Here is a 115,343-nt window from a genome sequence, read left to right on the forward strand (position 1 = left end):
CTGGCCACAGGGGTCTTTTAGTAAAGGTCTCGCCTCCTCTGTATTGCGAGTGATTGTACGAGTTTCCAAGAGATAAGAGTCCACATTTGGATCAATTCCGGTAAGACTTTCTACTATGAACGCGTTTGCCTCTCAGTCCCGTATCTTCGGAACCATCGCTCTCGGTCTATTGACCTGCGGAACCAACAGTCTCTCCGCAGAAAATTGGAGAAAGCACACGATCGTCGAAAACGCCCCTGGAAGAATCAATTCCGCTGTGGCGGCTGATTTCGATGGAGATGGGCACATGGATGTGATGTCGGTTTTCGGACACCAAGCAGTAGCCTTCAAAGGTCCTGATTTCACTCCGCACGTCGTTTTCAAACTACGTTCTGGATTGTCCCGAAACCATCCCAGAGCGGCCTGCATCCATAGCTGCGTCATGGATGCGGATGGTGATGGGGATATGGACTTCATCGGCTCTAATCTCACAGTCTTCTGGCTTGAGACTCCGGACGATCCGTTCTCAGGCGAAGAATGGGTCTATCGCACAGTTGATGATGAAATCCTCGGTACCCATTGTTTAATTACGGGAGACGTAAATCAGGATGGAAAAATTGATCTCATCGCAAACTCGTTTCGTGGGGATGCGGCGACAAGCTTCCCCAACTCGATCACCTGGCTTGAGACACCTGAAAATCCTCATACCGCAAAGAATTGGATACGCCACGTTTTTGCTGATCGCGATGCGCCGGGAGGCAACCACTACATGGGACTCGGTGATGTGAATGGCGACGGACGCCCCGACATCAGTTGCGGAGCCAAGGGTGGCAAGGGCTTTCCCGGAGGGGAGTGGTTTGCATGGTGGGAGCACCCCGAGGACCCGAACACAGTATGGAAGAAGCACCTGCTCTCCGATAAGCAACCGGGAGCAAGCAACATCATTCCAGCAGACTTGAACAACGACGGGACGACGGACTTCCTCGCTAGTCGAGGTCACGGGAAAGGGATTCTCTGGTTTAAGGGACCTAAGTTCAATGAGATCGAAATCGATCCCCAGTTTGAAGGCCCCCATTCTTTGGTAGCCCAAGACCTTGATGGAGACGGTCACATCGACGCAGCCTCATGCGGGCGAGCAGAAGATGGGAAGCTCGCTTGGTATCGAAACGATGGGCACGGCAATTTCTCGAAGGAAACCATCGACGAAAACCAATCCTCCTATGATTTACGCGCCATAGACATGGACGGAGATGGAGACTCAGACCTTCTCAATGCTGGCCACGAAAGCAAAAACATAGTGTGGTACGAGAACCTGATGAAGTGAAGATCGAGCGTGGCGTAGGCTTACGCTATTCCATCTTGCATTGCTAACTTCTGTAGGTCGCCGCGCCGAGGCGACAAAGATGGCGGGTCAGCACCCCGCCCTACAATTTAAAACAGCCGACGATTCCAGACTCGCTTACTTAACACTTACAGTAGTTGAGCGCCTTGAGGTTCAACTAAAAGTCTCAGAAAAACCGTATTCTTCTCGTTTCCTACCTCCCAAACCTCCTGCCCCCAAACGTATGACCCCACTTCTCAAGCTTAAGCTCCTTCTATTCGCGGTTTTGACGCTCACCTGCTCGGTTGCTCCTTCGGCAGTTGCTTCCGGCAACGATGGTTTCAAAGATTTATTCAACGGCGAAAACTGGGATGGGTGGTATCTCAAATTGAGAAGCGAAGATCAGGACCTTGCCCGGCGGGTTTTCGCGATCAACGACGGCATTGTTCACGTCTTCGACGACACTTTCCCCGAGGAGTACGAACTTGCCACGAGCAAGAACCACACCCACGGGATGGCCTACACCAAAAAGAAGTTCAGCAAGTTCATCCTCCGCTTCGATTACAAATGGGGAAGCAAGATAGCTAACAATTTCGATAAATGGCACTACGACGCAGGCGTTTACTACCACGTCGTAGACGACAAGATCTGGCCAGAAGGAATCGAGTACCAAGTCCGCTACGATCACACCAAGAATCGCAATCATACCGGTGACCTTATTGGCAAAAACTATCTCTGGTTCCCATCAGACGATACTAAAGAGGCCACCTTCCTCCACCCGCAAAAAGGTGGCAAAGCAACTCGGGCCGAAGGCTGGATGCACCTAGCGTCCCCAACGGACAACTACCACGCGCTCGACGGTGAATGGAACCACTGCGAAGTCATCGTCATGGGCAACGAATACACGATCCACAAGCTCAATGGTGAAGTCGTCAACATCGCCCAGGACCTTCCCCTTTCGGAAGGCATCATCGGCTTTCAATCCGAAACCGCAGAGATCTTCTACCGAAATATCGAAATCAAAGAGTTTGAGAAGTCCCTTCCAATAGAAGCTTTTCTCTCAAACTAGTTTTTCGCCTTCTACTTTCTCTAGCCCCTCTTCGGTTAAACGAATCAGTTCGTTCATTTCACGTTGCCGCGTTTCGTTGAGGTCGTCCTCGAAGACCAAAAGCAGTGGAAGCGAAGTTGCGAAATAATCGACCTGAGCGGACTTCTTTCGCTCTCTAACCGCAAAAGACTTCATGTCTTCGAACAATGCTTCCGCCTCCGCTTCTCGACCCAGTTCTTTGAGTGAAAGACCTCGATAGAAAGACAACTCCGAGTGTTCAGTAACCGCCATCGCCTGGAAATCGCCTGCTTCATTTGCACTGGTTTCAAACTGAGCCACCGCTTCCTCCTCGCGCCCTAAGGCACGCAAAGCCATCCCAGTCCAATAACTCACGTCCGCTTTCGCTTGGAGCAAGTGATACGCCTCTCCTAAATTCTGAGGCGGTTGCATAGCCAGCTCAAATTGCTCTAGAGCTTCCTCAGCATCTCCTGTATTCAAAGCTCTTTGACCAATCAACAATCTGGCAGTCGTGTATTGCCTGAGCACTTTACCCTCGCCGCCTTCCCAAGGGTGGAAACGGCGATTCAAAAGAATATCCAAAGCAAGCTCGGGCTGCCCTGTCTCATTATAAAGTTCTGCCAGAGCAACAGTGCAGTCATCTCTCTGTGACACGAGATCCGGGCGTTCCAAGAGGCACTGCAAACGCTCCTCAACTGGATCGCCAAGTTTAGCTTTCAACTGGTCAAACTCAGCCCAAAGCCGTGCATCGCTAGGGTCGCACTCAACCGCTCGGGCATAAGCAACACGGGCCGCTTCCACATCGCGCCGGATGTTCCAATAGGCGATCCCAAGATTTCGGTGAACCGTGGCGAACTTGGGTGACACTCTACTGGCTTGTTCCCACGCAGCGATCGCCTCTTCGTGCCGCTTGCGATCAAAGTAGTAATTGCCCAAGCCATACGCGGCGTTCGAATCCTCAGGATTCACTCCCAATGCCCACTCGAGGACCAATTGATCATGCAAACGCGAGGGAAACAGGTAGTCAGACTTTAATCGACTAGCCGCCTTCAGGGCCTCCTTATCTTTCTTCAACCAGGCAAGCACATAGTGAGTCAATTGAGATTCTTGCAAGGGATTCGGGACAGCCACTTCCGTTACCGAACGACTATGGTGGAGTTCCAACACAGCAATCGCTTCTTCGATCAAACCCGCATCCGCAAAGTCATAAGCAACATCCAGAACCGTCTGGGCATCATTCCGGCTCTTTAACAAAAAGCCTTCAATATCCTCAGACACATACCGAGCCCAGTGATCCAATGGATCCACTTCCAGCAACGAATCAAGCAAGCCTTCAGATGTACGCCCCAATTTTCCCAAGACGATCGATTTCAAGATGATCGCTTTATTGAACTGCCGATTCGTATCCAAAGCACAGTCACAGTGTTCCAACGCCGACTCATAACGTCCTCTACTGCAATCGATCTGGGCCAATTCATAGTAACCAGCGGAACGCCATTCATAGTTCCAAGTCGCCTTAAACAGAGCCGCGTAAGCTTCCTCAAAACGCCCTAGGAATCTCAGCGTCACCCCAAGGAAATAGTGAGCTTCACTGGTACAAGGATTTGGGTGTCGATGAGTCAATCGCTTGATTGCTGTCTCGAAATGCGTCACCGCCTCTTCCAACAAGCCTCTCTTCAACTTGCTTCGACCATACGCAATATTGGTGCGGGCATCCTGCGGATCTCGCTTGAGAGCTTCATCCCAATACAACTCTGGGTAACGCGTTGGGTGACGATATTGCTCCAAATGCTCCGCGGTCAGGTACAACTCTTCGATCGTCTCTGTCTCTTCAGGAGAGGCAGGCTCCGTAGCCACCTCACGCTTACGCTCAAGCTGACTCGCATCAATCGGGCGATAGGTAATCACATTCTCGATACTAAGTTCCAAGTCACCGATATCTTCGCCCTCAAATCGCAAGCTCTGATTCTGCCAAGGATCCTCAGGAGAGAGATCCACTCGCTCGTCGATCAGGACCTTGTCTCGTTCTCTCAAAAGGATCCGTACTCCTTCCATCTTTCGCGATACCACAGCGCCAAGATCGAGCGTACCTTCATCACTTAAAACCAACCGTAAAGCCGCGTCCTTATTGGCATTCTGCACAGGCCCTATCTTTTTGTACGGCCACCAAAACTGCGAGAAGGTTTTGGTTTCGTAAGGTTGCAAGTAGCTGAAATCCGGCTGGTTATCGGTGTAAACACCGGCCATCAACTCCACATAGGGGGCGGGACGTCCCGTTGCTCCAACTCGATCCGTCAGCTCGCGATCCCAGGCCCAACCGAATTCATGATTCCCCCAAGTCCACTGCTTCTTGCCTGGCGAAATGTTTATGTCCGCCACGTGGATAAAGCCACCTTGCGCATTGTAGTCGTAACCTCCAAAGAAACTAAACTTGGTGTCACAAACCATGTAGCTGGTCGGCACCGGGATATTTTTGTACCAACTGATGTCGTTTGCCCCAGCTCGTGAAGCGTAGTCGACACCATAGTAATCATTGTTCGCGATTGGGAACGAACTCTGCGCCCTCACAGCATGATCCGCCACGTAGTGCACATCTGGCGGAAAGAAGCTCTGAAAGTTATCGTGCACCTCAGCCGCGACGTTGGCCCACCAGAGAAAGGTTTGCGTAAACGGTGTGCGATTATAAAGACGCGCCTTTAACTCTACTAGAGCACTATCCGGTCTCAGTCGAATCCCGTGCATCCCCTTCATGCGATTGATCGGGTCATGTTCCGACATCCAAACGGTTCGAGCGCCATCCCCCTCTTCTTCGATATGCACATCCGTAGGCATGTACGTACCGGGGCGATGGTGCTGCGGCCAATTGAACTCGACTCCACCGGATATCCAGGGCCCCGCCAAACCGACGAGAGCAGGCTTTATCTCGTTCTGCCGATAGAAGAAATCGTAGTCATTGTTGACCTTGTCCTGTCCTAGAAAAATCCGCCCTCCGATTTCCGGAAGCATGACCAAGCGTACGTATTCGTTTTCCAAGCGCACTGAGTCATAGGCCTTGGGATCCGGAGTATCGAACACCTTGTCGATAAACGGAACCGGGTAAACCTTTCCACAAGAGCCCTGGTACACTCGCTTTTCAAAAAAAAGCGGATTCTTCTCGGGAGCTCCCAAACCATACGTTGGGATTACAAGCGGTTCGCGCTTAGCTTCAGTTGTCTTCATTTTCTCTAATCTCTGGACACAATACCTCTGCTATTCTCCTCATTAAAACGTCAGGGTACCCCTAACTAATCCACCAACTCACGTTCGATGTCTTCCAACGACTTGCCCTTCGTCTCCGGCACAAACCGTTTCAACACCACAAACCCGAGCAAACAAATCGCCCCATACAGCCAAAACGTTCCAGCAGCTCCTAGAGAAACGTTGATCGGCTTGAACGAAACCGTCAGCCCAAAGCACGCGATCCAAAGTGCGGATACACAAAGACTCATTGCAGCACCTCGTATCCTGTTCGGAAATAGCTCAGAAAGCAGCACCCATGTAATCGGCGCAAGCGTCATGGCGTAACAAGCAATCGCGGTCAGAACGACTACCAGTACGACTACCCCCTTTAACTCGAAATAATAACACGCCCCTAAGATCGCATAAGTCACCATCAAGCCGCCGGAACCCAACAGCATCAGAGGACGGCGTCCCCACCGGTCGACCGTCTTTATCGCAACAAAGGTGAAGACCAGATTCACAACTCCGGTGATAACGATGTTAAACATCATACCGCTCACATCGTATCCAGCTGACGCAAAAATCTCTTGGGCATAATTGAAAATCACATTGATGCCACACCACTGCTGAAACATAGCGATGAAGATACCGAGCCCAAGGATCTTGAGCAGCTTCGGTCGCAGCAGCTCTCGAACTCCTGCTTGATCCCGCTCGCCTTCGAGCGTCGAATCGATGTCCCTGAGCTCAAACTCAGCGTAAGACTTTCCGCCAATCTTCTCGAGAATCCCACGAGCTCTTTCAGTCTGGTTCTTTTTGATCAGCCAACGAGGAGACTCGGGAATGATAATCGCAAACAGGAGGAACAAGGCAGCCGGTACCGTTTCCGCAGCGAACATCCAACGCCAGCCATATTGGCCATTCCAAGTATCCAAAATAACTGCTGCCGACGCATCCTCCGGCACTGGATCAGAGTTGTAGATCAGAAGGTTTACGATCTGGGCAGCGAGCACCCCGACCACGATCGTTAGTTGGTTTATGGATACAAGCTTACCACGTGTTTCCGATGGTGAAACCTCAGCGATGTACATCGGCGAGACATTGGAAGCCAGGCCAATCCCCATTCCGCCTATGATACGGGCAAGAATGAACGTATCGAAAGAATAAGACAAAGCCGTCCAAACAGCAGATACGATAAACAACATCGCCGCCACAATCAGAACCTTCTTCCGTCCCACCCAGTCAGTAATGACTCCCGACACTAACGCTCCGACTAAACATCCAGCAAGAGCCGAACTCATGGCCCATCCAGCTCTCCACGCCTGCCCCTCACCCACTAATCCAAAGTAAGCCTCGTAGAAGGGCTTCGCTCCACCAATCACGACCCAATCATAACCGAAGAGCATCCCACCCATCGCAGCGGTTAGACTGATCATCCACACGAATCCGAGATTATACGAATTCCCTTTTTTTGAGATCCTTTCAATCTTCATGATGTATATTCTGATGCTAAAACGGCTATTTAAGCACAGATTAATTCCTTTTGAAATTAACTATCACATGTTAGTTAATGGACTATCTTATGAATTCTGGGCAAAACCTCCCCTCCTCACCTTCTCCGATCGGTCCCATCAAGCGCATCCGTGAGGGCTTTCCCAATCAGCGTCTCACCATCCTCCCAGAATCGGCCATCGAACGCTGTCGATCTCTCCCGGTTGTCCAGCAACTCTACGTTACCCATATCGGCTCCTATCAAACTGCTCCCTTTCACCACGTGGAGCGACCAGAGGGAGTTCCTCAGGCCATTTTGATCTACTGTTTGCGAGGGCGAGGATGGCTCAATATCGCCAATCAGACCCACTCCGTGCTTGCCGGCCAAGCCATTCTCATTCCGCCACTTCAAGCCCACACTTACCAAGCTTCACAAAAGGATCCTTGGTCGATTTTTTGGATCCACTTCAACGGCCCTTTGACGGATTCAATTCTCGAGTCGTTCGACTACCACCTCTCTTCTCCCGTCATCAACTCCCCTGACATTGAGCAAATCAAAGAAGCCTTCGAAAGCACCTACTCGTGTACTAACTACAATTACTCCGACTCTGGCCTCTTCACCATGACCGCAGAGTTCATGGGGCTACTGAGCAAGCTCAAGCTCCACGCCGGCCGGTTCCAGCAAGATAACCAACAATCAGGAGCAAGTATCCGAAAGACCATCAGCTTCATGGAGCGCCATCTCGACCTTACGCTTTCACTGGAAGAGCTCGCCCAACAAGCTGGCTTGTCCATTCCCCACTACAGCAAGCTTTTCAGGGAGCATACCAATCAATCTCCCATTTCCTACTTCCTCCAACTCAAGATCCGCAAAGCCTGCGACCTGCTCTACCAGACCGAACAACCGATCATCCACATCGCTCGAGCTCTTGGCTACGACGACCCCTACTACTTCAGCCGCCTCTTCAAAAAGGTCCAAGGCTGCTCCCCGTCACAGTTTAGAGAGCGGGAACGAAAATACTGATCCCAAAGTGAAGTGTCCTTAGAATCTGAAGACACGAGTGTTTCGCCTTAACAGCACACCAACTAGCTACTCTTCCTCACGACTAGCTTACCCTTGAGAAAGATTCGTCGAGGAGCACGTTCGCGGTGCTCTAGGCGCTCGAGCATCGTTTGGCCAGCGATTTGAGCTATCTCGCGACAAGGTTGCTGATAAGTGGAAAGCGGCACGTCGACCGAGGTCGCAAACCGGACATCATCAAACGAAACCATTTTCAGCTCGTTCGGGATCGCCGTTCCATGGTCCAGAAGGTGCCTTTGCACGATTGCTGCGGTAGCATCATTTCCACAAATAAGGCCGTCCACATTTCGTCTCAATATTTTTGATACACTCCGTTCAGTGTTCTGAGACAACGATAGGTACTGCAGTTGCTTAGTTGAGAATCCCCGCTGAATCAGCGCTTCACGACAACCCATGATCCTCAATTTGATAGTCATGGCAGACTTCGCCCCCGAAACAAAAAGCAGATTGTTGCAACCTCGATCCAGCAGATGGTTTGCCACAACAAAACCTGCCTGAATGTTGTCGATTCCAACGAGATCATGCGAAGTTTGTTGCGGCCAAGGCAAAGCATCACGATCCAGCAGTACGACAGCGATTCCAGCCTCGATCAACCGATCAAGAATCCTCGTATTCAAAGATTGACCACCATCGACATGTTCAACCGGAGCAAAGAAGACACCATCCAGCTCAGCATTCAAACAAGCATCAAGTTGTTGCTTCGCGATTGATTCAATTGATGACTTCCTAGAGTCAGGTCTTGCGATAAACAACTCAATCCCCTCCTCGTAACAAAAACTCTCGAGCGATTCGGCGATCGGATCGAAAATTTCGATTCTGCCCAGATGCGGGATCAACACCCCCACGCGGAGCAATCGCCTGCTTGGACGCCGCGTCACGACCGTACCACGACCTGGCTGACGCGAGATCCATCCCTCCGATTTGAGCAAAGAAAACGCTCGCGAGGCAGTCGGACGCGAGACCGAAAAACGCTCCGAAACCTCGAGATCGGTAGGAAGCAACTCCCCAAATTTGTAGTGTCCTAGGCGAATCCCTTTCTTCAGATGCTCGTAAATCTCAATGTGCCTCAGCTTCCTCATGCTCGCTATTTTCTAAGATCCACACCACAGCTCACAAATGACAAGTAAATGCTAACTTTGACAAAGACTTTTCGGTTTTATTCGCTTTAAACGCGTTTACATAATCTGACCGGCTTTCAATTCTTTGCCAGAAATGCCCCCTTCCCCATCGCCACGTATTCTCTGCATTGGAGAGATCGTCTGGGACTGCTTTGATAAAGAGAAGCGGCTCGGAGGATCTCCTCTCAACTTTGCGTATATCTGCTCGCAAATGGGAGCGAAACCAACGCTCATCTCCTCAGTCGGCACCGACTCCGATGGGGCTGAAGCGATTCGCGAGATTGAGAGTCATGGACTCTCCTCCGCCCACGTACAGCGCCACCAAGTTTTGCCGACGAGCAAAGCCCAAATTGCCCACGACACGCAAGGAAGCCCAATCTTCAGTCTCGATCCGGAAAACGCCTGGGACGATCTTCGACTTTTCCCCGAAGATGAACTCCTCACTCAAAACGCAGACGCAATATTCTTCGGTAGCCTTTGCCAAAGATCTAACGCTTCCAAGACGACCATCCGGCAGCTTATCACAAAGGCTCCACCGCAAACGCTGAAGCTCTTTGATGTAAACATTCGAAAGCCCCACTTCTCCAGCGAAACGCTTCTCTCCTCACTTGAAATGGCTAACGCTCTGAAGCTAAGCGACGAGGAGCTCGGCGAGCTCTCTGAGATCTTAAATCTGAAAGGGGAAGTAAGAGATCAACTGAAGCAGATCCGTGGCAATTACGGCCTCAAACTCATAATCCTGACATGCGGTCGGCAGGGAAGCCTGATCTTGCACGAAAACGAGATCGTCCGAATGCCCGCTGAGAATATTGACGTTGTGGATACAACTGGAGCTGGCGACTCATTTGCAGCCACATTCTGTACATACCTCCTCAGAGGGCCCCCATCGAGCACGCGGCAAAACAAGCAACTCGTGTCTCAGCCTTTGTCTGCTCGCAGATTGGAGCAACAGTGCAGCTTCCCAAGCATCTTCTTCCATCCCTCCCCCAAACCATATGAACAATCGCAAGCTCTACCTTTGGTCCGTAACCTCCGCCCTCGCCGGCTTCCTTTTCGGCTTTGATACCGTAGTTATTTCGGGTGCCGAGCAAACGATCGAAAAACTCTGGCAGCTTTCGCCTACGATGCATGGCCTAGCGATGAGCGCCGCATTGTGGGGAACCGTTCTCGGAGCACTCATTGGAGCCTGGCCCGCTGAACGGTTCGGACGTCGCAACACTCTGCTCGGCATCGGCGTGCTCTATTTCACATCCGCTGTTGGCTCCGCATTGGCTCCGGAAGAATACACCTTCATGTTCGCGCGCTTCATCGGAGGCATCGGAGTGGGCATATCGACCGTTGCCGCACCTATGTACATCGCCGAGATCGCTCCCGCGCACCTACGCGGGCGACTAGCGGGGATGTTCCAGTTCAATATCGTATTCGGAATCCTGATCGCCTTTGTCTCCAACGCCGCACTCGCCAACATCGGCGACAACGCATGGCGTTGGATGCTCGGGATCGAAGCTCTCCCTGCTATCGTCTACACTGCACTTTGCTTCCTAATCCCCGAAAGCCCTCGCTGGCTCATCACCAAGCGAAACAAATCCGACGAAGCGATCGAGACTCTTGCCCAAACGCATCCGGGACTTTCCAAAGAAGAACTCTTGGATAAAGCTCACGAAATTGCGACCAGCAAACCGACTGGCCCTAAGGCAAGTTTCTGGAGAAAGGAGTTAAAGCGCCCTATTCTGCTCGCATTCCTGATCGCGTTCTTCAATCAGCTCAGCGGAATCAACGCTATCCTCTATTTCGCTCCTAGAATCTTCGAGAAAACCGGCCTCGGGGAATCAGCGGCATTGTTGCAGTCGGTAGGTATCGGAGTTACCAATCTTATATTCACCTTTGTAGGCCTGTACCTGATAGACAGACTTGGACGGCGCACTTTGCTCTATCTAGGATCGATTGGATACATACTTTCCCTCGGAGCGTGTTCGGTCGCATTCTTTACCGAGAATTTTTCCATCGTTCCAATTTGCATATTCGCTTTCATAGCCGCACATGCGATCGGCCAAGGAGCCGTCATTTGGGTCTTCATAGGAGAGATTTTTCCAAATTCAGATCGTGCCTCAGGTCAGGCATTGGGATCCTTCACTCATTGGATTTTCGCCGCTAGCCTAACACTCGTATTCCCGTTTTTCGTCACGAAATTTCCAGCCGGTTACGTCTTCGGCTTCTTCTGTCTCATGATGGTAATACAGCTTCTATGGGTCCGCTTTTTCGTTCCCGAAACCAAAGGTGTATCCCTCGAGCGTATACAGGCTTTATTCGCACAAAAAAGGTAGCAACCTATAAAATCCAAACGCTTACCAGTCATTTCATCACCAAAAACTGTAGGGCGGGGCGCTGACCCGCCATCCCTGTCGCCTCATCGCGGCGACCTACAGACTCGCCGCTAGCACCGGACTGTCAGACCCGAATTCGAATGAAAAAACGCCCCCTATCCCGAACACTTTCGATCGTCACCCTTGTAGCCATACACGTATGCAACGCAGTAGGACAAGCGAGCTTTACTCATGAGATCGACAACAGGTATCTCAATCTCCCGATAGACAATGAGCGCGGAACTCAACGCGTACGCCTCGAAGCAGATGGCGAACGTATCGCCGAGTTCGACATTCAGATAGGATCAGAAAAGCCTGATTTCTGGGTTCCTCACGACCTCAGCAATCATCAAGGCAAAACGCTCGAGATCATTCTCTCGAAGCCCCTGCAGGGGGAGGACGCCAAACCTTACCTCTCTGATCAAATCCACAACGCTGAAACCGTTTACCAGGAATCGCTACGACCACAGCTTCACTTCACCGCCAAACGCGGCTGGCTCAACGATCCGAATGGGCTCGTGTACCAAGACGGCGTCTACCACCTCTACTACCAGCACAACCCCTACGGTTGGAACTGGGGCAACATGCACTGGGGACACGCTGTAAGCGAGGACCTGATACACTGGAAGGAACTGCCAATCGCTCTTTCCCCTCCCGCCTATAACGACAACGCCTACTCCGGCGCAGCGGTAATTGATCACCACAATACCTCGGGCTTCGGAACTAACGGAGAAGCTCCACTTGTGGTCGCGTACACCAGCACAGGGCGCGGCGAGTGTATCGCTTACAGCCTCGATGGCGGCCTCACCTTTGCGCAATACGAGGGCAATCCGGTCATCACCCACGCCGGACGTGATCCAAAGATATTTTGGTACGAACCCGGTCAGCACTGGGTCATGGTTCTCTATGACGAGACCGACAGGACAAACGAACGTGGTTTCAAATACAGCGATCGTGCCCTGCAAATCTACACCTCGTCAGACCTGAAAGAATGGGAATACCAATCTCAGGTACATGGTTTCTTTGAATGCCCTGAACTCTTCGAGCTCCCCGTCGACGGTGACCCGAACAATATGAAATGGGTAATGTACGGCGGCAACGGGCAGTACCGCCTCGGTTCCTTCGATGGTAAGGTCTTCACACCTGAGACAGACAAGAAGCTCTTTTTCAAAGGTAAGTTCCACGCCTCGCAAACCTACAACGACACCCCAGATGGGCGACGCATCCAAGTTGCTTGGGGAAGAGGCATGAAATCCCCCGGTATGCCCTTCAACCAGATCATGCTCTTCCCTACCGAGCTCAAACTCGTTACCTACGAAGACGGGATCCTCATGCTACCGACTCCCATTTCTGAAATCGAAAAACTTCACACCAAGCAACACACTTGGAGCGAACGTGTTCTCGACAAAGACAACACCTTAGATACCGGCATCCAAAGCCGCACCCTCCATATCAAAGCCGAGTTCGAGCTCCTCGGCGACTTCGAGTTCGGACTAGAGATAAATGGATACAAGATCAGATACGATGCGATGGACTACAAAATCCAAGACTCGTACCTCCGTCCCATCGACAACAAAATCAAACTCGAGATCATCGTAGACCGAACCAGTATCGAGATCTTTGGCAACGACGGCCGAGCCTACATCACCGCCAACCACATCGCCCAAGAGGACAACCTCCACCTCAAAGTCTTCTCATCTTCCCCCTTTTGGTCTAACAAAGCCCAGTCACTGCTGGATAAGCTAGAGGTCTACGAGATGTCCTCGATCTGGGAGGAAAGGTAGCGGCCGTGGGCACTTCGTTTTGTCGCTTTGCTCGGTAGTCCCAAGCGGCCACAAAACAATATTTGAGGTGGGTCGTCCGCTCCGCGGCCGACCGTACGACCGCGGAGCGGGCGTACCACCTACCTATTAGATGTCCGCTGGGACAGCGGACGCTACCTTTAGAACACCTCTACTTATCCCAATAGGCATCCACAATTGCTTGGATCTCTGGATAGGCCTCATCGGTTTCGTTTAGCTCGATGCGTTGTCGCTTCAGCTCTTCCTTAAGCTGGGCGATGATGTGCTTGTATTCAGGATTATTGTACCTGTTGACCATTTCCTGCGGATCGTTCTTCAAGTCGTAGAATTCCCAAGTGTGCGGCGTCTCCTTTTCGATGCCGTGGTAGGTCTTCCCCCAATAGAAATTCTTGAATTCCTCTTCAGGCAGATAGTGCTTACCGTAGTAGAAGATGAGTTTGTAGTCCTTGGTACGCACCCCGAAGTGTGCCGGAACATAATGATGGATGATATGCATCCAGTAACGATAATAAGTCGCCTTACGCCAATCCTTCTCTTCCTTGCCCTCTAGCGTTCGTTTGAAGCTCTTGCCCTGCATATAATCAGGCGTCTTGCCACCAGCCAGTTCGATCATGGTCGGAGCGAAATCCGTGTTATTGACCAAGAGATCAGTCACCCTTCCGGATTCGATCATCTTCGGGTAGTGCATGATGTAGGGCATCTGCATCGATTCCTCATACATCCAGCGCTTGTCCTGAAGATCGTGCTCCCCAAGCATCATGCCTTGGTCGCCAGTATAGATGATGACTGTATTTTCCCAAAGCCCTTCTTTCTTAAGGTAATCAAAGAAGCGACCGAGATTATCGTCGATCCCCTTCACGCAACGCAGGTAGTCCTTCATGTACCTTTGATAAGCAAGGTGGGTTGCTTCATTTCCCTCGAACTTCCCATCCAAGAAGATGTCGTTGTAGTTGCGGTACATGTGCCTATCCGAAACGGATGTCCCGATGTAATTCTCGAGCGATCCGTCCTTACCACGCGTTCCCTCCGAGCCCCAGTTTGGTTGGTAGTACAAGCTTGAGGGCTCTGGGATCTCTGTCTTCGCCAAAAACTCCTCGTAGCGTGGGGCGTATTCAAAAAAGTCATGCGGTGCCTTGTAGTGATGCATCAAAAAGAAGGGCTTCGACTTGTCCAAGTTCTTGAGGTAATCGATCGACAGATCCGTAATCACGTCCGTGGAATGCCCTTCGCTTTCCACTTTATTCTTCGGCCATTCGCCCTTCCCTTTCTCAAGGAAGGTCGGATTGAAATACTTTCCTTGGCTCGGCAGCACCTTGTAGTAGTCGAAAGCAGCCGGTTCTTTCTTCAGATGCCACTTCCCGATAACCGCTGTGCTATAGCCTAGTTTTTTAAGTTCCTTTGGGAGGTACTGCTTCTCCGGACCGAGCTTATGGTCCAAGTCCAATACGCCATTGGTTTGTGGATACTGACCAGTGATAATCGATGCACGGCTCGGGGTGCAGATGGAGTTATTACAAAATGCATTCTCAAAAAGAATTCCCTCTTCCGCCAGGCGATCCAAATTTGGAGTCAAATCGAGACCGGCTAAACGACTTCCATACGCGCCAATTGCATTGGCGGCATGGTCATCCGACATGATGAAAATGATGTTCGGCTGTTTCGCCTTCGCTTGCAGTTCAACGCAGAACAACAAGCAACTGGCTAGAATCAGAAGTTTCCTAATGAGAACGTTCATAAGTATCTAAATTGAAAGGAGTTCCATCACTCCAGTGCCCCCTCAGAAAGCACAGGAATGTGTACATTGAAGGAATGCAGGACATTATTGTCATCCCGCGTATCTGCCGCGCAGAACAAGGCGACTGGTTTGCCATCTTCCATGTAAAGTTGCGGACGCTCCAAATGCTCCAGTTCCTGCACCTCACCGTTTTCCCACTCGATCTGTAAGGTGGACACCAAAGGGTTTGAAGCGAGGTCCCAATCGAAACCATCTTCAGAGTCAAATAACACGAGGGCACGCCCCGCGCTTGTGAAGGCTCCATGCATATCTTTAACGATCGCACGGTATTTACCATCCTGATACCAGATAAACGGATCCTCCGCGGGGAAATCAGTCCCCTTAGCTGTAAACACAGGTTTATCATACTTCTTAAACGGGCCTGTCGGGCGATCCGAAGTCGCTACACAATGCACGACTGGACCGCCTGATACTCGATCAATCTTCTTCCCTACCGCCTTATAAACCATCAAGTAGCCGCCATCGGGACGCTTGGTGATTGATGGGTTATTCGCCAGTAGAGCATCTAGGGCATTCTTATCGGTACTCGCATCGATCAATGGCTCGTCGAATCTTTCCCAAGGTCCATTCGGGTCGTCCGCAACGGCGACACCTATGCGTTGGTTGTTCCGATGTACCCAATTGTACTCGAGTTTTCCGGGCTCGCAGGGATTTATGCCATCGCCCGTGTTGCCCATGTAGTACAAATAGTACTTTCCGTCGAACTTATGGATAGTGGGATTATGGGTACACAAGCCGTCCCAAAACTCAGCTCCTCTCAAAGGCAGGGTGACGTCCTTGAACGTGAACGGTCCAAACGGGGATTCAGAAACAGCATGTGCGACTTCAGAGTGCGTTACCCACGCCCAACCGAGATCCTTTTTCCAGCGGGAATAGAACATATGATAGAGGCCATCTTCCCCCTTAATGACAGACCCTCCCCACGTATGCATGTCCTCATCCTTCAAAACTGATTTGGGCGAAACCTTTCCAAGGGATAATTTGAAGTCCTCCGTAACACGGCGGATCGCCTTCTTAGTTTCAGACCAACTACTCTCTCCCGATTCAGCATTTCGTTTCATCTTAAAAAACACTTCGTCTCCACCTTCTATTTCGATTGATACCATCCCCCTCACATTTGAGGTAAACTCTTTGTCCAAGTTGTTTTTGGATGAGCCGTACTGAATGACGTAGTCACCATCAAAGAAGTCACTGGAGTAGCCGATCACCAGCTTATCGCCGGCAATGAACGAGTCCCAGATGATCGGTGGAAGAACCTTCTTTCCAACCTTCGCCTTAACAGTTTTCGAAGGCTTGCTCTTCCCCTTGTCGTTGAGCGCATAAAGCTGAAACTTGTAGCTCTGCCCTGCTTCCAAACCCTCTACATCGATCCAAGAATCGATGGTCTTATAAGACTCTTGAACCTTGCCGCCTTTACCAGAATAAGAGACATAGTATTCGGCAGCATTGGGAACTTGCTCAAAGAGAATCCGCACCGAGTCCTTACCGGAAATGATCTGCGCTATTTCAGGTGCTATGGCATTCTGAAAAGAGACGGTCTTGTCGAGACGCGAGTGCTGCGTCGGCGTCATGAGGCTTACCGTTAGGTCCAAGACATCCGATCCCACTCCATCCCAGGAAATAGAACCACTCCACTCACCATCCGTTGGCAAGATCGTCGGCAAATCGATAGAGTCATTGAATGCGACCTTACCGCTCATGTCTCTGAACTGGTAGGCTAGCTTGTATCCACGCATCGCATGACTTGGGTAGTCACGCTCGCTGCGCACTGGCATACGCACATCTGCAGTTCCCTTGTCGAAATCGATGTTCGTAATTTCGATGCCCTTCACCGGAGCATGCTCTCGCTTGATCCGATCGAACAAGCGACGCTTCTGTCTCCAAGTATTGATGACACCCCAAACACGGTTTTCCTCGGCGGTGGTTCCCGCGTAGGCACTTCGATAATCATTGAAGGTCCACATGGAGGTACCGATCACAAACTCGTTCTTGTCGCGGTAGTGGTTTGTCCATTCGGAGAAGATCTCTTTGTCCCCGTCCAAAGCGGTAGACGGAAACGGATCGAATCCGAACTCAGAGATAAATACTGGCTTGTCCGGCCATTTGGTTCTGAGGGTCGTCAGGATCTCCTGCGGGTCGCCCTGCCAACGGTACATGTTGTGCATGATCATATCCACAAAAGTGTTCGGGTCGGTCTCAGGCGTGTATTCCTCCTTCTGTCCCGAGTTGCTCACACAAGTTACCAGGCGGTAAGGATCGAGCTCTTTCTTGACGTACTCGATCATGTCACGCCCGTATTCAAAGTGATTGTTCAATTCGTTGCCTACACTCCAACCAATGATGCAAGGGTGGTTGATATCGCGCTCGATCATTCCCTTTAGCCAGTATTTGGACAGGAAGTAGTTTTTCTCGGTAACTCTTACACCATGCTCTTCGCGTAGCTTAACGTAGGGCTCGTCGAGTATGAGAAGTTCCTCAATCTCAGGATCTAGCGTGATCCCCTTTTCGGCTTCTAGCTTGGATACCGGATAGTAGTTCGCTCGAAACTCGTCGTTGTCCAAATCGCGAATATTCGCCTCTTCAAAAATCAGTATCCCCTTGCGATTACAGACATCGAAGAGCCTTTCGTTCTGGGTACCATGCATGATGCGCATGAAGTTCGCCCCTGCCTCCTTCATAAGATCCACATCTTCTTCCAATACATGGAGCGGTTCCGAAGAGCCCCAGTAGCGACTCTCACTAACACGGTTGTATCCAGCCAGGCGGACAGGTTCTCCATTCAGGAGCATTTGAGAATCAGTGAGTTCGACCTTCCTGATTCCAAAGTCATCAACTCTTCGGTCCAAAACGGATTTCCCTTCGGAGATCGTTGTTTCCATCTGGTAGAGTTTCGGGTTATCGAAATGCCACAGCTCTACCTCGTCGGATGTGAGAACAGTGGCCAGCTGGATTTCCTCCACGCTATTCGCAGCGACTCGGAAGGAGCCACTCATGTCTCCAATATCAGCACTGTCTCGAACACGAGAGGTGACCTTGATGGTCTTTTCCTCAGCAGAGCAGTTTTCGACTTTCACCCTGAGCGTGAGCTTGGCTGCACCCGTTCTCAGGTTTGGATCAGCATGGATGTACTGATAGTCGATCCTCGCATCCTTGTTCTTGGTCAAAGCAACATCTCGAATGATGCCGCCCCAATTCCAAGTTGCCCCCACGACGGCAGTGTTGTCGGCGCGAACAGCGATTACGTTCTCTCCTCCAAAGTCCAAGACATCGGTCACATCAAACTCGAAAGGCGTGAAGCCGCCCCGATTCTTTCCAAGCAGCTTTCCATTTAGATAGACAGAGGACAGATGGTACACTCCACCGAACTTGAGGTAGTAACGTTCGTCAGACTTCTTCTTCCAATTGGAAGGAAGGTCGATCGTCTTTCGGTACCAACCAATCCCCGTGTAGTTGGAAAATTCATTGATCATTCCCCAATGACCAGGGACTTCCAAGTCGTTCCAGTCAGAGTCATCGAAGTCGCTCAGGAAGACGCGAGCTGGCTCTTCTTTAGCCTTCAAGTAACGCTCCTCGGAGATTTCTCTAAACATCACCGCATCCGCAGCCACTGTTCCACTCACGATCGCGGTTAGCTCGACATAGTTTTCTTCCTCTCGATCAAACTTGAAGATACCCAGGCTGTTCCACTCGTTACAAAAGACACGCTGGCTCACGTACTTGGTCGTTACTCCATCGGCGTGCTTCACGTTGTACTGAGTCGTCAGATGCGAGGAGAACGGATAATAGGTGAATACTTCGTAGTATCCGGACTCCTCGAACTGCGGCAAAAACCTGAAGTAGGAGTCATCATCCTTGTCACCCCCCTTAAGACTCGTGAGCGTGAAGTTATGCTGCACGTAGTCTTTCCCATAAAACCGGGAGTTTCTCCCCGCTGTAGAAGAGAGCTTCCACTTCCCCTTCGCTTCGACATTTGGGTCGGTGTTGTCGACCACAATATCCGTATCCGTTACACGGATATTCATGTAGTTCGAGCCCTCGCCGTAGATGGCGTAGAATTTCCAATCACCATTTAGCGAGAGTTCGCCTTCACCCGCAGCCGATCCGAAAAGGGCCGAGGCAAAAAAGAATGTTAGGGTAAAGAGGCTACAGTGCTTCATAGAATTCAGGGTAGTCGTTCGAAAGTGATCGTTAACTGCTTGGGTTTATTATATCCAAAACAACTACGTTGAATCGATTGAGCACCCCTTTACTAGCGATCCTCTAGTCAACAGCGCAACCAGGTTCAAACAGACAAAATCAGTTTCAGAATTTACCAATTATTCCTCGTGCCACGCTTCTAATCTCTACCCGTGGTAAATTGTGCACCTGAAGAAATTAACGATGATCGCTTCGCTAGCGATGATGCTTCGCAACATGATGGCAACGAAATCCAAGTGTTCTCTAAAGACAACTCGAACTCTCATCATGCTCGCCAAAGGCGATCTTGTAGGTCGAAGACCGTATCATCGTTAATATGATCAACAACCCCTACCGGTTCAGCTTCAACACAAAGGCATGCTCGCAAGGCTTCTCCTCTGGGAAGTGAACAACCAGTGCATCACGTGTCTTCTCAAACTTGAGCTCACCCTTGTGACCGATCATTTCGACGCTCTCAATGTCGGTATTGTAACGAGCTCCGCCTAAGGACTTGATCTCCAACGTGCCATCTTCCGGCCAGCCCAAGGCAATCGCATACAGTTGTTCTCCCTTGGTTGTGAAGCGAATGTCTTCATTCCCAAAACCGTCGAACTGCATATCCGCGAGATGCCCCACTTTGGTTTCCGTCGGCCCCTCACCATAAATCAACCAAGGACGGCTTTCATAGATCGCTTCGCCGTTCATCTTAAGCCACTTCCCCATTTCACGCAGGCGTTGCTGCTGATCCTCAGGGATCGTTCCATCAGGGGGTGGAGCCAAATTAAGCAACAAACATCCGTTCTTACTCACGATGTCCACCAGGTCATCGACTAAGTTGTTCGTTGGATAGCAAACGAGCTCCGTTGACCAGATCCACAGTTTCTTGGAGATAGAATTATCCGTTAGCCAAGGATCAGGATAGATCTTCGGCATCCGGTTACGCTCCATGCTCTTCAATTCTCTCGTCCTCGATATGCATCCATATGTTGGTGACGAACGCTTCGCCAAAGAGGAGGGCCTTTTCGGCAAGCGCCTAGTCGCGGGAGCTCAAGTATTCTCTTACGGCCTCGGTTTGATGGCCAATAACAACATCCACACCTTTAGCTACGGCTACGACAAGCTGCGCTTCATCAAACCCGTCTTTATCGGAGACACCATCTACACCATCCGCACCCACCTCGAGAAACGCCCCAAGTACGCCGAGATGGGCCTCATCAAGGTGAGCTACGAAATCTTCAAAGGCGAAGGCGAACTTGCCCTCTACGCCGAACACATCCAAACCGTAAAGTACCGCAATCCAAAGGATTGGGAGGACCAAGTGGAGAAGAAGTAGTTTTGGTTCATGTAGGGCTGCCGCTTGCGGCACGCCGCAAGGACTTAGCTTACCACCTCCTGCAATGCGGCGTGGCGGCAAGCGCCACCCCTACTTCCCTGCCAGCGGCTCACACCAGCTACAACGCTTTGTCGCATTTGTTATATCCACACCCGTCTCCCCTCTTGGAAAACAGTCAGAATGTGGTTCAAAAAGTACAATCTTCCGCCACACTGAAATGGCTCAGTTCATTGTGCGTTGCCCAATGAACCTCGATGAGAGAGCGTTTCGCATCCTCGCCCTACCGAGGAACGTATTTTGATAATCGAATAGATCAGCGAAACGTAACTCATGAAGTCTCCCCTAACGACCCTAACATTAGCAACTACCGTAGTCCTGAGCTCTCTCAGCGCCGACGAGTTCAAGCTGGATTGGACTGAATTCCACCAATTTGAAAACGAGCCTGAGTGGTTCAAGGATTCTAAAATCGGAATCTACTTCCATTGGGGTCCCTACAGCGTGCCAGAGCACAGCAGCGAATGGTACCCGCGCTGGATGCACTTCGAAGGCCACCCGGTCTACAAGCACCACGTGGAAAAGTACGGACACCCTTCTGAATTCGGCTATCACGATTTCGTGCCGATGTTCAAAGCAGAACATTTCGATGCCGGAGAATGGGCAGAACTCTTCAAAAAGGCTGGCGCTCGCTTCGCAGGCCCGGTTGCGGAGCACCACGATGGTTTCGCCATGTGGGATAGCGAGATCACGCCTTGGAACGTAGCGGACAAAGGTCCGAAGCGCGACATCACCGGCGAACTCGAAAAAGCCATCCGTGCCGAAGGCATGAAGTTCATCGCCACCTTCCACCACGCTCGTAACCTGCAGCGTCCAAACGATCCGGAAAACTACGAGTACGAGTTCGGACACAGACGTCACTACAACCACACTCACATGCCAGCTTTCGAAGGCATGCCACCTGCAAGCGAGGATGACGAGCTCAAGTATCTCTACGGCAACATGCCGGAGGACCAATGGCTCGAGGAAGTCTGGCTCGGCAAGCTCAAGGAAGTCATCGACAACTATGATCCGGACATCATCTGGTTCGATGCGTGGCTCGACAAGATCCCTGAGGACTACCGTCGCGAGTATCTAAAATACTACTACGAGGAAGGTAAAAAGAAGGGGCAGCAAGTTGTCACCACTTACAAGCAACGTGACTTCCCTGACGATGTCGCGGTCTTCAACATCGAAAAAGGCGGCAAGAAAACCATCTCGCCAGAAGTTTGGCAGAGTGACGACACCGTTAGCTTTGGTAGCTGGAGCTTCACCGACACTCTCAAGATCAAGCCAGTCTCTATGGTCGTTCACGGGTTGATCGACATCGTAAGCAAGAACGGCGTTCTTCTGCTCAACATCTCTCCAAAGGCCGATGGAACGATTCCCGAGGACCAAAAGAACGTTCTTCTCGAGATGGGTGAGTGGCTCGAAATGAACGGTGAAGCCATCTACGCGACCCGTCCATGGTACGTTTACGGTGAAGGCCCAACTCAATACCAAAAGGGTACTCATGGCGGCATCAAGACCACCACGATCTACACATCCAAGGACATCCGCTACACGCAAAGCAAAGACGGCAGCTACGTCTACGCTTTCGTTCTCAAGCAACCAGGTAAGGACGAAGTCATTACACTCGAGTCCTTCAAGCGTGGCAAAGCCGGAGAAGCCCTGGCGATCGACTCCATCCAACTCATCGGATCTACCGAGAAGGTTGAGTGGAAGCGCGACATGCAAGGTATCCACATCGAAGCACCAAACACCTTCGAGAGCGAAATCGCCCTCGTCTACCGTCTGCGTACTAACTAATTCAATACCAGGGCTTGAGGGTCAAACGAACCTCAAGCCCTTCGCTTTCACCGAAAGGTAGCGGCCATGGTCCCCCATGGCCATTTTTTTGTCCCAAACCCCATTCGGTTAGGGCTATATTTTAACGATGATACAGCCTGCGGCTTACATGATCACCTTCGGCGAGCGATGATAGCATCCACCTCAAACATCATCGCTGCGAAGCATCATCGCTGGCAAAGCCATCATCGTTAAATTCCCTCCCCAAGCACGCTACTCGTATCGAACAAAGGTCATTTCCACGATTTCTGGAACACCTTCTTTCTCCAGCACACGAAGGCGATACTTCTGAGCTGTCACTTCCTCGAAGTGATGCTTTTCGTGGAAGGTAATAGGTCCAGCTGAAAAGAGTTCCTTCCATTCGCCGTCAACCAAGGCTTCTACGACATATCTCTGGATCGCCTTCTTGTACCCACCATGCATGGACAGAAAATTGAAGCATTCCGGCTTAGAGAAATCGAGTTCGATCCATGCCGCCTCGTCCTCCGCAGAAGCCTTCCAACCCGTAAACAAATTGCTGTCCAAAACGTTTGCAGGATCAGTACCGGCGTATTCAGACCGGCTCGACACCGTTGCAGTCACGTTCTTATTAGTCGGCTGCAGCTCGGGCAACGCTCTTAGAGGTGGTGTAAACGTTACGACCTCTCCGATCTCAGCCAACCGACGGACAATATTATCATCCATCAACCCCTTATCGTTGGGAGCGGCATTTAGCAGGTAGTTGCTCAGGTGAGCATTCGAGAATTTCAGTTCCTGCAAAACCGACTCCACTGATTTCAGCTCAAGATCCACAAAGTGCTTCTCCCAAAACCATGAGGGCTGCAGAGTAGGTCCCTGCTGAGATGGGAAGGTATTATCGTATGGAATGTGTTGCCCATGGGTTGCTTCGTAGTGGACAACATCCGTATATGCGAGATCGGCACGGCAACTATGGTTAATCACCAAGCAGTCCGGTTGGATCGAATGGATGTGATCCGCTAGTATCTCAAACGGGAATTCCTCGAAATTCGGTCCCCGCCCCCAACGAGATCCCCAACCATCGATTACGATGCATACGATCTCTCCGTAGTTGGTCAGCAGTTCAGTCAATTGACGTTTCGTAAACTCCACCTTCTCCGGCGTAATCGCCCCGTGCTCTATCTTATGCTGGCGATCCCAGACCGAGAAATACAGGCCGACCTCGATCCCCTCCTTACGAAACGCGTCAGCATACTCCTGAACAATGTCTCCCGAATAAGAGCTACTAGCGATGTCGTAGTCAGTTACCTCCGTATCCCAAAGACAAAAGCCATCGTGATGCTTTGTGGTAAAAACCGCATAACTCATCTTCGCAGACTTGGCCGCACTTGCCCATTGCGAGCAGTTCAAATCAGTCGGAGCAAACGACTTCGGATCGTGTCCTGGCTTGGCCCATTGCTCCGCATGATAGGTCCCCATGTTATAGTGGATAAACATGCCGAATTTCAAATTAAGGAAATCTCGGACAACATCACCAGCCATCGCTCTTTGCGGGATGAACTGGGAAATGAGTAGTAGAGCAAGCGCAGAGAGGATCAAACGACCCAGTCTGCAAGGGAACATATCGTTTCGAGACATAGTGTGGCTTATCGGGGTTAAATCGCACCCATACTAACGATAACCAACCAAACGAGCAATGCACGTTTTGACCTTGGCTATGCAGATTCTAGCTTTAACGACAAAGGCCGGAAACGTTTCCATAAGTTAGTTCGGGGACTAAGGAGCAACACAAACGTCCACACCCATACTGCTAGGCAGGCCATTGGGAGAGTATCGTTAAGATCAACGCGTACTGAACGAACAACTACAGACCAACTACAAGAGGATATCGACATTAACCCTTGCGAACAGGACACCTCGCCACGGTAAGGCGGAAGATCTATCGACCCCAAATAGAGTATCGCCAGCAAGGTTATTCCGAACCGTCAGTCCACTCGCTTAGACTCAGCTTCCCGCTTCGCCCTCAAACCACCCAACCCTTGCTTGAAGAACACCTCCGGACGGTGCCAGACTCCAGTGCTCTTCAAAGAAGGTTCGTGCACATCTAAGCTCAGATCACAGTCCACACGAGCAATGATCGAATGCTTCTTGTCACGGGATTGAGCGGCATTGATGAAATGGCACACACCCCATGTCACACCACGCCCATACTCGGTTCCTGTAAATGCATCTGGGGTGTAGAATCCGGTCGCTGTTGGCGTCAACTCGATCACTGATGCGATTTCGAAGTTAACACCATCTTGTGCGTATTGCATAGTTTGAGCCTCATTCCCGTCCTTGATCGCCATTGCAGCGATCCCTTCCTTGAACGGAAAGTAACAGGTTTCGTGCCCCGAGTTCAGGACTGGATTCAGCGGATGCTTTTCAAAGGGGCCAAACGGATTGTCTGCGATTGCCAATCCATGGGCTACCGCGTACTTATCGCGTACATCCGGCCACTTGTTATAGGCCGCCTTGTAATAGAGATAAATCTTATCCTTGTAGACGATCAAATGAGGATCCTGCGTTTGATCCTGATCCCACTCACCTTTCTTGCCAAAAGGAACCACCGCTCTCCCCACATGCGTCCAAGGCCCATCTGGAGAATCTGAATACGCCATAGAAATCGGGCACCAATCACCGCGAGTACCGCTAGGTTCATTGAAGGCCTGAAAATAGAGGTAGTATTTACCTTCCCAAATCAAGATGTCCGGCGTCGCCACCGAACGCCAGCCGAGGGCAGGCTTTTCAGGGCGGGAAACTGCGACGCCCTGTTCCTCCCATTTGAAACCGTCTTCAGAAGTCGCATACCAGATATCACACAAGTCCCAATCCGTTGAAGGAATCTCATCGGTCGCTTGATCTGCCTTGTTCCAACCGATAGGCGGCACCTTCGTATGACGCTTGGTGTACCACATGTAGTACCTACCATCGACCAATACCGGTCGAGACGGGTCGCGACGCGTAATAGTGCCATCTCCGCCGTTATAGTCGAAGCCCTCCAGGCGAGTGTACTTAAACTGAGAGAAGAGTTCATTGTCCTGCACGCGTGGCGCGGGATAGTCAAACATTCGATCCGCTGCTGCACTCATAGGGAAATCCGGTTTGGACTCTGGCATCTTGTGCGGAAAAACCTCACTTACACGACTCTCATCAACAGAGTCATCCTCTAGCACAGTTGGCGAGCAGGCCACCATGGCCAAAGCGAGCAAACCAATCAACCCACATACTTTACTTCGAATCATCATCTTCGTACTACCGACTCTAGATCTCGTTCACCTTAACCCGAAAGAATCCGGGTGCTGATCCAGTCTCTCCACCCGCTTGCACAACAGTCTGCAACTGGGCTACGCCACTTTGCTCGCTGAAAGAGAGTTCCTCTGAAGTGAAACTCATTCCATCGATCTCGCCAATTTCGCTCCAAGAACTCAAATCATCGGAATACTCCAAAACGTGCTCCAATCCCAACGCCTGGAGATCGCTCAAGCGAGGGTATCTCAGGACTAACTCCGGCCCCCCATTCCCACCTCTCATCGTGAATTCGGAAATTTTCGCGTTCTCCGTGCTCACAATATTTCCCACGTAGATAACCGAGCTAGCGACCTTTTCGCCATCCTCGGTTATCGCTGAAATGATCGTTCTTCCTTCGGAAGCCGCTTGCACCTTTCCGCTCGCATCAACACTCGCGACCTCTGGTCGACTTGATGAAAAGCTAACCGTTCGGTTCGTCGCGTCGCCTGGAATAACGGATACATTGAGAGTATACTCCTCACCAACTTCCATGACGATCCCTCCTGGGCTAAGTGAAACATCGGACACAGGCACATCCGTTCGCTTCTGGTAATAGCGAACATAGTCGACCTTCATACTCGTCCCATCGATCGCATCGGTTACCGCTCCTGCTATCCCTCCGTCGAGAATAGCTAGGCTCAAATAGATATTCGTGAGGCTATGATTGAGTGTATGCGCCTTCGTACGAATCAACTCTCCATCGAAGTAGAACTTCATCTCCGTTTCATTCCACTCAAGACCGTAGGTGTGATACTCCTCTGAATAGTCGATTCCATTGACGGAATCAAAATCAACTAATTCCTGCCAAGATTCACCATCGTGATACTGTATCCGGTAGTTTGAGATGAGAGCTTTCCACTTTCCGCCGCTAAGCCAACCATTAACGAACTGGATGGCACCAATCTCCTTCTCTTGATCCCATTCGATCTCCAACCACTTGTCTCCGGCCATCTGGGAAATCCAACTGCCCTGAAGCACCTTTCCGTCGGCAATGCTCGAAGTCTTCGAATTGTCATTGAAGAAACCACTTGCAGTGATGCTCGTCCCTGTCGCTCGCGTATGGTTAACAAGTCCAGCAACATCTGTATCCGCAGTCTCCGACAACACGTTTACCGGATAGCCTGCCTCGTTCGGTGCATAAGCCCGAAACTCGCGGATATGGAAATGAGCTCCATGCGTGGATGAAAACCTTATCCGTTTTGTCGATACAGGGGTTTGAAGCACGTGCGAATAGGCCTCCGATATCGGCAGTGATCCCGGAGTAAAGTGCTTGGGATCATCTTCGTGCTTTTCGACACCGTTTTCGATCCACTTGTCGGTCCAATTGTGGACGTTAGTGTTTATCTCGTTGGGATAGTGCCCTTCGTTGACATCCATCTCGAAAGCCTTCTCTCCTTCCCCAACGCCTCCACGAGGCCACATCCAGAACGAATTATTCGTACCAGTCGCTCCCGCATACTTGTATCGAGCCTCGTAATACCCGTAGTGAAAACGCTCGTTTGTCCAGGTGCTTCCAGACGTCCAATCCTGGCCACCGCGACTCTCCTTACGGTTGATCAATTCGAGGATTCCATCTCGAACCACAACGTTCTCACGCCAACGGCTTGATATGACGAAACCGCCCGAGGCCGAATGCTGGGCAGTCCATTTCTCCTCTAATTGCTCATCTGGGTAGTCAAACTCATCATTCCATACCAATTTCCATTGATCCAAATCGATCCGCTCGCTTGCGAACCCCATCGAGCACGCAAGCAAGCAACTGGTGATGGCAACAGCCCTAGGGATAAACAGAAAAGAGATCACGAGTTACCCTTTCTCCCCACGAGCCTTACGCTGCTCATCAGTCAACCCTTGCTGAAAGTACACCTCTGGCTTGATATTCACCTGAGTATTCTTCATCTGCGGGTTTTCCTCATCACGACTCAATGAACAATCGAAGCGTGCAAGAAAACCGTACTTCTTGCCCGGCGAGCCACCGTTGGTGAAATGACACAAGCCCCACTCGAATCCCCGACCATCACCTGTATCCAGAAAAGCATCCGGAGCGTAGGGTTTGGCGGCGGTCGGGAAAAGAGTCGAAACCGCAGCGATGTCGAAGTTTACGCCATCCGGAGAATACTGGATCGTATTGGCCTCATTGCCGTTACGAATCGCCAGAGCCGCGATCCCTTCGCGGAACGGAAAGAAAGTCGTCTCGTGCCCCGAGTTCATGATCGGGTTCAAGGGATGCTTTTCGAACGGTCCCAGAGGGTCATCCGCAGTTACCAATCCAAGCCCCACCAGATAATCCGGACGATCGCCAAAGGCGGCCTTATAGTACAAGTAGATCTTTCCATTGTAAACCAGAGGAGCTGGACCGTGGATCGAGTACTGATCCCAAGTACCCGGTTCTCCATTTTCAACCGTGACTCCCTCTGCCCGTGTCCAAGGACCGTCAGGAGAATCCGAATACGAAACTGCTACCGGACAATTATCTCCCTTCGTACCGCTTGCCTCCTCAAAGGCTTGATAGTAGAGATAGAATTTCCCCTTCCATTTCAGAATATCCGGAGTCGCCACCGAACGCCACCCAACTTGAGGCTTAGCTGGACGCGGTACCGCGCAGCCCTGCTCTTCCCAGGTAAAACCGTCCTCGCTGGTCGCATACCAGACCTCAGCTAAATCCCAATCGGTCGAGGGAATTTCATCCGTGCAATTCGCTGCCCCTCGCGGCGGGCAAACCGTATCACGCTTCGTGTACCAGACGTAGTACTTACCGTTCTCAAAAATGATCTTCGACGGATCACGACGTGTGAGCGTTCCATCCGCATCACGGTAGTCGAAACCTTTTAGCTTCGTGTACTTGAAACTGGTGAAGAGCTCATTGTCCTCAGGGCGAGGCGTCGCGTAATTCTCATAGAGACGCTCCATCGAGCCACTCAGAGGGCGATCAGGTTTGCTTTGCGGGATATCCCAAGGGAAGTCCGATAGTTTGACGACTGGCTTAGTGTCCATTTCAAAATCTTAGGTTTTGGGGGATAAAGTAGCTGTAGGAATGGCGCCCGCTCCAAACGACTTCGCAAGATAGCACGAGAGCGAAGCAATGCAGATCGAGCACCAACCCTACGTCTGAGGTTGGGCATTAAACCAAACCTAACCGATATTCGCCATGGACAATACATTTGTATACATGGACAATATCCCGACATGAAAAAGCCGCCCGCCCAAGTTCGCTGCGAGACAGAGGTTGCGAAGCTCCTTCGTTCCGCCGGGCATAAGTTCCAAGACTTGTCAGATCTCCCGACCAAAACGATCGCCGACGTCCAGCGTGGCGTCGCGCCCGGCATGCGGGATATGCAACTCGCCAAGAATCTCCGCCCCGCCCTCCTCGAGGAACCAATCACCCAGGACCTGCTTTGCACCCGAGCCGGACATCACCAAGCCGTTTACTCCCACTACCTCAACCGACCTAGCGGAACGGAAAACACTGTTTTCATCTTCTGCACTCGTGGTCGGGGCTGGTTGGAGCTCGACGGACAAGCATGGCCTGTTGAGGAAAACGACGCCTTCATCGTTCCGCCGCACACCTCACACAAGTACGGCTCAGATCCCGACGATCCTTGGGCTCCTTACTGGGTTCATCTCCAAGGCAAACAAGCTCCAGCCTTTCAAGAGCTCATCACACCTTCTTCAGCCCCTCCAGTCATCCACCTTCCCCACGCCCAAGAAGTCACCCTCTCCCTCGAGCAACTCATCAAGGCCATGAGCCGCGTGCACACATTCGTAAACGTGCTCGCAGCCACCGGGGAGCTCTCCCGCCTCCTCACCCTCATACAATTCCGCATGAGAACCATCGAGCCACGTTCCCGCTCGGCCGAAGAGAATCTGGATAATACCATCGAATTCATGCAACAGAGCATAAGCCAAAAGCTCACCCTCCAAAATTTGGCAAAGGTCGCCAACATGAGCCCCAACCACTTCGGAGCCCTCTTTCTCAAACGCTTCAACAGCACTCCGATCGACTACTTCAATCGTCTGAAGATACAGAGAGCCTGCGAACTGCTCACCACGACCAAACTCCCCGTTGGCGAGATCGCAGACCAACTCGGCTACAGCGACTCCTTCTACTTCTCCCGACTCTTCAAAAAGACCATCGGTGTATCCCCGCGTGGATACAGGTAGGGATTGACCGCCGGGCAATCCGCAAAAGCAGGATGCTGCAAATCGGCTCGCCGGGCCGTCGAGCCCTACCTTTCCACTCGCTTGGCAAAAGCAATTATCAGCTCTCCACTCTTAGTCCTGCCCAGCAACTTGCTAGCGAAGTTCCCTTCCATGCTACCTGACCTAGCTCCTAACTGTTACTCTCCAAGATTCTCTGCTCCAGGTGTCGGCGTCATGAAGTCGAAGGTGTTCGAACCGCTTTCTAGTCGACCATAGGATGTATCCACTGCCTGAGCCCCAAACTCCACTCGATCCAAAACGACATTCCAATTGGCGTCCGTATCCACGATCAGGATTTCTTCACCGCTAGCAGAGAGTTTAAAGTTCGCATGAAGTCCTTCATCGGAACCATCTTCATCTGCCCACACGATCAGAAAACCATTAGCAGGGATCGTTGTGCCCGCTGGAATCTCCCATTTGCGCGGATTATTGGCGTTGTCCGTCAAGAACATGCCCGAGAGATCAAATTCAGCGTCAGTGAGGTTCTTCAACTCGATCCAATCATCGTAGTCTCCCTGTGGATCAGCAAGGGCAGTATCGTTCGAAGCCATGAACTCGTTGATAACGATCTTCGTATCCACAGCGTCTGCTGTAACGATCTCAAATTTGAGAGGATCAGACTCCGCTCTGGCAGGAAAATAAGTAACGGACCGATCACTGTTTCCCGAAATAGCTTCTACATAGTATCGGACCTTTTGTCCTGCTTGATAGCCTGCGGTTACGCCTCCAAAGAGACCGTCGTTAGCTGCACCATCGTCATGCAGTCCATCGTCGTACATCTCAACATCCGTATAACCTCCCACATCACCTACTCGGTAGTACAAACGAACAGAGTCTATCCCTTCCGAGTCATGCTGAGAAACAGATGCCACAACCGGAGCTGGCTCGCCCGCGGCGGGTACTTCCAAAAGCGTCACGCTCTCAACAGTCGGCCCAGACTTTCCAATATCCGCGTGGCCGCGCAAGTAGTCGTACCTACTTTGTATGTGCGACTTCAAATTACTTATATCTAGATTGTGAGTCGCAAAGGTAAAGCCCCGCTTAGGATCATCGTCTACTGCACTAGAAATCACAGTCCGGTAGGCCTCGATCAATGTATCCATATACTCTGGATTAAACTTCTCGTCCAAGATAGTCCGAAAGTGAGCGAAGTAGCGCTGCTTCAATTCCGGATCATTCAAAAATTTGTAGATAACAGGACGGTTCGGATCGTTCGCGCTATCCAATGGGCTTAACGTCTCTTGGCCTACCGTAAACGCTTCATTTCCATCGTGCTCAACTGGATGCATGCGACCCGCTTCAGGATCAAAATAGATTTGATAGTCCCTTCCCTTAGAGTAGTAACCATCCGCATCCGTAAAGATGTTCTCCGCGGCGATAAACCAGAGCCACTCGTCTACCGCAAATTTCGTTTCCATCGTTTCACGATAGTTCGAAGAAGAGGGATCGGTCTCGTCTAAGAGCTTTGCCACCGCGATCAAATTTCCCCAAGCGTCTCCCGTTCCATCCTTTTTCAGCTCGTACTCACTTGGGTAGTCACTTGAGTTGTCCCCTAGGTACATCAAGGCAACGTCTCCACTTGCGAATTGGCCGCCACCGCCGCCTCCGCCACCGGGAGGCCTACCTCCTCCGCCACCAGGCCCAGTATCCCCACCACCAGCGCCAGTACCGCTCGCAGCTTTCCAACGATCCCCATCGTAGTCGTCAAACCACTCTTCGATCAGTACCCCATCCTGCTGTTGCGCATTCGAGTACAATCCCCAGTTCTCCCCGTTTATTTCCAAGTTGATGAAGCCGCCAGCAGGAGAAATGCAGTAATCCTTGATCGAATTAAAATACAACGCTTCACGCATCATCGATTCGTCGTTGTGAGCATTATTGAAATTGAAGCTCTCATAACCCATGATATCAAAGTTTGCGTCGAGGTACTCCATGTCGATTGCGATCGACTTCTTTTCACCCGCTTGGCGATACGAGGTATTACCTTTGTACCGTATACCGACTTCTGGATACGAAAATCCATCGTAAGTTACCTCTCCAGCAAGGAATGTCGCATCCGCATAATTCTCGTCCAATATTGTACGCCAATTCGATTCCTCAAACGCGATGCTGATCGTCTGCACAACCGATGTATCATAAAAACCAGGAAAGCGCTTCGCACGAAAGAAAACAGCTCCATCTGATTTTGGTACCGACACAGGCTTTTCATCTGAATACACCGCCTTCACATCCGGTAGCCGAGCCCACTCTACGAGGTCGCTCGATGACTCAAACACCCAAGCATCGTCCTTATCACCATCCACGGAGAGCTCAAATTCATCGTCATCGATTTTCAATTCAAGCTTCCCTACGATTTCTTCGCCCTCCGCTAGAGCTCCCCCCATCGAAAGTAAAGCGACCCAATAAACAACTCTTGTATCCATTTCAAATTCCTAACGTAACGAATTTTTGTATACACACCCTAGCGAATGCCCACATCCACAACTGACACGCCAACAGACTTTTCCAAATTCGAACAGGCTCGATAGAGCCTCTGCTTTTGCTCAATCAATTCACTTCGCAACTCAAACTGAGCTTCCCGCATCTTCCAGTTCTCCATCAATTTATGGCCAGGACTCTCGCCAAACAAACCGTCGTTCGATTGCCCCAGAACCTCTTGCAAGCGACGATTCGCTTCTACGTACTGATTCGCTTCTTTCCAAGCCATTGACACGCGATTCTCGACTTTCTTCAACTCACTCCTGAGCAGCACCACTCCCTCCGCCTGGGCGGCCGCCAAGAACTCTCGCTCAACTGAGCTGAACAGATCGACGGAAAAGCCTGCCCTAACTCCCCACTCGTTGGCCAAGTCTCCACTCGTTCTTTGATTGGTATCACCCCACTCTACTTGAGCAAAGGTAGGCTGAGGGATCCAAGACCCTTTGCGTGAAATCAAATCCGCATTCAATAAGTCGTTGTCCCGCGTCAGCTCCAGAATCGTCTCGTCGTTCCGGATCGCTAAAGTCAAAGCCAACTGTGAATCAGGAAGAATTGGCAATTCCCAGTGTTCAATATCCTCACTTGCAACGAGAACCTCGCAGTTTTCAACAGTCTCGCCAAAAAGGCTCAGCTTAGCGATAGTGTCCTGATATTCTGTATACAATTCACTCAGGCGAGTGAACCGCTTAACAATATCCACCTCCACTAGAGACACCTCTCCAACCGTTACGAGGGCAGCCTCCTCCAACTCCTTCATTCGTCCGTGGTGCAGCAATAGTTCCCGCAAAAAAGAGGAGCTCTCAACAAAGAGCCACCGAGCAAAAACAGCTTCAATGTAACTGTCCCGCATTTCCACCGAAATACGCTCATGCAGGGCCGCGATTCGCTCATTCGTCCAATCCGAATCGATCTCCTCGATACGGCGAATCTGTTTTTGCTCCGCCTTCCTTGGCAACCTAATCCGCAGTCCTACCTCATAGTCCTCCCGCTCACGAAGACTGTCCTCGCCATAACCAAGCCTCACTTCCGGGTCAGGCCAAGTGCGCCCAGCCCGAGCCCTCAGGCGAATCACCTCCAAATGAGCCTTCAAACGAGCAATTCTCTCGTCTGACTCTTGAGCCTGCGATATGTAGCGTTTTAGCGTAAGCCCCGGTTTTCCAACCTCGAGCCCCACTTCAGTCTCGTCCATCCATGCAACGATCCGGGAAACGCTTTCGTTCGTTGGTTCCCCCCGCGCTGGGTACAGCAAAGTACAAAAGAGAATAAGAGTGATAAATTGACTACACACTTTCACTTCTAGATTTCTCCCCCGCCATTTCTCATCTTTGAGAATATGTTGGCGACAAGCGTTCTCAAAGCAGACGGCTCAGCTGTATCCAAAGATACCAATAGCCGCTGCCCTTCTGTCCAATCTGTAGGCGACGGAAGACTGATCGTTAGTATCCGACCACTGATTGTTCGCGACATGATCGGGTTCGAGGTATCAGGAACATCGATCACTGTCGGGCTCATACTCTTAACAACGCCAAAGACTCGCTGAGCCCCGTGACCAGAAAATCTCATCACAACCTCGTCGCCCTCCTCTACGAGTTGTTGTGAACTCAAAGGAAGAAAGGCACGAACAACGGGAGACTTTTCCTCCACCAGTTCTAAAATCGTTTCACCGGACCGCACGACATCTCCCTCTCGTTTCAGAACCCGAGCTACCAAGCCACTCCGGTTCGCTTTCAGCGAAAGAGCGTCTCGCTGCTCTAGTAAAAGAGACTCTAGCCTATCTCTTTTCGGAGAATCCTTAACCAGGTAAGATTCTCTCATTGTAATCAGTTCCTGTTTCTCCGCTTCTAATTCTGCTAAAAGATTCGGGTACTCTGCAACGAGGGTCTCAGATACATTTAGTCGTATACGATTTCTGGAGACTGTTTCCACATCGATCAAACGCCTTTCAAGCAAAGCTTCCAATCGTTCGCTCTCCTCTCGCAGAACGATCAACTCCGCCTCCTCCGTGGCCCGCTTCAGCGAGAGGTCGCGTATCTCGCGTCTCACTCCCGCCAATTCAGCGAAAAATTGACGGTATGCATCCCGAGCGTCACGTTCACTGCGTTCGCGGAGTTCAGCTAGAGCAATTTCAGTTCTCAAATTATCGATCTTCACCAGCGGTTCACCAACTCTGATTCGATCTCCTACTTCAGCTGAAATATGCGAAATTCGCCCTTCTTGCTCCGCGGACACACTATACTTCGGATACTCTACGACTCCCACAAAAGTCGCCGATTGACTCCCGACCTGCATGCCCCAGACGACGCCGAAAACCAAGGATGCCCATAATAAGATTGGCCAACGCTTACAGTTTCGAGCCAACCAAATGCGGAAACGTTTAGTCCGATCTAGACGATACACTTCTTGCTTCCCCATCCTCTAGATCTCCACCGTCTCTCGCTGCATGATAAAGCTCACTTCACGGAGTCCATCCACCTCTTTAAGCGTATTCAAAAAATCCGACTGTAGCGACTTCTCTACGAGTTGAACTTGATAAGCGTACTCAACCCCTTCGCCCTGAGCCGCCTCCCGCATGGCAACTAATTCAACAGAGTTGGCATAGTTCTTAAAAACTTCCGACAAGACCGTTTCTATGTCCGAACCGCCGAAGGCAAGGAATCGAAGCAAGCCTTCATTATGCCTTTGAGTAGAATTAGGTGACCAACTGAGAACAAGAACACTCAAGCAAAAGAACACCGTTCCAAGGACAGCGACCGCATAGATACCCGAACCGCTCGATATCCCAACGGCTAGCGATGCGAACAAGAAAATGATATCCCTTGGATCGCGAATCGGGGTACGAAAGCGAATAATCGCTAGAGCCCCCAGAATCCCCAAGCCACGAGCTAGATTGTTTCCAATCGCTACAATCATAATCGTAGACACAATACTCGCTAGCACCAGCGTTTGAACGTACGAACGGGAATAGCTAAAGCCTACGTGCGTCCAACGATAAACGGTCGCCAGCATCGAACCGAGCACCAAGCTCAGCCCGAGTGAAGTCAATATCTCGACTACGCCCTGCTGGCGTACCGCTCCCAATCCCTCAATAAATGTATCCATCCTAAGTATACTAAAACCCACATCGATCGGAAGCAGCCGTGTAGCGATCTCCCGAAAACAAGCTCTCTAACCTCATCGCGGTCGAGTACTTGCAAAATCCAGTTCGGCTAAGGTCGAAGTGCCGTATCATTTTGAGAATCCAAGTGGGCACCTGCAGCGATGACTTGATTTCCAGAACCAGACCGCCAAATGGCCGTCTCAGACCCATTTCGCTATCCATAACACGCCACTTGCCATCATCTTCGCCAAAAAACCGATATCCTTCGGCCCGTCGGTAGCGGATATTGCGATCCATGGTCACGCGGACATCCTTGTCGACTGTCCCGATCCACGATTCGCGCTCATAGCGAATATGAGCCACCGGACGAGCCCCGATCGCATTCTTCAAACGCAAAAACTCCAAGTGATTCGAAACCTCGAAATCTGCATCCAAATCCGGGATACAAAACGGCTCCTCAAACAATGCGTCACAATACTGCTCAGCTCTCACCTTCGAACGCGTTTTGCGAACATAGTTCTCTTCCCGACGTTTTACTTCGAAAAAGTAGGTCCCCTTCAAGTCCGTTCCATAGGTTCGGACACGAAGTTTGAAACGGTTCACCAACTTACGCTCCTTAGCTAAGTGCAGGCTTAGTTTGGGTGAATCCAGCTGGAGGGTCGATACCGTGTAGCTCGGCGGCGTGCCACTAGCATTGCAATCAGGCTCGCAGAACAACCGAGCGTAAGCACGAATCTCGTCCACCATATGCTTAGGCACGATATACTTTAGCTCGTGCCGAACCCTTGGTGTCACGACAGTGGGTGAGTCTTCAGTTTTCAAAGCTGATGTCAGCCCTACCACTCCTGCCTCCTTTCCATAAACACGTAACCCATCCGTAACATGCGAGAACTATAGATTAACAAAGATGATCGAAAGATGCCCATGCCTAGTTTTCGAGACTTAGCCCCAAACGAAAAAAAGAGGCCTCCCCGATTATCTCTCCCTTAAAGACAATCAGCTCACTCCCATCTCCTAGCAGAGTACGGGTGATAGCCTCAGCCTCATTCTCTCTCTCCTCCCAAAGGCCCGAATCACCCAAAGCATCCGAAAACCATAGGTTCCAAACGACATCACTCGGGTAAAGTGATCGTCGAACACTCATTTCAAAACCACCTCCTTCAGGATTCGTTTGGTTTATTCCGACTAGCGAAATGCGGCCGGATCCACCTGTCGCGTACTCCCAGAGATTTGCTTCTCCATCTTCATCGAAGTCTGACGTTGGGACAGTTAGCTCGACCAATTGCAGATCCTCATCTGAAAACCAAGCACGCTTCCAAACCTCATAGCTCATTCCCCTTACCCAACCGGGAGAACCTTGCTCACAGTAACTCAACGCCCAGCTATCTGCATCGCGGCCGAATCCAACGAGGTCAACTCTCTCAATACAAGCCCCCTCCTGCTGGCTCACTGGCCAAGGAGCCTTATCGTTGTAGTCGACAACATCCACGTCGATATATGGGACAAACACCTGCCCATCAACCAAATCTGGAGAATCAGGCTTTTGAAGCGAGATGCGCTCCCCTGCATTGTCCAAGGCCCCTGCATATGGCCCCAGCACCATGACTCCCTCGAGCGGACCATAATATTCTCGAAAGACAGAGGGCTCCACCTGAGTCACAACAGCCATTTGATTTGGCTGTAAGGTCAATCCAGAAGGGAAATCAAAAGCCAGTCCGTTGATTCGCCACGTGTTCGCCGGATTTTCAATATCGTACAGCCTCACGTTCTCACCACTCGTATTCAACAGTTCGATATACTCATAGCCCCCGGCCGAGGGATCGTAATAAATCTCACTAACTACAATTTCACCCCGTAACGGCTCAACATTCTCACTTCCCAAAGTACGTTCTGACAGAGCCACCATTTCCGTCTCACCCGTAGATAAAACATAACGTCCAAACGAAACCCCATTATCCGACGCCCCAAATTCAACGCCATATGAGTATCCTGTCAGATTTCCGTTTTCATCAGCCGAAAACAACCAGAGCGGCTCGCCATGGCTATTTAAACTGAAACCAGTTTCGCCTACCCCAAACGCGATCTCATCAACCACAAAGTAACCATCAGGAGAGACCGAGCTTCCATTGGGAATACGATATTTCTTCGGGTTTTCGTATTGGTCACTCAAATACCAGCCGCCAATTTCTGCGGTCTCACCTGTCGGATTGTGCAGCTCAATTGCGTCCACCAAGGGTAAGTCAGTATGAGTGAGAACTTCGTTGATTACGACTTGGACTATATCCAAGCTTGGCTCAGGCCGGGCCGGAGATCCCAGCTCCTCCGAACTCGCCCGCCAAGCTGAGTAGTCATCCTCATCACTTGGAAGGAGGCTCGGGTCACGAAGCACTAACGACTTTCCTGCCCCATCCGCTTCGGAAGGCCAAGGACTCGAGTCTCTGTAATCAACCACAAACAAGAGCTGCCCAGAAGCGTCCAACAACTGAACCCGCTCGCCAGAATTGTCCAACTGCCCTTCATACTCACCCGAAGCGGACACTCCGGAATACCTCTCCTGAAAGGCCGCCGTATTCGAAACGATCACTAAAAATTCCCCGGGATCCAGCGAGCTAGCGTCAGGAAATGTGAATACGATTCCATCGTTGAAGTAAGCCCCAGAGAGATCGACAGCATTCTCCCCCGCATTGTAAATCTCGACAAACTCGAGCTCGCTCCCCTCGAATCCAGACCCCGACGGCGGATGATACATTAGCTCCGAGATGACAACCTGCCCTAGGCACAAGGAGAAAGCTCCACTAAGCCAAAACACCAGAATTCCCCCAAAACCTCGATCTACCCTAAACCTCACGACCATCAATCAATGAGGTTCATCCTAGCGAAGCAAAGATGCTCAAAAGATGCTCACCGAGAATATTATCCGCTCAACTGCATCTCGAGCACCCCATCCACCAAGGATGCTTTCAAACTAAGGTCCAGCACCTCGGCGCAACGTTTGGCAATCGATAGTCCTAGCCCCACATGCGAATCATCCGACCTTGCCTTGTCGTGTCGCCAAAGCCGGTCAAACATCACCTGCACATCATCCTCATTCAGGTCAGGAGCGTCATTCAGCACACGCAACAACACTCCTTCTCCCCCAATAATGATACGCACCAATGTGCCCGAAGGCGCATAAAGCAAGGCGTTGCCAAGCAAGTTCGACACGATCGAATCCATGAGCACTGGATCCGCCAAAACTTCGACCTCTTCGTCAGCCTCAACAGATAACTTGAGCGAACGCTCATCGATCAGCGCTTCACGCAACCGAAGGCTCTCACTCACAATCCCTTTCAGTCCAATCAACTCCCTCTCCGGCTGCCCAACCTTCCCTTCAAGACGAGCCAACATCAACAAACTGTTCACCGTCGACTTCATCTTCTTGGCAACATTCGCGATCTCCTCGAAACCCTCCACCGACTGGTCGTCAGGCCATTTGGCTGCCACCTCAGCCATCGACAATATCGAAGCCAGCGGCGTACGAATCTCGTGGGCCAAGTCGCTGCTGAACCGCCTTTCCCGCACAAAACTATCCTCCAGACGGTTCATCAAATCGTTCAGGCGGTTCGCAATCGGGCGTAACTCCATTGGCAGAACGTCCACCCGAAAACGCTCGTGCAGCGAATCCGCCGACAACTTGGACGCGCGCCGCCCGATCTCCTCCACAGGCTTCAAAGCAAACCGTGAAGCGATAACCAGTAAGCCAGACAATGCGAAACAACAAACAACTCCGCCCCCCACAAGTTTCCTACCAAACAACTCTAGCTGCTCATCCAGGTCTCCGCAGCTGATTGCGAAAACCACCGTCCCCCTTTCAGGATCGTATCGAGGCCCCATTCGAACCTTACGAGAAAAAACCCGCTCACCATCATCTAAGAACTCCTCATACTCTTCAGAGGCTCGAGAATCCGCCTCGGGGATAGACAAGTTCCTCCCCCTCAGGCTATTCGATCGACGCATAACGTCGCCGTCTTCGTTCCACTGCTGAAAGTACTTTCCGCTGTCCCTATCTGAAAAGGCAGCCAATATCAAAGAGAGAGGGTCCGCCTCCTCTTGCCCATCCACATCGAGGATACGCGGAGGCCTCGGCCCTCTGGGTCTGACAGGGATCAACGCGTTTCTGCCAACGACTGACAGTTCCCCAAGCTCGCTCTTGAGATCGACTTCCATCCGAGCCTTTTCCGACTGGTAGAGCGTGACACCTCCTAAAAAACAGATCACAGCAAACCCCGGCAGAAGCCAAAGAAGCAACATTCCCCTTACGCTACTCATCGATCGCTTTCCTTCAGCACATACCCCATGCCGCGTCGGGTTTGGATAGTAGTCACATCATTCTCATCGACCGAAATTGCTTTCCTCAACAAATAGACAGCTTTCTCCACGACATTGCTCATGGGCGACGCCAACTCATCGTAGATTTTCTCCTCGATCTCTCCGCGTGTCACCACTTGTCCACTACGCAGCATCAAATATTCCAGCAATGCAAAAGATTGAGGACTCATGGTTAACTCCTTGCCTCCACGCGTAACAATCCGAGCTGAGCGATCCATTTCCAGATCCCCCACCGAGACCGTCGACACGCACTGCTGGTAACGCCTTCGACTCAAAGCCTCCACCCGCGCGAGCAATTCATCGATCACGAACGGCTTCACCAGATAATCATCCGCTCCCATCCGTAACCCCTCCACCCGATCCTCGATCGCGTCCAAAGCCGTCAAAAACAAAACCGGCGTATCCTTCCCCGAGCCACGCAAGCGCTTCAAAGCTTCCCGGCCATCAATTCCAGGAAGCATGATGTCGAGGATAGCCACGTCGTAGTCGTTCTCCTCCGCCAACCAGAGCCCTTCCTCCCCATCGCCACTCTCGTCAACTCGATAGCCGCTTGCCCTCAAGGCTCGAACAACCGATTTTCGAATCTGAACGGTATCTTCGACAACCAGCACCCTCATGTCTGTAGCCTAAAACTCATAAAACCAACCAATTACAATAAATCTAAAACGAGCACAATATACTTTCGAAGATGACCGAAAGATGAATTTGGCTAAAAATCCATCACACCCGATCATAACTCGCTCGCACAAATCTCCCTTGCTGCTCATCCCCAAGCGAATACAGGTAGGGATTGACCGCCGGGCAATCCGCAATAGCAGGATGCTGCAAAACAGCTCGCCGGGCCGGCGAGCCCTACCTTTCCACTCGCTTGGCAAAAGCGATAATCAGCTCTCCACTCTTAGTCCTGCCGAGCAACTTGCTAGCGAAGTTCTCTTCTGTGAGGCCATGACCTTCTGCGTCAAATGACACAATCAGATCCTTCCCCTTCTTTCGCGAAGTCAAAACTTTGCAGCCTCGGCCGAAATTGACTTCCTCGGATGCTCCAAAGCGTAGCGTATTCAGATCGACATCACGCTGAGCATCGAAGCCGGGCTCCGAAATCAAACGCACATCAATGCGTTCAGTTTTGTCGTCGATTCTGGACTTATTTAGAACCTCAATCCGTTTGTGCTTCGCGAGCGGCATGATGAGATTCTTCGAGCTATGCTTGTCCCGAGCCAAGTCGTCTCGTTTTGGAACATCGATCACAGCAACAGATAGGTGCGTCGCCCTGCCGTATTCATCGGTGAGCACATGAGGCCGTTCCAACTTGTACCACCACGTACGCGTTCCGTTTTCGTATTCCGTCACACCCGGCGTGTAAGCAGTCCCTGGATCAAACTTCCAGTTGATCCCGTCCGGGGAGCGCAGGTAGATCGCCCGGTAATCGAGGAAGGCATTGATCATCATGTGAAACTGCACCTCGTCTTTCCAGATCACGGGATCCTCGTAATTCGACTTCCGGTAGGTTTCCGGAATAATTGGGTTATGCTGCAAGGGCTTACTCATCACTTTGTATGGCCCCAGCGGATCCGTCCCTTCGCTAATCATCATGGCCCCCGCCTTGGTCACGAAAAGAAACCGCCCGTCCTCTAGCTGCACCCCAGACAGGTTTCGATAAAAGCGGTAGGCTCGTTCCGGCAACTCATCCTCCTCCGTCCAATTCACCGTCATAGTCCCAAGGCGCTTCCATGGTCCCCCCATCGTGTCGGAAACGAACAAAGTAGCCTCCCAGTCGATCAACGAATAAAGCATGTAGCTGCCATCGTTCAAAAGAATGATATCAGGATTGTGCCCATACCCATCTGCAAAGTCGTAGGCTGTCTCTTCGACCACCTTGTACGGTCCAGTCGGCTTATCCGCCACCACGTAGGATACCGTCGAATGCGGCCATTCCCAATGCCCCTTGGTCGCATTCGCAGGCCAGCGGGTGACGAGCATATGGAACTTCCCATCCTTATCCTCCACCGGACGGCCCCCCCAATAACTCCAATTGGGATCTTCGATTCCGTTATCCGGATCTCTTGGCAATACGCCATCCGCTCCCCAAATATCAGAGCTCAGTCTCCTGAGAATAGGCATGGGGCGTATGAGATCGCTGAACGAAGCCCCCTGCACAGTCTTCACCTTCGCCTTGATCGGCTTGGATGCCACGCTTCGATTTCCGCTGTAGTCGTGAGCAAAGACAACGTAGGTGTTCTCGATACCCTTAGTTGGCGTGAAGTCTAAGAAGCTCGTATTTTTGAGTTCCCGTGAGACTTCTCTCATATCGCGCCCTCTCGCATCACCCCGGTGGACCGAGTAGCTCTTCACATCCGTTTCAGAATGTTTCTCCCAACGTAGCCTCACCTCCGTATCCAAAACTTCGGCCCTAAGATTCGCTGGAGGCAGCGGAGGCACTTCATCGAACAACGTTGCAAACACCTTGTTTGATCCCCCCGACTCAAAGTCATCCACTCGAGTCACAACATACGAATACTCCAATCCGCGAATCGGATCAGTATCCAAAAATCCATTTTTCCCAGTCTCTCCAATTTTTTCGTACTGCGAACCTCCACTTCGATATACGCGAAATATACTCCTCTCACTCGCCAGATGATCGGACCAACGAAGAGAAATCCCCTCATCCCTTCTCACTTCCGCATTGAGAACAGGCCCCTCTCTCCCCGGGACTCGCACACTGACGTTTACATAATCCAGCAAAACCTTTATCTCATTCCCAGTGTAGAACTTAGCCCGCACAAACGGCAGGCCCGCGGCAGCGTCTTCCTCCGTGAGGACATAGACCCCACTGAAATGCTCCACAACCTTGTCGGACCCCCTCAGCTCAACCCGTTCCGCCATCGGTCGCTCCACATCACCAAATACCAAATACAACGAAATAGTTCCATCGCTTATGTATTGAAGATCCGCTCCAAAGCTCCAATCCAACACGTCACCAGCTTGAGGAATTTGATAATCAGGATTGGCATCCAAGATATCCGACTCAGCAATGCCGAGCGTATCCATTCCATAGAGAGCGCCTTGATGAATCCCCATAATCCCCTCGCCCTCCACCACTTTCGTTCTCCAATGTGGAGACTGGGTCGCCGACCGCCAATACGCCCGCACCGCTTCAAAATCGCCATCCAACAAGGGAGCATGAGGAGCGTTGTCTCCCAACAAAGGGATTCTAGCCGAGACAAAGCTAGCGAAAAAGGAGCATAGAATCGTAAAAACTAGAAAAGCTCGCATATACGCCCCTCTTCTGACTCCTAAGAACTCAAAGCGCAGCTTCAGACGAAGGTAAAACATTGAAGCTCAGAACATCCTGAATCGAGAACCCGCTGACTCTAGAAGAATGGACTTCTTCCTACTTTGCGCTCAATGGCAAACACGCGCTTCACCACGCAGCTCCTTTCAGCACGCTTAGCGATGGGACCAAAAAATGGCACCCGCCGGAGCGGGTGCCAAATCAGATCAAACTAAACTGAATCAGATACTCTGCTAGAACTTGAAGGTATTGGTCAGAACAAAGGTCTGGAGAGCCCCGCGCGAGTACGTATCGATAATTGGGGTACGTGGATCGTCCGCTACCACCGAGTGACGTGTGACAAACGGGTCCTTGTCACCCAAGTTGTTCACGTTGACCTGGACCTTCCAGTCCACCTTGTCCCCGAATATCTTTCGGTTATAGGAAGCGTGTATTCCAATATTGTAGACATCGCTGCTGTAAAACGGATTCTTCGCATCCACGATCGTTCCGAGCTCTGGATCATCGATGAACGGGAAGCCAGTCGCCGCCTTGTCCTGCCAGATCGCATTGCCGCCAAAAGCGACACCCTTGAACGTTCCGTCGAGGATCTTGTAGTTGGTCAAGAAAGTCGCCTTGTACTGGCGCTCGTTGTTCTTGTATCCACCGACTTGAGCAAGCTGCAGATCAACCTTACGCTGCATCACATCGAAGAGTTCACCCGCAGTCATCGGGTCAGATGGGTTGGCTTCGCTTTGACGGTCAGGGACCTCTTCAGAGCTGCCCTGCCACTGACTTGAGTACTCATCGATCAACTCGAGCGTACGAGGCGCGACATTGGAGTCGAAGGTCTTGTAGTGGTCGAGACCGAACATGATGTTCCAGTTTTCATTCACGTTAGCCGTCAACTGGAACTCCCAACCTTCGGATTTGATATCCTGGGTGTCGTTCACCTGTGGCACCTCATGCCATTCCGACTTTCCGATCGTATCAAACAGATCGCCGAGGTCGCTCCAGATCGGACGCCAAGAGGTTGGAACCGTCGCGTTCGCAACAGCCATATCGAACATTGTGAATACACCACTAACCCGACCTTCAAAAAGGCCGAATCGCACACCATAGTCCTCTGTCTCCCCGGTTTTCGCTGGCATCGAAGTCAAGTCTGGCCGTTGGCCGAAGTTAGCCACGGAGAAGGAATCAGCTTGGTTGTAGAACAACGAAATGTGATCAAAGACGCCTTGGTTTTCGATAGCGTGAAAAACGATCCCCTGATTGGAGGTGGATGGCTTAAGGCCTTCGGTTTCCGGGTCGGCCGCCAATCCCACTTCACGAGAGTCCAAACGCACAGTCGGGCTATTGCGTGGTCCTGTTCCCCACTGGGTGATCTCATCTTGACGCCAGCCAAGAGTTGGGACGATGCGTCCGTTCCAGAAACGCGATTGCCAAACCAGCAGAGAGGAATCGATCTCGGTTCGGTTGTTGTTGATACCGGCACCATTGAGACGATTTCTCCAATCGTATGTGTTTCCTGGGACGCTGTTCATAACTTCCGCCATATCGTAACCCCAAGTAGGACCCGAGAACGACTTGGTGTCAGGGTCGACGTATGTAAGGACTCGGCCAAGCAGAGGACCTTCCTCTCCGTTGCTCATCACTCCTTCTGGGAGGAGACGCAAAACGTCCCAGTAAAACTCGTCGGTATTCTGTTCGAACATCAAGACGAAGTCGTGCTTGCCCAGCCACTGGTACTGATCGCCATCGGCGAAGTCGTGAGTGAACGAACCGGAAGCACGTATACCTCGGAGGAAGCGATCCTGATCCATGGCAAATCCACCGGTGGAAAGCGTGAAGTAGTCGCCAAAATGAGGATTCGCGGTGACTCCGTCATCAAGCGTAGTGTTGGCATCGACAAAGAGGTTACTACCGCCCAAAGGACGGAAACCGTAGAGTACAAACTCGTCGTTGTAAGCGAGCTCGAGGTTGATCTTCTCGTTTACACGGTACTGAGCGATCGCCTGGTAGTTGTATCCAGAAAAGTGCTGCGCTCCGCCTTCGCCACCAACATTGAGATCAAGCGGCAAGAAGTCGACAGGGAGAGAAGCGATCCCGCCAGAGAGCAGACGAGTACCGGTACCACGCGCAAAGTTGCGAAGTTGAACCATACGACCCGAACCATCGTTAACGAAGGCCGTTTGGATATCGTTTCCGGTCCAGTTCGCAGTCCCTTCCGGGAACTCCACGTCCTCGTCACTCGCAGCAGCATCGACGCCGGGCTTGCCAGCGTTGATCCAGGCAGTAACACGGTCAGCCGGCACCGAAGGATTTACCGCAGCACGATCCCAAGAGAGGTGCTCCCCTCTAAACTTGACAGAAAGTTTCTCATTTGGCGTGTAGTTAAGAGCGAAATACGCGCGCTCTTGATCTTGAAAACCTGGCTGTATCCAGTGATTGGAATTGGAATCGAGCAATGAAACGCGGGCCGCCAACTTGTCTTCGATCAGAACCTGGTTCAAGCTTAGGCTAGTACGGTAAGAACCGTTGTCGTCAATTCGTACCTGCAGCTCGTTAGAGCGCGTGAACGTCGCATCCTGAGTGGTGCGGTTCACCAGACCCGCAGGCTCACGAGTCACACCGAACAGTACCGCATTCGGTCCGCGCGAGATCTCGAAACGTGACGCGTTGTAGGTGTCGGAAGGAATATTCGAACGGAATTGGTTACGAACGATGTTCTCAACCTGCACCCCGCGGAACATGGTGTTGTCACCCCACCATTGCTGGCGGCTGTTGCCACGTCCAAACTGGGATTCAGACTTCTCCGCGCCTGGAGTAAAGATCAACATGTCGTTGATATCGGTACTCGCGGTGTCCTGCCACACTTGTTCAGTAAGGATGGACATCGTAGTAGCCAAGTCCTTGACCGCCGTGTTGAGGCGAGTGCCAGACAAGGTATTTTCCGCAACATAGCCGCGGTCGTTCTCAGCAGTGACTTCGAAGGGAGAAAGCTCGAAGACTTCCTCTTCCGCGGAGTCCTGAGCGTAGCTCAATTGAGCTCCCGAGAACAGCAATGCCGAAACAAGAAGACTGCTCGCCTTCACCTTTCCGGACATTGAACGCTGTTCCCCACTATCTATGGTATGCATTTTGTTCATGGGTAGTTTTGTGGTTTCTAGTTTCTTAGTTCGCTGACCTCCCCTCAAAACCAGGGGTACCCACCTCGAAACGCGCGTAGCCAGAACACTCCCCACAAGGGCCTAGGGCTCATCGTGAAGACACAATACCTCACACTTTCCCACTCGAATTAGATCGTAGTGGAGAAGCTGTTACGGATTTTAAACTGGCAAAATGGACTTACTTTCGGGGTGATGCCTTGAATCTGTCGGGGCAATCAAAGAAAACAAATTTGTGTGTTGTATACATTTGTTACCCGAGAAGCCAAAAGTGACTAAGCTCTAACGTCTTTTTTTTTGAAATTTCTCCGGTTCCCAATCTGGAGCTCCGCAGCCATGTATTCCAAAGATCTTCTAGAACGCTTTTCTTTTGAACTAGCGTACTCTTCCTAAGATCGGAAGGTAGGGCGGCCACGCCGTAGGCCGCCGTAGAGCCTTGATTCTGCATTGCGGCTGACTGGGCCAGTCTGCCCTACCTAGCGCCTATTCATAAGAAAAATGCTCTAGAACGTTAAGGTGTTCGTCAGGAAAACAACCTGTGGGTTCCCTTTGCTCATAGATTGCAAAATCGGCACCCGAGGATTCAATTCAGCCGCCGAGTGCCGAATGGCAAAGGGTTCCTCATCCCCTAGGTTCGTTATATTGAGCTGTACCTTCCAATCGCAGCGATCGGCAAAAACGCGTCGCTTGTAAGCCGCGTGCAAATTCAGATTCAAAAGTTCCTTCCCAAGGAACGGGTTCTCAATATCAGGCACCCACCCAAGCTCGGCGTCCTCGCGATAGGGAAACCCAGTGGACGGCTTGTCGCGCCAAACAACACTGCCTCCAACAGAAAAACCGGCCAACGGACCGTCTCGAAACTCGTAGGTCGAGAGCAACGTCGCCTTGTTCCCTCTTTCGTTGTTTTTAAATCCTCCCGCCTGAGCCAGTCTCAGATTAAGCGAATTCATCATCTCTTCGTAAATCTCGCCCGCCGTCTTGGTGCCCTGGTCAGGTACGATCCGGTCGGGATCTACAATGAACTGGTCTCCATAGTCAGCAATCAATCGCCTTAAGTTCGGGGCGACATTCGAGTCATAGGTCCTGAAGTGATCGACGGCCAACATCATGCGCCATCCACGAAGCAGATTCGCCGTTAGCTGGAACTCCCATCCCTCTGAAACCAGATCCTGAGTATCGTTTACAGCCGGGATGTCATTCAACTCGTGCCTTCCAATCATTCCAAACAAATCACCCAACAAGGTTTTGGTCACCAAGCCGGATTCCAACAGCTCGTTTTTCGACTGCATTTCAAATACCGTGAAGACACCGCTTAAACTCCCTTTCCCGAGCCCAAAGCGCATCCCGAAGTCCTCCGTCTCCCCGAGTCGCGGCGGATTATTGCGGTTCTCTGGAGTACGACCAAAATTAGAAGCGGAGAAGGAATCTGCCTGATTGTAGAAGAGCGAAAGATAATCGAAAGCCCCTTTGTCGCGTATCACCTCTACAACGACACCTTTGTTGGCTGTCTCCGGCGATATCCCGGAAACTTCAGGTCGGTAGAGATAACCTTGTTCGCGAGCAGTCGCTCTGGGAACTTCTAGAGGAGCTGTATCGTATTGATCAATACGATCCTTTCGCCAACCCATAGTTGGGATCAACCGCCCATCAAAGAGATGCCCCTGCCAAACGAAAAGGAGCGAGTCTATCTCAGTTCGATTGGCGCTATTGCCCCCCACAACTCCATTTAACCATTGATAGTCATTTCCCGGCACCGCGTTGAGTATGTCTTGGAATCCAAGAGCTGAAACCGGTCCTGAAAATTGCTTCGCCAGCGGATCGATGTAAGTGATCACCCGGGCCGTGCGATCCTGGTCGTTCGCTTCAACGCCATCGGGTGGCGTAACGTTTATCAAGCGCAGTACATCCCAATAAAACTCGTCCGTATTCCGCTCCAACACAAGAGCTCCCTTGTGTCTTCCCAAGAAGGAGAAATCCTCGCTTCCTCCAAAATCATGGCTAAACGAGGCAGACAGACGATGAGCACGTAAATAGCGATCCTGTTTCAACCGATAGTTAAACTCAGCGAGGGAGAACAAATCACCAAAATATGGGTTCGGTGTCACCCCGTCATCTAGGGTAGCATTGGCATCCACATATACTTCGCTTTCATCGGCCGCGATAAAGTCGTAGAGCATGTATTCAGAATTTGCTGCATACTCCAAATCGAGACCAGGCTTCACACGGTATTGAGCCACGAACTGAAAATTATCACCGTCAAAAACCTGCGACCCGAAAGCTCCTGAATGGTTTAGCTCAAGCGGCAACATCCCTTCCTCCACCGAAGCGATGTCTCCAGATAACAACAAGGTTTCATCACCCGCCGCAAAGTTACGCAAATTGACCATCCGCCCAGATCCATCGTTTACATATCCATACTCGTTCAACGCCGACAGCCCTGCCACTCCCTCCGGAAACTCGACATCATCGTCCTCAGCAGAAACATCCACTGCTGGTCTTCCCGCTCGCACCCAAGCGCTAACATGATCCTTGGCCAGCGTGGGATCCACCGCCGCCCTTTCCCATTCCATATCTTCGTACCGAACTTTCAATGACAGTCGTTCATTCACCTTGTAGTTCAAGGCCAAGTAATACCGGTCCTGATCTTGATACCCCTGCTCTATCCAGCTGTTATGACGGTCGTTTAAAACGGCCAACCTCACCCCCAGCCTATTTTCGAGCACCATTCGGTTAAAATTCGCCGAATAGCGCCACGACCCATTATCGTCCGCGCGCACCTTTAGTTCGCCACTGTTTGAAAGGCTTGCGTCCTGAGTCGTTCGATTCACTAAGCCCGCCGGAGCGCGGTTTATCCCAAACAACACTGCATTCGGCCCTCTGGAAAACTCGAACCGTTCCGCATTGTACGTGTCCGAAGGCATGTTCGAGCGAAACTGATTCCGCATTATGTTTTCGGTGTGTATTCCGCGGAAAATCGTCGTATCTCCCCAAAAGAGCAGGTCCGCATTTCCACGATCCCGTTGCGTATCTGCTCTCTCCGACCCCGGTGTGTAGAGGATCATCTCATTCACGCTAGTCATGGCAGTATCCTCCCAAAACTGAGGAGTCAGGATGGAGAGCGTATTGCCCAAGTCCTTTACCGCCGAGTTTAAGCGCGTGCCAGACAAGGTGTTTACCGCTTCGTAACCTCGATCCTGATCGGCGAGCACTTCAAACGGGGATAGCAAAAAGACACTGGCATCATCAGCGCTCCCCGCCTTTCCGCCTGCATTCCACAAACCGCGCTTCCCCGAGAAGGTTGAGGCCAGTCCCCGAAAAAACCGATCCATCCCCCTCTTACGCTCCTCCGGATTGGAAACGCGCGCTTCGCCTTCATCGTCGGCGACCAAATCCTCTTCTCGCTCCACAATCGCGAAAGCGCTACCGCCACTCGCCGCGACAGCCTTCCAAGGGCTATCACCCAGCAATAAACGAAACGCCTCGTCCACGGAATACTCGCCTTCCAACGCGAGGCTCGACTGCGTTTCCGGAATTCGAATTGAAATCAGGATCTCGACACCCGCTTGCCGTGAGACCTCCTGAAGCGATTCCGCCAAGTTTCCAGCAGGGACATCAAAAGCGACCTCAGCTTCACCTGCGCACGCCAAACGCGCGCTGGCTAGTATCCAGAAAGCCAGAGCGTATAGAGATCCCTTGGTTAGGCAGCGTTGATAAGTATTCAAAATATCCTGACTAGAGGGCTGAAACGTTGCTAATAGCAGCTCTCATCGCCAAGCATTTCGGCAGGTGTAAGTTGATCCGCATAACAGCACTCCGGGGTAAAAGAGCTATACCACGAATTCGAAACCACCCTTATCTCATTTTCAATACGATAAGAAAGTCGTCCCGTTTTTCGATTTCGATTTCTAGTCCAATTCCTAATAGTTCGATAAATCCATCCACATTGTCGGAACGTACTGTCGCCGTAACCCTGTGCGCTTGCAGCGAACCACCCACCAGCTCGATCTTCACCCGGTTCCGTCGATTGAAGTCCTCAACGATCTCCACCAGAGGCACATTCGAATATTCCAGCATCTCAGATTTCCAAGACAAGCGCTCGTCAATCGCTTCCTCAGTCACGGTCTTTATCTCGAAAGAACTGCCTCCAACTGCCCGATCCCAGACAGACAATTGTCCAGCCACCAGATTCCGCCTCATCTTTGACTTAATCGCGTCCACCGATCGCTCGATCACGCCATCAAGCGCAACACTTCCTTCCGTAACCATTACCTCGATCCCGGAATCTTCGATGCAGACGTTAAAGGCAGTCCCGGTAGCTTCCACCACCGCATCCCCTACACGTACTCTAAACGGACGGTCCTCATCCTTTGCCACCATGAAGTGTGCCTCGCCGGAGTGCAGATAAACCAACCTCTGATTCGCAGAATACTGCACCGACACCTCCGCCCCTTCGTTTAGTTCCACAACCGAACCATCCTCCAAGAGATGATTTTCATAGGAACTCGCCCCTCCGAAGGCCAAAACCTCGCTCTGAATCTCACCTGCTGGCCTGAGCACAAAAAAACCTACCAGCATCACAACCGCTACCGCGGCAGCCACTCCAGCAGAGAAAACCTTCCCACCGAATCGCGGCCTGACTCGATACGCCAATAAGTCCGGATTCGGTTCCAAACTATGCTGCGGCTTCCAATCAGACAGCTCATTCATCGAGGACCATAGCGACAAGCGTTCTTGGTACACCTTCTTGTGCATCGGGTCCTGAGCCAGCCAGTCGTGGAACTCGTCCTGCTCCTCGGCCGTGAAACCTTCTTCCTGCTTCGCCACCCAGGCGGAAGCCTCTAAACTCACCCGATCTTCATCAGTCGGATCTAATTGGAAACTATCCTCGTTCACGCTGAATATCCCTCTCCACAGTAATCCCTCACGTACATGGCGCACTTGTGCAACCCTATCGTAATCTGAGCATTAACGGTACGTGTCGAAATGCCCAACTTCTCTGCGATCTCCCTCTGTGTCATTCCATACACTTTTCGCAGAGTGAAAATCTGACGGCAGCGATCCGGCAAGGACTGGATCGCCAAGGTCAAAATCTGCAGCTCCTGATTTTTGACCACTGTCTCCTGCACGTCCACTTTCTCGTCCAGCAAATCGCAATCCTCGATCTGCACGCTCACATCGTAGCCCCGCACTTTACGGGTCCGAAGTGAACGGAGAGCCAAATTGCGAGCCGCCCCAAACAGGAAGGCCTTCGGAGAGCGCAAAACGCCCTCTTCATGCGCCTTCACCGTCGACATCAACGCCTCTTGCACGATGTCATCAAACTCCAACTGAGGTGGAAACCGTCCACGCAGCCACATGCGCAACTCGGACTCGAGCGGTTGTACGTTCTCTTCGAACCAACGATTTCGTTCAGGGGTTTCTGGCGGCATAAAAGGCGGTGGGGAGCTACAGTATAATGGATGTTACCCCAAGGCCTCAAATTGACTAAAAGTTTTTTGCTACACCATTAAATTCCCAGAAGTAGCACTACCGCTCGCGGTACGCCGTAGCCCCCTAAGCGATTCCCCCTCACTTACTCCGCCCCTGGTCGTAAAGTCGTTTCACTTCCTCCGCGGAGATCGCCTCCTTGAAAACAACGAGCTCATCGATTCGACCATTCAGATTTCGAATCGCGAACTCCGGATCCTTTCGGAAGGGCTGCCCCCAGTTGCCGATCTCCGCATTGCCGATACGCAATTGGTCGATAACATAGCCTTCCTTGATCTTGTGCTGGCTCACGAGCTCCCCATTCACGTATTGTGCGACCCTCCGATTCGCTGGGTCAAAGGTCGAAACCAAGTGAATCCACTGCCCGCTCATCGACATGTCCCAAATCTGTGGAGTGTAATAGCTCCTCGCCGCTCGTAATCCGGTGATCTTCGTCAAGCCATCCCTCGCCGCTTCTGGGCGAGTTTCATCCACCATCACACCAAACATCATCCGACCATCCTGATGGATCTGCCAATGCGGCTCACCGTCCTCGTATCCGTCAGACAAAAACAAAGCGTTGTACTGACGGTCCAGACTATCGATACGCGCCCAACAAGAAAATGAGTACGCACTGAACTCACCGGGAATTTTAACACGAACCCGGGAGCCCGGTTGACTGAACTCCACGGCGCTTTTGAGGCCACCCCAACGCCCATCAACCCATTCGGTCAAAATTGCAGCACCATCCAATTCTCCATCTTGTGGATACAATCCACTCGGCACCCGATCGGCTTCACCTGATGGTTCTGCCAAAAACGGATAATAGGCAATGACTCGAGGATCCTCGCTCAACGCTTCGCTCGATTTTTTCCATACCTCAAACGCCCGCTTAGCCGTATCAGAAAACCCTTTGGAGACTCCAAACAGATTCGAGAACGACTCGATACTCGAACCAATAGGAATCGTCTCTCCGTCTCCCCGCAAAGCAACCGCTTGCCCTTCAGTTAGCTTTCGATCCTCCAACTCTACCTCACCTGAGAAAACCTCTACACGCACCTCCTCCGAGCTTGTATCTACGCCGAATTCAGTACCCAAATCGACAATACGCCTACCATTTGACTCAACTACAAAACCTCTAGCCGCGGGTGGAACCTTCACCCGCAATTTCCCAGAATGCAAAGTGGCTTCCCATGCGGACACGACCTCCAGCTTAGCCGGAGCTTCGACATACAATTGAGCGCCAGAGAAGAAATCGATTCGTGCACTTCCACTGGTCAGATCCAAAACCTCTGCACCCAACATTTCCCCAACTCGCAACTCAAGACCACCTTGAGCAGCCGCATCGACGAGTCCATGCACAACCGCGTAACCTTCCGCCGTCACTTCAGGAACATCTGCCACGGTTTCCTCACTGACAGAATTTGTATCCGAACGGAAAATACCATCGAGCAGTATACCGACGAAAAACGCAACAGCCGCTGCAGCAGCGATTGGAATCCAACGAGGAAAACGAACGACTTTCCCAGTAGTCTCCGCAGTCCAAGCATCCTCAAGCTCTTCTGGCAAATCTGCCGAACTCCTTAAGTTCGCATCAAGAGCCAGATACTGCCGAGTCGCGGCTCGCAAGGAAGGGCTTTTCAGCATCGCCGCCTCGAAGCGTTCAAACTCCTCGGGAGTGATCGTCTCGTTGCAATAATCCTCAACCCACTTGAGCTCCTGGGCTGTTAAATCCTCACTCATCACGCGAGTCCCTCCCCTTTTAATCGTGCAGTAATACACTGCAAAAGCGCCTTACGAATTCGATTCAAGCGCATGTAGAATGTCCCAGCTTTCACCCCTGCACGCTCGGCAACCTCCGCCGTTGTTATTCCAGGAGTGTAAGCGAGTTTCACCCAGATTCTCTGCCTCTCCGGCAAGTTCTTCAGACAGAGCTCGAGGGCTTCGTATTCATTCTGCCTTTGATCGAGCTCATCGATCGACTCGTCAGCCATAAGCTCAATTAGGTTCTCGCCAAAGGACAAACGATCCCGCGCCATCTTTCGGCGATACGATAAAGCCTTGAACCGAGCGATCACGCACACCCACTTGATGAAGGAAGTTCCAACCTCGAACTGGTCAAACTTCTTCCAAGCCGTCAACGCGACCTCTTGCACGATCTCGTCCGCATCATGCCAAGTCGGCACCAGACCGCGAGCGAAGTTACGCAGCTGAGATTCATGCTGTGTAAAGAGCTTCACATAAAGCTCGTAGTCATCGATGGGATCTTCTTCGGCCATTTTTACTGCTCCAATCTCCTACTATAATTCTATTTCCCTGTCCAATCCTCAGCGAGTTCCACGTCGATAAATCGGAACAAGCCACACGGTACTTCTAACTCTACCGTTTTCCGTCCAGCGACAGGTACTCGTTCTTCGCTCAACAGATCGGTCAATTGGGTTGGCTCCACCGATCCAAACGTGATCTTTGCCACCTTATCCGACGGGTTCAGGTATCCGCCATCGATCAAGGTCAACCGCAAGTGCTTAGGAGCTGTCTGGGCAACCACCCAAGCAACATCCCCCGATACCGTTATCGGTAAAGCTTTAGCACGCTCTTCTATGTCCGAAACGACTCGTCCATAGTATTCATCAGCCGGGTACCTTGTCTGTCCATCCTTAGAAAAATAGCTGCGTCCATCGGTAAAGTGCTCCACCAGAATATCACGATACATCGGGTGTAGCTTATCGCCCAACTTACCTCTAGGCGCACCGCGATCCGCCATCGCTCCCTCCTGCGGTGGCGTAATAAGGACCAAACCATCGCTGTAAGGGGCCAGGAAATTCTGTCGTCGATCATCAACACCTGCCGCGTATCTAGAGAAATCCCACTCGGTCGTCTTCGCCCCTGGCCAAGCGCCATCGAGGCGACCAATCACGTACGGATTGTTTGGATGGAAATCCTTGTCGTAACGAATCGTGGTTGTAGTCGCGTGCCCTTCGCGGATAAAGCGATCATCAGGCTCAGTCATGCTTAAATGCACAGGAGAAAAGCTTACTATCTCTTCCCGGCGCGGCACATATAAGGCACTTTTGGCGATCAGCTCCCACAACACCTGCATGTAATCCGAGTAATCGGATTTGATATTGAAGTTGTTGATGTATTGAGCCCCGTAGGACACATGGAACACCGCGTTCCGCAAGAAGTGATTCGGCAAGTTTTGCTGCCCAAACTGCCTCGCCCGGGTAAAGCAAGGATTGTCACGAGCGCAACGCGTTCCCCAACTATCAAAAGACCCGCTCGCCCAAACGCCGAGACGTCCCGCGAGGCTAAGCTCCATCGTCATATCCGCAGTCTCTTCCATTGACGGAATCGCCACATCTGCAAATTCCCCCGAAAGGAAGCGCGACCAAATCGGCTGATGAATATCACCCAACCAGAAGTTATGCTTGTTCCTCAGGAACACCCGAGAGTTGTTCTCGGCTGCGTATTCAGCCAGTGGAGCAAACAGATTATCGATAACAAATGGGAAGTCCTTTTTGTGTACGATAGTTAGCTCCGGCCATATAAAGACCGATTGACGTCCCTCGCCTGCATCAATCACTTTCCTAAACGTCTCTGGCGAATAAAAATACGGATCTGTCCCATGCCCGCCCCAGGTACAAAAACCATCCTCCGAATAGCTTGAGACCATCTGATCCACCACGTCTTCGTGGCTTTGGTTGTACTTCTGTCGCGCGTCACGAAGCTCCTCCCATGTTTCGTGCCCAAGAACAGAACGATCCCAAAGTTCACGGCCCTTCATATGGGCATATCCAAGAAAGGCAGGAGAATCTGGATACGCCTTAAGTTCCTTCACAACGGAGTCAATCCCCTTCGGCGGGGACATAATGTAGGTAGAAGCTGACTGAGGTTCCCAATCAGGCTTAGTGAACTCATCTAACTGAGAGTGTAACCGTTCGGTGTTCTCAAGGATTGATCGAATCGAACCCGGGGGTTCGAGCTGTGCGAACTCTCGCTTCCAGTTTTTCTTTTCCACATCCACGATGTGAATACAACTTCCTCCGCTCTGAGAGCTGGCTAGGATCAATTTTCCAGTCTTCGGATCCTTGTAGAGGTCGTTGTAAGCGTAGGTGCCTTTGATGACTTCCGTCGACTTGGGATCTAGAGAAGGTTGCACAAGCAAAACGTGCTCCCCTGCTAGGACAAAGTAACGAAACGAGCCGCCGTCTGGAATGGTCTCCGTCTGCACTACACGATACCCAAAGCCCAAGTTCTTCTTCACCGACTGCAAGCGGAACTTTCGGATCTTGTCTTTCTCAGCATCGTAGACTCCAAGAGTGATTCGGTGTTGAGTCGCCGAGGTCCCGACAAGAGTCTCAAAGGTTCCGTCACCGTCCGGATCACGCACTCGCATGTCTCCGATAGGCGAATACCCATGCCCCGTATTGAAACGCTTATACGGCTTGCTTGCGAGCGGCTTAAATTTGAAAAACATCGCACTCTTGGTGTTGTTGGTCAGCGTTCCGTCCATCAGCAGCACATCCGAACCGTCTGCCTGCGGAATCGCTCGCAGGAAGTTCACCGAGTGAACATTGTAGGTAAGCGTTCCGTCATCCGCCCATTTCTTGCTGGGACGCATGCCGCTTTCGTAGGAAGAGGATGGCACCGTTTTCAGCAGTTCTCCATCGCTCGACAGCCAATAGAAATTCAAATCCGTTCCGCCACAGGCAATGTATTGGCTCCCTTTCCTGTCCTTCACCACACAAACGGAAATCATCGGCGTTTCGCTCGGCTGGAAGCTCCAAAGCGTCCTTCCTAAGCGATCGAGGCAATAGACTGCTCCATCCGCGTTCGCAGCTAAGATCTCATCGCTTCCATCTCCGGACAGATCCCCCGTCCAGAGATCGTAGTTCATCAAACCCGAGAGTGGATTCTCCCAAAGAGTACTCCCATCAAAACCAATCCCTAAAAGGGTTCCCTCATAACTGCTTGCGACAACATACGACCCTTCTTCCGTAGCCGCACTACTGACCTTGGACACGGTATATCCCGTATCGTAGCTCACGACTCCACGGCCATGAGTCGCTGTTAAGGCGACTAACAGGAGTAAAGCAAAAGCGGAAATTTTGGCTGAGCTCATAGAGAGGGGCATTGGCATTGTTCACCTGTCTATTCCCCTCCCAGGTAAAATCTCACATAAAGAAGCAAGTGCATGCACCCACTCCAGCAACTCACCTCTGAGCAACCAGTTACGGCCGCTGCCTTCAGTTCGGCAAACTGCCCTTCCAGCCTTTATCAAATTGAGCGATTAACGCCTCAACGAGCTCTGGGCTATCCGCAGCGATATTCTTAGTTTCATCCGGGTCCTGATCATGATCGTACAGCTCCACAAAAATCGGCTCCGCGTCCAAGTTCCGATAGTCCTTCCAGAGGACAAGACGGTGCGTATCGGTACGCATCGTGTAGCTCATCAGGTGTTTTTCGAAAAGCTCTCGATCCCAACGATCTTTCTGCTGCTCAATAATCTTCGCTTCCACATCCTCGATCAGGGGTCCGAAAAACAATTCACGCATATCTTCGGTCAATGGATTCGCCGCCCACTCACGCAAGGCGGGATTTGGATACTGACTAAACGCCGCAGTCTTCCAGCTCCTATCGGGATCCTCAAGCAATGGCTTGAAACTATGCCCCTCCACATGCTCAGGAATATCGACTCCTACCAAGTCGCATAGAGTTGGATACATGTCGACAAGCTCAACGAGAGCATCCGTCGTCTTGCCACGACTTCCCGCAGGCATGTCCGGTGTCCAAATCATCAATGGCACGCGTGCTGAAATTTCGTAGTTGGTCGCTTTCCCCCAGATCCCCATGTCACCGAGGTGCCAACCGTGGTCTCCCCAAACAATAATGATCGTGTTATCACGCTCTCCCACCTCTTCTAGCTCGTTTATCATCCGGCCAATCTGCGCATCCACATAGCTAACACAGGCGAGGTAACCATGAAGCAGCGTTCGAGCGAGCTCGTCGTCGATGTCACCGTACTTAGGAATACCATGGCGTGTTCGCAGCTCGAAAGACGCATGCAAGCCCATTGCCGCACCGTCCTCTGGAGCCTTTGGGTTCTTTGCCAATGGAATAGAATCTCTGTCGTACAAATCCCAATACCGCTTGGGCGCGACAAAATCTAAGTGCGGCTTTTTGAAACCGAGCCCGAGGAAGAATGGTTTCTGCCCTTTCTCCAACATGTCATGCAAGGTCCCAATCGCCAAATCGGTCGCGTATCCATCTTCATATGCATTGTCCGGTACATCCGCACTCTCATAGGCAGGCCCCTTCAGCAGCGCGCTATGAGCATCTTTCCCGAGCCGCTCCCTTTTCTCCTTGGCGATCGCTCGGTTCTCAGGAAGCGCGAATCCGCCCACTGTCTTCTTGGGCACTCGCTTCTTGGCCGGCGTGCGACTCCATGACTTTTCGGGATCGTTGAACTTTCCGTGGTAGATCTTTCCGCTGTGTACCGCTTCGTATCCTTGAGCGATCAGGTGCTGTGGTAGCGTAACGATGTCAGGATTAGCATCGCGGAAATAAGTGTAGTTTTCGACAACCCCAATCGTATCCGGCCGCGCACCTGTCATGATGCTAGCTCGAGAAGGACTGCAAATAGCCTCCTGGCAATAGGCTCGATTGAATAGCAAACCGTCAGCCGCAAGAGCGTCCAGGTTTGGACTGATAGCGATTTCAGAACCGTAACACCCGAGCTCGGGGCGAAGATCGTCAATCGCGATAAACAGTATATTTGGTCGTTCTTCAGCTGCGCTCAAAGCAGCGACAGCTAAACAGATTAGGGATATGAGGGGCTTTTTCATTAGGCACAAAATTGAAAAAGAAAGAAACGATCAGGTTCGGGACACTACACTCAACTAACGATCCCAAGCAAGCGGCAACCAAACACTCATCTCACACTCTCCTCGATTGCTCCAAGCAAAGTACGGTATAAACTTAGTCTCGATCGCTTCTAGCGCTGGTTTTCTGAATTCGTAGTACATGCGGTCCGACTTGTCGCTTGTATCCAACAGGGCCTGACCGCTCAGCGTTGTCATCCCTCCTAGAAAGTCCGCTTTATACTCTGCATCCAGCTCTAGGTCAGCCGGCAGGTAAACATCCAAAACACCAGTCCCTTTGGGTAGGTCAGAGGTTTCGAGACAGTATACGACCGGACCTCGTTTAATCGCCACTTGGTTACGTACTTCTTCGATCCGCTGGTGACCGGCCAAGAGTTTCGTTTCTATCGGCAACTCAAGTTTGATTACATCACCCTTTTTCCACTTACGCTTCAACACCGCAAACTGACCAGGCTCAACCACTGCCTTTACCTTCTTTCCATTTACTTTGAGCGTTGCTCCGTTTGCCCATTGTGGAACACGAAGCTGAACGTCGAAAGCTTCCGCCTTACAGTCTTCGATCTCGATTCGCACAGATCCGTTCCAGGGATATCGACTGTCCTGCTTCAGCTTAATCGGAGAGCCATCGAGTAGTTTTGTATCCAGTTTGTTGCCACCATAGAGATTTACGGCAACTCCATTGTCAGACAGGCTATAAGCCCATCCTGAAAGCTTGGCAATGGTGCGAACCAAATTCGGAGGACAGCAAAAGCAAGGGATATAGGGCGTCCGAGTCGCGTAGTCGGTCTTACCAAGATGTTGACTCGCCGTACGGCGAAGCGGGTTAGTATAAAAGTAATGTGTACCCTCAGAGCTGATACCGGATAGAGCACTATTGTAGAGCACAAGCTCTATAATGTCACCGTACTTGGATTCGCCCTTCAGCCCCATCATACGCCAATTAAACATGGCATTGCATACGTTCGCACAGGTTTCGTTGTACGCTGTCGCGTTGGGCATCATGTACTCGTCAATAAATGCCTCGTGAACGAAATCTACGTGCGAGGATGCTCCGTGATGGGTCTGGCCAATCGCGCCTGTCACATACATCTTCCGGTCTACCACGTCGTGCCAAATGTGATCGAGCGATCTAAGCAAGGCCTTCTCTCCGGTTTCCGCATAAACGTCAGCCGCGCCCGAATACAGATACATCCCAAGCACCGCATGTCCCTCCGCATGCTTTTCTTTCCGAAATGGAGTTCGGTCTTGAGCCATGTCGCCTTTCGTATGGTGCGAAACCGCCTCAGTCCCGTCGTTCTTATTCACGCCCCGGTTATCGATGAAATGCTGAGCAAGAGTCAGGTAACGCTTGTCCTTCGTTGTCCGATACAATTCGACGAGCCCAATGATGTTCGTCTGATTGAAGCCGATGCGGGCTAGCTCAGGCGGACACGGGACAAAAGTTTTGTAGAGAAAGTCCGCGTGCTTGATCGCGATGTCCAGGAAGTTACTCTGCCCTGTGACGCGATTGTGGATACAGGCAGCATAAAACAGATGCCCCGCATTATACATTTCATGGAGCTGTCTATTGGAGAATCGTTCGATACCCTTGATTTGATTCTTGGTATGAAGATAGCCATCAGACTCTTGAGCAGTCGCAATCACCTCAATGATCTCATCTAAATCGGCCAGAATCTTTGGGTCTTTGTTAACTGCGTAGATGTAAGTCGCCGCCTCCATCCACTTGTAGAAGTCTCCGTCGTGCCAGTTGGTACCGAAGTGCTCCCCTTCCTGAAGGCCCGCGGCGATCTTGAAGTTGTTGTACGCTCCTCCGATGTCGCCCTTCAGGATTTCGCCCATGTGGGGAACCATCACCTCTTCAGCAAGTTTGAACTTGTCGGCCCAAAATCCCTCCGTCCAGACACAGTCGCCGATGTTGATACTTCGCAGTTTGACATGCGGACTTTCCGCATTATCTGCGATCCCATGCTCTTGCGCTGCAACAACTTGGGAAAGAATCAGGCCGAGGGTGACAAACAATGAGAGTTTCATATCTGGGAGTAACTTGAGGTCTCTGCCAACAGGCCCTTCCCGAGGGCGTGCCCATCAACACCAAGCAATTGCCTCTCGAAGAAAAACCTCACCCGGAAATTTGGGAAAATACCCAAATGATCTCTCAATTTCGCTTAACTCATTCAGCCCTTTGCAGGTTGACCTATTGCGCGCAATACACACTTTCCTGCGAGAGTTCGCTCAACAAGCACCCAATCCCTACCTACCTAGAGCCTCACCTATGTCCCAAGCCCATCGCAACGCGTTCTTCTACTCCCTAATCGTCGCTCTCGGCGGATTCGTTTTCGGACTCGATCTCGTCCTCATCGCCGGCACCTTCCAGTATACTAAAATCCAGTTCGGGCTCAGCGCTGCCGAAATCGGCCTCATCGCTTCCGGACCTGGTTGGGGAGCCCTCGCCGCTCTGCTTTTCGCCGGTTACATCAGCGACCGATTTGGAAGAAAGAAGACGCTCCTCCTAATCGCAGCCCTCTACACCGTTTCCGCAATAGGCTCCGCCCTCGCTGCTGGACTTTGGAGTTTGTTCGCATTTCGCCTGATCGGCGGGCTCGCCTTCACCTCCCTTTCCATGGCCTCCATGTACATTGGTGAAATCGCCCCCCCAGCCATTCGAGGGAAACTCGTGGGCGCGAACCAATTCAACATCGCCATCGGCACCTTCGCAGCCTCCGGCTTGAATTTCCTGATCGCCAACTCCGCCGCATCCTCCCCAGCCTGGGCTAGCTTAATCGCTCTCAACGAGGACACGGCTTGGCGTTGGATGCTTGGGATCGAGACCATCCCGGCGGTCATTTGGTTTCTACTCCTTCTCAAAGTCCCAGAAAGCCCTCGTTGGCTTATTCTGAACGACAAGGTCAACGAGGCGAAAAAAGTCCTCTCACGCATCACCGATCCCGACAAAGTTCAAGAGCAGTTCGATCAAATCGTCCTCAATCTCAAAGACACCCACCACAGTCTCAACTACGCCCAACAAGCGAAGCTGCTCTTCTCGCCGAAGCTGAAGATCGCTCTCTACGTCGGGCTCATCCTTGCCATCGTACAACCATGGACAGGCATGAACGCGCTCCAATCCTTCATGCCTCAGATCTTTGAATACGCAGGCCGCGGCGAAACGAAGCTCTACGATCAGATGATCGTAAACTTCATCAGCATGTTCTTCACGCTTCTCGCCCTTTTCCTTATCGACAAGATCGGGCGCCGCAAAATTCTCATCGGCGGGCTTTCCGCCTGCGCCCTATCCTGGTTCGTTATCGCTTACGGCTTCGGTTCCGCCACCTATTCGGTTACCCCTGAAGTGATCGCTGCTGTTTCAGAAGAGATCGACCCAGCAAAGCTCCAAGCCATCGAAGGTAAAGTTTTCCAAGATGAGCTCACTTTCAAAACCGAGCTGATGCAACTCGTCACAGCGGACGAATATCGTACGATCGAAGGTCCTGTGTTCAACCATGGAGTATCCATGAACGCCCTACTCGTTCTGACAGCAATCATCGTCTTCGCCTGCGCTTTCAGCTTCTCAGCCGGCCCGATCCTTTGGATCCTATTCTCCGAGCTTTTCCCGACGAAGGTCAGAGCCCTCTCTATCACGGGTTGTGCCTTCGTCACCTCTGTCTTCGGTGGGGTCGTCGTTCCTCAACTCTACCCCATCCAGGTGGAGACACTTGGATCCACCACCACCTTCTTCATCTACGGAGCCTTCTGCTTTTTCGGGATGATCGCCCTCGCTAAACTCACCCCTGAAACCAAGGGTAAGTCTATCGAGGAAATCGAAGTCGAAATCGAACGACTCGGCTCGAAGTAGCTCAGATCGTGGAGTCTCCATACAGACTCCGCGAGACAAGTACCTATTAGGGAGCGTCTTTCGCGACTCTCCCCCTCGACAGCATACAACTTTAGGTGTAAAGTCAGAGCGACTGTGCCACTTGTGCTTGGCGCCTTGTTTACGGTCAAGAATGCTGTGAGAATGAGTCGCCTCGAGAACAGTCAATGCTTCGAAGAACACCCTGCTTGCCGGGAGGTTCGTCGTTCGCTCGCCCAACGCGAAGCGGAACTCGTGGAGCAATTGGTACGTTTGGCGGATATCAACTCCGGATCGTACAATCCAGACGGCCACCATCTGGTGGCTAATGCGGTAATCGAATCTGTCGAGGGCTTCATTCCCAATCCGGTAGAACGACTAACGAATCCCCAAAACGGCGAACTCCTCGCTCTCCGCTGGCGACACATCACGCCCAACACGCCACGTGTCCTCCTGAACGGTCACCTCGACACCGTCTACGAACCGGAGAGCAATTTTCAAACCTGCTCCTTCTCCGTAGACCGAAAAACCATAAACGGTCCAGGGGTCACCGACATGAAAGGCGGCATCGTAATCCTCTTCGCCGCACTCAAAGCGTTTTTGGAAACCGAGTTTGCCAACCAGCTTTCCTGGGAAATCCTGATCACCTTCGACGAAGAGATAGGATCCCACAAGAGTCGCGAGCTACTAGAGCAATCCGCCCGCGAGAATGATATCGGAATCGTATTCGAATCCTCCTTACCCGACGGCTCACTAATCCGAAACCGAATGGGCACTGGTCTCGTGGAAGTAGAGGTCCAGGGGAAAGCGGCTCACTCAGGACGCGATTTTGAGAAAGGCAAAAACGCCATAGTAGCCCTTTCCCGATTTATTAACTTAGCCCACGAGCTGAACGACTCAATTCCTGGCGGAATCATCAACGTAGCCCAGACTCAGGGCGGCGGAGCTGTCAACGTCGTTCCCGACCGAGCCAGTGCGAAAATCAATTTGAGAGCAAGCGACAGCCAAGCTGAGCAAGCGATCCTTGACGGACTCGAAAAACACGCCAACGAAACCGGCAAACGGACAGGATGTTCCCTCTCTCTTACCGGTGGCTTTACCCGCCCGCCAAAAAAGGCTGACGCCAAACTAGAACATCTCATGAGCGCTTGGGACAACACAGCCTCCGGCATGGGCGAAAAACTCAGTTGGAAAGACACCGGGGGTGCCTCTGATGGCAATATTCTCCAAGCGGCTGGCTTAGCTAACATCGACAACCTAGGAGCCATCGGAGCTCACATCCACAGCGAACAGGAGTACATAGAGTGTTCCAGCCTTGTCAGCCGTGCTCAACTCGTCGCCTCATTCCTAGTCAATTTAAGCAGCGGGAAGTTCGAGTTCCCTCGCTCAACCTCTCAAGACAGCGAGCACTCGCCCTCTTAACATCACATGGAACCCAATAGCGCATACGTTCTACGACCGGCCAAGCTTGAGGATCTCCCTAGCCTGGTAGATCTCGTCAGCCACCTGACAGACTCCATCACCTCGATTCCACAGGATAAAGAGTTTCTCGAGAAACGTATCCACAAATCACTACGGGCATTCTATCCGAATATTGACCAAGCGGGCGACGAGCAGTACCTTTTTGTTCTGGAAGGCCCGGAAGGCATCGTCGGCACATCCGCCATCATCGCCAGAGTGGGTGGCTTCCAGCCGTTCTACACCTACAAAATCGAACGAGAGAATTTCGCCAACGCGGATCTCAAACTCGAAAAGTCGCATCCGACTCTCACCCTCAAGGCAAGCCACGACGGCCCCACTGAAATCGGTAGTCTCTACCTTCGCCCCGATTGCCGCCACTCCGGGTTGGGACGCCTGCTATCCCTCGGACGCTTCCTCTTTATCGCCCGTTTCCCAAAACGTTTTCGCTCTCAGATCCTCGCCGAACTAAGAGGCTTTTTGGACGAACAAGGGAAATCTCCTTTTTGGGAGCAAGTCGCGAAGCCCTTCTTTGAACAGGAGTTCAGCGAGGCGGACTTTCTAAGCGGATTGGGTAACAAGAGTTTCATCCGTGACCTCATGCCACGCCATCCGCTCTATACCGAGCTGCTTCCCCAAGAGGTTCAGTCAGTCATCGGTCGAGTCCACAATCACACCGCCCCAGCGAAAGCTATCCTTGAAAGGGAAGGTTTCGAGGCAATCGAAGAGGTTGATATCTTCGATGCAGGACCGATCCTCCAAGCAAGCCGAGGTTCAGTTCGTTGCCTCAAGGAAGCACGTTCGTACGAAATCGAAAGCTTAGTTCCTGAAAGCGAACTTTCGAATTCACCGTGGCTAGCCGCCAATGGGCAGCTCGACTATAAAGCGTGTATTACTTCTGCAGATACACAGGAAGACAGTTGCTCACTTTCAGAAGTTGCAGCTAGCAGCCTAGGGCTCCAAGCGGGCGACACCGTATGGCTGACACCCTTATTTCCTAAATCATAAGTTCAATGATCGAGAATTTCATATCAGGTGACTGGGAAGAAGGTGCGAGCGAACGCTCTCAACTCTCAGTAGATCCTTCCACCGGCAAAGAGAGAACGGCTTGGCAAGCCGCGAGCAGTGAGCAGGTAGACAAGGCCGTAGCTGCCGCTAGAGGCACTTTCGCAGAGTGGTCCAACACTTCGCTGCAAGAACGCGAAAGCATCCTTCAACGCTACGCTGAGATCGTCTCAGAGCACGAAGATCAAATCGCAGCAGCGATTCAATCCGAGGCCGGCAAACCCCTATGGGAAGCTCGACAAGAGGCAAAAGCGGTCGCAGGCAAAGTCGCCCTCTCCATCAAAGCCTACGCTCAACGCTGTGCGTCCTTCGGATCTGCCCCGAGCAGAGTCAGTTTCCGCCCTCATGGTGTTCTCGCCGTTTTAGGTCCCTTCAACTTTCCCGCCCACCTACCCAACGGGCACATCGTGCCTGCCCTGCTCGCGGGCAATACGATCGTATTCAAACCAAGTGAACGTGTTCCCCTCGCCGCCCAACTCATGGGTAAATGCTGGGAACAAGCGGGACTTCCCAAGGGTGTTCTCAACATCGTTCAAGGCGACGGCGAGACCGGAGCGGCCTTGGCTGAGCACGAACAGATCGACGGACTTCTCTTTACCGGAGGATCGAAACTCGGCGAACACTTCCGAAAACGCTACGCCGAGCATCCAGACAAAATACTAGCTCTCGAACTCGGCGGAAACAATCCGCTCGTCGTCTGGGATAGCTCGGATGTCGAAACTGCAATCGATCTCATTTTGCAAAGCGCATACGTTACCGCCGGACAACGTTGTACCTGCGCGCGCCGCCTCATCATTCCAGATAACAGCTTCGGTCAAAGCGTGATCGATCAACTCAGCGCTGCAATTGATGAGATACGAGTCGGCTCCGCATACGCATCCCCTGAGGTATTTATGGGACCGGTGATCAGCCCCGATACCGCTCTTTCCCTCATCGAAAAGCAAACGGAGTTTACCGACAAGGGAGCCAATCCAATTAGATCCTGCCGTATTCTCGAGGAGAATACAGGTCTAGTGAGCCCCGGCTTGATCGATGTGACGGAACTGAGGGACCTTCCCGACGAGGAAATCTTCGGACCACTACTGCAGGTAAAACGAGTTAGCACCTTCGAAGAGGCGGTCTCGGAAGCAAACAATACGAACTACGGCCTCGCGGCGGGACTTATCTCTCAAGACCAAGAGCTCTACAAGACTTTCCACAGAGAGGTACGAGCTGGGATCATCAACTGGAACAAGCCACTCACTGGAGCTTCCGGCGCTGCGCCTTTCGGCGGCATCGGACTCAGCGGCAACCATCGTCCCAGCGGATTCTTCGCAGCCGACTATTGCTCCTACGCAGTCGCAAGTCTTGAATCCTCAGAAATAGAAGCGGGAGCTCTCCCACCTGGCCTTCGTCCCGCTTAACGAATCTCCATTACCCATGTCCAAAGTTCCCATGCTTAAACGTATCCGCTCCATGGAGATGCCGGATGCCTACATCATAATCTTCTTCGTCATCGCTTTGGCCGCAGTTGCAACCTACATCATTCCGGCAGGCTACTTCGACATGAAGGAGATCAGGTATCAGGAAGATGGCGAAGAACGTACCCGTACGGTCATCGATCCAGACTCATTCCGTTACGCCACTGACGAAGCGGGTGACCCGATGAAGGTGAATGTAAGCCTTTTCTCGGGCGAGGCTCATATGGGAGCAACCCGCATTCACCGTTTCCCTTCTGATGCCAACTCGGACATCGGTTTTTTCAACTACGCTTTCGAAGGCATCACATCGGGCAGTAAATACGGAGCCGCCGTCGGCGTTGTCGCCTTCATTCTCGTGATTGGTGGCGCCTTCGGCATCATTTCTCGTACCGGAGCAATAGAAGTAGGGATTCTGAGAGTGATCGAGAAGACCAAAGGCCACGAAATCGCGATCGTCCCTATTCTCTTCCTGATCTTTTCCTTGGGTGGGGCCATCTTCGGCATGAGCGAGGAGGCAATCGCCTTCGCCATGATCGTGACTCCCCTACTCGTCGGTCTCGGATACGATAGCATCACCGCCGTGCTCGTAACCTACGGGGCCACTCAAATTGGATTCGCGACCTCTTGGATGAATCCATTCAACATTAGCGTAGCCCAAGGATTAGCAGAAGTGGAGGTTCTCTCTGGCGCAGGATTCCGCATCATCATGTGGCTCGTATTCACAATTGGTTGCACGCTCTTCGTAATGCTCTACGCCCTACGCATTCGACGAAACCCTCAATCCTCGCGAGCTTACGAAAGCGACGCCTACTTCCGAGACCAAGCGGTCAAAGACCAACCGACTTCCTCAAGCAAGGAGTCCTTCAGTCTCGGACAAGCGCTCGTTCTCGCGACCGTAGCCCTCGGAGTCATCTGGATCATTCTCGGAGTCACCCTCTACCAATACTACATTCCAGAGATCGCTACCCAGTTTTTCATTATCGGCGTGATCTCAGGTATCATCGGAGTCGTCTTCCATCTCCGTGGGATGGGGTTAAACGACATCGCCCGAAGCTTCCGAAAAGGAGCGAGCGAGTTGCTGGGAGCCGCAATGATTGTCGGCATGGCCAAAGGTATCGTCCTCATTCTCGGCGGGGACGACAGCACCGAACCCAGCGTCCTAAATACGCTTCTCCATCAAGCAGGCCAATGGATAGCACCCTTGCCATCCGAACTATCAGCAATCGGAATGCTCATTTTTCAAAGCGTATTGAATTTCTTCATACCCTCCGGATCAGGCCAAGCTGCTCTAACAGTTCCACTGATGGCACCGCTCGCGGACATCGCTGGCTTAAGCCGCCAAATTGCAGTTCTCGCATTTCAGTTAGGAGATGGCCTCACGAACCTGATCATCCCAACTAGTGCGTCATTGATGGGCACCCTCGCCGTCGCTCGACTCGACTACGTCACCTGGTTTCGATTCTTCCTCAAAATCCAATTCGCCCTCGTCGGAACCGCCATCCTATTCATGGCAGTCGCCGTAGCGATCGGATATAACTGAGGACAACGCATCCAATTCGTTCTCAGAAAGGTAGGGCGTGACCGCCGGGCACGCCGCAAGGCACAAACACCCAATGCGGCTCGCCCGGCGGTCGAGCCCTACCAAAGTCGACCTTACACAAGACTCCTACTTCAACCGCGCGACAAGCTGCGCTCTGCTTTTCAAACCGAGTTTCTGGAAGATCGAGTTCACCTGTGTCTTCACCGTGAGGATACTCTTGTTCAACTTCTGAGCGATCTCAGCATTCCTCTCCCCTTTACAAATATGACGCACAATCTCACGTTCCGCAGGAGTTAGAGTCTGCAATGCCCGACGCTTCCGTTCCGCCAATACCTCTGGCTCTAAATCATCCGCCAAATCGAACGGCTCTTGGAACAAGACGAAAAAACCGGGACGAGCGAGCGATGACTGGCTAAACGAAGCCGGACTCACTTTTGCCTTCAGCTTTCGGTCCTTCCCATTTTCCACAAGCACAGGGCCAGGCATCAGCTTATCCAGTTCCTTCGGGCGGATAGCCTGTATCCGATCTTTCAATTCGTTTGTCGCTTCCAGTACTGGCCCTGGAATCCTGAAACACTCCCGCGGGTTATAGCTTCGGGCTCGCGTTTTCCCAAAGTTCCAAGTCGCCGCTGACTCGTAGGCGGCCAAGTTCGCAAATACGAGTTTCAATCGCCAGTCCAACAGAAGCAACGGCGCCGGCAAGGTCCGGGTAAACGACTGCAAAGCGTTTTGGAAATTCTGATCACGATGGATTCGCTGCACACGAGCGACCGCTATGTCGATGTGTCGCGCCACTGAGAGAATCTTCTGCACCTCCTCTTCGGTAAAGTCCTTCTGTCGAGGCCCTCGGTACAGCGAAAACATCGCTCGCATCTCTTCGCCCTCCCAGAACATAATCGACATCCCTTTGTCCCAACCTTCGATCTTGGCAAAGCGTTGATAGAACTCAGTTTTTCTGAATTCCGAGGGTGTGCCTATAATGTCGCGAAAAAGGTAATACGGAGCTCCTACATGCTCTGCGATCCAGGGACTGAAGGGATTTAACTCCCCACGCTGCTCAAACCAAAGACTCGGTTGAGGAATCTCCGGCTCGGTATAGACCACGCGAGCATCCCCCATCCCAAGGTGCCCAAGAAAGAGCGTGATGCGCTTAAAATCGCACACGTGCGCCAACAAATCACGCACCCCATTCCACAAGCTTTCCCTATCAATAGCTGCGTGCAATGACAGGATACTCCCGTCAAACGAGGACTCTAGCATGCTTCCCGACTCATTCCGCCTATCCATCTCCTTACTCTTGGAATTAGCGCGTCGAATGCCAGCCTTTTTACTACTTTAGATGTATGCCACTCGGAATGCCCTATGCTACATTTTTGCCCAGCCATTTGGCTCGCCCCGCAAAGCGCGGTAAATTCAAAGTTAAACGACAGACACACAATCAAACCGAACCATGATACCATTCTGTAAAACGCAAAAACTCGCACGCCTCGGGCTCGTTCTGACGCTTGCACTGAGCTGTTTAGGCCTGACCTTGTCCGCTCAGAGTTCCCTTGGTTCTATTAAGGGTACCATCGGCGGCAACGACACCGACCAATACCTTGACGGTGCTTCCATCAGCCTGAGCGGCACCGGCTTCCGAACAAGTTCAGACCGCTCCGGTCGCTTCCAAATCAACAAGATCCCGCATGGGGACTACACTCTCATTGTTAGCTATTTTGGATACAACTCCAACAGCCGCACTGTCACCGTTTCAGACGCCCCTCTCTCCCTGGAGATCATACTCGAAGCCGACGACGAAGAGATCTTCGAACTCGATTCCTTCAAGGTTCAAGCAGGACCATCCAGCTCCGACCGCGCGGCGAGTCTCCAGCGTTCCGCTGCCAACCGTCTCGACATCGTCTCCTCCGATAAACTCGGCCAGCTTCCAGATAGTACAGTTGCCGACGCCGTTCGACGCCTTCCCGGTATCAACATCGAAAAGGACTCCCAAGGACGCGAAGGACGCTACGTCACAATCCGCGGCATGAACGCCGACTTTAACTCGGTCTCCATCAACGGCCAGAAGGTCGTGGTCTCCAACTTCGACGGTGCCAGCCGCTCCGTACCAATGGACGTGGTATCAGCTGACAGTGCCGGCACCATCGAGGTAACGAAGTCCGTTCTCCCAAGCCAAGACGCCGACTCCATTGGCGGCTCTATCAACATCAAATCGCGCTCAGCCTTCGATCATGCCGACATGAAGGCCTCCGCCGAAATCAAGTTCGGTGACCAAAGCCTCGCTGACGACTACGAGGGCGACTACCCCCACGACGAAACTCCCTACGAGTTCTCCGCTTCTTGGGCTGACAAGCTCAATGAAGAGGAAACCCTAGGCCTCGCCCTATCGCTCAACCAAAGCAACCGCCCTTACCTTTTCCGCTCCATCGAAAGCGGCCCTTACGTTCGCGACCTCGGAGACTATTTCGCAGGTTACGGCCGTCTCGAAGAATCCTTCGATAACGTAGAATCAAAAGGTGGTACAGCTCGCTTCGACTTCCGTCCCAGCGAAAATCTCGAATGGTCTGTAGACCTCGCCTACTCAAACCGAGAAACCAACCAAGGCAGCCAGCGAGCTCAAGTAAACTTCGATCCAGCATACCTCGTCGGAGACCTTGAGTTCGAAGGCGACACTGCTGTCCTCTTCACATCCGAAGATCGATCTCAACGCGAAGTGCGCGACTACTACGAAGAGCAAGAGAATCTCACCTTCTCGACCCAAGTTGTTCAACACCTCGGAGACTGGGAGATCGACTACGGTCTTGGTTTCAACGAAGGCGACTTCGCCGGCGATCCCAACAAGGACCTTCGCGCATTCTTCCGCACCGGATTCGAAGACGCAGACGGAAACTATCTCGAAAACAGCTTCGAACTCGAAAACGGCGACGCCTACTCCCCTATCTACGGAGACAACCACGCCACTCTTCCACTCTCGGCATTCGAAGTCTTCGAAATCCGCCGCGGTACTCGCATCATCAACGACGAAACCCTCTCTGGCTTCTTCAATGCCAAGAAGGACATGCTCTGGGGCGACAAGCCCGGATACCTCAAGTTCGGTATCAAACATACAAATACAGAACGCGATTTCGACGACATCCGCCGCCGCTACCGTACCGCCGACGTAGACTGGACACTCGATTCCGTCATGATCGGCGACGAGCAAATTTACGGCAGCGTCCTCGCAGACTACGGAATTGACCAAGCCCTCAACGGCCAGGCCTTCGGTCCGATGATCGATCCAAACAAGATTCGCGAAGCGGAAGAAGCCCTTATCGCAGCGGGTCTTCGCGACGAAGGCGACGCCAACTGGTACCTCAACCAAAACGTAAGTCGCGACGCTCGTGCCGACCTCATCAATTCCTACGACCTCGAAGAGGAAGTCACAGCCGGATTCGTTGAAGCCCAGGTCCAAATGGAGAAACTCACCGTCATCACCGGTGTCCGCGTCGAAGCCACCGACGTCAAGGTCCACACCTACGCTGGCGACTTCTACGAGACCGATCCAGACAGCGAGCTCTACATTCGCCCAATCACCGGTGAAAGCGACTACACAGACGTTTTGCCGCACCTTCACGTCCGCTACGACGCAAACGACAATTTGACCTATCGCGCTTCAATCAACCAAACATTGGCTCGCCCATCATTCCGTCAGTTGAACCCGTCAACCGATATCGATCCTACCGCCAACGACGATGACGGCATCGCTATCAAGGGCCGCACCGACATAGATCCAGTCATCTCGACCAACCTCGATCTCTCTATGGATCGCTACTTCGACTCCGGCAGCCGCATCTCCGCAGGTGTGTTCTACAAGGACATGAAGGACAATATCTATCGCCTCCGCCGCGATGTCCTCGACAGCGACCCGGACTACTTCCCTTCTACCGCGGAAGTAAGCGAGTACCTCAATGCAGAAGGAGCTACAGTCTTCGGACTCGAGTTCTCCTTTGACTACGAGCTAGACACCCTCGTCGAATCTCTCAAGGGCTTCAGCCTCTCCGGCAACTACACCTATACTGATTCCGAAGTTGACGGTATCCAAAGAGAGGATGCAGACGGCGACCTCTTCCTCGAATACGGCGAAACACAGCTCTTCGGGCAAGTACCACACACCTACAACCTCGCCCTCAACTTCGCTCGTTGGGGAATCGACAGCCGACTCGCTTGGAATCGCAGCAGCGACTACCTCGACTTCGGTGGTATCGACGCAGACAAAAACCTCGACGACTACATCGCCGAGCGTGATCGCATCGACTTCAGCATTCGCTACCGCTTCCTACCGCAGTGGACTGTCTTCTTAGAAATGCAAAACATCACGGACGAAGACTCCCGATCCTTCGAAGGCAACGAAGCAACCCGTATGCGCTACCGCGAAGAAGCCGGCCGTTCAAGCTGGCTAGGCCTCCGCTGGAGCAACTAGTCCACGTAACAATTCTTCAATTACAAAGACCGAGCGATCACCGCTCGGTCTTTTTTGCGTCTTCCCATCTCCAAACCGATCGCCCAAATCGGAGGGCAATGCTCCGTCATTGCCTAAACCAGCACCAAGTCACCTCAGCTCGGCGACCTACAAACGAATCGTCCAACTGCTCAAAAGCCTCAGGTGCGGCAGTCGCTCCGCGCGTGCCCATCCCCCACCTGTAGGGCGGGGCGCCGACCCGCCATCCCCTTGTCGCCTCAACACGGCGACCTACAAAGCCCCTACTCTCCGAAGATCTCTACTCCGGAATCGCCGGCACTCGTACGCCATGCACGATACATGCCTTCGGTATTGAACGGCAGGCTTACATGTCCCTTTGCATCCACGGAAATCAAACCTCCGATACCATTGATCTTGGGAAGCTTCTCAAAAACGACCGCACGGGCCGCCGTATCCAAATCTTCATTAAGATACTCCATACGAGCAGAGACGTCATGAGCGACCACAGAACGTATAAACTCTTCTCCGTAGCCCGTACATGAAACCGCACAGGTTTCATTATTTGCGTAGGTTCCCGATCCGATAACCGGACTATCGCCTACGCGCCCAAATTGCTTGTTGGTCAATCCACCTGTCGAAGTCGCTGCAGCGAGATCACCCTTTTGGTCAAGGGCCACGACTCCAATCGTACCGAACTTAGTCGACTGGGCGCCATCGTGGTCCATCACCATACCGGCCTCTTCACGAGCCGCCTTCAACTGATCGTGACGTTCCTCGGTGAAAAACCATTTCGGGTCGACCCGTTCTAGATCGCAGCTGTCAGCAAAGGCTTCTGCCCCATCGGCTGCCAAAAACACATAACGCCCATCCTTCAGAACTTCACGGGCTAGGGAAACGGGATTACGTACCGTTTTAACGCCTGCCACCGCTCCGGCAGCTCGATTTCGACCACACATAACTGCGGCATCCATCTCGTGCTCTTCGTTGGCGGTAAACACTGAGCCACGACCCGCATTGAAAAGCGGGCAATCCTCAAGCGACTTCGCGGCAATTTCCACCGCGTCTAAGGCACTCCCGCCTTCAGCTAAACAATTCCAGCCAAAATCCAAAGCCTCCTGAAGGCTCTTTCGATAAGCCGCCTCCAATTCAGGAGTAAGATGGCTCGGAAGGATCGTTCCGGATCCCCCGTGTAAAGCGATTGCGATTGGATTTTCTTGGCTTACCTTAGTCATGGACTTGTTCGCCCCTACCCTAACAGGCAAACACCATTCTCGCATACAACTTTAGTGGTATATGGTCACTCTGCCTCTAGGATTTAGGACACCCTGTGGTAGGATCAGGTAAATGAAACGCCTTGTCGCAACCCTATTCATCGGCTTTGCCACGATTCTGACCTGCTCTGCAAGCGGCCCAGAACGCTATCTCACGGGCAACGCGGGCGATGCGAACGCGCTACAAACAAGTGGTGGATACGCGCTCATGGGCGGCGGAGGCGACGTTGACGATGCATTCCGCTGGCTTCTTCGCAAATCAGGTGGCGGCGATGTGGTCGTTCTGCGAGCGAGCGGAAGCGACGGCTACAACCCCTACCTCTTTTCGGAACTGGGTGAAACCGTAGACTCCGTTGAATCCCTCGTTTTCCGTAAACGTAAACAAGCCTTCGACCCCGAAGTCGCCAAGACGATCGAGGAAGCTGAACTCATATTCCTCGCCGGTGGCGATCAAAGCAAATACGTCCGATTCTGGAAAGACACTCCCGTTGAGGATCTCATCCACAAACATGTTAAAGCCGGCAAGCCCATTGGCGGCAGTAGTGCCGGTTTGGCAATTCTCGGACACATCAGTTACAGCGCTATGCATGATGGCGACCTCACCTCGAAACTCGCTCTGAAGTATCCTAACCATAGATACATTACTCTCGAAGATGATTTCCTAAAACTGCCTGGACTCGAAAACGTTCTGACGGATAGCCATTTCTCTGATCGAGCACGCATGGGACGGCTTCTAATAATGCTCCGGAAGCGCGCCCTCGAGCATCCAGAAGAAGCCACAATCGGTATCGGCATCGATGAGGCAACAGCACTCTGTATCGACACAGACGGTACAATTCAGGTGATGACTCCGCGAAGAGGTTCCGCCTACTTCGTAACCATCGACACCTTCTCGAATGATTCGATCGAAGGAACGAGCGCTAATGTCACCCGCCTAACCGCAACACCGACTCCGATTTCATTCAACACAGAGGCTCTCGCTGCAGCCGGAGAACAAATCCGACTGCAAATTTTAGATGCCCAAGTGAAACAGATTACCCTTTCTCAAGATGACTAATTCAAACGCATCCACAGTCGCTCAAGAACTACTCGCCGACTCGCAGCTACAAGACGCACTCAAGTCCGCAGTCGAACGCGTAGCCTCACACGCCAGCCAAATCACTGAGCCCCTTCCACCTAAAGCCGACCGCCAAGTTGAATACCAAGAAGCTCTCGCAGAATTCAGCGAGATTCGCGCGGGCAAGCTCTATTTCCCATTCATCGGCTCTGGAATCGGCAATGGTCCATTGGTGGAGCTAGACGACGGCAGCGTTAAGCTCGACTTCATCAATGGAATCGGAGCACACCCCTTCGGGCACTCTCACCCTGAGCTTCTGGATACCGCTCTGCGTGCAGCCTTGGGCGACACCGTGATGCAAGGCAACCTCCAACAAAATGCCGAGGGTTACCGTTTTTCACAAAAACTCCTGAAGCACGCCAATCAAAACGGCGACGTTTTCCAGCACTGCTTCCTCTCCTCAACCGGAGTAATGGCAGGCGAAAACATGCTCAAAATCGCCTTCCAAGCGAAGCAACCAGCCAACCGGGTGCTCGCATTCGAGAAATGCTTCGCCGGACGCACGCTCGCCTTTTCTCAAATCACTGACAAAGCCGCATTTCGCCAAGGCCTACCGCAAACGCTAGAAGTCGACTACGTTCCGTTCTACGATCAAAACGATCCTGAAGGCTCAACAGAACGAGCCGTATCCGTCCTTCAATCACATATTAATCGATACCCCGGCAAACACGCGGCGTTCATCTATGAGCTCGTTCAAGGAGAAGGTGGATTCTACCCTGGTTCTTCAGACTTCTTCAAAGCGCTCATGCAAGTCTGCCGCGAGAACGGCATCATGAACCTTTGCGACGAAGTGCAAACCTTCGCCCGCACTCCACGGCTCTACGCATTCCAGCACTTTGGCCTTGATCAAGAGATCGATGGTCTATGGCTCGGCAAAGCGAGCCAAACGTGCGCGACGCTGTTCAAAAGCGAACACAAGCCCAAGCCCGGACTCCTAAGCCAAACCTTTACTTCGAGCAGCACCTCGCTCGCGGTTGGCGAACGTATCGTCGATCTACTGACCCAGGAAAACTATTTCGGAGCCGATGGGAAGATCCTCGAACTCTCAAATCACTTCGAAGCCGGCCTCAAAGCGATAAGCCAAAAGAATCCGGGTTGGGTCTCAGGTCCTTACGGACTCGGAGCGATGACGGCTTTCACTCCCTTCGATGGAAAGCCGGAGCAAGCCCAAACACTCGTTAAGCGCCTTTTCGATAAGGGACTGATGTCATTCATCGCAGGAGGTGCACCCACCCGGGTCCGCTTCTTGTGGCCCGTTGGAGCTACCGAGAAGAAGCACATCGACCTCGCCCTTTCGATCCTCGAAGAAAGTCTCTCCGAACAAGCAGCGGACTCCGCGAAGTAAACGAACTTAATGTATCAGGAAATCAATTTCGACGGACTGGTAGGTCCGACTCACAACTACGCTGGCCTCTCTCAGGGAAACGTCGCCTCCGTCGCCAATAAAAGCGCCGTTTCACAGCCTAAGGCCGCCGCGTTGCAAGGGCTAGGAAAAATGAAGTTCCTAGCCGAACTTGGTGTACCTCAAGCAATTCTCCCTCCGCTCGAACGACCATCGGTACATTGGCTGCGTCGACTAGGGATCGAGAAAAGCAAAGACGAAGACGTACTCGAGTACGCGAGCCGCAACTGCCCATGTCTCCTCGCTGCAGCGTCCTCCGCCTCAAGTATGTGGACGGCGAACGCAGCCACAGTAGCGCCATCCTGCGATACGAGCGATGGCAAGCTGCATCTCACACCAGCCAATTTAAGCAGCAAGCTCCACAGAGCGATCGAGGCCGAAGAAACATACACTGTTCTGCGTACTATTTTTCAGGATACATCGAAGTTTCAAGTTCATGAACCTCTCCACGGCGGTCAGGCAATGCGAGACGAAGGAGCCGCGAATCACACTCGTCTCACGCGTTCGTTTGGAGAGTCAGGTCTCCACCTCTTCGTCTACGGTGTGTCCTCGCAAAGCGACTCGCTACCACGCCCTACACGTTTCCCAGCTCGACAAACCTTGGAAGCCTCACACTCGATCGCTCGCCTCCATCGTCTCACTCCAACGCAAAAGGTGTTTCTCCAGCAATCACCGGAGGCTATTGATGCCGGCGTATTCCACAACGACGTCATTTCCGTAGGACACCTTTCGACTCTTCTCTATCACGAAAAGGCGTTCATCGACGGTCCACGAGCCATCGACTCACTGGGCAAGGCCTTCAACGGCTCGCTCGTTCCGATCGAAATCCGAGAAGCGGATGTCTCCCTTTCTCAAGCCGTTTCCAGCTATCTGTTCAATAGCCAGATCGTTTCGTTGCCCGAAGGAGGACTCGCGGTGATTGCTCCTTCCGAATGCGAGCAAATTGAGGCTACCAGACAAGCTCTCGGCAAAATCGTCGTCGCCTCCGACAACCAAATCCGAGAGGTTCACTATCTCAATCTCAAGGAGAGCATGCGAAACGGAGGTGGCCCAGCGTGCCTACGTCAACGCGTTGTCATGAATCAGGAAGAGCGAGATTCGTTGAATGGCCGAGTCCTTCTCGACGATCGTTTGTTTAACGAATTAACCGCATGGGTAGAAAAACATTACCGGGATGAGTTGAGTAGCGAGGACCTTGCTGACCCGCAACTCCTGACTGAGTGTCGCACAGCTCTAGACGACTTGACCAGCATCCTTCGACTCGGCAACCTTTACGAGTTTCAGAACTAGAGCAAAGTGCTTCCTCTAAAGAATCGATCCAAAATGCTGATACGGGTTCTCATCAATTCGCTCACGCTCCTTGCCCTTATCTCTGGGCAGAACGCGTGTGCCCAAGTTACGTCCTCACCCAACGGGAAATTGATGATCGTTGGTGGCGGTCTACGGGCTAGCAATCAAGAGATTTACCAGAGCTTCATCGCTCACGCGAAAGAGGGAAAATTCGGAATCATCCCTGCCGCGAGTGGGAAGCCTAGCCAAGCCGCTAAAACCTTTGCGGATACGCTGGCACGCTACGGCGTCGATAGAGATCGTATTCAGATAATCCCGATCGCTATTCGAGATGACTCAACCACAAACGATATCGACGAGTCTAAGTGGAACAAGAACGCTTGGGAGAGTGAACTCGCTGAGCAAGTAGCAAGCTGCAGCGCGATCTGGTTCACGGGCGGAGATCAAAGCAGGATCATGCAAGCCCTGACTGACAAAGCGGGATCCGCCTCCCCTGCTCTCACGGCAGTTCGCACCATCTATCAAGACGGCGGCATCATCGGTGGTACCAGTGCAGGAGCCGCCATCCAAAGTGAAACGATGATCCTTGGCGGCACCAGTCAACAAGCATTCGATCACGGTACTCTAACCGAATACCCAGGCATGGAGTCCCAGGAAAATGGGCCACTCGTTCTTGGAGACGGACTCGGTTTCTTTCCCCACGGAATCATTGACCAACATTTCGACCGAAAAGCCCGCCTCGGTCGTCTTATCGTCGCATTGCTCGACAACCCTTCGAAACAGAAAGTTGGATACGGCATCGACGAAGATACCGCCCTCCTCTTTGACGCATCGAATCAAACGGGGCTTGTCCTGGGTTCCGGGACTGTCGTCAAAATCGACACGCAAAATGCGGCACGGAGCGAGGAAGAACTTGGCAATGTCCGAATCAGCGTACTCGGACCTGGAGACAGAATCGCTTTCACGAACGATGCAATTTCGATCAACTCCGGCAAAAAAAAGATCGGGAGCGAGTATCTCGAACTCCAGCAAACCCACGTTTCCAGCCTATTTTCGCCCTACAGTGGCCGACTGGAGGAAGTGCTCGGTTTTTTGCTGCTAGATAACAGCAGCACCAAAGAACTGGAAACACGCATTCCTATGGAAACAGGTGGTGAGCGTACGATCACTTTCCAACAAGACGAGGACACAAGTGGCTATTGGGGCTACCTCGATGGCCAACTCGACAGCTACTCAGTCCTAAACGTCGCTCTATCGATCTCGCCTCCCCCGAACGTCGAGAAGAAATAACGAATCGCTAGTGTAGTGTAAGAGAAATTAGCCACAAAAGGGCACAAAGAATCAGGTTGTTCATCCCTGCCTTATAAGGCAGGTAGCAGTGCAAGATTTTTGTGCCTTTTCGTGGCCTAAATCTCCCATTTTATTCAAAGCAATTGAGTAAAACGTTTTGGCTTAAACGGCATTAAGCAAGCTTGGCTCGCAAGGCAGCGTTACGTTCCAGCACCCAGTCGGTCGCTTTTCCGAGGGACCAGAAAACTTCGAAGCGATCGTGGCCCGCGAAGCCTTGCTCGTATTTCGCCATCTCTCGCCCCATCTGATGTCCCACAACAACTGCAAACGAAGTGAGTAGCGGCAAGGCATCGAAGATCTTGGACATCGCAATCGGATCGACCGAATAACGATTTACCCGGTCAGAAATGTATCCAAATGGGGCCGAATAACGCTCCGAGGCGACTTCAACCATCAACGCCATATCATCCGCGGTCAAATTGTGGGCCGGGTTGATCCGTGCGATAAACAACTCCTCGGAAAGCTCGAACTCCCCGAAATCTAAACTAAGTTTCTCTACAGCCATATCTGGTAACAGCGAACCAGACAAAGCGCATTTCTATGCGTCTTGCAATCCACAGCTTGCCCTCCCATTTTGCGAGGATGTGTTTTAGAGTGTCGCCTCGTAGGGCGTGACGGCCCGGCACGCCGCAGAAGTTTGATCCTGCAACACGGTCTGCCGCGGCGGCCAGACCCTACCTTTTCGAAAATTAAACACTCCCAATTTCCGAGTACCCCAGAATCGATGCTGCCCGACCTAAAAAAATTCCAGAATCAATTGCGAAGCGGACAGCTAGGGAGCGTATTCGAGCACCTGCCTGGCATCTATTTTGTAGTCAAGGACCTCAAAGGACGGGTGATGATGGCTAACTCCTTTGCGTCCAATCTCTGCGGTTTGCCAAGCGTATCCGAGATGATCGGGAAAACTGATCACGACCTGTTCGCTAAAGACCAGGCCGACTCCTATGTCGCCGACGACCAGACGGTCTACGAAACAGGAGAAGCAATCATCGATCGCATAGAGCTCGCCCCCGACCCACGTAACTCGATCAACTGGTTCGTCACAACCAAACTTCCCCTCTATTCCAAAAATGGAAAAGTCATCGGACTCGCCTGTATCGGACGCGACCTCGCCCACGCGAAGGAGGAGTTGCGGCCGTATTCAGAAATGGGCGACGCCCTCGAATACGTTCGGAAAAACTACGCCAGCCAAATCAAGATAGAAACGCTCGCGAAGCTCACCAAATTATCCACTGGGCAATTCCAACGCCGTTTTCGGCAGACTTTTAAGATCTCTCCCGCCACTCACATTACCAACGTACGGATCCAATCCGCCTGCCACCTGCTAGCCAATAGCAACGATACCGTGGCTACAATAGCTCAAGAGGTCGGTTTCTACGACCACAGTCATTTTACAAGGAGCTTTAAGAAGCTGATGGGACTCTCCCCCTCTGAATACCGTCAAAAAGGACAACATCGCCATTGGTAACACTGGAGCCGACTTACACATCGGCGCGCGAATTATACAAGACACAGATCGATCCCTTGCAGTATAGTGGTGGCAATGCTCCGAGTTCCGCCCCCACTCATTTTCCCATCTCTTTGCCTTGTTTTCTCCTTGGTGCTTTCGTCCGTTGCCTTCTCGGATTCCGGTGACGGGTACGTTGCTCTCTTTAATGGTGAAGACCTGCAAGGCTGGCAGGGAGCGACTCAAAACTACACCGTCACCGACGGAGCGATCCAATGTAAAGCTGGCAAGGGTGGAACTCTGTACACGGAAGGAGTCTACTCCGACTTCACGCTTCGTCTCGAGTTCAAACTGCCTCCTGCCGGAAACAACGGTTTGGCAATACGCTATCCGGGAGAAGGCGATCCAGCCTACTCCGGCATGTGCGAACTCCAGGTACTCGACAACTCATCCCCCAAATACGCCGGCATCGACCCTCGCCAATACCATGGTTCCGCATACGGAATCGTCCCGGCTGAACGCGGACACTTAAACCCAGTCGGCGAATGGAACTCCCAAACCATCACTGTCATCGGACACTCGATCAAGGTGGAGCTCAACGGAGTCATTATTCTCGATGCGGACCTTTCGGAAGTGAATGACTATTTGGACGACAAGCCTCATCCCGGCAAAAAACTGCTCAGCGGTCATTTCGGATTCGCCGGTCACAAGGATCCCGTCGCTTTCCGCAACATTTTCATCAAGGAACTCTAATAAACAGTAGGGTCGTCGCTCGCGACGCACCGCAACATAAGCACAAACTTACAACCATCTGCGGCATGTCGCAAGCGACAGCCCTACATCTCCAAAGAAATGTCCAACCATCTAACTCGAAGACAGGCCATCAAGGGTCTCGCATCTGTAGCCGCATTTTCGATACTTCCGAGTTCGAGCTTCGCGAAATCGGCCCCAGACAAACTGCGAATCGCACAAATCGGCGTCGGCAATCAAGGATTCGGAAACCTCAATAATCTCCTTCGACTAAAGAATGCGGAAGTCGTAGCCTTAGCCGACGTTGACAGCAACTTTCTCGGCAAAGCATCGACGCTGGTCCCCAAAGCGCAAACTTACCGAGACTACCGAGTGTTGTTCGATAAGATGGCTGATCAGATAGACGCCGTGCTCGTCTCGACTCCCGACCACATGCACGCCCCTATCGCGATGGCTGCGATGGATGCCGGCAAACACGTGTACTGCGAAAAACCCCTCGCTCACAATGTCGTCGAAAACCGGGAGCTTCGCATCAAAGCGGAAGAAACTGAACTCGTCACTCAGCTAGGAATCCAAGTAAGCGCCTCCATCGGGCAACGCATGACGGTAGAGTACCTTCGCAACGGGATCATTGGAAAGGTCAGCGAAGTACACGTCTGGTCAAACAAAGCCTGGGGCCTGTCCACCTCCGACTATCCCAACCCGACAGCTCCAGTTCCAGACACGCTTGATTGGAACCTGTGGCTTGGTGTCGCAAAGGAACGCCCATTTCGCAAAGATACCTTCCACCCGTTCGCATGGCGTCGCTTACTTGATTTCGGGACGGGAACTCTGGGTGATATGGGTGTCCATATATTCGATACGCCCTACCGTGCCCTGGAACTTGGAGACCCGCTCTCTGTGCGCACTCAATGCAAGAACTTCAACAACATCGCCCACCCAGAGGGTACCGTCACCGAATACCAATTTCCTGCGACGCGCTTCACGACAGAGAAGCTCAAATGGACTTGGTACGATGGTAAGTATGCTCCGCCCAAGATCGAAGGTCTCGAACTTGAGGAAGGAAACGAAATGCCCGACCAAGGTTGCGTGCTGGTTGGAGAAAAGGGCATGCTCATGATGCCCCACCAGGCTGCCCCTCAAACGTTTCCAAAGGAGCTGATCCGCAGTGTTCCCCGCCCCAAAATAAAACCACGCAACCACCACGGCGAGTGGGTCGACGCCTGCCTTGGCAAAGGCAAGACCAACTCCCCATTCTCCTACGGCGGACCGCTTTGCGAGACCCTTCAGATCGGCGTTGTTGCGAGCCGTTTTCCAGGCGAGACCTTGGAGTGGGATCCGGAAGCGATGCGGATCAAGAACATCAAAGAAGCGAACCAGTACCTAAGCCGCGAATACCGCGAGTTCTGAACCAGGAGGGCAACGCTCCGTCGTTGCCTAGACAACATCCTTTCCAAACGGCAATGACGGAGCGTTGCCCTCCTATAACTCACAATGACCACCAATCCGCCAATCCGCGTTCTCTGCGTAGGAGCCGGCAATACCGGCCGCTCTCACATACTAGCATATCATCGACTTGAAGGCTTTGAGATTGCAGGGATCTGTACTCGGTCTCCCAAATCACGGAAAGCAGTTCTCGAGGAGCTTGGTTCAGCTTATCCGGAGTTCAACGACTTTCAAACTGCTCTCACGGAAACGAAGCCAGACGCCGTTTGCATCTCAACATATCCGGACACACACTACGAATTTACCAAAGCCGCCCTCGAGGCAGGCTGCCACGTATTCTTGGAGAAGCCGCTCGCTGAAACCATCGAGCAAGCGGAGGAACTCGTCGCCCTCTCAATCAAAGTAAACCGCAAGCTCGTAGTTGGCTATGTACTCCGACACCACCCGAGTTGGATCAAGTTCGTGGAAAAAGCCCGTACCCTCGGCAAACCATTAGTGATGCGGATGAACCTGAACCAACAATCGAGTGGAGACGCCTGGGAGACACATCGTCACCTGCTCTCATCCATCTCTCCCGTAGTTGACTGTGGAGTACACTACGTCGACGTTATGTGTCAGATGACCCAATCTCAGCCTGTCAGCGTATCCGGAATCGGAGCACGCCTGAGCGACGAACTCCCTGAAGGGAAAATAAACTACGCCCAACTCCAAGTGACATTCGCCGATGGATCAGTCGGTTGGTACGAAGCGGGCTGGGGACCGATGATGAGCGAAACCGCTTTTTTCATCAAAGACGTGGTCGGCCCTCAAGGCAGCGTTTCAATCGTCGCCAAAGACGCTGGCGGACGCGGACAAAGCGACAATGTTTCCGCCCACACAGCCACTCAAAGTCTGCTCGTACACTACGGGGAACTCGACTCCGCGGGGAATCTTGCCAAAACAGACGAGTACATTGACATGGAGTCTGAGCCCGATCACGACGCCCTCTTCCAAAGTGAGCAAGAGTACTTTCTCAAAGCGATAATCGAAGATTTGGACACGACTGAACTTCTCACCGCCGCCTGCAATGCCAGCCGCATCGTTCTCGCAGCAGACGAAAGTTTCCGGACTGGAAAAACAATCAATCTTCGCTAAACACATTGTAGGGCTGGCGCTCGCGCCACGCCGCAAACGCCTACACAAGATCCTCCACCGCGGTACGTCGGCAAACGACGACCCTACACCCCCTAAGCCCCCAAATGGAAAAATCCAATACAAGCACCGCCACGAGTATTCGCCTCTCCATAATGATGTTTCTCCAGTTCTTTATCTGGGGATCTTGGTTTGTCACCGTCGGAAACTACATGACTAAAGAAGGCATGGCCTCCGCTATCGGCTGGGCCTACTCAGTCGGGCCGCTCGCCGCGATCATTTCACCACTCTTTCTCGGAGCCATCGCCGACCGCTTCTTCCCTTCTGAAAAAGTGCTCGGTATCGTCCATATCATTGGGGGTCTCTTCGTATTCCTCGCACCCAGTTTCGCTTCCGCGGAAAATACTACCCCGTTCATCCTCCTGCTGCTAGGGCATACGCTTTTCTACATGCCGACTCTCGGTCTGACCAACACGCTTTGCTTCCATAACATGGATCGCCCAGAAAAACAGTTTCCGCTGATCCGCGTGTTTGGAACGATCGGTTGGATCGCAGCGAACGTGGTGGTCAGCAAGTGGCTAAAGGCTGACGAACTTGCCCTTCCACTACAAATTGCAGGTGGAGCTGCCATACTCATGGGGCTTTACAGCTTCACCCTTCCTCACACTCCTCCACCTGCAAAAGGCCAAGCGATCAAGGTACGGGAGATTCTCGGTCTGGATGCGCTTTCCCTCCTGAAAGACCGGAGTTTCCTCATCTTCATCATCAGCTCGCTCCTTATTTGCATCCCGCTCTCCGCCTACTATGCATTCGCTCCCGTCTATATTAACGCGGCTGGAGTTGAGGACCCGGCATTCAACATGTCCTTCGGTCAGGTCTCTGAAATCGTATTCATGGTTTTGTTACCCGTGTTCCTAACTCGCTTTGGTTTCAAATGGGTACTGGCAATCGGAATGCTCGCCTGGGTGGTTCGCTACGCTCTATTCGGCTTTGGAGCGATCGACAGCTCCTACGCCATGCTTCTTGGCGGGATCGTGCTCCACGGAATTTGCTACGATTTCTTCTTCGTCACCGGTCAAATCTATACTGATAAGAAGGCCGACAAACGAATCCGTGGTCAGGCCCAGGGTTTTCTGGTCCTGGCGACTCTCGGCCTCGGGATGTTCATCGGAGCGCAAGCCAGCGGTCAGCTCTTCAACGCGATGGGGCTTGCTGACGATACAGGTAACCTAGCGCTTTGGAAACAGTTCTGGTTCGTCCCGGCTGGGCTCGCACTCGTGATTCTCTTCGTCTTTCTCGTCCTCTTCAAAGACAAGAAAGAAGAGGCCTAGCCGAAAGAGAGGACATTCCCCGGAATCGCTGGGCTGCCCGAGTCTGCACTCGCGATTGCGGCGAAGCAAAGCTCGAGACTCCTTAAGTTCGCCGCAGCCGAATTCTCAGGCTCACGTCCGTCTTCGATTGAACAGAGCAACTCTCCCATAGATCCCGCAAAGCCGTCATTGAACCAGTTACCTGATAGGGAAACGTTCGCTCGTCCTGCCTCCGTCGTTAGCGACACCTTATCATTCGAGCAAGGAGGCCCCGAGCTCCGAAACACGCCCTTCGTCCCCGTCACAACGGTGCTCTCCAGTGGGTCGAATTTTGTATGAGCTCTGAACGCTAGGGTGGCTTGCCCACCATTGTATCCAACAATTGAGTTCGCTAGGAGCGGCGGATCGATCTCTTGAGCTAGAGATTTCTCTACTTGGGAAAAAACATGCTTCGCTCGACGCTCGCCGAAAACGCAAGTCACAATGTCGAACCAGTGGATCGCGAAATCGTAGAGCACGACGTGATGCAACTCTTCGAAACGCGTTCCCTTTATCCAGGAATGATCCCATGTAATATTGATATCGCAGGAAACGATGTCGCCCAACAGCCCTGCCTTTAAGACTTCGCGAAGATACGCAAAATACGGAGCCCAGCGGCCATTCTGGTTAACCGCTAACTTCAGTTCGTTTTCATCCGCCAATTTCACCAACTCCCGTCCAATTGCGATATCGGTTACAAACGGCTTCTGACTCAGCACATGTTTTCCCGCCTTCAATGCGGAACGAATCAGCTCCAATCTCATCCCCGGATGCGTAGCAAGGTCAACTACTTCGACATCCCCTCGCTCCCAAATCGCTTGCGGATTGGTACAAACATCAGCGGCAGGGAAAAACTCCTGCTTCAATACCTCAGCAGCAGCTGGCTTGGAGTCGCAAAGAGCCACGATCCTGTATCCTCTTTGCTTATACGCATCCAAGTGATTCCTAGCAATCCCACCACACCCGATCAGAGCAATCCCTGGATTATAGTCCTTGGGAACAGGCGGCTGGTACGGCAAGTCGGGAGCGGAAGTCATTGAAACTTCCACAGCTTTCAATTCGCGGGCGTCATCTTTGCGTGACTCGCTCATACGGTCATTCTCCTTTTAAAGGGATCGTTTTCCCCGTTTCAGAGCTCTCAATAGCCGTGTCCACGATTTGCTGCCCTATGCGAGCAATCGAGGGGGAGAGCGGTCCTTCAATCGGGTCGCCATTCTCAAGTTTGGTCAGCACGTACTCTATCCCATTCGCCTCACCCTTCGGATGAGGGTCGACTGGCAACTCATACCCCTCTGGATTCTTTCGAGTCTGAATACGAACATTTGATTCGTAGTCATAGCTGCTTATAGTGCCCTCTGTCCCTCGGACGACAAAACCACACTTCGGTTGAGGCTGGTGTGTCCACGGATCCGTAAATGTCCCCCATCGAGTTTCAAACTTCGATAGACCGTCCTGATAACGTGCAATCGTTATGCTGTGTTCATCTACTTCGATTCCCTCGACTCCGCTGACGACACTCGTCACCTCAAGCGGCTTTTTCCCACCGTTGAACCAGGTTCCCAAGGTAACTCCGTATCCAAGGTAATCACACAAGGAACCTCCTGCCGATTCCTTCTTGTACCACCAGCTTTCCTGTTTTGCTTCAGAGGACGGCTCACGCTCAACCTTATCCGCGCCATGATAGAGAGGGCCACGATTGCCGTCGTAGTAGTGGACTTCAATGACGTCACCTATCAGGCCATCACCAATCAAGCGATGTGTTGTCACGTGAGCTTCCACCCACCGGAGTGGCCAGTTGATCACCAGCAACTTGCCAGTCGTTTTCATCGCCTCAACCATCCGGTCCGCTTCGTCAAGAGAGCCAGCGAATGGTTTTTCTACAAACACATGAACGCCATAGGGAGCAACACGCTCCACCCAGAGGGCATGTTCGGCAGTCGGCGGGCAAAGAATAACCAAATCCGGCTTAGTCTCCTCCAAGCAGGTTCTGTAGTCGGTAAACAATTGCGCGTCCGACAGGGAAAAGTTCCTTTGAGCTTCCCTCATTCGTTCCGGTTGCGGATCGCAGATTCCGACGATTTCCGCGTTCGGGTGCTCATCGACGCAGCGAAGTAGATCGCCCATGTGCATGTGTGAAAACTCAATACCGGCAATTCTCCACTTATTGGACATAAACAACTTATTGGGTGGGGGTTAACGAGATGCAGACATCCTACTCAAGTGAACCGCCCCCGCAACTTGCTTCTGCGACTCAGCCCACTTTTCCAGAGAATCAGGAACGCAACTACCCCCCAAAAAGGAGGGCAACGCTCCGTCGTTGCCTCAAAGCACTTCCCCCAGCCCCCAGTGGAAGAGAACCCTACCGTTGGAGTCCCGCCTTTAGGCGGCAATCCTAAGCAGCGGATAACAACAAGCCCGCTGAAGCGGGAACTCCAACGGTTTCGCCTCAAACAGCAATCCACTGCCTTTGACTATGCCCAAAAAAAATACGCCCGCGGATTTCTCCGCGAGCGTACCGGCTTAAACCATACAGGATAGTTGTATGAAATTTAGAACGTGAAGGTGTTCGTCAGGAACCAGCTGCGTTCAGGAGCGAGACGGACAATCGCGACGTTACCATCTGGATTGGTTACGACTGGGATGTCGTCGTTGTCACCGATTGCATTCTTAAGGTTGAGCTGGATCTTCCAGTTAACCTTGTCTCCGAGCTTGCGCTTGTAGCTGAACCAAAGATCTCCATTGGTCTCAGCGCCGGAGAAGAACGGCTTGTCCAGATTCGGAACTGGAATTCCGAACTCGTTGATTAGCGACTCATATCCAGTTGCAACCTTGTCTTGCCAACGAATCGCACCGCCGATGCCGAGTCCCTTGAAACGACCTTCCTTAAAGGAGTAGTTGTTGATGATATTTACACGCCACTCGCGTTGCTCCTGAGAAACAGCTCCGTCCTTCGCTTGGGCGGCTGCCAAAGGCGCAGTGACTTGCTGGGTCCAGCGTTCAACGAATCCAACCGCGCTGTCCGCACCCTCGCGGAGGATCGGGTTCCAGAGCCCAGCAGCTTGGTAGTTTGCTATGATCTCTTGGTTGTACTGAGAGAGCGCTTGAGCGGTGTTGGAAACAACAGTCTCCACTTGGGCCGCATTCACAGCGATACGCCAGTTGTTAGTGGGATTCCCCACCAACTCGATCTCCAAACCTTCTGCCTGCACATCAGCAGTCGACTTGAGATTTCGAATCGTATCGGTGGATACGAGCTTTCCTGGATCTTCCGGATCCGCCATGTAACTGTAGATCGATTGAGCTGGCTGCGGCTGAGCGCCCAGAATCGCATCAACGACCTCCTGATAATAGTTGAAACCGGCTTCGATCGCAGAGGCCGCACCGATGCTCGTTTCATCAAACGGAAGAGTATCAGGATTTGCGATACCTGTCATCCAACGTTCCGCTAGATTGCGGTGCCAATTAACCGCTGCCGAAGTAGAACCGCCGTCCGCAGCGTTTGAGAGCGTCGCTCCGGTCTCGTACTTGTTGACCTTAACGAACCACTTGTTGGCGAATTCAAGGCTGAACCCGTACTCTGTGGTAACGCCGCTTGGGTTGCCGATCGTGTTGTTGTAGATATCGGTTCTCTGAGCGATCGCGGAAAAGTTCTCACCTTCGCCATAATGGAAGGACATACCTGTTAGCGGGCCAGAGAGGCGATCGATCCATTTGTGCGGGACGTGCCCAACAACACTCCAAGTGAAAGTGTCTCCAGATTCTGGATCCGCTTGTGGTGTGCTGGAGATATCTAGATTCGACATATCGTAGACACCATTGATGTCACGCAGGACAGTTCCGTTCGCGCGGCTGTAAGTCGTCACTTCGTCTGTTCTCCAACCGAGGAGACCGACAAGGTTCCCACCGAGGAGGTAAGACTGCCAAGCCAAAGCTTCACTATCGACCTTCTGTGCGGAAGCTCCGCCACCTTCAAGAACTCGAGCGACGTTAACGGTACCTTCCTTGTAGTTCGCCTCATCAGAGCGATCGAAGTAGAACGCCTTGATCGCGTCACCAGCTTGAAGGAGCGAACCTTCGACTGGACTCAATCGAACGTCATTCATATCGAGACCGACGTTGGAATCACTGATGTAAGCAATCGTTCCCACATCGTTGATGTCGATACGCGGAGAGGAACGTCCATTGAGTCCGGCTCTGTAGTCGAAATCGGAACCAATCCAGTTACGGGAATAAGTTAGGTTTCGATTGGACGCCTTCTCGGATTGGAATAGACCAGTGAAGCTGTGACGACCGAGCCACTTACCGAGTCCTTCGTTCATATCCGCGAAGTCGTGATTGAGAAACGCGGTGACGCGAGAGTTGTTTCGGATCACCTCTCTCCAATTGTCCTTGTCGTTACGGTTCAAGATGAACGCGCGTCCGGCATTCGGATTTGGCTCACCGGTCGGCAGATAGGCCGTTGCGTCGATGTAGATCGGTAAATCACGGTGACCACCGCCGAAGGGTTGGTACTTGGTCTGGCTCCAACGTTGGTCGTCGATGGTCGCTTCGATACCTGCTTTACCTTCCCAGAATCCTTGTTCGAATGTGATCGATTGGGAATCGAACTCGGTTCCAATGTCGTGAAGGCCACCAGTTATGAGCTGGTTTCTGTAGTCGAACACCTCAGGGTTTTGCAGAGAACTGGCTACGAAGCCTGTTCCTTGTGGACCTTCCACATAAGCACGTGTGTTGACATGAGTCGCCCACGGACCACCACGGAGAGGAATACGCCCATGGATACCTTGCAGCGCGGGATTCGCCAATGGGTTACCATTGTGCGTGTAGATGATGGAATTGAAGATATGAGCGGTGCTCAGGACAGTAGCCGATACTTCCTCGCGGCGTGCAGGGTTGTTCTCAACTTCCTTCCAACGGATCAGGAACTCATCTGGGTCGCTGTTATAGTGTGAGGCAAAGGCGCCTTCCGCTGTGAGACGGCTACTATCTGTTACGATTTCACCCGTTTCAGCGTCGAGGGGACGGGTATCAACAAGCTTCCATGGTTCCCAGTTCGCCGCTAGACGCTCGTAGCCAAGACCGATGGAGTAGTCATTACCCGAATACGGGCGAAAATCAGGAGGTGGTTGGAAAAAAGCCTCGTATGCGATGATCGGAGCGATGTTCGCCGGAGGAGTACGATCGCCCTCACCGATTTCAGCATTCGCACGAATCGTAGTACGACCTAGGAAAGACGAATCTTCATTCTTGAAGACCGTCCAATTGAAAGCTCCAAACGCACGCTTGGAACGATCATAAGCTGGATCCTGGCGATACTGTGTGTCGTTGTACATGCCAGCAACATTCACCGCGAGACGATCTTCGATCAGCGTACGAGTGAGGTTGAAGGTACCGCGGTGGCTTCCGTGCTTACCGATACGAGCAGTAACTTTACTGTTATTGGCACCGATTTGTGGACCCTTTAGGTCATTGTTGATCACACCACTCGCGCTACCTAAGCCGAAGAGTAGCGAGTTGGCACCACGGTTAATGGTGATGCTGCCAGTGTTGTATGAGTCGATCGGGATATTTGTAGAGAAATAGCTCCGAGTGTAGTTGGGGCGGAAGAGACCGCGCACACGAGCTGTCGACTGAGGATTAGCACGAGACTCATCTTGGTCAGGGCGAGATCCATTTACTTCCGTTCCAGAGAAGTTACCGTCCAAGCCTCCGATTTCGGAGCTCGTCAGGTAAGGCATGACCGCTTCCAGGTCAGTCGAACCGGTATCTTCCAAGAACTCGGAAGTGACGACCGAGATCGCTGATCCTAGATCCTTCAACTCCGTCTTGATACGCGTACCCGCTAGAGTTGCCGTGGCACGGTAGCCATCTTGGTCACCCGCATCAACGGTGAAGGGGCTGAGTTCGAAGACATCTTCATCTGCATCTTCGTCTTGGGCGTAGAGCCCGATTGGGGCAAAAGTCACGCCAGCTGCAACAGCGGCAGGCACAACCTTGAACCAATTGTTTTTACGTGGGTTCATAGTTTTAACTTAGGGGTTCCAGTGACGCAGCATTCTCGAAAGCCAGCTAAACCGAACTCTAGAGCCCGCTTCCTATCCGAAAAGCGGGAGGGGAAACACTGCTTGGGACTCCTTCACGTTATCAAAACGGCCAATCCCGCCGTTAGTAATTGAGTAACGTAAAACTTCGAAACGGATACCCATTTAACCGACACGGGATCAGGCATTTAAGAAATATCTCAACCCATAAACGGAAAAGATCTACCCCTCGAAAGTGAGGTATCAAGAAAACCGTAACAGGGTGTTACGCAGTCGAAATGGGGGCTTACAACTCGTAGCGCGGTGCTTTAGCCCGCCACCACGTTGGCGAGATCGACCTTCTCAATACGCGGGCTGAAGCACCGCGCTACAGCCTTCAACTCGTGTTACCAGTTTACTAAACTACGACCCGTCATTCCTTCGTCGATACGTCTTTAGACTTCGCCATAAAGTCGCCTGGGGTGACTCCGTGGAACTTCTTAAACATCGTGCAGAAGTATGCCACATCTTGCATGCCGATTTTGTCAGAAACTTCCGATACATTGTAAGTTCCAGTCTCCAACAGCTCAGCCGCACGCGTCATGCGTTTACTTCGGATGCAGCCGCTTGGAGCTTCCCCAGTAAGAGCCTTGAATTTTCGATACAAGGTCATCCGACTCATGTGCATCAAGCCAGCCAGAGCCTCCACGTCGAAAAGCGGATCATCAAGATGTTCGTCGATGTTTCGCATCGCTCGATTCAGAAAAGACTCATCAAGCGAGTTACTGGTAATCTCCTTGGTATCGATACTTTGCTCGGCCTTGAGCTGTCCGTAGCGCTCGTGCAAGCGTCCCCGGTACTCGAACAAATTTCGTATCCGTTGTTTAAGGATCGGAAAATTGACAGGTTTAGTAAAGTAGTCGTCAGCCCCCTTCCCTAGGCTCTTCAGCTCGTGTTCATTCGCCTTTAAAGCAGTCAGCATGAACACGGGGATATGGCTGGTGATCTCATCATTTTTTATACGCCAACAAAAATCGTTACCGTCCATCTCGGGCATCATCACGTCCGATACAATCAAATCGGGAATCTCCTTGGCCGCGACCATCAGCCCGCCATTGCCATCCTTCGCCTCCAGGATCTGATACCCCTCCTCCAGTTCGCTCTTTAAGTAGGCTCGCATATCAGGATCGTCCTCAACCAAGAGGATCTTCGGACGATCATCAGTGGTGTTTTCAGAGTCCTTTTCAGCCGTAACGGTCTTTGGAATCTGCCCTTGCGAGGAAGACCCAAGCACCTCGGGAGCATCGGCTTCATCAGTCGTCTGCATCGAGCTAGGCGGTTTATCCAGCAGCGGAAGTGTAACCACGAAGCGGGTACCCTTCGCTTTACCATCCTTTATAACGACTGGGCTTTTCACCTGGATTCTCCCACCGCAGCGTTCCACCAAATTCTTTGTCAAAGCGAGCCCCAGTCCTGAGCCCCGATTCTTTTGACCATGTGTTTCTTTCACCCGGTAGAAAGGATCAAAGATGTGAGCCACCTTGTTCTCAGGGATACCAATCCCGTTATCCTCAACAGTGACGACACCGAGGACGGCCCCATTGCTTTCCTCCTCGTCGATCGTCGCCTTTACGAAAATCTCCCCGCCAGCTTCGGTGTACTTGATGGCATTTTGTATCAAGTTATCCAATATCTTCTCGACCGAATCCGGATCGAACCAAGCTTCGTAGTCGGTAAGCTGCGACACGAGAAAGACTTCCTGCTTCTTCTCCTGCGAGAGCGGCTCTGCATTGGCGATCGCGTTTTTGATGATCCCAATCAAATCCGCCCGAGCATATTGCAGCTGGATCGCACTCACTTCGAAACGCCTAAACTCAAGGATCTGCTCCACGAGGTGATGCAGTTTCAACGCGTTCTTCTGAGCTAGTTTCAGCTGACTCGTACCCTCTTTATCGGAATACTTGGATAAAAACTGCTCCAATGGGCCAAGGATCAAGCTGATGGGAGTGCGAAGTTCATGCGAAAGGTTGGTGAAGAACTGGAGCTTAAACTCCTCTAGACGTAGGATGCCCTGCACTCGCTGGCGTACCAGAAGCACCACCAGTACCACGATAACCAACAACACGCTCACCAGCGTAAGGATAAACCAAACACGCTGCCACAACGGCGGAATCACGCTAAACGTAGCCGCTTCAGCAATACGACCTTCATTTCCATCCCTGTCCCTGACGCGAAGTTCGAGCGTGTGCTCCCCGTTTGAAAGATCGGTCAGAATCACGCTCGTGTCTTTGGAGAAGACCGACCAGTCCTCGTCGTCCAAGCGATACGAATACTCCAAGGCACCTTCCGAAGTAAGAGACCAATAATCCTTAGCTTCCCAAGCGAATCTTATATTCGCGGAAGACACCAGCTCACGCGGATACTCCAAAAGCGTAACAACCGGAGCCTGCGTATCGGGCCGATAGCGAACCGATTTGAATTTCTCCTTCAAAGAGGAGTGTTCGAAATCAGAGTTTCGGGTACGGAAGAACCAATCGCGGTTGGCGGTATTGATCCAAATGTCCCCTGCCCCGTCTTGCTTTAGCGTAGCACCTTCTCTCAGGAACTGAAAGCCGCGCGGCAAAACGTTATTGATCCAAGATTCATCTTCGAATCTCGAGATACCAAGTCGCGTCGCCACCCAAGTAGTGCCCGGACGGTATTCATCATTCAATACATAAAGAACTTGCTCACTCTCCAGACCTTCATCTCGGCCATACAGAGTGGACTCGCCATCCTTGATCCTGAGTAGGCCAAACTCCCACGCGGCCCCCCAGAACGTTCCTTCCTGGTCAGTTGTGATATGGTCCAACCAACGCACTCCTAAATCCTTGGCTAGTCCGAGGTTTCGGAAGTCGGGCAAGGAAAACTTCCACAAACGCGGCCCGCTCATCCAAATCTCCCCCTCCTTCGATTGCGCCATACCCGCGATTCGACGCGGAACAGCCGGATTCAAGAGATAGGAGTGGCCATAGCCATAATCCGTAGTGAAATAAGTCACCATCCCTCCATGCTCGCCGACATACTCGGAACCAGAACCAAAACAGATTTCTCCCGAAATGAGTTCAATACCGGACAAGTGTCCAATCGAGCGCCCTAGGTCCTCGTGCTGATGGCGAGTCCATTTCTCTCCGTCGTAGAAACTCACCGCCGCCACGCCGTCGTGGCTTCCGCTCACCCAAATCGTACCGTCTCGGCTTCCCAGAATAGCAACTGGAGTATCGATCGGGCCGGAATCGTGCAGCTGAGCTGTTTGTGTAACCGAGTCGTATTCCACAATCTTCCCTTCCAATGATATAAACCAAAGTTTCCCGTTCTTTCCCTCGCATTGGAAGTGAAGCCCTGGGAACGATTCCCAGCGCTCGTCCGCGAAATGGATTTCATACACCGACTCGCCATGGCCGCCCAAAACGAGATTTCCATTACTTCGACGAAAGGCAAAGGTATCACTCAGCGGAAGCAATTCGCCCCTAGCGAGCACCTCCGACCACTGGCCACCGACTCGATTGTAGAGAGCCGACTTGCTAAAGATAAGGAAGCCATAGCGCTCAACCGAGACGGAAGTAACGTGGTTGTGGTAATCCAAATCACCGATCGGATCTTCCTCTAAAAAACCATCGATCTCCTTGTCGTAGCGGTAAGCGGGCAAGCTCGGTTTCCAAGAATGGAAAAGCAACTCGTCCTCAAAACTGTTGTAGACGATTTCCGGAGTATCGACCTGCTCGTCGAGCGCATAGGTTTGAGCCGTCGACGAATCCGGAAATGAGCGTCCCACATTGGCGTATTTCAGAATCCGCACCTCTCCGCCCAAAACAAGCCAGAGGTTATCCGCATTGTCGAAAGCGATATCGAAAACCCTCTCTCCAAAGTCCGCCACCAATTCAACCCCCTCTCCAGAGAGTTGATAGAGCCCAACCGGAGTCGCAAAGACAGTCAGTCCATGGGAGTTAGTCGCCGCGAAATTCCGCGAACTGTAGTACCCCGCTTCGTACTCGACTAGCATTTGCCACTTCTGATCCTTCAACCGCATCAAGCCGCCGGAGGTAAACAAGATCACATCGTCCGTTCCATTTGAGAACAGACTGTAGGTCCTCGCGTCTTCCGCCAATTCGGAGGAAGGAAAATGCCGCACCACCCTGCCATCGTAAGAAGCCACTCCTCCCTCGTAGCCCAGCCAGAGCTTACCCTCTTCGTCTTCCACTCCGCAAGTGAGGTACAGCTCGCTCAGCGCTTCGAGTTCATGCCAACGCCAAGGCTCCTCGATCGGGTTCCTCTTAACCACCTCGTAGGGGACTTGGGCAGTTACGACTTCAATCAGGGCACACAGCGTCCCTATCAAAACTGGCAAAAAAGACTTAGGCATTACGGAAAACGAGAGAGCGCGGACGAGCCCCCTAGCCCTCCAATCTAAAGGCGAGCCCCCTCTAGACAACCGGCGATTTGTAGAAAAACGTATCAGCCGTTACCTAATCCCAATCCCAGGAGGGCAACGCTCCGTCGTTGCCGTTGAGCCGAGATCAAACAACCTCAGCAAAGCCGCCTGGCGACTCGAATCGTCAGCGCCTCTCGATCGTCAGGGTCAAACTCTCTGCCTTGACCGGAAGGCCAGCCACGAACAAGCCATTTCCTTTGTCTAGAAATGTGACTCCCTTCGCGAAAGGAACGCCCGTCTCCAGCCAGATTGAGAAGGGTCCGGACTCCGGAAGTGTTACGGTGATTCGTTTCGAACTGCGTTTCGATACCTCGACGGTTGCGGCTGCGAGGTACTTGTCCGTGCGACCGATCACCGACCAGCCCTTTTCGATTGGGCTCAGCTGGATGAGATATTCGCCAAATCCGGCAAGCTCCACTGGATACCCCTCTTCGCTCAGCCTGTCCGCTTTGCCCGACTGAAAATCATAGACCAGCAGTCCTTCTTTGGGCACATCCCAATCCCCTCCGTAGGGTTGGATCATGCCAGAGGCCGCTGAATAGTGCTCTGCTGTTATCCGTGTCCCTAGAACAGGCGAAGCCACCTTCCCATCACCGAGCAGATTAAAACACGCAACCGCCACCGAATCATTCGGCAATGGAGCCATTGTTCTGAAAAGCCGCTGGTCATCCTGATTCATGAAAATGTCGTCCGGCAGCGGAGCTCCAGGCGCCAGCGGACGCGGCAGCTTGCCATCCAAATAGCAGAGCGGCCAAACCTCTTCCGGCACGATGTGCTCTGGGTCATCCGACAGATACGTCGGGCCGCCGGAGAGCGCTTTGGAAATCGCCATCATACGGACAGCTAGCTTATCGGTGGAATGAAACATGTCGTGGTCCCCCCATGACACCTGCCCCAACCAAGGGATGGAGCTGAAGTTGTTGAAGATCGATCGCCTCGCCCGGTCCACTGTCAGCTTATAGTCAGGCCCCGAACGCCCTACCACGCACTCGCCGGAGTTGAAGATGAAATGCGGCACATGCCAATTGCAGTTCAGCAAACCGTCGAACTGATCCTCTACCGTTTCCTGATAGATCCTCGAAAACAAGGTCGCCATGGCTGAGGGATTCCCAATCGCATCCTCATTCGTATCCGGATAATCTGACGCGACCTTTTCTACGGAAACACCTCCCGCATACGGCAAGAGCGTCCCGCAAAAGTCGACCTTCACAAAATCAATGTCGTCCGCCCGAGACTGTCGTAGCAAGTAGTTCATAAAAGCTCGAATCGACGCCTCATCAGGTTTGGGAATCCACCGGCCATTATTCATTTCCATCATCGCCTCCGCCAACTCCGGAGGATCTCCAGCTCCCATGCCCTTCGCATCGCCTAAAAGCGCATGCCACATGCCGACCCAACGAATTCCATCCTCATTGCGGAGATCAGTTAGCGGTTTGTATCCACTTGGAAAGGTCTCTTTCTTCGGCATCAAGCTCTCCAGTGAAAAATGCCCATCGTCTACGAGCATGTAGCGCACCGGCAGCTCGTTCTCTTCCAAAGTCTTGAAAGCGCCCACCAAGAGATCCGAGCTAATGTTTTTCTTAAACTCCTCCCAGGAGCACCAGCCAAGGTAATTGAAAACCTCCGGATAGTCCTTCTGCTCCCTCATCTTCATGTAGCCCTTGATCTGGGGAGCATTGCTGGCCTGTATCCAAACTTTGTTGGCAGCCTCGTAAGGAGAGTTCGCTCGAGCCCAGGCCACGAGAGGCAAATCCCCGTCCACGGCAGCCGTTCCCTTGGTTCCCAACTTAAGCTTCAATTCCCCACCCTCTGGAGCAAACCAAGCATACGCCTGCTCTCCACAAAGCGGTAGCAAAGCAAGGTAGTCACCATCCTTAAGCTCTAAGATAGAAAATATACCGCCCTCTTTCGATTTCGTTGACAGGACTTCCCCAAATACACGATTGCCACCATATGGCCACCATTCGCCCCGATAATAGACCGCTTGCGAATAGGCAGGAACCTTGAGCCCATACTGCTCCAGCACACCTTCTCTGTCAGGAGTACCTGAATACGATTTCAAAATCTCGAATCCCGCTTTCTTATTAAAGAGGTCCAGAGATTCAGCTGATAGGACAGTCGTGCCGAGCACACACAGGCACACGATCATGTTAAGCAGTCTTTTCACAGTCTGATGAAGTTGGGGTGCAAATGTGGAAGATGGTAGTCTAGTTTCTTTCGACCTTCAAAGCGTATGCGTATTCACAGGGTCGCTCTGCTGGCAGCTTAACAACAAGAGCTTCAGCAGTATGCTCCCATTCGAGCTTACTATCGCTACCTAGGAGACGAACCGACTTGATGTCGTTTGGATACAGTTTTCCATCAAAGCCAAAGGCACGAACCACCAGTTCCTCACTAGGCCAATCGAGCACGATCGCATACAGGTTCTTACCCTTCTGCGTGAAGCGAATGTCTTCCTTAGTCCACTTGGGCACATTCCGGTCCAAACGTCCGTGAGCGTGGTGCCCAGTCACCGTCTCTTCCGTCGGGCCCTCGCCAAAGTAACTCCAGGGAACCGTATCGTAAATCGCTTCGCCGTTGATCTTAAGCCAATCGCCAATCGCCTTCAGTTGTGTCTTCTGATTCTGAGTGAAAGTGCCGTCCGGCTTCGGCGGAACGTTGAGCAGCATACGGCCATTCTTACTGGTCATATCAACCAGCAGATCCACTAGATGGTTCGTATCCTTCATCGGGTTCTTCGGATTGTAGAACCAAGGCGTCGGGTAGTTTCGATGCTCCGCCATGTTGATGTCCGCCATCCATGGGTCAAATTGCAGCCCGATCAGGCTGCCATTCTCTACATTGCGCATGCCGACCCCAGGTGGGATATCGTAGGACTTGTAGATGAACTCGACCTCACGCCCGTCTTTCTGAGCCTCATTAAAATAGCGGGCTAGAAAACGCTGCTGCCCACTCTCTGGAAAACACGGAACCGTATTCTCTTTGCCAGGCAAAAGGCGCCCACCGATGGCTCGCCCTCTTTTAATCGTCTGAACCGTTCCACCAAATCCAACGTCCACCCAGACCATGTCCGGTTGATAGCGATCCGTCGCCTCAGTGATCCGCTCGTACCACCCCTGCCAGAGATCGGGACGAGTACGATTTTTGAAATCAATATTCAACAGATCCACCTCGTCCGACGGCTCCCTGTAGGTTTCATTCTCACGAGACACCTGCCCCCAAATCGAAGAGGAGTGGAAAGTCATGATGTACTTCATGTCACGCTTGCGGATCTCTCGAGCGAGCTCGCCTGCGATGTCTACCTTCGGACCGCGATCAACTGTATTCCAGTCAGTGATCTCGCTATCCCAGTTCAGCATCCCTGTTACATGCCAAGCAACCGGTCCCGCAAACTGGGCCCCTGCCGACTCAAAGAGATCCGCCCACTCCGCCGCGTCAAAGTTCTCTCCAGTCCAATTTTCGATCGCCTCGATAGTGCCCATGCCCTGATCCGCATGCTGTATCTTGACCATCTGCGGTCCCCAGTGACAGTAGATGCCAAACTTCATCCCGTCCATCCACTTCGGCATATCGTGCTTCCGCAGCGAAGACCAATTGGGCTCGAACGCCTCCTGCGCAACCTCCTGATTACAAGCAGTGAGCCCAAGCAGAGCGGCCACCGCGGATAAGAATAACAAGCCCTTTCGTTTCATCTTCATATCAAATTCGTTACCTGTGAATACACTGCCATTTTATGCACGAAACGGCCTAAAAACAATCCCCCCAATCGCGGGGGCAATGAAGTCACCCAAAACATGATAGGAAAGAGACTTCCCAAAGGTAGCGGTCATCGTCCCCGATGACCACACCTCCCCACTTTGGCCATCGGGGTCTACCGAGCGAAGCGACATAGCGAATGCGCTCATAGCCGCTACCAAAACCATCAATTCAATCAGTCTGCTTCATCCGCCGGCAGACGAATCCTGATACGCTCCTGAATCGCCCACACCTCGGCATAGATCTCACCCTTCTGGCTACAGAACCGTTCCGACTCCCGAACTTTCTCATCCCACGCGCGATACAGTGTATCCAAACTTCGCGACTTCGAAGCATACTTCCTGCCTGCCTCGACGATGCCAAAATAAGACATTGGAACTTTCGCCATCCCCAAGACAGTCTTCATCCCCAACTTCATCGCTTCCAACTCCTCGACAATCTTCAGCCCGATTCGTTTTCGCTCCTTCAGGAGTCTCTTCATTTCGCGATCATCGGCTAACTCATCCGCCACTCTACGCTGCTCATCAGTAAACCTAGGCTGATACCATTCATGACTCTTGACCCCCGTTAGCCGATCCGCTCGATCAATCCAGGCCCGATAGTCTCGATCCATCTGAGCCACCTTTTCTGGATACTGGGCTGCCAGATCATGCGACTCAGTAGCATCCGTATCCATTTCATAAAGCTCCCAAGGGAAATCATATAAATGCTGAACAGTGCCATCATGCCCATCCGACACGAGTTTCCAGCCATCCTTCATAATCATACGTCCCGCCTGAAAATGCCCGAAGTAATACTTTCCCTCTTCCGCCGGCTCTCCCTTCAGCATCGGGAGCATGTTAGTGCCCGACAGCGGTTGCACCGTCCAATCCTTTAACAATCCCTTCTCATGAGGCACCTCCCATTTTTGTCCCTCGGGGTAGTCGGCTCCGGCGAGCGAGTAAAGAGTCGGCGCTAAATCAACGATATGTGCGGGCTCATGAGTGATGCGGTTTACTTCCGAGATTCCCTCCGGCCACCTAACAATGAACGGCGTCAGTTGGCCCCCATTGTACATGTAGCGCTTAAATTTTCGATACGGCGTATTGCAGGCATTCGCCCACTCTTTTCCCAGCTTCGCCTGCGAGTTCCGCGTGTCTGGTTTGTTCCGAGCAGTTACACCATCCCACATCGCACCTTCCGCGCACGCGCCATTGTCAGAAAAAAAGAGAACGACTGTATTTTCGGATACGCCGATTTCCTCCAACTTGGCCAACAACCTCCCGACATTCCAATCCAAGCGATCAACCATCGCGGCGTAAACAGCCATCGTTAAATCGGCATCGTCCTTCCTATCGAAATCCTCCCAAGCAGGGACATCTGGGTCTCGCTGCGAATTTTTCCAACCTGGTTTAACGATCCCCAATTCCAATTGCCTTTTGAAACGCTCCTCCTTGATCGCGTCCCATCCCTTCAAGTACTTCCTGCGATACTTCGCTATGTCTTCCGGCCAGGCCTGCAAAGGATAATGTGGAGCGTTGTAAGAGACATAGAGCAAAAACGGTGATTCGCCTTCCTTGTGCTCTTCGAGAAATTTAAGGGCCTCATTGGTATACACATCCGTAGTATAAAACGTGTCCCGATTTTCTGCGGTGACCGGTTTGATGGGCTTATCACCTTCCATAAAATCACCTTTGGGTTCGAAGTAATTCGAACCTCCTTTGAGAGAGCCATAATACCGATCGAAACCACGTTTGACTGGGTTCTCCTTCGCGTGCCATTTGCCCGTCATCCAAGTCTGGTACCCTGCGGTTTTGAGAACTTCCGCGATGGTCATTCCGTTTACCATCTGTGCTGGCGGGCCATTGCAGCCCCCTTCGATTGGATACAGCCCGGTTAGCAAGGCCACGCGAGAGGGAGCACACTTCGAGCAATTCATAAATTGCGTGAACCGCAAACCTTCCGACGCGAGCCGGTCGAGATTCGGGGTCTCGATCTCTCCACCATAACAACCGATATCGGAGTACCCCAAGTCGTCGGCGAATAGGATCACAAAGTTCGGCCTTTTTGCTTCACCAGCAAATGCTCCGCTACATGCCAGGACTAACCCTAACACAAAAAAGAACTTCCTAAACTGGATCATAATCAGAATTCTCGTCATCAATTACCTAATACAAATTTATGCACCCTCTATTTCGAAAAAGCCTCTAGAGCGTCCCGCTCTACCGTCTCATCGTACTTCGGGTTCAGCTCACTAGGGACAGGGGCTCCGATCTTCACACCTTAGCTTGCTTCAGAATCCCAAACAACCCCGTCCGCGGCTTAGACTTTTCAAGGACGCCATTCAGTGTCCGGCATTCGTCTCTGGCGGTATCGAAACTGAAAAAAACGCGGTTGGGGTAGATCATAACTGGATGTCACGTCATCCTAATACGTGCTTCCCAACTTCACAATCCCCCTAATCGAGGGGGATTTTAGAGATTCCTGTTTTCCGAAAAAGAGCTACCTTCAACTCTATGCTCAAACTGCCCCCAATCGGTCCATTCGGACTACTGCTCGTTTTCCTCTGTTTGAGGGGCAATACATCAGTTTCGGGAATTACCACGAGCGCAATCGAACACGAAATCTCGATCTTAGAAGCAGAACTAGCGACCCTTCCCATCTCTCATCCCAGCACCTTGCCATGGTCTCGCGGAGTTAGCTGGCACCTCAACCAACAACCGGAAAAGCCGGTCTCGGCCACCATCACTTTCGCGGCTCCCGCATACATCGACCTGATCGCAATCCTCCCCGCCGCCTACCCTGACAAAGACAACAAGCTTCGCCCTGACGGCTTCCCGATTCGCTTCTATTTGGAACGCCTGCTTCCCGACGGCTCATCCGAGATAATTGCCGACTATCGCGAAAACGACTACCCGACTCCCGGCGTAGAGCCGCAGCTTTTCCCCTGCCCGTCGGACACACTCACTGCCGGCCTCAAGATCACCTCAACCTTACATCTACCGAACCAGGTTTGGCTCCGGCCTTCCCATGTTGTAGCGTTGAACGAGATCATCGCCTTTTCGGGCGAACACAACGTCGCGCTCAATGCCCAAGTCGAAGCCCCGATGCACACTCCTTCCGGGCAACTTTGGACTCCCCAAGCGCTCGTCGACGGCTTCACCCACTTCTCCCTTTCGGATCGAAATCTCCGGGAGCCCAACATCGCCTATAAGGTCAACTCAGATAAACTCGTTCTGGATTTCGTGTTCGAACAAGAGCAGCAAATCAACGAGTTCAGAATTTGGCCGCTTATCAACCTGTACTACCCTCCAATAAGCGGGGTTGGATTCCCCAAAGGAATCAAGCTCGAGAAAGTAGAAGAAAACCAACAGTCCACACTCTACGAGAGTGGAGAGAGCATTCCCCATCCCGGTTCCGATCCCTACATGAGGCAAATTACTCCCACAACGGGAAAACACTTTCGCTTCACCCTCTCCAAACCCGTTCCCGAACAGCGAGCAAAATATCGGGAGAACCTATCGATTGAGGAGATCCAGTTATTATCCGCTGGCAAAATACTGACCAACGGAATGACGCCTAGCATTCAAAACCCGAATACACGCAAAACGAGTTCGAACGCCGTACAGAAACTAACAGACGGCTTCACCAGCGAAGGAAAGATTGTCCCCCTCCGCCGATGGGTAGAGAGCTTTCACCGACGGGCCCAAATCGAGAAGCAACTCCTCAGTCTCAACTCGGAACTGGACTTCGCCCGGCGACAGGAACGTGAGCGCATGCAAGTCCTAACGATCGCGGGAATCACGGCAATAATCCTACTCGCACTCCTCGTTTGGATCGTGCGTCTACTATCCGTACGCAAGTGGACGCGAATCCGCGAGCAAATCGCCGCCGATCTCCATGACCATGTAGGAGCAAACCTCAGCAGTATCGCCCATTCCAATACACTCCTTAGTAGAACAATCGAAACCCCTTCCGAGTTGCAGAGCGAGCTCCTAGAGGACTCTGTTGCGACCGCCAGGTCAACAGCCTCTGAGGCACGCGAGATCGTAAAGCTCCTGCAGGATAAAAGAGCGAACCAACCACTCTCCGCACTGATAAAAAAGACGACCAGACAAATACTCGGCGATATCGAATACACCTGTACGCTCCCGGAGTCACTTGGCCTCAATCCCTCACAAAAATGGAACCTGGTTCTCTTCCTAAAGGAAGCGCTCAACAACGTGATCAAACACTCCCAAGCAAATCATGTGGACATCGAGTTGATACATTCTGGACGCCGCGTCGAGCTCGCCATAACCGACAACGGCTGCGGTATCACTGGCAAAAGGAAATCGCTCTTCCATCTGGAGAAACGAGCCACTCTCCTCAATGGCAAACTGGGAATTAAAACGGGCAGAGGCACTCGCATCACCCTTAACTTCAAGCGAGGTCTTTTCTCATGAGCCGAACAATCGAAGTCATTATCGTCGAAGACAACGAATCCTTCACCAAGTCACTGAAACGTACCCTCGCATTCAACTCTGACATGGCTTGCACCGGATCGTTCAATAGCGTCGAGGACTTTTTGGATACAGAGAATGAGGATACTCGAGAGCCCCATATAGCCCTCCTCGACATCCATCTCCCGGGCAAAAGCGGTCTCACCCTAGTGCCTCACCTCAAAGAGAACTACCCCAACACCAAGATTCTTGTTCTCACCCAAGACGACGACTACCATACCACCCTAGAAGCGATCCGCCTAGGCGTATCTGGATACGTCCTCAAAAACGCTGACTTAGAAGATATCGAACGCGCCATCCGCGAAGTAAACGACGGCGGTTGCGTCATCGACCCACAGCTCTCACGCCTTGTCCTCGACGCCCTAGACTCCAAGGAGCCCAGCAAAGACAGCACCCTCAGCAATCGCGAGCGACAAGTCCTCGAGCTTCTCGCCATGGGTTTAGTTAAAAAGGAAGTAGCGGACCGCCTGAACCTAAGCTACTACACTGTATCCGAATACACAGACAACATCTACAAGAAACTCCAATCCCCCAACGCCGCAGCTGCCGTGGCTACCGCGATTCGAAAGGGACTAATCTAAGCAGAATACGTTGGCCGTCGGGGACGACGGCCGCTACCTTCAGGAATTCACTTGGAGGAATCCTTGCTCAAGAGCTCATCTATTTTCGTCCCGAACGGGACCTTTTCTTCACTCAGGATTCCCCGAGCATCCATAACTTGGTCTCCGCTCGAATTTTGCCATTTAAAGAGAGTGCGGCGCATTTTCCTGAGAACCCCCACGTATTCAGGATCCGTAGCCAGATTGCGGGTTTGCAACTCGTCAGCCTCTAGATCGTAAAGCTCTACCGGCTCCTTCTCCGACGCGTAATAGACGGCCTGCAATGCGTTCAGCTCCCCTTCCTCATGCAATTGAGCCATACTCTCAAAACTCACGACTTTTCTAGCGTAGTGGTTTGCTCGATATGGGATCTCCGGAAAGAAGTGATGAATGTATTGATACTTCTTGGTGACAATCGCTCGCGAGCAATCGAAGACGCCATTCATTCCATCGCGCGTCGCCACCACATACTCGCGTGAGGAAACATCAGCCAATAGGTTCAGACCTTCCATAGTCGGAGGCACACAGACTTTCGCGGCGCTCAAAACAGTCGGAGCGATATCGATGATACTAGCTAATTCGCCATTGACCGCACCCGCATCTAGATTCCCAGGCCACCGCATGATCAAAGGGACATGGATACCCGTTAGCCACAGATTCTGTTTATGACGCGGGAGAGTCGCCCCGTGATCACTCAGAAGAATAACAAGCGTATCCCTATCCAAGTTCGACAGCTCCAAGGCATCGAGAAACTTCCCCACTTCAACATCAGTGTGAGAGACGGCATCTAAGGCAGAGGCCAGAACCAGACGCACCTCCTCGTTGTCGTAGTAGTGAGGCGGGACATCCACTTCAGCCGGGTCCACTTCGATCCCCTTTTCTATCGCCCACTTACGCCCCGGTTCGAAGCCATGCTTCTTGCCTGTTTCGATATTGGCGTAAGCGAAGAAGGGTTGCGTGTTTTTCCTCTGACTCCACACGCCGCCCTTGAAATAAGTCGAAATGTCAATTGGGTCGATTATCTGCAGGTGATCGAAAACCTCCTTCCCACTCTCCTGATTATTCTCCGGCTTCCCTCGGTCAAAGTTCAGATCCGTCTTAGCCGTCGCACCGTACAGCTTATTGTACATACGGTCGCCATTGCTCTTGAAGTTGACCGTAAAGTAACCCGCCTCGCTCATGAGTTCCGTCAGAATATGACACCCCTCCGGAAGCGTATCAATGTAGTGACTACGATGATTCGGAGCTCCGATGGTCGACGCGTAACATCCTGTAAACAATGAAGTATGACTTGGACTGCACACGGTTCCCGACGCATAAGCCCGCGTAAAACGTACCCCTTGCGAAGCGAGCCGATCGATGTTCGGTGTAGTCACGAGTTCATTTCCATAACACCCAAAATCAGGATCCAGATCGTCGAGAAACAGAATCAATATGTTCGGCCTGTCTTGGGCCTCGACTAATTGTACGGGGTACAGCCCTTGCAAAACGAGGACAAGTAAGAGGATGTGTTTCATTTCGTCTTTAGTCTGAGACCTTATCGTTTACGGCGAGGCTGTAGGTCGCCGCGGTGAGGCGATTTCAGGACTGGCGGGTCAACGCCCCGCCCTACAGGTTGTGAGAATGCACAAGGCGACGCTCCCGAAGTAGATCCACTATTAATTGTTACGTTACCAAAGATCCTCGCCATACTCCCAGCCCTTGCGGACAGGTTCCTTAACGAATGCATTCACTTCCTTGTGATTGGTGATCTTCATCTTCTTGGCGTTCCACTTGAGTGTTTTTCCGGAACGGATAGCTAAACCGCCAAGCAGAACCACCTCGGTCAGGGGAGCCGCGTAATCGAAATTCGAGCCAGGAGTTGGCCCGCCTTTGATCGCATTTAGCAACTCCTTATGCGGACCGCCTTTCACCCGTGGGAGAGGACGTTTCTTGAGCAGATCACCGTACTTGGCCATATTCTTCCGTGGCCAAAGCATCGGGCTCTCCGGGCGCATACCTTCATGATAAACCGTTTCTTCAGAACCGATCATGTACATGCCATTACTCGGCATCGTATCCATTCCTGGAAGCTTCGGCGGACGGATCGTTCCCTCGTACCAATGCAATTTCACGGGGGGCATTTTCCCACGTGCTGGGAAATGGTAGATCAGGTGAGCCCCCTTAGGGGTGAAGTGCTTGTTCGCCGGTTCCGCAAGTTCGACTTCTACCTTCGTCGGCATCCCCAGTTCCAAAGCCCAGAACGGTGTATCCAAACAGTGGCAACCGATGTCGCCCATCGCGCCGACGCCGTAATCCCACCAACCACGCCAGGTCGTGGGTGCATAGATGGGACTGAACTCCTTCTCGGGAATCGGTCCTTGCCAGAGCTTCCAGTCAAGACCCTCGGGAACTGGAGCTGAAACAGGTGGATATTGCTTCTGACGTGGGAAATAGGTCGGCTCCGGTCGATCCGTCCAACAGTGGACTTCCCTCACCTCGCCAAGAACCCCTGCTTGAAACCACTCCACAATGAGTCGTGCCCCTTCGAAGGTGTGTCCTTGATTTCCCATTACGGTCTGCACGCCATACTTTTGAGCAGCTTTCTGCATGGTCCGTACTTGCCAGATGTTGTGAGCCATCGGCTTCTGAACAAAAACATGCTTCCCCGCTTCCATGGCAGCCATCGTCGCTGGAAAGTGCGTGTGATCAGGAGTCGAGACCATCACGACATCGATCTTGTCGCCCATATCGTGCAGCATCTCGCGGAAGTCGCTGAACGTCTTCGCTTGCGGATTCTGGTCCGCAATCTCAGCGGGTGAAATATCGTTCGGGAAGAACTTCCACTCCGGATCATCCCTACGCCAATCCACATCACAGAGAGCCACGAGGTTCTCCGTCAATCCCGCTTTCACCGCACCTTTGCCCATGTGACTGATTCCCACACAGGCAACGTTCAGCTTATTGTTAACTCCCAGCGACTTCGCTATCGAAAACCTTGGGATGACGAGAGATCCAGCTGCTGCGATCGCTGCCTTTTGAACAAATCCTCTACGAGAAACGTTTGGGGTCATTTTCTGTATCAATTATTTGGGGTTAGTTGTAGGGTCGTCGCTTGAGACGCACCGCATTGCAGGAATCAACTCCTGCGGCATGCCCTACGATTGATGGTTCCTTAAACTTACATCCGGTAGAACTCCTCCCAGCCCTTCCGTGGAGCTGGGTCGAGCAAGGCATTGGCCGCTTTGCTATTGGTGAAGGTCTTCTTCTCCCGGCTAAAGTGCAGTTCGCCACCGAGACGCTGCGAAATCATACCCATGTTGAGAACCTGCGAAAGCGGAGCCGCCACGCTAAACGGCGAACGAGCTTCCTCTTCCCCTTTACAAGCCAACAGAAAGTTCTCCCAATGGTGCGAGTTCTTAGTCGGATACTTCGGGAGCGAAGGATGCATCTCCTTGTATTTCTCGCGGGGCACTATACGAAGCGGCTGCTCGTGAGAAATTCCTCTGAACACGAGGTCTTTTCCATAGAGCACCTTGCCAACATAGTGACTGCGTGGAGCTTTATTATCCTTGCTGAAGTTATTGATCGCCCCCGGCTGTTCAGTCTTAAGGTCCCTGTATTCAGGAGCTATATACGGTCGGTTGTCTTTTCCGTCGTGCCAATTCAATTCGCAAGCAGGCATTCCCTCACGCTCAGGGAAATTGAAGCGGATGTGAGAGGCTTTCGGATAGATCAGCGGGTGCCGTCCCTCCAGCTTCACCGCGGTCACCTTCTCCGGATAACCGAGTTTCAGGAAGCGGTGCGGCGTGTCGATCACGTGCGCCGCCCAATCTCCTAGCATACCGCAACCGTACTCGAACCAACCGCGCCAGTTGCGAGGATGCAGCAAGTCACTGTAGGGACGCTCTGGCGACACCGAGCACCAAGTATCCCAATTGATGCTCGGATCCATCGAACGCTCCGGATAATCCTTAAACTTGTCGACCCAACCACTCCACCTTAGACCGTTCACCTGGTAGGCATCGATCTTTGTGATATCTTTGATGATACCGGCCTCTGACCACGCCTTGAACTGGAAATAGTTGTATCCAGAGTGCCCTTGATTCCCCATCTGAGTGACGACGCCGGAGCGCTCCGCCAAATCCATCAAGCGCTCGCATTGCCCAAAGGTGTGAGCCAAGGGTTTCTCGCACCAAACATGCTTGCCGAGCGACATCGCCAACATGGTACAGGGGAAGTGTGACTGGTCAGCCGTCGATACCACGACCGCGTCGATCTCGTCCGCCATCTCATCGAACATCTTCCTAAAGTCGTTGAACTGCCGAGCATTTGGGTGGGCAGCCGCTGACTTTTTGGCCTCGTCGCGGTTTAGATCGATATCACAGAGGGCGACAACATTTAGCAGGCCGGTTGTCAGAAAGGCCTCGCGATTGCGGAAGCCTTTTCCCGCGCTAGCGATGAAAGCAACATTGACCCGTTCGCTGGGCGGCAGGATGTCACTGCTGGATTGCTTTCCTAAAGCGACATAGGAAGGCAGAATCGTGGCCGCGCCAAAAGCGAGCGACGATTTCTTGATAAAGTCACGACGTGAATTTGCAGGGGTATTCATTTTTTGAATCTCGTTTATTAGTAGGGTCGCCGCTCGCGACGCACCGCATTGCAGGATAAGCAAACCCGCGGGGAGCAAGTCCCAGCCCTACCGATCTATTTCTCAATCACCCAGATGTTCCGGTACTGGGTCGGGTTGTGGTGGTTCTGTATCAGGATCGGACCTTGTGCTACTTCAGGTCGCGGCCCCCTCGGACCACCACCGGTTCCGCTGGGCAATACGAAGTCGTCGTGGATCAGGACACCATTTTGCCAGACGCTGATGCGAGCAGATGAAATCTTCTTCTCGCCTTCGAAGCGGGCTGCGGTAAATTCGATATCAAGGCTCTGCCAGCTCAATGGAGGCAGGCACATGTTAACATTCTGTGTATTCAGACCATAGACACTGCCACACCAGGTATTCGGTTTCTTGATTTGCTTGATGTCCTTCCAAGCCTCGGGCGATTCATCGAGACCAAACGTATCCGCCACCTGCACCTCATAGGCACCTAGGGCAAAAACGCCACTGTTGCCGCGATCCGGGTGGCTCAACGGAAGCTCCGGCTTGTAGGGCACCATAAACTCAAGGTGCAGCTTGAAGTCCTTAAACTGCCGACGGCTCTTCGTCCCCGCCTGTAAGAGACCGTTCTTGATCTTTCCATTCCCCCACTCCTCGACGCTTGTTCCGTCAAAAAGCGTGATCGCACCCTTTGGCGCTTTCGGAAAATCCAACCTCGAGGAACGGTCTACTTTCTTGAATCCCTTCAAGCGCGCCTTGATGGCATCCAGCTCCACCCACTCATGCTTAATACGGCCGCCATCCCATCCAGCTCCTGGCAAACCACCACGGTAGATCGAGAGATAGAACCGCCCTTCGGCAGGAACGACCTGCAGGGCTGTCTTCCCTTTCTTGTATTCTCCCAAATAGTCAAAACCAGGATGCTCCTTTGCCGCAGTGGAAGCATCCGTCCATGTGGGCGTGGGAGCAGGCTTCGCAGAAAGAGTCGCAGCCAGCGCCGCGAACGAGAGGGAAACGAGGATTTTGGGGAGCTTATACTTCATGGGGTGAATCAAGGGGCCCATTTATAGCGCAAGTCCCGCTTCCCCAACATAGTCACAAGTCTCAAACTCCGTGTCGTTCGTCGCAAGTGGCTCGCAAGCCTAAGTAGCACATGCGTACCACCTTGGATATCGTTACACGTGAGCATGAACGATGTTCCATTAGCAGGAAAGCAACGCTTCGTCGTTGCCACAATTCAGCTGGAAATGACGGAGCATTTCCCTCCTACAGGGAAGAGCGGGAACAAGCCCCTCTTCCCTTAAGACGAACTCTAAAACAAGGGACCTATTGCCCCCCCGTTAGCTGTCCAAAGAAGTCCGTATACGCAGTTTCCTCAGGAGCTAGCGCTATCGCCTTCCTCAAACTCTCGATCGCACCCGGAACATCTCCAGTGCGCGTTTGCAGTACAGAAAGATTGAACAGCCAACGATGCTGGTCCGGCTCAATCTTAAGGGCGCGCTTAATGTAGTCGATCGCTTGGGCTTGCTCTTCCTTTTCCGCGTAAAGCAAACCTGTCGAGAACAGATACAGACCAGTGCTGGAATCGTAACCGTGCGCAATTCGCATCTGCTTTATGGCTTCATCGACCAGTCCAACCCGGTCCATCAGAATCGACACGTCGTAGCGGATCGCTGCTGCCTTCCGATCGAAGCTAATCGCTAACTCTCCATACTTCCTCACGTCTTCGATATTCCCTTGCGTCGCCGCATAGGCGGCCAACTTGAGGGCCCCGGACGGACGATCCGAATTCGACTGGATATACGTTTCGTACTCCTCGAGAACATCTCCCGTCAGGAAAGGGCTACCCGCCAACGTATCGGCAGCCTGCATACGGACGATTCTGCGTTCATCAACCAGAGCAGCTTGGACTTGCTCAAGCGCATCAGGACGCGTGCCTAGCACAAAAATTGCCGAGTCACGCACCAGAGGGTGCTCGGACTTCGCGTATTTCATAGCGGCTTCCTTCACTTCCTCGATAGGAGAGAAGGGTCGCATCATGCGTAGCCAGCTCGCCTTCCAATACGGATTCTCCGTTTTTTCGAGTCTCGCAAGCAGCTTGCTTGGCTCCTGCATCTCGCCCGTCCAAACCTCGTTTAGCGTGTGAGCACGATCGCGCAAGTCCGCCACGCGCTCCGAGTCTCCCCACTTTTCTTCAAACCATGAGAGAAGCTCATCTGTGCTCTTATCATCATGACACTTGCTGCACGCATCTGGGACATCGAAATGCTTGGCCATATAAGGATCAGGAATCGTGAAGCCATGGTCGCGGCGTGGATCCCGCGCCATGTAGTCACGTTCCGGCATGTGACACTCTACACAAGAGTTACCGGTCGAATTGATCGGGTGGAAGCTATGGTTCAGCAAATCGACAATCTGCGCATCCATCCTTCCAGTACTGTGGCACTGAATACAAGTCGCATTATTGTCCGCCGGCAGCTTCAGCTCAACCGAATGAGGATCATGACACTCCATGCAGGTGACTCCCGCATGTCCCATCTGGCTATGCATCAGTGAACCGAATACAAAATCCTCTTCATCCGCCTTGCCATCTTCGAAGTAGGCAGTCGGGTGGTCATAGAGCATGAGACGATAGTGGTCTTCGAAATGGTCACCCACCCTGAAATCACTGTCGGTCAACTCCTCACGCCGGGCGTGGCAGCTTCCACAATTCTCAACCATGCGTCGCATCTCCACCTTTGGCGGCGAGACATAGTCGTCCGTCCCTGCGATAGCGACGTGTTCCTCCATGCCAGTAGTGTGGCAGGAAATACAGGTAATCCCTTGATGCGTCCATGTACTCGCGTAGGAGTCGGTCTCTGGATCGTAGTTTTTCTCGTATTCAGTCGTATGGCACCAGGCGCAATTCGAGTTCCAATTCATGCCTTGCCCGGTCCAGTGTCCCCACTCCCCTAAGAACCGCTCTTCGTCGCGAAAAACGTTAAACCACTCGTTCTCGTCCATGTCCCAAGCCATCGAGTGCGCCTGCCAACGTCCTCTCTCCCCTTCCACGAGAGGCTGCTGCAACGGCGTGGTCCCGATAACCGCTTTCGCCTCGGCGGCGATATACTCTCCGTCGGCGTCCTTCTCGCTGATCAACAGACGTTCCCCGTCGACATCGACGCGGTACTCGCGACCCGCGATGTCCTTAAACTCTCCAACCTCGTAGCGATACCCTTCCATTTCCGGATCGACGAACCGATTGGCGTTCGCGTGGTGGCTCGAGATCCAGGACTTATGCTCGTCTTCGTGGCACTTGAGACAAGTCGCAGGATCTTTCCAGTCCGCCATAGGATGCGACTTCACCTTCGCGTTCTCAGTCTTTTCAGCGGTTTCCATCCCACTCTCTTCCGTGCGAGAGCATCCAAAAATAAGCAGCATAGCGATGCCGTAACAGGCAGCAGTCGCTCCGATCAGTTTCTTTTTTGTCAGGCTTGTCATGAGATCTCGCTAAAAAAGCATGAAATCAGGCAACGCATCGAGACTAAAGCTCACTGAAAGTATCAAAAGTTTCAGGCCTAAGTAGCTCAATCTCTTGAAGTTGGCTCGCTAGTCGTATGCTCCCCGATTCAACCGACCCTTTTCACTCGCCGATTGGCTTGAGTGGTCGGGATGACTGGATTGCTCTCGCTAGCGCTCGACCGCGCTGCGGCTCCCTTCGGTCGGCCATCTCCGCTAGGTTCCCTCGCTACGTCGAACCGCTTCGCTGGTTCAAATCTTCAGACTGATGCCCCCCTGTTCAACCGGCCCTTTTCTCTCGCCGATTGATGTGAGTGGTCGGGATGACTGGATTCGAACCAGCGACTTCTACGTCCCGAACGTAGCGCTCTACCAGGCTGAGCTACATCCCGATTATGCAGAAACACCTACAAACTCTCCCGCTATGTGGCAAATGGTTAATGACCCCCTTCGTCATTTTACTCAACGCCTGCAGAACCTGAAGCACCACGAACCAGTCCAATCGCGGAAAACCGAGCCCCTTTGAACTACTCCTAGTATCAAAATTCAGAATACTAATCCAAGCATCCAGCATCTAGATACAAAAAAACTCCACAGTTTCGCTCGATAAAGCGATACCGCGGAGTCGATCATGAGTCGGCAGCAAGGCCAGCCGACTTAGTCCTTCTTGATTTTGGTGATCTTGGACCCTTCGAGCGAGAGATTGTACATCAATCCCTTACTACCAAAAACAAAGGCTACGACAGGCTCGTTCAGAGTCTTGGAATCGATCTCCCCACCAGCTCCGATATTGGCGATCGCAACGCTTCCGTCGACCCCCACTTCCCAACCTTCGCTCGAGCGAAACTTGTTTAGAGCAGACTTCTCTAGAAACAGGATCACCTGACTGCGGCTCTGCACACCAATTTGGAAACCGATCGAAGCGCTGGCCGTACTGTAGTAGTCCACGCGCTTCCCTTTGACGAAAAGAGCACCTTCGCCGTACTCACCGCCAATACCGAATCCAGCCTTCCCGACACTTGGGAAGACCAGCATCCCAGCCGCATCTTCAGCAAGCCGCTTGCCGGCAGTCGTATGTTCGTAAAAATCTTCGATCGCCTGGTCGATCTTGGCGTCGAGAACCTTCTTCTTGGCCGCAAAAGCGGAGCTAGCACTGAAAACGAGGGCGATAAGGCCGAGGCAAAATAGTTTTTTCATTGATGGATTAATTGCTGATTCGAGGAAAGATATCGGCTTTCCGGACAACCCTAAAAGCGGTTTGCTCCATTAGACAACGTCGCTCCCTCAATTATTCAGCAAAAATTCCCACAACTGCGGACTCTTCCGGCCCAAATGGTAGCTCTACTGGGTGATCCCTGAGATGATCAAGCCACTCGGAATATCGGGCTTAACCGCATCATCTCCTAGAGGCAATATCTGCCCTTGCAGGCTTGCCTGAGTGAAGGACGCGCTCGCCATTCCGCTTTGCGAGCCTCCGGCGACCGCAAATCCCAGAAAGACTGACTCGCCCAAATCGATAACCTCCTCGCGCAGCAATCCCCACTCTGAAGAAGCCGAGGCTCGCGAATAATAACGGACCGTTCCTCCAACCCGATCGATCCGCAGCCAAGAGTCTCCCGAGCTTGTCTCGAAACCGCCTACGGATTCCGTCGCCCCCCCACGCAAGTCACGGGTCCTCACTTCCAACTTACCCGCCGCATCGCGCAGCAGGGAAGTCTGCTTTGCCATGCCGAACAGCGCCGAGCGCAACATGAGACCAGCCACACTCTGAGACGAAGCAGCCGAGAGCTCATTCAAATTGGCGCTGATCGATACGTCTCCATCCGCCCGCAGGAAATAGTAGCGGTGCGAATCCGAATCACCGGCGATCAGCCCGTTTTCATTTTCCAAATAGAACTCGTCGGACGCCAAGTCATAGGATGCCGTTCCTGAACCCGCTTCATCGTCCACTGATAGCGTCCGCAGATTATCCACGATACTGCTGGAGCTCGGAGCCGGTCCAACCACGATTCCCTTGAGCGAAGTCACCGTCTCCACACGACCCTCTATCGTGGCAACCGCCGATAGCTCGTAGCCACCCTCCATCGACACGTCCATGGTGAAAGCGTAAGGGGATGAAGCCACCTCTCCAAGCAGTTCTCCGTCGAGGAAATAGCTTACAGAGGAAATGAGCGACACGTCGGAAGCGCTAGAACTCAGAGAAAACGCCTCACCTACACGCGGGGCCGATCCGATCGTGTCCACCGCCAGCTGCAGGGTCGGAAATTCGAAAGCGTTCACCGAATAGAGAAACTCCGTGCTCGCGATATCTTCCCCGTCGGAAACCGTAAGCGTGATCGTAGCCTCACCCGAACTATTGGCGTTTGGCATCAGCGAAAGCGTACGATCCGCACCTGAACCGCCGAGCAAGATACCGTCGGCATCGATCAAATCCAAATTACTGCTGCTCACCGTCACCACCAACTCACCAGCCGCAGCCTCGAAATCAGAAACGCTAAATGACAGCTCACCCGTGGATTCGTTCTCCTCGACCTCCACTGCCAAAAGACTCGAAATTGTAGGGGCGACATTGATGTAATGCGGCGCCACATTCGTATAGCCCGAGTCGCCAAACGCATTGTAAGCATTCACGCGATAGCTGTATTCCACGCCCGCCTCAGCAGTCGTATCGACATAGGCTTCGGAGTCCGGCCCGACCTGAGCGATCAACTCG

At 52.2% G+C, this 115,343-nt stretch carries 70 protein-coding genes, 1 tRNA gene and 1 pseudogene (1 of these 72 only partly in view); 26 read left to right on the forward strand and 46 right to left on the reverse strand.

All coding sequences use genetic code 11. The features are described 5' to 3' along the window. Window positions 1–115 precede the first annotated feature (115 nt). Window positions 116–1,303: an FG-GAP repeat domain-containing protein gene (locus JIN87_RS03560; protein ID WP_200354147.1), complete on the forward strand. Its 1,188-nt coding sequence runs from the start codon at window positions 116–118 to the stop codon at window positions 1,301–1,303. Between the two features lie 241 nt (window positions 1,304–1,544). Continuing rightward, window positions 1,545–2,369: a 3-keto-disaccharide hydrolase gene (locus tag JIN87_RS03565; protein ID WP_200354148.1), complete on the forward strand. Its 825-nt coding sequence runs from the start codon at window positions 1,545–1,547 to the stop codon at window positions 2,367–2,369. On the opposite strand, the gene JIN87_RS03570 is transcribed toward JIN87_RS03565, so the two are convergent. Together JIN87_RS03570 and JIN87_RS03575 are read right to left on the reverse strand one after the other, a co-directional pair. Continuing rightward, on the reverse strand, window positions 2,361–5,585 hold the full coding sequence (locus JIN87_RS03570) for a DUF5107 domain-containing protein (protein WP_200354149.1): 3,225 nt from the start codon (window positions 5,583–5,585) through the stop codon (window positions 2,361–2,363). The two genes, JIN87_RS03565 and JIN87_RS03570, sit on opposite strands and share 9 nt — an antisense overlap. Window positions 5,586–5,650: 65 nt before the next feature. Beyond that, window positions 5,651–7,075 carry a sugar porter family MFS transporter gene (locus tag JIN87_RS03575; protein WP_200354150.1) on the reverse strand — a complete coding sequence of 475 codons (1,425 nt, stop codon included), beginning with the start codon at window positions 7,073–7,075 and terminating at the stop codon, window positions 5,651–5,653. An 89-nt stretch (window positions 7,076–7,164) separates the two neighbouring features. Between JIN87_RS03575 and JIN87_RS03580 the strand changes: the two genes are divergently transcribed. Continuing rightward, window positions 7,165–8,097, forward strand: coding sequence for an AraC family transcriptional regulator (locus JIN87_RS03580; protein ID WP_200354151.1), 933 nt, complete (start codon window positions 7,165–7,167; stop codon window positions 8,095–8,097). Between the two features lie 62 nt (window positions 8,098–8,159). Here JIN87_RS03580 and JIN87_RS03585 read toward each other — a convergent pair whose 3' ends face one another. Further along, window positions 8,160–9,233: a LacI family DNA-binding transcriptional regulator gene (locus tag JIN87_RS03585; RefSeq protein ID WP_200354152.1), complete on the reverse strand. Its 1,074-nt coding sequence runs from the start codon at window positions 9,231–9,233 to the stop codon at window positions 8,160–8,162. 133 nt (window positions 9,234–9,366) lie between these two features. Here JIN87_RS03585 and JIN87_RS03590 point away from each other — a divergent pair, with 133 nt between their 5' ends. From JIN87_RS03590 to JIN87_RS03600, 3 genes are all read left to right on the forward strand, one after another. Next, complete coding sequence (locus JIN87_RS03590; protein ID WP_200354153.1) at window positions 9,367–10,335, forward strand: PfkB family carbohydrate kinase; 969 nt, start codon at window positions 9,367–9,369, stop codon at window positions 10,333–10,335. Next, window positions 10,250–11,596 (forward strand): sugar porter family MFS transporter, encoded by a 1,347-nt coding sequence (locus JIN87_RS03595; protein WP_325176363.1) that lies wholly within the window; start codon window positions 10,250–10,252, stop codon window positions 11,594–11,596. Before JIN87_RS03590 ends, JIN87_RS03595 begins: the two co-directional genes overlap by 86 nt. A gap of 140 nt (window positions 11,597–11,736) precedes the next feature. Then, window positions 11,737–13,419, forward strand: a complete 1,683-nt coding sequence (locus tag JIN87_RS03600) for a glycoside hydrolase family 32 protein (protein ID WP_200354154.1) — start codon at window positions 11,737–11,739, stop codon at window positions 13,417–13,419. Between the two features lie 169 nt (window positions 13,420–13,588). Here JIN87_RS03600 and JIN87_RS03605 read toward each other — a convergent pair whose 3' ends face one another. The 3 genes from JIN87_RS03605 to JIN87_RS03615 form a co-directional block, all read right to left on the reverse strand. After that, window positions 13,589–15,172, reverse strand: a complete 1,584-nt coding sequence (locus tag JIN87_RS03605) for a sulfatase family protein (RefSeq protein ID WP_200354155.1) — start codon at window positions 15,170–15,172, stop codon at window positions 13,589–13,591. A gap of 26 nt (window positions 15,173–15,198) precedes the next feature. Beyond that, window positions 15,199–19,389 carry a glycoside hydrolase family 2 TIM barrel-domain containing protein gene (locus tag JIN87_RS03610; RefSeq protein WP_200354156.1) on the reverse strand — a complete coding sequence of 1,397 codons (4,191 nt, stop codon included), beginning with the start codon at window positions 19,387–19,389 and terminating at the stop codon, window positions 15,199–15,201. A gap of 370 nt (window positions 19,390–19,759) precedes the next feature. Then, complete coding sequence (locus JIN87_RS03615) at window positions 19,760–20,356, reverse strand: alpha-L-fucosidase (protein ID WP_200354157.1); 597 nt, start codon at window positions 20,354–20,356, stop codon at window positions 19,760–19,762. Between JIN87_RS03615 and JIN87_RS03620 the strand changes: the two are divergent. Together JIN87_RS03620 and JIN87_RS03625 are read left to right on the forward strand one after the other, a co-directional pair. Next, a pseudogene (locus tag JIN87_RS03620) lies at window positions 20,352–20,741 on the forward strand (MaoC family dehydratase); the annotation flags it as partial. The gene JIN87_RS03615 and the pseudogene JIN87_RS03620 sit on opposite strands and share 5 nt — an antisense overlap. A gap of 330 nt (window positions 20,742–21,071) precedes the next feature. Then, complete coding sequence (locus JIN87_RS03625) at window positions 21,072–22,583, forward strand: alpha-L-fucosidase (RefSeq protein WP_200354159.1); 1,512 nt, start codon at window positions 21,072–21,074, stop codon at window positions 22,581–22,583. Between the two features lie 252 nt (window positions 22,584–22,835). Here JIN87_RS03625 and JIN87_RS03630 read toward each other — a convergent pair whose 3' ends face one another. The 4 genes from JIN87_RS03630 to JIN87_RS03645 form a co-directional block, all read right to left on the reverse strand. Continuing rightward, entirely contained in the window at window positions 22,836–24,218 is a 1,383-nt protein-coding gene (locus JIN87_RS03630) for an alpha-L-fucosidase (RefSeq protein ID WP_200354160.1), read from the reverse strand. A gap of 347 nt (window positions 24,219–24,565) precedes the next feature. Beyond that, a complete protein-coding gene (locus JIN87_RS03635) occupies window positions 24,566–25,867 on the reverse strand; it encodes a glycoside hydrolase family 117 protein (RefSeq protein ID WP_200354161.1) in 1,302 nt (433 codons plus the stop codon). Between the two features lie 16 nt (window positions 25,868–25,883). Further along, window positions 25,884–27,650 carry a family 16 glycosylhydrolase gene (locus JIN87_RS03640; protein ID WP_200354162.1) on the reverse strand — a complete coding sequence of 589 codons (1,767 nt, stop codon included), beginning with the start codon at window positions 27,648–27,650 and terminating at the stop codon, window positions 25,884–25,886. Window positions 27,651–27,716: 66 nt separating this feature from the next. Beyond that, the gene (locus JIN87_RS03645; protein ID WP_200354163.1) at window positions 27,717–28,904 is read right to left on the reverse strand and encodes a glycoside hydrolase family 117 protein; all 1,188 of its coding nucleotides are present in this window, start codon (window positions 28,902–28,904) and stop codon (window positions 27,717–27,719) included. Window positions 28,905–29,096: 192 nt separating this feature from the next. On the opposite strand from JIN87_RS03645, the gene JIN87_RS03650 reads away from it, so the two are divergent. After that, window positions 29,097–30,071, forward strand: a complete 975-nt coding sequence (locus JIN87_RS03650) for an AraC family transcriptional regulator (RefSeq protein WP_200354164.1) — start codon at window positions 29,097–29,099, stop codon at window positions 30,069–30,071. 176 nt (window positions 30,072–30,247) lie between these two features. Here the strand turns inward: JIN87_RS03650 and JIN87_RS03655 are convergent, their stop codons facing one another. The 18 genes from JIN87_RS03655 to JIN87_RS03740 form a co-directional block, all read right to left on the reverse strand. After that, window positions 30,248–32,533: a CotH kinase family protein gene (locus tag JIN87_RS03655; RefSeq protein WP_200354165.1), complete on the reverse strand. Its 2,286-nt coding sequence runs from the start codon at window positions 32,531–32,533 to the stop codon at window positions 30,248–30,250. Window positions 32,534–32,571: 38 nt separating this feature from the next. Next, window positions 32,572–33,777, reverse strand: a complete 1,206-nt coding sequence (locus JIN87_RS03660; RefSeq protein ID WP_200354166.1) for a hypothetical protein — start codon at window positions 33,775–33,777, stop codon at window positions 32,572–32,574. Between the two features lie 107 nt (window positions 33,778–33,884). After that, complete coding sequence (locus tag JIN87_RS03665; protein WP_200354167.1) at window positions 33,885–35,000, reverse strand: HlyD family secretion protein; 1,116 nt, start codon at window positions 34,998–35,000, stop codon at window positions 33,885–33,887. A 3-nt stretch (window positions 35,001–35,003) separates the two neighbouring features. Next, window positions 35,004–35,687: a DUF4956 domain-containing protein gene (locus JIN87_RS03670; RefSeq protein WP_200354168.1), complete on the reverse strand. Its 684-nt coding sequence runs from the start codon at window positions 35,685–35,687 to the stop codon at window positions 35,004–35,006. Between the two features lie 10 nt (window positions 35,688–35,697). Beyond that, entirely contained in the window at window positions 35,698–36,528 is an 831-nt protein-coding gene (locus JIN87_RS03675) for a polyphosphate polymerase domain-containing protein (protein ID WP_325176362.1), read from the reverse strand. Window positions 36,529–36,613: 85 nt separating this feature from the next. Beyond that, window positions 36,614–38,539, reverse strand: a complete 1,926-nt coding sequence (locus tag JIN87_RS03680; RefSeq protein ID WP_267909339.1) for a lamin tail domain-containing protein — start codon at window positions 38,537–38,539, stop codon at window positions 36,614–36,616. Between the two features lie 59 nt (window positions 38,540–38,598). Continuing rightward, window positions 38,599–39,993: a histidine kinase dimerization/phospho-acceptor domain-containing protein gene (locus JIN87_RS03685; protein WP_200354171.1), complete on the reverse strand. Its 1,395-nt coding sequence runs from the start codon at window positions 39,991–39,993 to the stop codon at window positions 38,599–38,601. Beyond that, window positions 39,990–40,670 carry a response regulator transcription factor gene (locus tag JIN87_RS03690; protein WP_200354172.1) on the reverse strand — a complete coding sequence of 227 codons (681 nt, stop codon included), beginning with the start codon at window positions 40,668–40,670 and terminating at the stop codon, window positions 39,990–39,992. The genes JIN87_RS03685 and JIN87_RS03690 overlap by 4 nt, the downstream gene beginning before the upstream one ends. Before the next feature lie 235 nt (window positions 40,671–40,905). After that, window positions 40,906–43,326 (reverse strand): hypothetical protein, encoded by a 2,421-nt coding sequence (locus tag JIN87_RS03695; protein ID WP_200354173.1) that lies wholly within the window; start codon window positions 43,324–43,326, stop codon window positions 40,906–40,908. A 252-nt stretch (window positions 43,327–43,578) separates the two neighbouring features. Continuing rightward, a complete protein-coding gene (locus JIN87_RS03700; protein WP_200354174.1) occupies window positions 43,579–46,473 on the reverse strand; it encodes a TonB-dependent receptor plug domain-containing protein in 2,895 nt (964 codons plus the stop codon). Between the two features lie 521 nt (window positions 46,474–46,994). After that, a complete protein-coding gene (locus tag JIN87_RS03705; RefSeq protein WP_200354175.1) occupies window positions 46,995–50,213 on the reverse strand; it encodes a porin family protein in 3,219 nt (1,072 codons plus the stop codon). Window positions 50,214–50,343: 130 nt separating this feature from the next. Next, entirely contained in the window at window positions 50,344–51,384 is a 1,041-nt protein-coding gene (locus tag JIN87_RS03710) for a FecR family protein (protein WP_200354176.1), read from the reverse strand. Next, complete coding sequence (locus tag JIN87_RS03715; protein ID WP_200354177.1) at window positions 51,381–51,920, reverse strand: RNA polymerase sigma factor; 540 nt, start codon at window positions 51,918–51,920, stop codon at window positions 51,381–51,383. The genes JIN87_RS03710 and JIN87_RS03715 overlap by 4 nt, the downstream gene beginning before the upstream one ends. A gap of 139 nt (window positions 51,921–52,059) precedes the next feature. After that, the gene (locus JIN87_RS03720) at window positions 52,060–53,700 is read right to left on the reverse strand and encodes a LamG-like jellyroll fold domain-containing protein (RefSeq protein ID WP_200354178.1); all 1,641 of its coding nucleotides are present in this window, start codon (window positions 53,698–53,700) and stop codon (window positions 52,060–52,062) included. Continuing rightward, window positions 53,700–54,236 (reverse strand): sigma-70 family RNA polymerase sigma factor, encoded by a 537-nt coding sequence (locus JIN87_RS03725; protein WP_200354179.1) that lies wholly within the window; start codon window positions 54,234–54,236, stop codon window positions 53,700–53,702. Before JIN87_RS03725 ends, JIN87_RS03720 begins: the two co-directional genes overlap by 1 nt. A 29-nt stretch (window positions 54,237–54,265) precedes the next feature. Further along, window positions 54,266–57,079 (reverse strand): PQQ-binding-like beta-propeller repeat protein, encoded by a 2,814-nt coding sequence (locus tag JIN87_RS03730; RefSeq protein WP_200354180.1) that lies wholly within the window; start codon window positions 57,077–57,079, stop codon window positions 54,266–54,268. A 124-nt stretch (window positions 57,080–57,203) separates the two neighbouring features. Continuing rightward, window positions 57,204–58,802: a sulfatase gene (locus JIN87_RS03735; RefSeq protein WP_200354181.1), complete on the reverse strand. Its 1,599-nt coding sequence runs from the start codon at window positions 58,800–58,802 to the stop codon at window positions 57,204–57,206. Window positions 58,803–58,856: 54 nt separating this feature from the next. Then, window positions 58,857–60,869: a glycoside hydrolase family 127 protein gene (locus JIN87_RS03740; protein WP_200354182.1), complete on the reverse strand. Its 2,013-nt coding sequence runs from the start codon at window positions 60,867–60,869 to the stop codon at window positions 58,857–58,859. Window positions 60,870–61,110: 241 nt separating this feature from the next. On the opposite strand from JIN87_RS03740, the gene JIN87_RS03745 reads away from it, so the two are divergent. The 5 genes from JIN87_RS03745 (at window position 61,111) to yfcC (ending at window position 68,208) form a co-directional block, all read left to right on the forward strand. Then, complete coding sequence (locus JIN87_RS03745; protein WP_200354183.1) at window positions 61,111–62,688, forward strand: MFS transporter; 1,578 nt, start codon at window positions 61,111–61,113, stop codon at window positions 62,686–62,688. A gap of 162 nt (window positions 62,689–62,850) precedes the next feature. Further along, window positions 62,851–64,107, forward strand: a complete 1,257-nt coding sequence (locus tag JIN87_RS03750; RefSeq protein WP_200354184.1) for a hydrolase — start codon at window positions 62,851–62,853, stop codon at window positions 64,105–64,107. A gap of 6 nt (window positions 64,108–64,113) precedes the next feature. Next, complete coding sequence (locus JIN87_RS03755; RefSeq protein WP_200354185.1) at window positions 64,114–65,151, forward strand: arginine N-succinyltransferase; 1,038 nt, start codon at window positions 64,114–64,116, stop codon at window positions 65,149–65,151. A gap of 5 nt (window positions 65,152–65,156) precedes the next feature. After that, window positions 65,157–66,611 carry a succinylglutamate-semialdehyde dehydrogenase gene (gene astD / locus JIN87_RS03760; protein ID WP_200354186.1) on the forward strand — a complete coding sequence of 485 codons (1,455 nt, stop codon included), beginning with the start codon at window positions 65,157–65,159 and terminating at the stop codon, window positions 66,609–66,611. Between the two features lie 16 nt (window positions 66,612–66,627). After that, a complete protein-coding gene (gene yfcC, locus JIN87_RS03765; protein ID WP_200354187.1) occupies window positions 66,628–68,208 on the forward strand; it encodes a putative basic amino acid antiporter YfcC in 1,581 nt (526 codons plus the stop codon). Between the two features lie 126 nt (window positions 68,209–68,334). On the opposite strand, the gene JIN87_RS03770 is transcribed toward yfcC, so the two are convergent. Continuing rightward, window positions 68,335–69,495, reverse strand: a complete 1,161-nt coding sequence (locus tag JIN87_RS03770) for a response regulator transcription factor (protein ID WP_200354188.1) — start codon at window positions 69,493–69,495, stop codon at window positions 68,335–68,337. 163 nt (window positions 69,496–69,658) lie between these two features. Between JIN87_RS03770 and JIN87_RS03775 the strand changes: the two genes are divergently transcribed. Beyond that, the gene (locus JIN87_RS03775) at window positions 69,659–72,664 is read left to right on the forward strand and encodes a TonB-dependent receptor (RefSeq protein WP_200354189.1); all 3,006 of its coding nucleotides are present in this window, start codon (window positions 69,659–69,661) and stop codon (window positions 72,662–72,664) included. Window positions 72,665–72,945: 281 nt separating this feature from the next. Here the strand turns inward: JIN87_RS03775 and JIN87_RS03780 are convergent, their stop codons facing one another. Further along, the gene (locus JIN87_RS03780; protein WP_200354190.1) at window positions 72,946–73,896 is read right to left on the reverse strand and encodes an isoaspartyl peptidase/L-asparaginase family protein; all 951 of its coding nucleotides are present in this window, start codon (window positions 73,894–73,896) and stop codon (window positions 72,946–72,948) included. A gap of 112 nt (window positions 73,897–74,008) precedes the next feature. Between JIN87_RS03780 and JIN87_RS03785 the strand changes: the two genes are divergently transcribed. Genes JIN87_RS03785 through JIN87_RS03800 form a run of 4 tightly spaced genes read left to right on the forward strand, consistent with a single transcriptional unit; the run spans window position 74,009 to window position 79,034 of the window. Then, window positions 74,009–74,992, forward strand: a complete 984-nt coding sequence (locus JIN87_RS03785) for a cyanophycinase (protein ID WP_200354191.1) — start codon at window positions 74,009–74,011, stop codon at window positions 74,990–74,992. After that, window positions 74,985–76,397: an aminotransferase class III-fold pyridoxal phosphate-dependent enzyme gene (locus JIN87_RS03790; protein WP_200354192.1), complete on the forward strand. Its 1,413-nt coding sequence runs from the start codon at window positions 74,985–74,987 to the stop codon at window positions 76,395–76,397. Before JIN87_RS03785 ends, JIN87_RS03790 begins: the two co-directional genes overlap by 8 nt. A gap of 9 nt (window positions 76,398–76,406) precedes the next feature. Beyond that, window positions 76,407–77,744: an N-succinylarginine dihydrolase gene (astB, locus tag JIN87_RS03795; RefSeq protein WP_200354193.1), complete on the forward strand. Its 1,338-nt coding sequence runs from the start codon at window positions 76,407–76,409 to the stop codon at window positions 77,742–77,744. 33 nt (window positions 77,745–77,777) lie between these two features. After that, window positions 77,778–79,034 carry a cyanophycinase gene (locus JIN87_RS03800; protein ID WP_200354194.1) on the forward strand — a complete coding sequence of 419 codons (1,257 nt, stop codon included), beginning with the start codon at window positions 77,778–77,780 and terminating at the stop codon, window positions 79,032–79,034. A gap of 172 nt (window positions 79,035–79,206) precedes the next feature. Here JIN87_RS03800 and JIN87_RS03805 read toward each other — a convergent pair whose 3' ends face one another. Further along, window positions 79,207–79,599 carry a hypothetical protein gene (locus JIN87_RS03805; protein ID WP_200354195.1) on the reverse strand — a complete coding sequence of 131 codons (393 nt, stop codon included), beginning with the start codon at window positions 79,597–79,599 and terminating at the stop codon, window positions 79,207–79,209. Between the two features lie 219 nt (window positions 79,600–79,818). Here JIN87_RS03805 and JIN87_RS03810 point away from each other — a divergent pair, with 219 nt between their 5' ends. The 5 genes from JIN87_RS03810 to JIN87_RS03830 all read left to right on the forward strand — a co-directional run bounded on the left by JIN87_RS03810 (window position 79,819) and on the right by JIN87_RS03830 (window position 85,199). Then, the gene (locus JIN87_RS03810) at window positions 79,819–80,562 is read left to right on the forward strand and encodes an AraC family transcriptional regulator (RefSeq protein WP_200354196.1); all 744 of its coding nucleotides are present in this window, start codon (window positions 79,819–79,821) and stop codon (window positions 80,560–80,562) included. Window positions 80,563–80,694: 132 nt separating this feature from the next. Further along, window positions 80,695–81,294 carry a 3-keto-disaccharide hydrolase gene (locus JIN87_RS03815; RefSeq protein WP_200354197.1) on the forward strand — a complete coding sequence of 200 codons (600 nt, stop codon included), beginning with the start codon at window positions 80,695–80,697 and terminating at the stop codon, window positions 81,292–81,294. A gap of 99 nt (window positions 81,295–81,393) precedes the next feature. After that, window positions 81,394–82,701 (forward strand): Gfo/Idh/MocA family protein, encoded by a 1,308-nt coding sequence (locus JIN87_RS03820; RefSeq protein WP_200354198.1) that lies wholly within the window; start codon window positions 81,394–81,396, stop codon window positions 82,699–82,701. Window positions 82,702–82,785: 84 nt separating this feature from the next. Beyond that, entirely contained in the window at window positions 82,786–83,871 is a 1,086-nt protein-coding gene (locus JIN87_RS03825) for a Gfo/Idh/MocA family protein (protein WP_200354199.1), read from the forward strand. Between the two features lie 104 nt (window positions 83,872–83,975). Next, window positions 83,976–85,199, forward strand: coding sequence for a nucleoside permease (locus tag JIN87_RS03830; protein WP_200354200.1), 1,224 nt, complete (start codon window positions 83,976–83,978; stop codon window positions 85,197–85,199). Here JIN87_RS03830 and JIN87_RS03835 read toward each other — a convergent pair. The 7 genes from JIN87_RS03835 to JIN87_RS03865 all read right to left on the reverse strand — a co-directional run bounded on the left by JIN87_RS03835 (window position 85,196) and on the right by JIN87_RS03865 (window position 101,496). Continuing rightward, window positions 85,196–86,308, reverse strand: a complete 1,113-nt coding sequence (locus tag JIN87_RS03835; RefSeq protein WP_200354201.1) for a Gfo/Idh/MocA family protein — start codon at window positions 86,306–86,308, stop codon at window positions 85,196–85,198. The two genes, JIN87_RS03830 and JIN87_RS03835, sit on opposite strands and share 4 nt — an antisense overlap. Window positions 86,309–86,312: 4 nt before the next feature. Then, window positions 86,313–87,389 carry a Gfo/Idh/MocA family protein gene (locus JIN87_RS03840; protein WP_200354202.1) on the reverse strand — a complete coding sequence of 359 codons (1,077 nt, stop codon included), beginning with the start codon at window positions 87,387–87,389 and terminating at the stop codon, window positions 86,313–86,315. Between the two features lie 377 nt (window positions 87,390–87,766). Further along, the gene (locus JIN87_RS03845) at window positions 87,767–91,240 is read right to left on the reverse strand and encodes a TonB-dependent receptor plug domain-containing protein (RefSeq protein ID WP_200354203.1); all 3,474 of its coding nucleotides are present in this window, start codon (window positions 91,238–91,240) and stop codon (window positions 87,767–87,769) included. 430 nt (window positions 91,241–91,670) lie between these two features. Beyond that, window positions 91,671–95,639 (reverse strand): ATP-binding protein, encoded by a 3,969-nt coding sequence (locus tag JIN87_RS03850; RefSeq protein ID WP_200354204.1) that lies wholly within the window; start codon window positions 95,637–95,639, stop codon window positions 91,671–91,673. 193 nt (window positions 95,640–95,832) lie between these two features. Next, the gene (locus tag JIN87_RS03855) at window positions 95,833–97,875 is read right to left on the reverse strand and encodes a Sip1-related alpha-galactosidase (RefSeq protein ID WP_200354205.1); all 2,043 of its coding nucleotides are present in this window, start codon (window positions 97,873–97,875) and stop codon (window positions 95,833–95,835) included. A 40-nt stretch (window positions 97,876–97,915) separates the two neighbouring features. Then, window positions 97,916–99,406 (reverse strand): alpha-L-fucosidase, encoded by a 1,491-nt coding sequence (locus tag JIN87_RS03860; protein WP_200354206.1) that lies wholly within the window; start codon window positions 99,404–99,406, stop codon window positions 97,916–97,918. A 233-nt stretch (window positions 99,407–99,639) separates the two neighbouring features. Then, the gene (locus tag JIN87_RS03865; protein ID WP_200354207.1) at window positions 99,640–101,496 is read right to left on the reverse strand and encodes an arylsulfatase; all 1,857 of its coding nucleotides are present in this window, start codon (window positions 101,494–101,496) and stop codon (window positions 99,640–99,642) included. A 463-nt stretch (window positions 101,497–101,959) separates the two neighbouring features. Here JIN87_RS03865 and JIN87_RS03870 point away from each other — a divergent pair, with 463 nt between their 5' ends. Both JIN87_RS03870 and JIN87_RS03875 read left to right on the forward strand, forming a co-directional pair. Next, window positions 101,960–103,888 (forward strand): sensor histidine kinase, encoded by a 1,929-nt coding sequence (locus tag JIN87_RS03870; protein ID WP_200354208.1) that lies wholly within the window; start codon window positions 101,960–101,962, stop codon window positions 103,886–103,888. After that, on the forward strand, window positions 103,885–104,526 hold the full coding sequence (locus JIN87_RS03875) for a response regulator (RefSeq protein WP_200354209.1): 642 nt from the start codon (window positions 103,885–103,887) through the stop codon (window positions 104,524–104,526). Before JIN87_RS03870 ends, JIN87_RS03875 begins: the two co-directional genes overlap by 4 nt. A 47-nt stretch (window positions 104,527–104,573) precedes the next feature. Here JIN87_RS03875 and JIN87_RS03880 read toward each other — a convergent pair whose 3' ends face one another. From JIN87_RS03880 to JIN87_RS03915, 8 genes are all read right to left on the reverse strand, one after another. Beyond that, entirely contained in the window at window positions 104,574–106,061 is a 1,488-nt protein-coding gene (locus tag JIN87_RS03880; protein WP_200354210.1) for a sulfatase family protein, read from the reverse strand. A gap of 153 nt (window positions 106,062–106,214) precedes the next feature. Then, the gene (locus JIN87_RS03885; RefSeq protein ID WP_200354211.1) at window positions 106,215–107,597 is read right to left on the reverse strand and encodes a Gfo/Idh/MocA family protein; all 1,383 of its coding nucleotides are present in this window, start codon (window positions 107,595–107,597) and stop codon (window positions 106,215–106,217) included. A gap of 107 nt (window positions 107,598–107,704) precedes the next feature. Further along, entirely contained in the window at window positions 107,705–109,135 is a 1,431-nt protein-coding gene (locus tag JIN87_RS03890) for a Gfo/Idh/MocA family oxidoreductase (protein WP_200354212.1), read from the reverse strand. A 95-nt stretch (window positions 109,136–109,230) separates the two neighbouring features. Continuing rightward, window positions 109,231–110,175 carry a 3-keto-disaccharide hydrolase gene (locus JIN87_RS03895; protein ID WP_200354213.1) on the reverse strand — a complete coding sequence of 315 codons (945 nt, stop codon included), beginning with the start codon at window positions 110,173–110,175 and terminating at the stop codon, window positions 109,231–109,233. 283 nt (window positions 110,176–110,458) lie between these two features. After that, complete coding sequence (locus JIN87_RS03900) at window positions 110,459–112,612, reverse strand: cytochrome c3 family protein (RefSeq protein WP_200354214.1); 2,154 nt, start codon at window positions 112,610–112,612, stop codon at window positions 110,459–110,461. Window positions 112,613–112,945: 333 nt separating this feature from the next. Continuing rightward, window positions 112,946–113,022: transfer RNA gene (locus JIN87_RS03905), tRNA-Pro, on the reverse strand. Window positions 113,023–113,287: 265 nt separating this feature from the next. Next, entirely contained in the window at window positions 113,288–113,827 is a 540-nt protein-coding gene (locus JIN87_RS03910) for a BPSL1445 family SYLF domain-containing lipoprotein (RefSeq protein WP_200354215.1), read from the reverse strand. Between the two features lie 144 nt (window positions 113,828–113,971). Beyond that, on the reverse strand, window positions 113,972–115,343 hold the 3' portion of the coding sequence (locus JIN87_RS03915) for an Ig-like domain-containing protein (protein WP_200354216.1). The gene runs 182 nt beyond the window's last position; only the last 1,372 of its 1,554 coding nucleotides appear in the window; the start codon falls outside the window, past its right edge; its stop codon occupies window positions 113,972–113,974.

Origin of the sequence: Pelagicoccus mobilis (genome assembly GCF_016595505.1) — a bacterium.
GTDB lineage: Bacteria > Verrucomicrobiota > Verrucomicrobiia > Opitutales > Opitutaceae > Pelagicoccus > Pelagicoccus mobilis.

What these genes read in the sequence shown, in the direction of transcription:
- JIN87_RS03635 (WP_200354161.1), bottom strand. Translation starts at nt 25,867, where the DNA reads ATGATGATTCGAAGTAAAGTATGTGGGTTGATTGGTTTGCTCGCTTTG.
- JIN87_RS03645 (WP_200354163.1), bottom strand. Translation starts at nt 28,904, where the DNA reads ATGGACACTAAGCCAGTCGTCAAACTATCGGACTTCCCTTGGGATATC.
- JIN87_RS03655 (WP_200354165.1), bottom strand. Translation starts at nt 32,533, where the DNA reads ATGGATACAAGAGTTGTTTATTGGGTCGCTTTACTTTCGATGGGGGGA.
- yfcC (WP_200354187.1), top strand. Translation starts at nt 66,628, where the DNA reads ATGTCCAAAGTTCCCATGCTTAAACGTATCCGCTCCATGGAGATGCCG.
- JIN87_RS03610 (WP_200354156.1), bottom strand. Translation starts at nt 19,389, where the DNA reads ATGAAGCACTGTAGCCTCTTTACCCTAACATTCTTTTTTGCCTCGGCC.
- JIN87_RS03860 (WP_200354206.1), bottom strand. Translation starts at nt 99,406, where the DNA reads ATGAAGATGAAACGAAAGGGCTTGTTATTCTTATCCGCGGTGGCCGCT.
- JIN87_RS03665 (WP_200354167.1), bottom strand. Translation starts at nt 35,000, where the DNA reads ATGGGGAAGCAAGAAGTGTATCGTCTAGATCGGACTAAACGTTTCCGC.
- JIN87_RS03740 (WP_200354182.1), bottom strand. Translation starts at nt 60,869, where the DNA reads ATGAAACTCTCATTGTTTGTCACCCTCGGCCTGATTCTTTCCCAAGTT.
- JIN87_RS03750 (WP_200354184.1), top strand. Translation starts at nt 62,851, where the DNA reads ATGAGTCGCCTCGAGAACAGTCAATGCTTCGAAGAACACCCTGCTTGC.
- JIN87_RS03560 (WP_200354147.1), top strand. Translation starts at nt 116, where the DNA reads ATGAACGCGTTTGCCTCTCAGTCCCGTATCTTCGGAACCATCGCTCTC.
- JIN87_RS03900 (WP_200354214.1), bottom strand. Translation starts at nt 112,612, where the DNA reads ATGACAAGCCTGACAAAAAAGAAACTGATCGGAGCGACTGCTGCCTGT.
- JIN87_RS03845 (WP_200354203.1), bottom strand. Translation starts at nt 91,240, where the DNA reads ATGAACCCACGTAAAAACAATTGGTTCAAGGTTGTGCCTGCCGCTGTT.
- JIN87_RS03700 (WP_200354174.1), bottom strand. Translation starts at nt 46,473, where the DNA reads ATGAACAAAATGCATACCATAGATAGTGGGGAACAGCGTTCAATGTCC.
- JIN87_RS03625 (WP_200354159.1), top strand. Translation starts at nt 21,072, where the DNA reads ATGAAGTCTCCCCTAACGACCCTAACATTAGCAACTACCGTAGTCCTG.
- JIN87_RS03630 (WP_200354160.1), bottom strand. Translation starts at nt 24,218, where the DNA reads ATGTCTCGAAACGATATGTTCCCTTGCAGACTGGGTCGTTTGATCCTC.
- JIN87_RS03580 (WP_200354151.1), top strand. Translation starts at nt 7,165, where the DNA reads ATGAATTCTGGGCAAAACCTCCCCTCCTCACCTTCTCCGATCGGTCCC.
- JIN87_RS03780 (WP_200354190.1), bottom strand. Translation starts at nt 73,896, where the DNA reads ATGACTAAGGTAAGCCAAGAAAATCCAATCGCAATCGCTTTACACGGG.
- JIN87_RS03600 (WP_200354154.1), top strand. Translation starts at nt 11,737, where the DNA reads ATGAAAAAACGCCCCCTATCCCGAACACTTTCGATCGTCACCCTTGTA.
- JIN87_RS03660 (WP_200354166.1), bottom strand. Translation starts at nt 33,777, where the DNA reads ATGGACGAGACTGAAGTGGGGCTCGAGGTTGGAAAACCGGGGCTTACG.
- JIN87_RS03670 (WP_200354168.1), bottom strand. Translation starts at nt 35,687, where the DNA reads ATGGATACATTTATTGAGGGATTGGGAGCGGTACGCCAGCAGGGCGTA.
- JIN87_RS03745 (WP_200354183.1), top strand. Translation starts at nt 61,111, where the DNA reads ATGTCCCAAGCCCATCGCAACGCGTTCTTCTACTCCCTAATCGTCGCT.
- JIN87_RS03805 (WP_200354195.1), bottom strand. Translation starts at nt 79,599, where the DNA reads ATGGCTGTAGAGAAACTTAGTTTAGATTTCGGGGAGTTCGAGCTTTCC.
- JIN87_RS03890 (WP_200354212.1), bottom strand. Translation starts at nt 109,135, where the DNA reads ATGAATACCCCTGCAAATTCACGTCGTGACTTTATCAAGAAATCGTCG.
- JIN87_RS03895 (WP_200354213.1), bottom strand. Translation starts at nt 110,175, where the DNA reads ATGAAGTATAAGCTCCCCAAAATCCTCGTTTCCCTCTCGTTCGCGGCG.
- JIN87_RS03810 (WP_200354196.1), top strand. Translation starts at nt 79,819, where the DNA reads ATGCTGCCCGACCTAAAAAAATTCCAGAATCAATTGCGAAGCGGACAG.
- JIN87_RS03830 (WP_200354200.1), top strand. Translation starts at nt 83,976, where the DNA reads ATGGAAAAATCCAATACAAGCACCGCCACGAGTATTCGCCTCTCCATA.
- JIN87_RS03870 (WP_200354208.1), top strand. Translation starts at nt 101,960, where the DNA reads ATGCTCAAACTGCCCCCAATCGGTCCATTCGGACTACTGCTCGTTTTC.
- JIN87_RS03585 (WP_200354152.1), bottom strand. Translation starts at nt 9,233, where the DNA reads ATGAGGAAGCTGAGGCACATTGAGATTTACGAGCATCTGAAGAAAGGG.
- JIN87_RS03820 (WP_200354198.1), top strand. Translation starts at nt 81,394, where the DNA reads ATGTCCAACCATCTAACTCGAAGACAGGCCATCAAGGGTCTCGCATCT.
- JIN87_RS03910 (WP_200354215.1), bottom strand. Translation starts at nt 113,827, where the DNA reads ATGAAAAAACTATTTTGCCTCGGCCTTATCGCCCTCGTTTTCAGTGCT.
- JIN87_RS03735 (WP_200354181.1), bottom strand. Translation starts at nt 58,802, where the DNA reads ATGAAAAAGCCCCTCATATCCCTAATCTGTTTAGCTGTCGCTGCTTTG.
- JIN87_RS03725 (WP_200354179.1), bottom strand. Translation starts at nt 54,236, where the DNA reads ATGGCCGAAGAAGATCCCATCGATGACTACGAGCTTTATGTGAAGCTC.
- JIN87_RS03850 (WP_200354204.1), bottom strand. Translation starts at nt 95,639, where the DNA reads ATGCCTAAGTCTTTTTTGCCAGTTTTGATAGGGACGCTGTGTGCCCTG.
- JIN87_RS03570 (WP_200354149.1), bottom strand. Translation starts at nt 5,585, where the DNA reads ATGAAGACAACTGAAGCTAAGCGCGAACCGCTTGTAATCCCAACGTAT.
- JIN87_RS03685 (WP_200354171.1), bottom strand. Translation starts at nt 39,993, where the DNA reads ATGAGTAGCGTAAGGGGAATGTTGCTTCTTTGGCTTCTGCCGGGGTTT.
- astD (WP_200354186.1), top strand. Translation starts at nt 65,157, where the DNA reads ATGATCGAGAATTTCATATCAGGTGACTGGGAAGAAGGTGCGAGCGAA.
- JIN87_RS03695 (WP_200354173.1), bottom strand. Translation starts at nt 43,326, where the DNA reads ATGCGAGCTTTTCTAGTTTTTACGATTCTATGCTCCTTTTTCGCTAGC.
- JIN87_RS03835 (WP_200354201.1), bottom strand. Translation starts at nt 86,308, where the DNA reads ATGAGCGAGTCACGCAAAGATGACGCCCGCGAATTGAAAGCTGTGGAA.
- JIN87_RS03875 (WP_200354209.1), top strand. Translation starts at nt 103,885, where the DNA reads ATGAGCCGAACAATCGAAGTCATTATCGTCGAAGACAACGAATCCTTC.
- JIN87_RS03800 (WP_200354194.1), top strand. Translation starts at nt 77,778, where the DNA reads ATGCTGATACGGGTTCTCATCAATTCGCTCACGCTCCTTGCCCTTATC.
- JIN87_RS03690 (WP_200354172.1), bottom strand. Translation starts at nt 40,670, where the DNA reads ATGAGGGTGCTGGTTGTCGAAGATACCGTTCAGATTCGAAAATCGGTT.
- JIN87_RS03715 (WP_200354177.1), bottom strand. Translation starts at nt 51,920, where the DNA reads ATGCCGCCAGAAACCCCTGAACGAAATCGTTGGTTCGAAGAGAACGTA.
- JIN87_RS03640 (WP_200354162.1), bottom strand. Translation starts at nt 27,650, where the DNA reads ATGGGGTTCGCAAGCGAGCGGATCGATTTGGATCAATGGAAATTGGTA.
- JIN87_RS03680 (WP_267909339.1), bottom strand. Translation starts at nt 38,539, where the DNA reads ATGGTCGTGAGGTTTAGGGTAGATCGAGGTTTTGGGGGAATTCTGGTG.
- JIN87_RS03615 (WP_200354157.1), bottom strand. Translation starts at nt 20,356, where the DNA reads ATGGAGCGTAACCGGATGCCGAAGATCTATCCTGATCCTTGGCTAACG.
- JIN87_RS03790 (WP_200354192.1), top strand. Translation starts at nt 74,985, where the DNA reads ATGACTAATTCAAACGCATCCACAGTCGCTCAAGAACTACTCGCCGAC.
- JIN87_RS03880 (WP_200354210.1), bottom strand. Translation starts at nt 106,061, where the DNA reads ATGAAACACATCCTCTTACTTGTCCTCGTTTTGCAAGGGCTGTACCCC.
- JIN87_RS03605 (WP_200354155.1), bottom strand. Translation starts at nt 15,172, where the DNA reads ATGAACGTTCTCATTAGGAAACTTCTGATTCTAGCCAGTTGCTTGTTG.
- JIN87_RS03575 (WP_200354150.1), bottom strand. Translation starts at nt 7,075, where the DNA reads ATGAAGATTGAAAGGATCTCAAAAAAAGGGAATTCGTATAATCTCGGA.
- JIN87_RS03565 (WP_200354148.1), top strand. Translation starts at nt 1,545, where the DNA reads ATGACCCCACTTCTCAAGCTTAAGCTCCTTCTATTCGCGGTTTTGACG.
- JIN87_RS03825 (WP_200354199.1), top strand. Translation starts at nt 82,786, where the DNA reads ATGACCACCAATCCGCCAATCCGCGTTCTCTGCGTAGGAGCCGGCAAT.
- JIN87_RS03650 (WP_200354164.1), top strand. Translation starts at nt 29,097, where the DNA reads ATGAAAAAGCCGCCCGCCCAAGTTCGCTGCGAGACAGAGGTTGCGAAG.
- JIN87_RS03755 (WP_200354185.1), top strand. Translation starts at nt 64,114, where the DNA reads ATGGAACCCAATAGCGCATACGTTCTACGACCGGCCAAGCTTGAGGAT.
- astB (WP_200354193.1), top strand. Translation starts at nt 76,407, where the DNA reads ATGTATCAGGAAATCAATTTCGACGGACTGGTAGGTCCGACTCACAAC.
- JIN87_RS03590 (WP_200354153.1), top strand. Translation starts at nt 9,367, where the DNA reads ATGCCCCCTTCCCCATCGCCACGTATTCTCTGCATTGGAGAGATCGTC.
- JIN87_RS03720 (WP_200354178.1), bottom strand. Translation starts at nt 53,700, where the DNA reads ATGAGTGAGGATTTAACAGCCCAGGAGCTCAAGTGGGTTGAGGATTAT.
- JIN87_RS03775 (WP_200354189.1), top strand. Translation starts at nt 69,659, where the DNA reads ATGATACCATTCTGTAAAACGCAAAAACTCGCACGCCTCGGGCTCGTT.
- JIN87_RS03770 (WP_200354188.1), bottom strand. Translation starts at nt 69,495, where the DNA reads ATGGATAGGCGGAATGAGTCGGGAAGCATGCTAGAGTCCTCGTTTGAC.
- JIN87_RS03785 (WP_200354191.1), top strand. Translation starts at nt 74,009, where the DNA reads ATGAAACGCCTTGTCGCAACCCTATTCATCGGCTTTGCCACGATTCTG.
- JIN87_RS03840 (WP_200354202.1), bottom strand. Translation starts at nt 87,389, where the DNA reads ATGTCCAATAAGTGGAGAATTGCCGGTATTGAGTTTTCACACATGCAC.
- JIN87_RS03885 (WP_200354211.1), bottom strand. Translation starts at nt 107,597, where the DNA reads ATGACCCCAAACGTTTCTCGTAGAGGATTTGTTCAAAAGGCAGCGATC.
- JIN87_RS03730 (WP_200354180.1), bottom strand. Translation starts at nt 57,079, where the DNA reads ATGAGCTCAGCCAAAATTTCCGCTTTTGCTTTACTCCTGTTAGTCGCC.